General features: G+C 64.9%; 100 protein-coding genes, 1 tRNA gene and 1 riboswitch (1 of these 102 running past the window's edge). Of the genes, 46 read left to right on the top strand and 55 right to left on the bottom strand.

The annotated features are described in order from the left end of the window. A protein-coding gene (locus ATE71_RS08720; protein WP_235587972.1) for a family 20 glycosylhydrolase crosses the window boundary here: on the top strand, positions 1 to 1,397 show its 3' portion. Its footprint begins 1,138 nt before the window's first position; only the last 1,397 of its 2,535 coding nucleotides appear in the window; its start codon lies beyond the left edge, outside the window; its stop codon occupies positions 1,395 to 1,397. A 16-nt stretch (positions 1,398 to 1,413) separates the two neighbouring features. After that, positions 1,414 to 2,424, top strand: a complete 1,011-nt coding sequence (locus ATE71_RS08715; protein WP_235587971.1) for a cupin-like domain-containing protein — start codon at positions 1,414 to 1,416, stop codon at positions 2,422 to 2,424. Here the strand turns inward: ATE71_RS08715 and ATE71_RS08710 are convergent. The 11 genes from ATE71_RS08710 to ATE71_RS08655 form a co-directional block, all read right to left on the bottom strand. Continuing rightward, a complete protein-coding gene (locus tag ATE71_RS08710) occupies positions 2,421 to 3,143 on the bottom strand; it encodes a phytanoyl-CoA dioxygenase family protein (protein ID WP_058803086.1) in 723 nt (240 codons plus the stop codon). The two genes, ATE71_RS08715 and ATE71_RS08710, sit on opposite strands and share 4 nt — an antisense overlap. After that, positions 3,107 to 3,880 carry an ABC transporter ATP-binding protein gene (locus tag ATE71_RS08705; protein ID WP_058803084.1) on the bottom strand — a complete coding sequence of 258 codons (774 nt, stop codon included), beginning with the start codon at positions 3,878 to 3,880 and terminating at the stop codon, positions 3,107 to 3,109. Before ATE71_RS08705 ends, ATE71_RS08710 begins: the two co-directional genes overlap by 37 nt. After that, positions 3,874 to 4,875 carry a FecCD family ABC transporter permease gene (locus tag ATE71_RS08700; protein WP_058803083.1) on the bottom strand — a complete coding sequence of 334 codons (1,002 nt, stop codon included), beginning with the start codon at positions 4,873 to 4,875 and terminating at the stop codon, positions 3,874 to 3,876. The genes ATE71_RS08705 and ATE71_RS08700 overlap by 7 nt, the downstream gene beginning before the upstream one ends. Next, the gene (locus ATE71_RS08695) at positions 4,872 to 5,729 is read right to left on the bottom strand and encodes an ABC transporter substrate-binding protein (protein WP_058803081.1); all 858 of its coding nucleotides are present in this window, start codon (positions 5,727 to 5,729) and stop codon (positions 4,872 to 4,874) included. The genes ATE71_RS08700 and ATE71_RS08695 overlap by 4 nt, the downstream gene beginning before the upstream one ends. Continuing rightward, a complete protein-coding gene (gene cobO / locus ATE71_RS08690; RefSeq protein WP_058803078.1) occupies positions 5,729 to 6,337 on the bottom strand; it encodes a cob(I)yrinic acid a,c-diamide adenosyltransferase in 609 nt (202 codons plus the stop codon). Before cobO ends, ATE71_RS08695 begins: the two co-directional genes overlap by 1 nt. Continuing rightward, entirely contained in the window at positions 6,337 to 8,187 is a 1,851-nt protein-coding gene (locus tag ATE71_RS08685; protein WP_058803076.1) for a TonB-dependent receptor plug domain-containing protein, read from the bottom strand. Before ATE71_RS08685 ends, cobO begins: the two co-directional genes overlap by 1 nt. Before the next feature lie 177 nt (positions 8,188 to 8,364). Further along, positions 8,365 to 8,582: riboswitch (cobalamin riboswitch) on the bottom strand. Positions 8,583 to 8,682: 100 nt separating this feature from the next. Further along, positions 8,683 to 9,846 (bottom strand): acyl-CoA thiolase, encoded by a 1,164-nt coding sequence (locus tag ATE71_RS08675; RefSeq protein ID WP_058803072.1) that lies wholly within the window; start codon positions 9,844 to 9,846, stop codon positions 8,683 to 8,685. Position 9,847: 1 nt separating this feature from the next. Next, complete coding sequence (locus tag ATE71_RS08670) at positions 9,848 to 11,077, bottom strand: acetyl-CoA acetyltransferase (RefSeq protein WP_058803070.1); 1,230 nt, start codon at positions 11,075 to 11,077, stop codon at positions 9,848 to 9,850. Position 11,078: 1 nt separating this feature from the next. Further along, complete coding sequence (locus ATE71_RS08665; RefSeq protein WP_058803069.1) at positions 11,079 to 12,770, bottom strand: class I adenylate-forming enzyme family protein; 1,692 nt, start codon at positions 12,768 to 12,770, stop codon at positions 11,079 to 11,081. Between the two features lies 1 nt (position 12,771). After that, positions 12,772 to 14,268 (bottom strand): carotenoid oxygenase family protein, encoded by a 1,497-nt coding sequence (locus ATE71_RS08660; RefSeq protein ID WP_058803068.1) that lies wholly within the window; start codon positions 14,266 to 14,268, stop codon positions 12,772 to 12,774. Further along, entirely contained in the window at positions 14,265 to 15,239 is a 975-nt protein-coding gene (locus ATE71_RS08655) for an NAD(P)H-dependent flavin oxidoreductase (RefSeq protein WP_058803067.1), read from the bottom strand. Before ATE71_RS08655 ends, ATE71_RS08660 begins: the two co-directional genes overlap by 4 nt. A gap of 108 nt (positions 15,240 to 15,347) precedes the next feature. On the opposite strand from ATE71_RS08655, the gene ATE71_RS08650 reads away from it, so the two are divergent. From ATE71_RS08650 to ATE71_RS08625, 6 genes are all read left to right on the top strand, one after another. Beyond that, positions 15,348 to 17,636, top strand: a complete 2,289-nt coding sequence (locus ATE71_RS08650) for a TonB-dependent receptor (RefSeq protein ID WP_235587970.1) — start codon at positions 15,348 to 15,350, stop codon at positions 17,634 to 17,636. Positions 17,637 to 17,741: 105 nt separating this feature from the next. Next, positions 17,742 to 18,692, top strand: a complete 951-nt coding sequence (locus ATE71_RS08645; protein ID WP_058803065.1) for a winged helix-turn-helix transcriptional regulator — start codon at positions 17,742 to 17,744, stop codon at positions 18,690 to 18,692. 67 nt (positions 18,693 to 18,759) lie between these two features. Next, entirely contained in the window at positions 18,760 to 19,050 is a 291-nt protein-coding gene (locus tag ATE71_RS08640) for a hypothetical protein (RefSeq protein ID WP_152998704.1), read from the top strand. 59 nt (positions 19,051 to 19,109) lie between these two features. Next, complete coding sequence (locus ATE71_RS08635) at positions 19,110 to 20,375, top strand: TolC family protein (protein ID WP_058803063.1); 1,266 nt, start codon at positions 19,110 to 19,112, stop codon at positions 20,373 to 20,375. Continuing rightward, positions 20,372 to 21,502 carry an efflux RND transporter periplasmic adaptor subunit gene (locus ATE71_RS08630; RefSeq protein WP_058803062.1) on the top strand — a complete coding sequence of 377 codons (1,131 nt, stop codon included), beginning with the start codon at positions 20,372 to 20,374 and terminating at the stop codon, positions 21,500 to 21,502. Before ATE71_RS08635 ends, ATE71_RS08630 begins: the two co-directional genes overlap by 4 nt. Position 21,503: 1 nt before the next feature. Beyond that, positions 21,504 to 24,677 (top strand): efflux RND transporter permease subunit, encoded by a 3,174-nt coding sequence (locus tag ATE71_RS08625; RefSeq protein WP_058803061.1) that lies wholly within the window; start codon positions 21,504 to 21,506, stop codon positions 24,675 to 24,677. On the opposite strand, the gene ATE71_RS08620 is transcribed toward ATE71_RS08625, so the two are convergent. The 3 genes from ATE71_RS08620 to bglX are packed head-to-tail and all read right to left on the bottom strand — an operon-like array spanning position 24,674 to position 29,825. Continuing rightward, a complete protein-coding gene (locus ATE71_RS08620; protein WP_058803060.1) occupies positions 24,674 to 25,903 on the bottom strand; it encodes an MFS transporter in 1,230 nt (409 codons plus the stop codon). The two genes, ATE71_RS08625 and ATE71_RS08620, sit on opposite strands and share 4 nt — an antisense overlap. A gap of 41 nt (positions 25,904 to 25,944) precedes the next feature. Beyond that, positions 25,945 to 27,450, bottom strand: a complete 1,506-nt coding sequence (locus tag ATE71_RS08615) for a sulfatase (RefSeq protein WP_235587969.1) — start codon at positions 27,448 to 27,450, stop codon at positions 25,945 to 25,947. A gap of 56 nt (positions 27,451 to 27,506) precedes the next feature. Then, complete coding sequence (bglX, locus tag ATE71_RS08610; protein WP_058803058.1) at positions 27,507 to 29,825, bottom strand: beta-glucosidase BglX; 2,319 nt, start codon at positions 29,823 to 29,825, stop codon at positions 27,507 to 27,509. A gap of 247 nt (positions 29,826 to 30,072) precedes the next feature. On the opposite strand from bglX, the gene ATE71_RS08605 reads away from it, so the two are divergent. Both ATE71_RS08605 and ATE71_RS08600 read left to right on the top strand, forming a co-directional pair. Continuing rightward, positions 30,073 to 33,108: a TonB-dependent receptor domain-containing protein gene (locus ATE71_RS08605; protein WP_058803057.1), complete on the top strand. Its 3,036-nt coding sequence runs from the start codon at positions 30,073 to 30,075 to the stop codon at positions 33,106 to 33,108. 68 nt (positions 33,109 to 33,176) lie between these two features. Further along, positions 33,177 to 34,682: a glucoamylase family protein gene (locus ATE71_RS08600; protein WP_058803056.1), complete on the top strand. Its 1,506-nt coding sequence runs from the start codon at positions 33,177 to 33,179 to the stop codon at positions 34,680 to 34,682. A 3-nt stretch (positions 34,683 to 34,685) separates the two neighbouring features. On the opposite strand, the gene ATE71_RS08595 is transcribed toward ATE71_RS08600, so the two are convergent. The 9 genes from ATE71_RS08595 to ATE71_RS08555 all read right to left on the bottom strand — a co-directional run bounded on the left by ATE71_RS08595 (position 34,686) and on the right by ATE71_RS08555 (position 44,274). Beyond that, positions 34,686 to 35,558, bottom strand: coding sequence for an endonuclease/exonuclease/phosphatase family protein (locus ATE71_RS08595; RefSeq protein WP_058803055.1), 873 nt, complete (start codon positions 35,556 to 35,558; stop codon positions 34,686 to 34,688). Then, positions 35,555 to 36,901, bottom strand: coding sequence for a GH1 family beta-glucosidase (locus ATE71_RS08590; RefSeq protein WP_058803054.1), 1,347 nt, complete (start codon positions 36,899 to 36,901; stop codon positions 35,555 to 35,557). Before ATE71_RS08590 ends, ATE71_RS08595 begins: the two co-directional genes overlap by 4 nt. Next, entirely contained in the window at positions 36,898 to 37,653 is a 756-nt protein-coding gene (locus ATE71_RS08585; protein ID WP_058803053.1) for an alpha/beta hydrolase-fold protein, read from the bottom strand. Before ATE71_RS08585 ends, ATE71_RS08590 begins: the two co-directional genes overlap by 4 nt. 23 nt (positions 37,654 to 37,676) lie before the next feature. Then, complete coding sequence (locus tag ATE71_RS08580) at positions 37,677 to 38,492, bottom strand: carbohydrate ABC transporter permease (protein ID WP_082665149.1); 816 nt, start codon at positions 38,490 to 38,492, stop codon at positions 37,677 to 37,679. Next, entirely contained in the window at positions 38,489 to 39,385 is an 897-nt protein-coding gene (locus ATE71_RS08575) for a carbohydrate ABC transporter permease (protein WP_058803052.1), read from the bottom strand. The genes ATE71_RS08580 and ATE71_RS08575 overlap by 4 nt, the downstream gene beginning before the upstream one ends. Continuing rightward, positions 39,382 to 40,650: an extracellular solute-binding protein gene (locus ATE71_RS08570; protein WP_058803051.1), complete on the bottom strand. Its 1,269-nt coding sequence runs from the start codon at positions 40,648 to 40,650 to the stop codon at positions 39,382 to 39,384. Before ATE71_RS08570 ends, ATE71_RS08575 begins: the two co-directional genes overlap by 4 nt. A gap of 16 nt (positions 40,651 to 40,666) precedes the next feature. Beyond that, positions 40,667 to 41,683 (bottom strand): LacI family DNA-binding transcriptional regulator, encoded by a 1,017-nt coding sequence (locus ATE71_RS08565; RefSeq protein ID WP_058803050.1) that lies wholly within the window; start codon positions 41,681 to 41,683, stop codon positions 40,667 to 40,669. Positions 41,684 to 41,798: 115 nt separating this feature from the next. Beyond that, the gene (locus ATE71_RS08560; protein WP_058803049.1) at positions 41,799 to 42,881 is read right to left on the bottom strand and encodes an ABC transporter ATP-binding protein; all 1,083 of its coding nucleotides are present in this window, start codon (positions 42,879 to 42,881) and stop codon (positions 41,799 to 41,801) included. Positions 42,882 to 42,903: 22 nt separating this feature from the next. Then, positions 42,904 to 44,274: an MFS transporter gene (locus ATE71_RS08555; protein WP_058803048.1), complete on the bottom strand. Its 1,371-nt coding sequence runs from the start codon at positions 44,272 to 44,274 to the stop codon at positions 42,904 to 42,906. A gap of 258 nt (positions 44,275 to 44,532) precedes the next feature. Here ATE71_RS08555 and guaB point away from each other — a divergent pair, with 258 nt between their 5' ends. From guaB to ATE71_RS08540, 3 genes are read left to right on the top strand one after another with little or no spacing between them, the layout of a single operon-like run. Further along, the gene (gene guaB / locus ATE71_RS08550) at positions 44,533 to 45,990 is read left to right on the top strand and encodes an IMP dehydrogenase (RefSeq protein ID WP_058803047.1); all 1,458 of its coding nucleotides are present in this window, start codon (positions 44,533 to 44,535) and stop codon (positions 45,988 to 45,990) included. Positions 45,991 to 45,999: 9 nt separating this feature from the next. Continuing rightward, complete coding sequence (locus tag ATE71_RS08545) at positions 46,000 to 47,190, top strand: RsmB/NOP family class I SAM-dependent RNA methyltransferase (protein WP_058803046.1); 1,191 nt, start codon at positions 46,000 to 46,002, stop codon at positions 47,188 to 47,190. 11 nt (positions 47,191 to 47,201) lie between these two features. Beyond that, positions 47,202 to 47,750 (top strand): tetratricopeptide repeat protein, encoded by a 549-nt coding sequence (locus tag ATE71_RS08540; protein WP_235587968.1) that lies wholly within the window; start codon positions 47,202 to 47,204, stop codon positions 47,748 to 47,750. Positions 47,751 to 47,823: 73 nt separating this feature from the next. On the opposite strand, the gene ATE71_RS08535 is transcribed toward ATE71_RS08540, so the two are convergent. From ATE71_RS08535 to ATE71_RS08515, 5 genes are all read right to left on the bottom strand, one after another. Next, positions 47,824 to 48,660 carry a TraB/GumN family protein gene (locus tag ATE71_RS08535; protein WP_235587967.1) on the bottom strand — a complete coding sequence of 279 codons (837 nt, stop codon included), beginning with the start codon at positions 48,658 to 48,660 and terminating at the stop codon, positions 47,824 to 47,826. A gap of 59 nt (positions 48,661 to 48,719) precedes the next feature. Further along, on the bottom strand, positions 48,720 to 49,667 hold the full coding sequence (locus ATE71_RS08530) for a TraB/GumN family protein (protein WP_058803044.1): 948 nt from the start codon (positions 49,665 to 49,667) through the stop codon (positions 48,720 to 48,722). Positions 49,668 to 49,732: 65 nt separating this feature from the next. Continuing rightward, complete coding sequence (locus ATE71_RS08525) at positions 49,733 to 50,344, bottom strand: hypothetical protein (protein WP_235587966.1); 612 nt, start codon at positions 50,342 to 50,344, stop codon at positions 49,733 to 49,735. Between the two features lie 4 nt (positions 50,345 to 50,348). Further along, complete coding sequence (locus ATE71_RS08520; protein ID WP_058803043.1) at positions 50,349 to 50,549, bottom strand: helix-turn-helix transcriptional regulator; 201 nt, start codon at positions 50,547 to 50,549, stop codon at positions 50,349 to 50,351. A gap of 212 nt (positions 50,550 to 50,761) precedes the next feature. Continuing rightward, entirely contained in the window at positions 50,762 to 51,091 is a 330-nt protein-coding gene (locus tag ATE71_RS08515) for a UrcA family protein (protein WP_058803042.1), read from the bottom strand. Between the two features lie 272 nt (positions 51,092 to 51,363). Between ATE71_RS08515 and ATE71_RS08510 the strand changes: the two genes are divergently transcribed. The 11 genes from ATE71_RS08510 (at position 51,364) to ATE71_RS08465 (ending at position 62,895) form a co-directional block, all read left to right on the top strand. Then, the gene (locus ATE71_RS08510; RefSeq protein ID WP_058803134.1) at positions 51,364 to 52,245 is read left to right on the top strand and encodes a glycine--tRNA ligase subunit alpha; all 882 of its coding nucleotides are present in this window, start codon (positions 51,364 to 51,366) and stop codon (positions 52,243 to 52,245) included. After that, entirely contained in the window at positions 52,242 to 54,419 is a 2,178-nt protein-coding gene (glyS, locus tag ATE71_RS08505) for a glycine--tRNA ligase subunit beta (RefSeq protein ID WP_058803133.1), read from the top strand. Before ATE71_RS08510 ends, glyS begins: the two co-directional genes overlap by 4 nt. A 103-nt stretch (positions 54,420 to 54,522) precedes the next feature. Further along, the gene (gene ppdK / locus ATE71_RS08500; RefSeq protein WP_201022934.1) at positions 54,523 to 57,183 is read left to right on the top strand and encodes a pyruvate, phosphate dikinase; all 2,661 of its coding nucleotides are present in this window, start codon (positions 54,523 to 54,525) and stop codon (positions 57,181 to 57,183) included. Positions 57,184 to 57,193: 10 nt separating this feature from the next. After that, on the top strand, positions 57,194 to 57,769 hold the full coding sequence (locus tag ATE71_RS08495) for a DUF1214 domain-containing protein (protein ID WP_058803040.1): 576 nt from the start codon (positions 57,194 to 57,196) through the stop codon (positions 57,767 to 57,769). Position 57,770: 1 nt separating this feature from the next. Further along, entirely contained in the window at positions 57,771 to 58,298 is a 528-nt protein-coding gene (locus ATE71_RS08490) for a DUF1254 domain-containing protein (protein WP_058803039.1), read from the top strand. A gap of 44 nt (positions 58,299 to 58,342) precedes the next feature. Further along, positions 58,343 to 58,419 (top strand) — tRNA-Arg (locus ATE71_RS08485). Positions 58,420 to 58,461: 42 nt separating this feature from the next. Continuing rightward, positions 58,462 to 58,707 carry a hypothetical protein gene (locus tag ATE71_RS22085; protein ID WP_152998702.1) on the top strand — a complete coding sequence of 82 codons (246 nt, stop codon included), beginning with the start codon at positions 58,462 to 58,464 and terminating at the stop codon, positions 58,705 to 58,707. Beyond that, positions 58,704 to 59,675, top strand: coding sequence for a glucokinase (locus ATE71_RS08480; protein ID WP_058803038.1), 972 nt, complete (start codon positions 58,704 to 58,706; stop codon positions 59,673 to 59,675). The genes ATE71_RS22085 and ATE71_RS08480 overlap by 4 nt, the downstream gene beginning before the upstream one ends. A gap of 42 nt (positions 59,676 to 59,717) precedes the next feature. Next, a complete protein-coding gene (locus ATE71_RS08475; RefSeq protein ID WP_058803037.1) occupies positions 59,718 to 60,458 on the top strand; it encodes a gamma-glutamyl-gamma-aminobutyrate hydrolase family protein in 741 nt (246 codons plus the stop codon). A gap of 105 nt (positions 60,459 to 60,563) precedes the next feature. Beyond that, entirely contained in the window at positions 60,564 to 61,937 is a 1,374-nt protein-coding gene (locus ATE71_RS08470; protein ID WP_058803036.1) for an aspartate aminotransferase family protein, read from the top strand. 19 nt (positions 61,938 to 61,956) lie between these two features. Beyond that, positions 61,957 to 62,895: a DUF808 domain-containing protein gene (locus ATE71_RS08465; protein WP_058803035.1), complete on the top strand. Its 939-nt coding sequence runs from the start codon at positions 61,957 to 61,959 to the stop codon at positions 62,893 to 62,895. 242 nt (positions 62,896 to 63,137) lie between these two features. Here ATE71_RS08465 and ATE71_RS08460 read toward each other — a convergent pair whose 3' ends face one another. The 7 genes from ATE71_RS08460 to ATE71_RS08430 all read right to left on the bottom strand — a co-directional run bounded on the left by ATE71_RS08460 (position 63,138) and on the right by ATE71_RS08430 (position 71,380). Then, positions 63,138 to 64,268, bottom strand: a complete 1,131-nt coding sequence (locus tag ATE71_RS08460; RefSeq protein WP_058803034.1) for an ABC transporter ATP-binding protein — start codon at positions 64,266 to 64,268, stop codon at positions 63,138 to 63,140. Positions 64,269 to 64,270: 2 nt separating this feature from the next. Then, positions 64,271 to 65,113 carry an ABC transporter permease gene (locus ATE71_RS08455; RefSeq protein ID WP_058803033.1) on the bottom strand — a complete coding sequence of 281 codons (843 nt, stop codon included), beginning with the start codon at positions 65,111 to 65,113 and terminating at the stop codon, positions 64,271 to 64,273. After that, complete coding sequence (locus ATE71_RS08450) at positions 65,113 to 66,018, bottom strand: ABC transporter permease (RefSeq protein WP_058803032.1); 906 nt, start codon at positions 66,016 to 66,018, stop codon at positions 65,113 to 65,115. The genes ATE71_RS08455 and ATE71_RS08450 overlap by 1 nt, the downstream gene beginning before the upstream one ends. Before the next feature lie 23 nt (positions 66,019 to 66,041). Further along, positions 66,042 to 67,148, bottom strand: coding sequence for an ABC transporter substrate-binding protein (locus ATE71_RS08445; protein ID WP_058803031.1), 1,107 nt, complete (start codon positions 67,146 to 67,148; stop codon positions 66,042 to 66,044). Positions 67,149 to 67,239: 91 nt separating this feature from the next. After that, entirely contained in the window at positions 67,240 to 68,631 is a 1,392-nt protein-coding gene (locus tag ATE71_RS08440; RefSeq protein WP_058803030.1) for a glutamine synthetase family protein, read from the bottom strand. Between the two features lie 13 nt (positions 68,632 to 68,644). Further along, positions 68,645 to 69,913: an NAD(P)/FAD-dependent oxidoreductase gene (locus ATE71_RS08435; protein WP_058803029.1), complete on the bottom strand. Its 1,269-nt coding sequence runs from the start codon at positions 69,911 to 69,913 to the stop codon at positions 68,645 to 68,647. A gap of 120 nt (positions 69,914 to 70,033) precedes the next feature. Continuing rightward, entirely contained in the window at positions 70,034 to 71,380 is a 1,347-nt protein-coding gene (locus ATE71_RS08430; RefSeq protein ID WP_058803028.1) for a glutamine synthetase family protein, read from the bottom strand. A gap of 268 nt (positions 71,381 to 71,648) precedes the next feature. Here ATE71_RS08430 and ATE71_RS08425 point away from each other — a divergent pair, with 268 nt between their 5' ends. Next, entirely contained in the window at positions 71,649 to 72,965 is a 1,317-nt protein-coding gene (locus ATE71_RS08425; protein ID WP_058803027.1) for an aspartate aminotransferase family protein, read from the top strand. Here the strand turns inward: ATE71_RS08425 and ATE71_RS08420 are convergent. Then, positions 72,962 to 74,209: a sensor histidine kinase gene (locus ATE71_RS08420; protein ID WP_235587965.1), complete on the bottom strand. Its 1,248-nt coding sequence runs from the start codon at positions 74,207 to 74,209 to the stop codon at positions 72,962 to 72,964. The genes ATE71_RS08425 and ATE71_RS08420 overlap by 4 nt on opposite strands. A gap of 131 nt (positions 74,210 to 74,340) precedes the next feature. On the opposite strand from ATE71_RS08420, the gene ATE71_RS08415 reads away from it, so the two are divergent. Together ATE71_RS08415 and ATE71_RS08410 are read left to right on the top strand one after the other, a co-directional pair. Then, on the top strand, positions 74,341 to 74,754 hold the full coding sequence (locus tag ATE71_RS08415; protein ID WP_058803025.1) for a hypothetical protein: 414 nt from the start codon (positions 74,341 to 74,343) through the stop codon (positions 74,752 to 74,754). Positions 74,755 to 74,811: 57 nt separating this feature from the next. Further along, a complete protein-coding gene (locus tag ATE71_RS08410) occupies positions 74,812 to 75,813 on the top strand; it encodes a fumarylacetoacetate hydrolase family protein (RefSeq protein WP_058803024.1) in 1,002 nt (333 codons plus the stop codon). A 65-nt stretch (positions 75,814 to 75,878) separates the two neighbouring features. Here the strand turns inward: ATE71_RS08410 and ATE71_RS08405 are convergent, their stop codons facing one another. The 7 genes from ATE71_RS08405 to ATE71_RS08375 are packed head-to-tail and all read right to left on the bottom strand — an operon-like array spanning position 75,879 to position 83,017. Then, on the bottom strand, positions 75,879 to 76,910 hold the full coding sequence (locus ATE71_RS08405) for a type II secretion system F family protein (protein WP_063132295.1): 1,032 nt from the start codon (positions 76,908 to 76,910) through the stop codon (positions 75,879 to 75,881). 13 nt (positions 76,911 to 76,923) lie between these two features. Next, complete coding sequence (locus ATE71_RS08400; protein ID WP_058803023.1) at positions 76,924 to 77,895, bottom strand: type II secretion system F family protein; 972 nt, start codon at positions 77,893 to 77,895, stop codon at positions 76,924 to 76,926. Positions 77,896 to 77,950: 55 nt separating this feature from the next. Then, positions 77,951 to 79,225 (bottom strand): pilus assembly protein CpaE, encoded by a 1,275-nt coding sequence (locus tag ATE71_RS08395; protein WP_058803022.1) that lies wholly within the window; start codon positions 79,223 to 79,225, stop codon positions 77,951 to 77,953. Beyond that, positions 79,222 to 79,866 (bottom strand): CpaD family pilus assembly protein, encoded by a 645-nt coding sequence (locus tag ATE71_RS08390; protein WP_058803021.1) that lies wholly within the window; start codon positions 79,864 to 79,866, stop codon positions 79,222 to 79,224. Before ATE71_RS08390 ends, ATE71_RS08395 begins: the two co-directional genes overlap by 4 nt. Positions 79,867 to 79,891: 25 nt before the next feature. Then, positions 79,892 to 81,448: a type II and III secretion system protein family protein gene (locus ATE71_RS08385; RefSeq protein WP_058803020.1), complete on the bottom strand. Its 1,557-nt coding sequence runs from the start codon at positions 81,446 to 81,448 to the stop codon at positions 79,892 to 79,894. Position 81,449: 1 nt separating this feature from the next. Beyond that, positions 81,450 to 82,481, bottom strand: a complete 1,032-nt coding sequence (gene cpaB, locus ATE71_RS08380; RefSeq protein WP_058803019.1) for a Flp pilus assembly protein CpaB — start codon at positions 82,479 to 82,481, stop codon at positions 81,450 to 81,452. A 47-nt stretch (positions 82,482 to 82,528) separates the two neighbouring features. Then, positions 82,529 to 83,017, bottom strand: coding sequence for a prepilin peptidase (locus ATE71_RS08375; protein WP_058803018.1), 489 nt, complete (start codon positions 83,015 to 83,017; stop codon positions 82,529 to 82,531). Positions 83,018 to 83,116: 99 nt separating this feature from the next. Between ATE71_RS08375 and ATE71_RS08370 the strand changes: the two genes are divergently transcribed. Both ATE71_RS08370 and ATE71_RS21655 read left to right on the top strand, forming a co-directional pair. Then, on the top strand, positions 83,117 to 84,256 hold the full coding sequence (locus ATE71_RS08370) for an NAD(P)/FAD-dependent oxidoreductase (RefSeq protein ID WP_201022933.1): 1,140 nt from the start codon (positions 83,117 to 83,119) through the stop codon (positions 84,254 to 84,256). An 80-nt stretch (positions 84,257 to 84,336) separates the two neighbouring features. After that, positions 84,337 to 84,513, top strand: a complete 177-nt coding sequence (locus tag ATE71_RS21655) for a YegP family protein (RefSeq protein ID WP_082665147.1) — start codon at positions 84,337 to 84,339, stop codon at positions 84,511 to 84,513. A 17-nt stretch (positions 84,514 to 84,530) separates the two neighbouring features. Here the strand turns inward: ATE71_RS21655 and rnhA are convergent, their stop codons facing one another. From rnhA to ispH, 3 genes are read right to left on the bottom strand one after another with little or no spacing between them, the layout of a single operon-like run. Beyond that, positions 84,531 to 84,989 carry a ribonuclease HI gene (rnhA, locus tag ATE71_RS08365; RefSeq protein ID WP_058803017.1) on the bottom strand — a complete coding sequence of 153 codons (459 nt, stop codon included), beginning with the start codon at positions 84,987 to 84,989 and terminating at the stop codon, positions 84,531 to 84,533. Beyond that, positions 84,986 to 85,948, bottom strand: a complete 963-nt coding sequence (thrB, locus tag ATE71_RS08360; protein WP_058803016.1) for a homoserine kinase — start codon at positions 85,946 to 85,948, stop codon at positions 84,986 to 84,988. The genes rnhA and thrB overlap by 4 nt, the downstream gene beginning before the upstream one ends. After that, positions 85,948 to 86,934 carry a 4-hydroxy-3-methylbut-2-enyl diphosphate reductase gene (gene ispH, locus ATE71_RS08355; protein WP_235587964.1) on the bottom strand — a complete coding sequence of 329 codons (987 nt, stop codon included), beginning with the start codon at positions 86,932 to 86,934 and terminating at the stop codon, positions 85,948 to 85,950. Before ispH ends, thrB begins: the two co-directional genes overlap by 1 nt. 152 nt (positions 86,935 to 87,086) lie before the next feature. On the opposite strand from ispH, the gene ATE71_RS08350 reads away from it, so the two are divergent. The 9 genes from ATE71_RS08350 to tatC all read left to right on the top strand — a co-directional run bounded on the left by ATE71_RS08350 (position 87,087) and on the right by tatC (position 94,391). Continuing rightward, complete coding sequence (locus tag ATE71_RS08350; RefSeq protein WP_058803130.1) at positions 87,087 to 87,761, top strand: hypothetical protein; 675 nt, start codon at positions 87,087 to 87,089, stop codon at positions 87,759 to 87,761. 133 nt (positions 87,762 to 87,894) lie between these two features. Continuing rightward, complete coding sequence (argS, locus tag ATE71_RS08345; RefSeq protein ID WP_058803014.1) at positions 87,895 to 89,622, top strand: arginine--tRNA ligase; 1,728 nt, start codon at positions 87,895 to 87,897, stop codon at positions 89,620 to 89,622. Next, the gene (locus ATE71_RS08340) at positions 89,622 to 90,392 is read left to right on the top strand and encodes an SPOR domain-containing protein (RefSeq protein ID WP_058803013.1); all 771 of its coding nucleotides are present in this window, start codon (positions 89,622 to 89,624) and stop codon (positions 90,390 to 90,392) included. The genes argS and ATE71_RS08340 overlap by 1 nt, the downstream gene beginning before the upstream one ends. Positions 90,393 to 90,500: 108 nt before the next feature. Then, entirely contained in the window at positions 90,501 to 91,511 is a 1,011-nt protein-coding gene (gene nagZ / locus ATE71_RS08335; RefSeq protein WP_058803012.1) for a beta-N-acetylhexosaminidase, read from the top strand. 6 nt (positions 91,512 to 91,517) lie between these two features. Then, complete coding sequence (locus tag ATE71_RS08330) at positions 91,518 to 92,291, top strand: segregation and condensation protein A (protein WP_058803011.1); 774 nt, start codon at positions 91,518 to 91,520, stop codon at positions 92,289 to 92,291. Beyond that, positions 92,288 to 92,881 carry an SMC-Scp complex subunit ScpB gene (gene scpB, locus ATE71_RS08325; protein WP_058803010.1) on the top strand — a complete coding sequence of 198 codons (594 nt, stop codon included), beginning with the start codon at positions 92,288 to 92,290 and terminating at the stop codon, positions 92,879 to 92,881. The genes ATE71_RS08330 and scpB overlap by 4 nt, the downstream gene beginning before the upstream one ends. A gap of 69 nt (positions 92,882 to 92,950) precedes the next feature. Then, complete coding sequence (locus ATE71_RS08320) at positions 92,951 to 93,181, top strand: twin-arginine translocase TatA/TatE family subunit (protein WP_058803009.1); 231 nt, start codon at positions 92,951 to 92,953, stop codon at positions 93,179 to 93,181. Between the two features lie 32 nt (positions 93,182 to 93,213). Beyond that, the gene (gene tatB, locus ATE71_RS08315; RefSeq protein WP_058803008.1) at positions 93,214 to 93,585 is read left to right on the top strand and encodes a Sec-independent protein translocase protein TatB; all 372 of its coding nucleotides are present in this window, start codon (positions 93,214 to 93,216) and stop codon (positions 93,583 to 93,585) included. Beyond that, on the top strand, positions 93,582 to 94,391 hold the full coding sequence (gene tatC / locus ATE71_RS08310) for a twin-arginine translocase subunit TatC (protein WP_058803007.1): 810 nt from the start codon (positions 93,582 to 93,584) through the stop codon (positions 94,389 to 94,391). The genes tatB and tatC overlap by 4 nt, the downstream gene beginning before the upstream one ends. 16 nt (positions 94,392 to 94,407) lie before the next feature. Here tatC and ATE71_RS08305 read toward each other — a convergent pair whose 3' ends face one another. Beyond that, on the bottom strand, positions 94,408 to 94,536 hold the full coding sequence (locus tag ATE71_RS08305) for an entericidin A/B family lipoprotein (protein WP_058803006.1): 129 nt from the start codon (positions 94,534 to 94,536) through the stop codon (positions 94,408 to 94,410). Between the two features lie 221 nt (positions 94,537 to 94,757). After that, complete coding sequence (mgtE, locus tag ATE71_RS08300) at positions 94,758 to 96,203, bottom strand: magnesium transporter (protein WP_152998701.1); 1,446 nt, start codon at positions 96,201 to 96,203, stop codon at positions 94,758 to 94,760. A 155-nt stretch (positions 96,204 to 96,358) separates the two neighbouring features. Between mgtE and ATE71_RS08295 the strand changes: the two genes are divergently transcribed. Further along, on the top strand, positions 96,359 to 96,805 hold the full coding sequence (locus tag ATE71_RS08295) for a peptidylprolyl isomerase (protein ID WP_058803005.1): 447 nt from the start codon (positions 96,359 to 96,361) through the stop codon (positions 96,803 to 96,805). A 36-nt stretch (positions 96,806 to 96,841) separates the two neighbouring features. On the opposite strand, the gene ATE71_RS08290 is transcribed toward ATE71_RS08295, so the two are convergent. Next, positions 96,842 to 97,978 (bottom strand): NAD(P)H-dependent flavin oxidoreductase, encoded by a 1,137-nt coding sequence (locus ATE71_RS08290; RefSeq protein ID WP_058803004.1) that lies wholly within the window; start codon positions 97,976 to 97,978, stop codon positions 96,842 to 96,844. 105 nt (positions 97,979 to 98,083) lie between these two features. On the opposite strand from ATE71_RS08290, the gene nadC reads away from it, so the two are divergent. The 3 genes from nadC (at position 98,084) to ATE71_RS08275 (ending at position 99,962) form a co-directional block, all read left to right on the top strand. Further along, positions 98,084 to 98,932: a carboxylating nicotinate-nucleotide diphosphorylase gene (nadC, locus tag ATE71_RS08285; RefSeq protein WP_058803003.1), complete on the top strand. Its 849-nt coding sequence runs from the start codon at positions 98,084 to 98,086 to the stop codon at positions 98,930 to 98,932. After that, positions 98,919 to 99,641, top strand: coding sequence for a ribonuclease T2 family protein (locus ATE71_RS08280; RefSeq protein WP_058803002.1), 723 nt, complete (start codon positions 98,919 to 98,921; stop codon positions 99,639 to 99,641). Before nadC ends, ATE71_RS08280 begins: the two co-directional genes overlap by 14 nt. Positions 99,642 to 99,737: 96 nt before the next feature. After that, positions 99,738 to 99,962, top strand: a complete 225-nt coding sequence (locus ATE71_RS08275) for a hypothetical protein (RefSeq protein WP_058803001.1) — start codon at positions 99,738 to 99,740, stop codon at positions 99,960 to 99,962. A 217-nt stretch (positions 99,963 to 100,179) separates the two neighbouring features. Here the strand turns inward: ATE71_RS08275 and ATE71_RS08270 are convergent, their stop codons facing one another. The 4 genes from ATE71_RS08270 to gyrA form a co-directional block, all read right to left on the bottom strand. Continuing rightward, a complete protein-coding gene (locus ATE71_RS08270) occupies positions 100,180 to 101,874 on the bottom strand; it encodes a DUF1963 domain-containing protein (RefSeq protein ID WP_082665146.1) in 1,695 nt (564 codons plus the stop codon). Positions 101,875 to 102,059: 185 nt separating this feature from the next. Beyond that, complete coding sequence (locus ATE71_RS08260) at positions 102,060 to 104,129, bottom strand: amidohydrolase family protein (protein WP_058802998.1); 2,070 nt, start codon at positions 104,127 to 104,129, stop codon at positions 102,060 to 102,062. Positions 104,130 to 104,210: 81 nt separating this feature from the next. Continuing rightward, positions 104,211 to 104,540, bottom strand: a complete 330-nt coding sequence (locus ATE71_RS08255) for a DUF952 domain-containing protein (protein WP_058802997.1) — start codon at positions 104,538 to 104,540, stop codon at positions 104,211 to 104,213. Then, entirely contained in the window at positions 104,537 to 107,263 is a 2,727-nt protein-coding gene (gyrA, locus tag ATE71_RS08250) for a DNA gyrase subunit A (protein WP_152998700.1), read from the bottom strand. The genes ATE71_RS08255 and gyrA overlap by 4 nt, the downstream gene beginning before the upstream one ends. A 294-nt stretch (positions 107,264 to 107,557) precedes the next feature. On the opposite strand from gyrA, the gene ATE71_RS08245 reads away from it, so the two are divergent. Genes ATE71_RS08245 through ATE71_RS08235 form a run of 3 tightly spaced genes read left to right on the top strand, consistent with a single transcriptional unit; the run spans position 107,558 to position 111,202 of the window. Continuing rightward, complete coding sequence (locus tag ATE71_RS08245) at positions 107,558 to 108,838, top strand: hypothetical protein (RefSeq protein WP_235587963.1); 1,281 nt, start codon at positions 107,558 to 107,560, stop codon at positions 108,836 to 108,838. A 58-nt stretch (positions 108,839 to 108,896) separates the two neighbouring features. Further along, positions 108,897 to 109,829, top strand: coding sequence for a hypothetical protein (locus tag ATE71_RS08240; RefSeq protein WP_058803128.1), 933 nt, complete (start codon positions 108,897 to 108,899; stop codon positions 109,827 to 109,829). Continuing rightward, on the top strand, positions 109,826 to 111,202 hold the full coding sequence (locus ATE71_RS08235) for a sensor histidine kinase (RefSeq protein ID WP_058802994.1): 1,377 nt from the start codon (positions 109,826 to 109,828) through the stop codon (positions 111,200 to 111,202). Before ATE71_RS08240 ends, ATE71_RS08235 begins: the two co-directional genes overlap by 4 nt. 219 nt (positions 111,203 to 111,421) lie before the next feature. Here the strand turns inward: ATE71_RS08235 and ATE71_RS08230 are convergent, their stop codons facing one another. Both ATE71_RS08230 and gltX read right to left on the bottom strand, forming a co-directional pair. After that, positions 111,422 to 112,705: a citrate synthase gene (locus tag ATE71_RS08230; RefSeq protein ID WP_058802993.1), complete on the bottom strand. Its 1,284-nt coding sequence runs from the start codon at positions 112,703 to 112,705 to the stop codon at positions 111,422 to 111,424. Between the two features lie 39 nt (positions 112,706 to 112,744). After that, on the bottom strand, positions 112,745 to 114,175 hold the full coding sequence (gene gltX, locus ATE71_RS08225; protein ID WP_058802992.1) for a glutamate--tRNA ligase: 1,431 nt from the start codon (positions 114,173 to 114,175) through the stop codon (positions 112,745 to 112,747). Between the two features lie 83 nt (positions 114,176 to 114,258). Between gltX and ATE71_RS08220 the strand changes: the two genes are divergently transcribed. Further along, positions 114,259 to 115,343: ComEC/Rec2 family competence protein (locus ATE71_RS08220; RefSeq protein WP_152998699.1), on the top strand; the 1,085-nt coding region annotated here is incomplete at its 3' end.

Raw genomic sequence — 115,343 nt, 5'->3', positions numbered from 1 at the left:
CGAAGCGCTGTCATGACCCGTCCGAGACGAGGTGCCTGCTCCCTCAACTCGGCGCCGGCCCCGACGGCGCAGGCAGCGTCAACGGCTATCTGACGGCCGCCGATTATGTCGCGATCGTTCGGGCCGCGGCGGCGCGCCAGATCGAGGTGATACCGTCGATCGACATGCCCGGCCACAGCCGGGCGGCGATCAAGGCGATGGAGGTGCGCCACGCGCGCCTTACCGCCGCGGGCAAACAGGAGGAGGCCGACGCTTATCGCCTGATCGATCCCGCCGACACGACCGAATATCGCAGCATCCAGAATTACGACGACAATACGCTCAACGTCTGCATTCCTGCGACCTATCGCTTCGTCGACACCGTCGTCGATGCGCTTGCCGCGATGCACCGCCAAGCGGGCGTGCCGCTCAAGACCTTCCACCTCGGCGCCGACGAGACCGCGGGCGCGTGGGTCAAATCGCCCGCGTGCCAGGCGATGATTGCCGAAAATGGCGGCGATGCGGGCAAGCTGACCCCGCGCTTTATCGAACGCGTGACCGCCAGCCTCGCGGCGAAAGGTCTGCGCACCGGCGGCTGGAGCGACGGCATGGGGCATACCGAAACCGCTGCCATGCCCAAGCAACCGCATCTGGTACAGACCAACATCTGGGGCGTACTCCACAGCGGCGCGATCCGCGAGGCGCACGATCAACTGGGTCGCGGCTGGGACGTCGTGCTGTCGATCCCCGACCTCGGTTATTTCGACATGCCTTATGCGCCGCATCCCGACGAGGGCGGTTACGACTGGGCGTCGCGCGGTGTCGATCCGTATCAGGTCTTCGGCTTCATGCCCGACAATCTGCCCGCCAACGCCGCGACGATCCGCAACATCCATGCCGAAGGCCAGCCGATCGAGGACAAGCCGGTCCTCGAACCCGGCCGCCGCGTCGCGGGATTGCAGGCGCAGCTCTGGAGCGAGACGATCCGCACCGATGGGCAGGTCGACTATATGCTCTTTCCGCGGCTGCTCGCGCTCGCCGAGCGGGCGTGGGCGCCGGCGCCGTGGACGCCCGCCTATCGGGCGGGTGCCAGCTACGAATGGGGCGACCGCCGGGTCGATGCCGCGAAGCTGAAGGCCGGCTGGCAGGATTTCGCCGGACGCGTTGCGGTGCAATGGCCAATGCTGGAGAAGATCGGCGTCGCCTATCGCGTCGCACCACCGGGCGCGCGCATCGCGAACGGAAAGCTCGAGGCGAACAGCATGTTTCCCGGCACGACAATCGAATATCGGGTCGAGGGCGGCGCGTGGACGCGCTATGCCGGACCCGTCGCGGTCGGCGGCGCGGTCGAACTGCGCAGCCGTTCGGCCGACGGCAAGCGCGCCAGCCGGACGGTGCGGGTCGAACCCACCCGTTGAGGGCAGGGGAGACGGAGTGAGAGAAGTGTTGGAAGAGATATCGGGCCGCGACCGCGCCGCGGTCGCGCGCGCGGTCGCGGCGGCCGACCAGCCCGTCATCATCCGCCGCATCGCGAACGACTGGCCCGCGGTCGCCGCGGCGCGCGAGAGCGACGAAGGGATCGCCGCCTATCTCGCCGCGCGCGACAATGGCAAGCCGCTCACTGTGCTCGTGGGACCGCCCGAGACCGGCGGACGCTATTTCTATTCGGACGACATGCGCGGCGTGAATTTCCGCAGCGAAAAAATGCCGATGAAGGCGCTCGTCGAGCAATTGCTGGCGCTGCGCGGTGCGGCCGACGCGCCGACCCTCTACGCCGGATCGACCCCGACCCAAGAAAGCGTCGCGAGCTTCGCCGCCGAAAACCCGCTCCCCGTCGATACCGGCGTCGATCCCCGCATCTGGGTCGGCAACGCTAGCCGCATCGCGCCGCATTACGACATGGCGGCGAATATCGCGGTCGTCGTCGCGGGCCGCAGGCGTTTCACGCTTTTCCCGCCCGATCAGATAACGAACCTCTACGTTGGCCCCGTCGAGCGCACGATCGCGGGCCAGCCGACGAGCATGGTCGACCCCGACCACCCCGACCACGCGCGCTACCCGCTTTATGCCGAGGCCGAGCGCCATAAGCTTGTCGCCGAACTCGCTCCCGGCGACGCGATCTACATGCCGCCGATGTGGTGGCACCACGTCCGCAGCGAGGGCGCGCTCAATGTCCTCGTCAATTACTGGTTCGGCCAGCGGCAGGACCGCTTCCCCTTCGCTGCGCTGATGCTGGCGATGCACTCGATCCGCGAATTGCCAGACGCCGAGCGTGCCGCCTGGAAAAGCTGGTTCGACCATTATGTCTTTGGCGAGGGCGCGACGAACGCCGTCGACCACCTCCCGCCGCACGCGCAGGGTGTGCTCGGCCCGCCGTCGCCGCAGCGCGACCGGATGATCATCGACTATGTCGTCGGCTTCTGCCGTAGCGGCGGGAGCGGTTAGGCCGCCTTCATCCACACGACGAGCGCAAAGCGCGTCGCCTTCGTCGGCAGCGTGCGGTGCGGGGTGAAACGGTCGAGGAGCAAAGCCGTCCCCGCCGGACACGCGGGCTGCACGCGCGGCAGTCCGGCGAGCCGCCATTCGGGAATTTCATAGCCGTCGTCGCCTTCGCTCGCGAGCGGTGCTGGCTGGCGCCCCGCGGCGACCTCGAGCCCGCCACTCTCCGGCCCCGCATCGCTCAGCGGAATCCACGCAGTCACGACGACCTTACCGCATCCGGTCCCATCGTCGCGCGCAACGTCGCTGTGCCAAGCATGGCGATGCTCGGGAAAGCAGGCAATGCTCGCGCGCACCCGCACGATCTTGCCCGTCAGCGCCCGCCCGCTCAATTCTTCGGCAGCCTCGATCAGCCGGGGATCGTTCGCCAGCGCCTGCAATCGTTCGCCGCGGTGCGCATCGGTGCAGACCGCGACGCGCAGCAGGTTCGCGACGCTGCGTTCTTTGACATAGACTTGGTCGATCCTTTCGCCCAGCGGCGCGTCGGGGCAACTCTGCTCGAACGGAAGGTAGAGCGCGCGCGCTACGCGGTCGATATGCTTGGCGATATCGCCCGCCGCCGCGCGGACCAGCGCGGGGTCGAAGATCGGCACCGCTGCATAGCCTTCCTCGGCGAACTGCGCCGCGCTCACCGCGCACGCCGGAAGGTCGTGATCGTCGGCCATTCGCCGCCGGTCTCGACGCGCGCGTCGATGCCATAGACCGCGCGCAGCCGTTCGGCGGTCAGCACCTCGGCGGGCGTGCTGTCGGCGACGATCCGCCCACCGTCGATCAGCAGCAGCCGGTCGCAGTAGCGCGCCGCCATGGTGAGGTCGTGGAGCACCGCGATGACGAGCCCGCCGCTATCCGCTTCGGCGCGCAGCAACTCCATCACGTCGATCTGGTGCCCGGGGTCGAGGCTCGCGAGCGGCTCGTCGGCGATCAGCGCGGGCGCCTCGACCGCCAGCGCGCGCGCGAACAGCACCCGCGCTCGCTCGCCGCCCGACAGCTCGGTTGCGATCCGGTCGCGAAGGTCCAGCACGTCGGCGCGCGCCATCGCGCGCTCGATCGCCGCGGTGTCGGTATCAGATATGCGCGACATGGGGGCGAGGTGCGGCAACCGTCCCAGCCCGACCAGCCGCTCGACCGTCAACGGCCAATGCAAGGTCTGCCCCTGCGGCACATAGGCGATCCGCCGCGCGAGTTCGCCGCGCGGCATCGCCGCCGCTTCGATCCCGTCGATCTCGACCTTTCCGCTCGCCGACACCAGCGCGAGCATCGCGCGCGCCAGCGTCGACTTGCCCGCGCCATTGGGCCCGACGATCCCGGTCAGCGTGCCCGCGCCGAACGCGGCGCCGACATCGTGGACCACCGCACGGCGGCCGAGCGTGACGCCGACATGATCCAGGACCAGACTCACCATAGCCGCCGCTCCCGTATCAGGTGGAGGAGGAAGATCGGTACCCCCAGAAAGGCGGTGACGACGCCCAGCTTCAGCTCGTTCGTCGTCGGAATGATGCGGACGCCAAGATCGGCGAGCGTCAGCAGCGCCGCGCCGCCGATCGCCGAGGGCAGCAGGATTGCTGACGGACTGCGGTCGGTCAGCGGCCGGATCAGGTGGGGGACGATCAGCCCGACGAAACCGATCGAGCCCGATACCGCAACCGCGCCGCCGACCCCGATCGCGGTGCCGAGCAACAGCCTGAGCCTTGTCCGCCGAAGGTCGGTGCCCAATGCCTGCGCCGCATCCTCGCCTAGCGTCAGCGCATCGAGCGCGCGCCCGTTCCACAGCAGCATCATGACCCCGATCGCGACGCACGGCAGCGCGATCCACACATGATCGAACGACCGGTTCTCGAGGCTGCCGAGCAGCCACGTCATAATCTCCATCGCCGCGAACGGATTGCGCGACAGGTTGAGCGCGAGGCTTGTCCCCGCGACTGCGAGCGTGCCCACCGCGATCCCCGCGAGGATCAGCGTCAGCGGGCTTTCGGCGCGGCCCGCGAGGACAAAAAGCAGCGCGAGCGAAACGAGCGCGCCGCCGGTGGCGAGCAGCGGCAGCACGATCGGGTGGACGTCGGCGAGGCCGAAATAGATCGCCGCCACACCACCGAGTGCCGCGGCGTTCGATGTGCCGAGCACCGATGGTTCGGCAAGCGGATTGCGCAGATAGCCTTGCAAAGCCGCTCCCGCGAGCCCGAGCATCGCGCCCACCGCCAGCGCGAGCAGCATCCGCGGCAGACGAAGGTCAAAGAGGATGATCGACGCGACCTTGTCGTTGCTGCCCATCGCAGCATCGACGAGCCGCGCGACCGACAGATCGACTGCGCCGAACAACAGCGAGGCGACCCCAGCCGCCAGCGTCAGCGCCGCCAGCACGGCGATCAACGACCAGCGGGGCAGGGCGACGCGGCTCATGAGCGCTTTCCGTCGAGGCGCAGGATTTGCGCCGCCATGCTGCGCGCCGCCTGCGTGTAGGCGGGACTGCCACACACGGTCCACGCCTGCGGCACGCTGATCCGCGGAATGTCTTTCAGTGCTGGATGGTGCAGCATCTCGCTGCCCTGATCGGTTACCTTGTTGGTCGCGCTTTCAACGATCAGATAATCCGGCTTTGCAGCAACCATCTCCTCGATGCTGAGCTGCGACAGCGGCGGCTTGCCGAGCTTGCCCGCGAGATTGACCAGCCCGACGCGCGTCATCAGTTCGTCGATCAGCGTCCCCGTGCCGGTCATATAGCCGCGCCGCTGATAATAGGCGGCAACGCGGCCCTTGCCCGGCTGGGGAAGCCCAGCCATTTCGCCCTCCATCCGCGCAATCAGCGCGTCGCCGCGCGCCGGATGGCCGACGGCGACCGCAGTCTGGCGGATCGACGTATAGATTTCACCGAGCGTATTCGCCGTATCCAGATCAAGCAGGGGGTAGGTCCGCTCGGGCAGCGCGCGGAGCGCCGCGCTGCGGCTCGCGGGCATGCCGACGATCAAATCGGGCTCGATCGCCAAAATCTGCTCGGCCGAATTGCTGAGCAGCGGGATGCCGCGCGCCTTCGCCGCCTCGCCCGACATTTCGGCGTCGGTGGCGTTCTTCGTCAGCCCGGCGATCTGCTTCCGGTCGGCGAGCGCGAGCACGAGCTGGTCGGCGCACAGGTTGATCGAAACGATGCGCTGCGGCACCGCCGGAGCCTTGGCGCGCGGGGCGGGGGAGGCCGCCCACAGCAACCCCGCGCTACCTGCGAGCAGCGCGGCCGCCGCCAAAAGGCTGCGCCGCCGCATCAGAACTCGATCCCCTTCTGCGCTTTCACATTCTGCTCGCGGAACGGATGCTTCACCTGCGCCATCTCGGTGACGAGGTCGGCGGCGTCGATCAATTCCTGCGGCGCGTTGCGCCCGGTAATGATGACATGCGTCATATGCGGTTTGCCCTCGATGGCTTCGAGAACTTCACCCACCGGCAGATAGTCGTAGCGCAGCACGATGTTGAGCTCGTCGGCGATCACCATCGTATAGGATGGATCGGCGATCATGCGCTTAACCTCCTCCCAAGCCTCGCGCGCCACTGCGATGTCGCGCGTCCGGTCCTGCGTATCCCAGGTAAAGCCTTCGCCCATCGGCTTGAATTCGATGAGGTCAGGGAAGCGGTCGAACACCGCCTTCTCGCCGGTCGCCATGGCGCCCTTTACGAACTGGATCACGCCGACCTTCATCCCGTGGCCGATCGCGCGCACCGCCATGCCGAACGCCGCCGAAGTCTTGCCCTTGCCGGGACCGGTGTGGACGATGACCAGCCCTTTTTCGACTGTCTTCGCTGCGACCCTTTTATTCTGCGCGGCCTGAATCTTCTTCATCTTCGCCGTGTGCTCGGCGTCGCTCCGCGCTTTCATCAGAAGCGCGCCCGCACGCCGCCATAGGCCGCGCGGCCGTATGTGCCGTAATGAAAGGCGGTCGCATAATCGGCGTCGAACAGATTGTCGACGCGGCCGTAAATCTCGAAATGGCCACCCACTGGGAAGGAGGCGCGGATCCCGGCGAGCGCATCGCCGTCGAGCGGCACCGCGTTCGCCGCATCGTCGAAACTGTCGCCGACCATTGTGATCGTCGCGCCGGTCGACAGGCCGAACGACCAGTCATAATCGGCTGACAGGCTGACCGCATGCGCGGCGCGGCGCGGCAGGCGCTTGCCGTCGAACGCGGGGCGTCCCGACCGGTCGCGCGCGTCGATATAGCTGTACGATGCGGTGACGTTCAGCGCATCGACCGGGCGTAGCGCCAGCGTCGCCTCGACCCCCTTGGTGCGCGTGCGGTCGATATTGCCATAGGTGAAGGTCGCATTGTCGTAATTGATCTGGTCGGTCGTGTTGCGCAGGAAGGCGGTCACCGAAACCAATGCGCGGCCGTCGGCCAGGCGCTGGTCGAGCCCGATGTCATAGCTTTTCGACTGCTCGGGACGCAGCGCCGCATTGCCGCTGAAGCTGTCGTAGAGCTGATAAAGCGAAGGCGCCTTGAACCCTTCGCCATAGCTCAGGCGGATATTGGTTTCGCCATCGTTGGGCGAATAATTGGCGTTGGCGCCAAAGGTCGTCGCGCCGCCGAACTGGCTATGATCGTCATGACGAACGCCGCCGGTCAGCGATAGCCCGGCCAGCGGCTGGACGATGCCCAGCGCGTAAACGCTGTCGATATTGGCCTTCTGGCTGTCGGTCGAACCGAAACCGAAGAAGTCGTAATCGGGGCGCTCATGCTCATAACCGAACACCAGTTTTGCGGAGTCGGCAGGCGTGACGACGCCTTGATATTCAAAGCGCAGGTTCGTGCCCTTGTACCCATAATCGGGGTCGGTACCGCGCACGAAGAAATAGTCGCGCTCGTTGCGCATCCACGTCACCGCCGCGCGGCTGTTGAAGCGGCCGTCGAACAGGCCCAGGTTCAGCCCTGCATAGCCCACATATTGGTCGAGCTTCGCGACATCGCCGCTGTCGGCGGGCGCCCCGAAAAAGCTGTCATAATCGAGGTCGGAGGTGATGTAGTAACCACGAAGATCAAGGCTGAGCGCATCGCCCAGCGCGACCTTGATCCTCGCATTACCGGAGAAATTTTCATATCCGTCACGCTCGGTGCCGACCGCGGCAGACGAAATGCCGTCGGTGCGGAAATATGCGGCGCCGATACCGCCCGAAATGGGCCCGGCTGTACCCGACACGTCGGCCTTGGCGGAGAGTGTGTCGCTATAACCATATTCGGCGGAGGCATTGGCGGAGAAACCCTCGGCAGGCGTTGCGGTCATCAGGTTCACGACACCGCCGATCGCCTGGCTACCATGCACGACCGAGTTCGATCCGCGCAGCACTTCGATCCGGCGGATATTGCTAGTCAGCAGGTGACCGAAATCATAACCGTCGCCGATGCCGCTGGGATCGTTGACCTTGACCCCGTCGATCAGCACCAGCGTCTGCGTCGTTTCGGCGCCGCGGATCGACACGCTGGCGACCGAACCGGTGCTGCCGGTGCGGTTGAAGCGGATGCCGGGCGTGGTCGCGAGCAGGTCGACGATATCGACCGTCTGCCGCTTTTCGATCGTGTCGGCGTCGATGATCGTGATTGCCTGACCGACTTGGTCGCGCGGCTGTTCGATGCCCGACGCGGTAACGACGATCTCGTCGCTATCGGCGGTTTCGGCGAACGCTGGCGTCGCCGTAGCCAGTGCCAACAAGGAAATGCTTGCAAACTTCAACATGAGAAGGCCCCCGCACGCCGACAACGAAGGCGGAGCCTGCCGATGCGCGCAAGCGATCGACCAGTGCCGGCGGCGCAAGTGGCGTCATGGCCTGCGACCCCGTCACCGAGGCGGCTCCGGCCGCCTGGTTGTCGCTCGACGGAAACCTCCGTGCCGCGGCCTTTCCCTGGACCTTGGCATTGAGCGACCCACGCCGGCAGGTCTCCTGGCTCGCGGGTCAGGGCTTGATGCACGCCTTCCCAGGTGATCCCAGTGGCTGGTCCGAAAGCCTCGAACCGGTGCATCTCGCTCGCCGCTTACAGTTGCAGGGACAGCCTCGGTTTCGGTGCGCCGTTCGGCGCGCCTACCGCGTTCCCTATTAAGCCCTCTCGGGCACCGGCGCGATCATGTGCAGGGCAAGCCCGCACGCGCCGCCCATAGCGCAATGCGGTGCAGGTGCAATGGAGATTTGCTGTGCGGCAGGTCCTGGCCTTCGCCGGGATGGCGAACCTTGGGTCAGCTTCCTACCCGCTCGACCACCATCGCCGCGCCGACCCCCATCGCGCCGGTCAGCACAACCAGCCCGTAGCGCCCGGTGCACGCATCGAGCGCGTCGAGCAGGGTCGAGGTCAGGATCGCGCCGCTCGCGCCCATCGGGTGGCCCTTGGCGAGATGCCCGCCCGACACATTGGCCCGCGCTGGATCGGCATCGCGGTCGCGCAGGAATTTGGCGATGGTGACGGCAAAGGCTTCCATGAACTCGATCCTGTCGATGTCGACCAGCGTCAGCCCGGCGCGCGTCAGGACCTTGTCCATCGCCGCGAACCCCGCGGTCAGCGAGGCGGCAGGGTCGCCGCCGCTCTCGGCAAAGGCGATCACGCGCGCGCGCGGCGCGATGCCTAACCCTTCGCCGCCGACCAGCGCCAGCCCCGCGCCGTCGCAGATCGGCGGTGCGTGCGCGATGCTGTGAAGGGGCTCGAAGCTCGCGCCCTCGAGCGCGCCCGCATATTGCGCCTGCAATTCGCCGAACGCCGCCGGAGCGGCAGCGAGTGATTCGGCGCTCGTTTGCGGCCGGATACATTCCTCGCCGTTAAGCGATCCGGTCGCGATGCGGGAGGCTTGCAATGCCGCATCCTGCTCCGCCGCTGCGGCCTTTTGCTGCGAGGCGAGCGTAACCGCGTCGAGCTCGGCGCGCGTGATGCCCTCGGCGTGCGCGAGCCGGTCGGCGCCGAGTACCGGCGGCACGAAGCGCGCGCGCGGCGGCAGTTCGTTGTTGGTATAAAAAGTCGCGCGATCGCTCAAAAACTGGGTGGCGCTCATCGATTCGAGGCCGCCCGCCAGAATGTGCGTCATTTCGCCGCTCGCGACCTTCGCGACCGCCTGGCCGATCGCCGACAATCCCGATGCGCAATAATTATTGATGCTGTGCGCGGCGGTCTGGTCGGGCAGCCCGGCGTGTAGCTTAGACACCAGTGCGATATGCCCGCCCTGTGCTCCGGTCTGCGTGACGCAGCCGAGTAGCAGGGCATCGGGCGTCGTCGCGATATCGCCGCACCGCGCCGCTAGCGCCGCCGCCTGCTGACGCACCAGTTCCTGCGGACTCAGCGCCGCCAGTCCGCCGTCGGGCCGCGCCTTGCCGCGCGGGGTGCGGACTGCATCGTACAGATAGACGTCGGTCAAATCAGGTGCCGACGACGAAACTGACCGCGGTGGTCGCGCTGCCGCCGACGTTGAAGGTCGCGAAGTTGCGTGCGCCCTCGACCTGATAGTCTCCCGCATTGCCGGTGACTTGTCGCCAGCTGTCGAGCAGCATACGGACGCCGGTGGCACCGACCGGGTGGCCGAGCCCGATCAGCCCGCCCGACGGATTGACCGGCAGTTTCCCGCCAAGCGCAATCGTGCCATCCTCGACCGCGCGCCAGCTTTCGCCCGGCGGGGTGATACCGAAATGGTCGATCGCCATATATTCGGTGATCGAGAAGCAGTCATGCACCTCGACCCCGTCGCACGCGTAAATGTCGGGCATCTCGGCGCGGCGGAGCGCGTCCATCATCGCCTTGCGCACGCTGGGGAAGACATAGGGCTCGCCGCGGCTGCCAGCGACCTTGGTCGAATAGAGCAGAGGGGCGGTCGAATGACCCCAGCCCTTGATGCGCGGGATGCTGTCGATCGAAATCCCGCGCCGTTTTGCATAAGCCTCGGCGACCTCGCGTGACGCGAGGAAGATCGCGGCGGCACCATCGGTCACTTGTCCGCAATCGGACTTGCGCAAGGACCCCTCGATCAGCGGATTGACCTCGTCATTCTCGCCGAGATGATCGTCGGTGACCGCCCAGCCGCGCGTCTGCGAGTTCGGATTCTTCTTCGCATTGGCAAAATTGTTCGCCGAAATGCCGCGCAGATGCGCGCGGTCGAGCCCGAAGCGTTCCTCATATTCCTCGGCGACGCGTGCGAACATCCAGGGCCACAGGTAACGCGCCCCCTGCGCCTCGCGGCCCGCCCAGGCGGCGGCGCCCAGATATTCGGCCGCGCGCTGGCCGGGGACGTTGCGCATCAGCTCGATCCCGAGCACCAGCGCGAGGCCATAGCGTTCAGCCTCGATTTCGGCGGCGGCGGCGAGGATCGCGATGCTGCCCGAGGCGCAGGCGGCCTCGTGGCGCGACGCGGGGATACCCGCGAGATCGGGGTGGACATGGCCGAAGAAACCGCCGAGCTGGCCTTGTCCTGCGAACAGCTCGCCGACGAAATTGCCGACGTGCGCGGTTTCGACTTCCTTCGGTTCGATGCCCGTCGCGACGAACGCCGCTTCGGCAACCTCGCGGAAAAGCTCGAACAGCCCGCCGCCTTCGCGTTCGAGGTTGCGCGAAAAGTCGGTCTGCGCGCCGCCTAGGATGAAGACATCTTTCGCCATGTCAGGCTTCCTTTTCGAGAGTGGCGAGCGCCCGTTCGCGCACTTCGCTGCGCATCACCTTGTTGGTGACGTTGCGCGGCAAAGCGTCGAATAGGAACAGCCGTTCGGGCAGTTTGAAGACCGCGAGATCCTTTTCGCGCAGATAATCGGTGACATCGGACAGGCTAACATCCTCGCCGCCGCGCGGGACATAGGCGAGCCCGATCCGCTCGCCCATCTTCGCGCACGGTAGCGAGAAGGAGCAGGCTTCGGCGAGCAAAGGATGGCCGCCCAAGAGCTGATCGATTTCCTCGGGCCAGATATTGACGCCGCCGCGGATGATCAGATCCTTGCAGCGCCCGACGAAGCGGTAGAAGTCGCCGCCCTCGGCAATCTCGAACAGGTCGCCGGTGCGGAACCAGCCGTCGTTGGTAAAGGCTTCGGCGGTGCGGTCGGGTGCGTTGTGATAGCCTTCGAACAGCGATGGCCCGCGAATCTGGAGCTCGCCCGCGATGCCATCCTCCTCGATCGGATTGCCGCCGCCCGGCGGCACGAGGCGGCTCTCGATATTGGACGCGCGTCCCTCGCCATAGGGAGGCTGATAGGTGCCGCGTCGGGGAAACAGGCTGGCACGCTTGTCGGGGTCGGGCATGTCGCCTTCGCCGGTGATGAAGCTCATCCCCTCGTTCGACCCAAACACATTGACGATGATGATGCCGAGCTTTTCCTGAAAGCCGCGGACCATTGCTGGCGCGAGCGGCGCCGAGCCCGAGGCGATGACGCGCAGGCTGGAGAGATCGACCGATGCGAGCAGGGCCTCATTCTGGAGCAGCATGTTGAGCACCGCCGGCGGCGCGATCGTCAGGCTCGGCCGCTCGGTCGCGATCTGTTTCAGATACACGCCGGGGTCGAAGGGATGGTGCAGCACCATCGTCCCCGCGCTGGTCAGCCAACACATGGTGATGCCGCCGATGCTCGCCATGTTGATGAGCGGGAAGGGGTTGAGCAGGACGTCTCCCGGCCCGACCTTCATCGCCTCATAACCCGCGGCTGCGACCGCAATCCAGTGGTTGTGGCTGCGCGGCACGCCCTTGGGGACGCCAGTGGTGCCCGAGGTCCAGCAGATGGTGAAGATGTCGTCGGCATCGATCGGGTTCGCCGCGACATGCGCGGCGAGGGCTGCGGCGTCGCCGTCGGCGGTCGAAAGGTCGAGCGCGCCCGTTGGCGGGTTGGGGCCGAAGGTCATAAAACGGATGCCGTCGAGCAGAGGTGCTGCAACGCCAACATGGTCGCAGCCCTTGACCTGCGTGGCGCAGACGAAGGCCTTGGGCGCAACGACCCCCATCATGCCCTTCAGCTCATGGCTGCGATATTGCACCGCCGCCGGACTGACGATCGCGCCGATCTTTGCCGCTGCAAAATAGAGCGCGACGAACTCGCTGATGTTCGGAAGCTGGACGAGCAGCACGTCGTCCTTGCCGATCCCGGCCTTGACGAGCGCGCCCGCGATCCGGTCGATCTCGGCCGCCAGCTCGGCATAGCTCAGCCGCCGCGGCTCACCGAACGCGAAGTCGGCGCGGTTCGGTGCATCGACCAGCGCAAGCCGCTCAGGATGCGCCGCCGCATTGGCGGCGAACAGATCGGCAAAGGTCTGGTCGCCCCACCAGCCGCTTGTCCGATATTGTCGCCGCTTTTCCTCTCCCGCGACGATCATCTCAGGCAGCCAGGACGCTGTTCGGACCCATGCCGATGTCGTCGCCGCTCGCCCAGACGCTGTGGGTTCCCGAACAGATGCGTTCGGGCAGGATGATCCGGCACACCGGTCCCGCCGCGATATTCTTGGCGTCGATCAGGACGCATTCGGACTTGTCGGTTTCAAGGTCGGCGATGAAAGAGACGAGATAGCCGTCGTCCTCGTCCTTCGCGTTGATTCGCGGCGCAAAGGGCGCCTCGCTGCCGAAGCGGCCGGGGCCGAATTCATATTCCTCGCTCGTTCCGGCGTTCAGGTCGTGTTTGACGAGGCCGCGGAACAGGAACCAGCCGGGTTCTGGGATCGCGCTATAGGCGTAGCGGTACGGCTTGCCCGCATAGCGGTGGTTGAACATCCCGAATTCGAGGTCGCGCTCGTCGAGCCGCTCTTCCTTGGTCTCGCCGGTCTTGAGGTTGAAGCGCCAGCGATGGAGCCGCGGCTTGAGCAATCCTTGATCTAGATAGGCCATCATCCGCTCGAGCCCCTCGGGCGCGTTCGGATAGGACTTCGGCATCGGCTCTTCCTGATAATAGCCGTCGAGGATGATTTCGTCGCCTTCCTCCCACGCGTTCAGCCAATGCAGCGTGTAGGTCGGTTCGGCTTCGAACCAGCGAATGTCCTCGGGCTGGCCGTGGCGCGGGATGATCGCAAAGCGCGTCTTCTGGTCGGGGTGGAACTGCACGACGTGCAGGTTCTTTTCGAGCAATTCCTCGTTCCAATAGAGCGGCATGTCGTTGAGGATCGTGTAATTTTCGGTGAACGCCATATCGTGCGGCAAGCGCGGCCCGGCGAGCGGCACCGGGATATAATGCTTGAGCTTGTTGTCGGCGTCGACGACGCCATAATGCATATAAGGTGCGTGTTTGGAGTAATTGAAAAACATCAATTCTCCGGTCGCAAGGTCGACCTTGCAATGCGCCGAAATGCCATCGAGCGGCACCCAGCTTTCGGTGCCATATTGTTCGAGCGTGAACGGATCGAGCCGATAGGCTTCGCCGCACTGGTAGAAGGTCGAGATGATCTTCCCCGCGTGGATCGCGACGTCGGTCGAGGACGAATCCTTGAGCCACTCCTGCGCGCCCCAGCCGTGGCGCGTCGACTTGTGCGGCGGTTCCATCAGCCCCGCCCATAGCGACCGCCCGGCTTCCTTTTCGGCCTGAAAGCCTTTTGTGCGCACGAAGCGGCTGCGATAGCTCGCGCGGCCGTCCTTGAACGAGATTGCATGGATGAAACCGTCGCCGTCGAACGGGTGGTACCGTCCGATCGGCTCGTGGATCTGGTTCTCGCCGGTGCGGACATAGACGCCGTCGATGTCGGTCGGGATATTGCCGATCACCTCGGCATCGCCACTGGCAAAGATCGCATTCCATTCATTATAGGTCGGGCGCCACGCGCCCTTCATATACGGATGGTCGTTCGGCTGGATCGTGGTTTCGATCGTCTCGACGAGCTCGGCGGTCATGCGGGGACTCCTTCAACAGGGGCAAAGCGCGGCCTTGCGGCGGCGGCATCATATTCGGAAACGAGGCGATCGACGATGGCCGCGACGGGTTCGACGCCGCGCACCGCCCCGACGCCTTGCCCGGCGGACCAGACATTCTTCCACGCCTTCGCGTCGTCCTGCGCGTCGGAGAAGTTTGGGCGCTTGTCCTCGGGCATGTTTGCGGGGTCATATCCCGCGGCGATCAGGCTGGGCTTCAGCCAGTTGGCGGTGACGCCGGTGATGCCCTTCGACGGCACAATGTCTTCGGCCCCCGCGGCGACAATCATATCCTTGTATCCGGGCGCCGCCATGCTCTCGGCACAAGCGATCAGCGACGTGCCGAGATAGGCGAGGTCGGCGCCCAAAATCTCTGCTGCGCGCACTGCATGGCCCGTCGAAATCGCGCCGCCAAGCACGAGCGGGCCGTCCCAGAACTGCCGCACCTCCTCGACAAAGGCGAAGCCCGCAGTCGCGCCGGTATGCCCGCCGGCGCCCGCCGCGACGAGCACCAGTCCGTCGACTCCGGCAGCAGCGGCCTTGCGCGCGAAGCCGACCGAATTGACGTCGGCGAACACCAGCCCGCCATAGCTGTGGATTTCCTCGACCACCCGCGCCGGGCTGCCGAGCGCGGTGATGACCAACGGTACCTTGTGGCGCACGACACAGGCGAGGTCTTCGGGCAGGCGGCTGTTCGACGGATGGACGACCAGATTGACCGCCCAAGGCGCGGCGTCGGGATCGTTCGACAACGCCGCGTCGATGCGGCTGACCCAATCCTCAAGATCGGCCGAGGTGCGCGCGTTGGGGGCAGGGAAGCTGCCGATCATGCCCGCGCGCGACGCGGCGATCACCATCTCGGGCCCCGAGACGAGGAACATCGGCGCCGCGATCGCGGGCAGCCGCAAATTGCGCGTCAAGGCGGGTGGAAGGCCGTTTTTCGGCACTGTCATGCTCTCCCAATTATCTTACTTGCATAACGATACTTAAAGACGATAAGACTCGCAAGACCAGAAAAACATCGCGGGGCCAGCTCGACGATGGTGGGAGGGAGAGTGTTCATGAAAACGCATTTGGTCGCGCTGTTTGCCGCATCCGCACTTGTCAGTCCTGTCGCCGCTTTTGCCCAGGAAGCGCCCGCCGCCGACGATCAGGGCGGGCTTGAGGAAATCATCGTCACCGCGCAAAAGCGCGCCGAAGGCCTGTCCGACGTGCCGATCTCGATCTCGGCGGTCAGCGGCAAGCAGGTTGAAAATTACGGACAGACCAACCTCGAACAGATCAGCTCGTCGGTCCCGAACCTGAAAATTACCCAGACCGCGATCGCCAACCGCATCGCGATCCGCGGCATCGCATCGGGCGACAACAAGGGGTTCGAACAGTCGGTCGCGATGTTCGTCGACGGCGTCTATTACGGCCGCGACCAGCTCTCGCGCCTGCCGCTGGTCGACATGGAGCGCGTCGAGGTGCTGCGCGGGCCGCAGCCGACCTTGTTCGGCAAGAATGCGATCGCGGGCGCGGTGAACATCACGACGCGGAGCCCGACCGACGAATTCGAAGGCTCGGTCAGCGGCCTATACGAATTCAACCATAAGGAGGTGCAGCTCACCGGTGTCCTGTCGGGCCCGCTGAGCGACGGGATCGAGGCGCGCGTCGTCGGCTATCACCGCTCGATGGACGGTTATTTCTACAATCAGAAACTCGACCGCGAAGAGCCGAACGTCGATGAATATTATGTGCGTGGCAAGCTTGAGTTCGACAAGGGCGGGCCGTTCGCGGCCGAGCTCAAGCTCGAATATGCCGATTTCGAGATGAAGGGGCAGCCGCGCGACGTTTTCGGCGCGGTGGGCATTTACAACACGGTGTTCCAAGGACCGTTTTTTGTCAGCACCGACCCTGACTATGTCCGCGAGGACAATGGGTATGAGAGCAAGAACAAGGTGTTCGGCGCGACACTTAACGCCGACCTGGAACTTGGCGAGCATACGCTGACGTCGGTTTCGTCGTTGCTCGATTACAAGACGCGCGAGATTGTCGATGTCGATTTTTCGGGCATCAGCTTCCTCGACGGCACCAATTTGCGCGAGGATTACCGCCAGTTCAGCCAGGAACTGCGCCTGACCTCGCCGGGCACGCAGGCATTCAACTATATCGCGGGCGTCTATTACCAGCACGCCAAGCTCGACGTGCAGGATTTCACCCTGTTCAACCCGACCTTCCTCGCGCTCGGCGCGCCGTTCAACGCGCTGGGCGACACCAGCAACGACCGCGATTATACGCAGAAATCGGACCTGATCTCCGCCTTTGCGCAAGGCGAATTGTCGGTCACCGACCAGCTTCGCATCACCGCGGGCGCGCGGTTCAACCATGAAAAGAAGAGCGGCAGCCGCAGCCTCGCCATCGTGCAGGGACCACTCAGCACCGCGCCGGCGCCCGTCGTCGCGGCGGTGTTCCGTGCGCTCAATATCGAAGCGCACAGCGTGTCGGGCAAGCTCAGTGAAGACAGCTTCAACCCCATGGTCAACGTCCAGTATGACGCGACCGATGATCTGATGCTCTACGCGTCCTATGCCAAGGGCACCAAGGCAGGCGGTTTCGATATTCGGTCCAACTCGCTGCCGGGTTCGACCACCGTAGCCAAGCCCGGCGCATTTGAATTCGAGGACGAAAGTGCCGACAATTTCGAGGCGGGCCTGAAGTACAAGGGGCGGAATATCGCCTTCAATCTCTCGGTCTATCGCACCGACTACAAGGATCTTCAGGTAAACATCTTCGACGGCACACTGAACTTCAACGTTCGCAACGCCGCCGAAGCGCGCACGCAGGGCGTCGAGGCCGATTTCCGCGCGGCGGTTGCACCCGGGCTGACGATCAGCGGCGCGGTCGCCTATCTCGATTTCAAATTTTCGAACTTTACCGACGGGCAATGCTATTATCTGCAGACGCCGGACGCGAACGGCTTTTGCGACTATTCGGGCAAGCGCAACGCCTTGAGCCCGAAATGGTCGGGGAATTTGAACCTCGATTACACGACGCCGGTGACGAGCGACATAAAGGTGGCGTTCAACCTCAACGCCGACTTCTCCTCCTCCTATATCGCGGCGGCGAACCTCGACCCGCGCACGCATCAGGACGGCTATGTGAAGCTGGGCGCACGGCTTGCGCTCGCCCAGATCGACGATCGCTGGGAGGTGGCACTGATTGGCCGCAATCTCACCAACCAGCGGATTTTGCAGACCGCAAGCTCGATGCCGCTGGCGACGACGATCACCGGAGGGGCAGGCAACGCGTATAACGGCATCGTCGACCGGCCGCGGACGATCGCGGTGCAACTGACCGGGCGTTTCTGATCCAGCAGGGAGGGCGGTTCGGCGCCGCTCTCCCCTGTCGCAGGTGCCAGCCTTGTCGATCCAACCGTCGTGGTTTAGGGGCGGGAAAGGGTAAGGACGGCTTATTTGAAACACGATCGCACGATCAGGGCCTGTTCGATCTGGCGCGCGCTCGATGTTGTCGGCGACGTCCCCGTCTTGCTGTTGATGGAACAGGCCTTCCTCGGTACCCACAGTTTCGACGAATTTGTCGCGCGCACCGGTCTTGCGCGGTCGGTCGTCAACGGTCGCCTCAAGAAGCTGGTTGAAGAGGATTGCCTCGCCAAAATCCCCAAGAAGGGCGGGCGCGGTTTTCACTATGTTTTGACTCAAAAGGGGCGGGACCAATTCCCCAATGCGTTGATGATGCTGCGCTGGCAGCATCGCTGGGAGGCCGACGGCCGCGATTTTCAGGTTCGCCTGAACCATAAGAGTTGCGGCCATGCGTCCGAGCCGGTTCCGGTGTGCGCGCACTGCCGGGCCGAAATCGACCCGCGTGACGTCGACTGGTGCGAGGGGCCGGGGCTCGCGCAAGTCGTCCCGCATTACGAGCGGCGGCGCTTCAACGGCGAAGTCGGCGCGCGGCGGCCGGGTGGTCGTCCGCTTGTCGACACGATGATCGAATTGTTCGGTGACCGCTGGGCGACGCTCGTCGTCCGCGCGATGTTTACCAGCATAAACCGCTTCGACGATATCCAGCGCGACACGCTGATGGCGACGAACATATTGACCGGCCGGCTCGAACGGCTGGTTCGGCAGGGCATTTTGAAAACCGTGCCCTATTCGAGCCACGCGGACCGCGTCGAATATCGCCTGACCGCCAAGGGGCGCGACCTCTATCCCGTGCTGCTCGCGCTGCTACAGTGGGGCGATCGCTGGTTCGCCGACGAGCGCGGGCCGCCGCTGCTGCTCACGCACCGCACTTGCGGCCATGACCTGCACATGATCGCGGCATGCAGTCATTGCGGCGACGAACTGCAATTGGCGAACAGCCGCTTCACGATCGAAACGGCCGATGATGGCGCGGGCGGCGCGTGACATTAATCGCGTCACCCCCTATAGGCGCGGCATGCGGTCGCTGATGCGCCTCCTGACCGGTTTGCTGATGACCCTGTCCATCGGGTTGGGGAGCATCGCGCATGCCGCCGAGGCGCCGGTGCCGGTCGCTGCGGAGGCTTGCGCCGAAGATGCCGGGCATAGCGATGGTGAACCCGCAAACGATTCCGACAAGATGGGACTGCACGGCCACGGCTGCCATGGGCATCATCAGGTCGGCAGTCCGGCGGACGGTGGTGTCGTCGCGCACCTGCCGCTTCATCGTGTCAATTATGCCGCCGGCCATGATTTCGTGCCGCAACTGATTCCCGGCGCCAACCTGCGGCCCCCGATCGCCTGACCCTGCCCGCGCTGCCGGATATCCGGCGGCTGATTTTGGCTTGTTCAGGATAAATCACGATGAAATCATTATGGGCGGCCATGCTGGCCGCGCCGCTCTGTGCCTGGCCGGCGCAGGCGCAAGTCGCGCCCCCGTCTGCGGGCGGCGACATACTCACCCTTGACGAAGCGCTGGCAGACGCCGGCGTGACGACCCCGCTGACACAGGCGGCCGAAGCGAGCGTCTGGGCCGCGCAGGCCGCGCGTGGCGTCGCGCGGCTCCGTCCCAATCCGTCGGTCAGCGTGGACACCGAAAATGCGCTTGGGACCGGGCCCTACCGCCGGTTCGACGAGTCGGAGACGACCGTGACGTTCGCTATGCCGATCGAGCTCGGCGGGAAACGATCGGCGCGCGTCGCGGTCGCCGACGTGCGGATCCGGCGTGCCTATATCGACCTTGCGGTCGCCGAAGCCGACCGGCGCCTCGCGGTCACCGAGGCTTATATCACCGCAATCGCGTCGGAAAGAAATGCTGCCGTTGCCGAAGCGCAGGTTGCGGTCACGACCGAAAATCTGCGCATCGCCCGCGACCGGGTGATGGTCGGCGCCAATTCGCCGATCGACGAACAGCGCGCCGCGTTGGAGCAGGTGCGCGCGACCGCCCAGGCCGAAACCGCGTTGCGGACCGCCATCGCGGCGCGCGTAACGCTGACGCAATATGTCGGCGACAGCGCTCGCGCGGGGCTCGACCAGCGCTGGTTCGACATGGCGGCGGCGAGTGGACAGGGCCCTGCCGCGCCCGTTGATGTCCGCGGAACGCTAACGCTCGCCGCCGCATCCGCCGATGCCGCCACGGCCGCAGCCGAATTGCGGCTCGCGCGCAGCCAGCGCGCGCCCGACCTGACCTTGATCGCCGGGACGCGTAGGCTGGAGGCGAGCAATGATCAGGCGATGGTGTTCGGCGTATCGGTGCCGCTGCCGCTGTTCAACGGCGGCAGGGCGGTCGTGATACAGGCCGCGCGCGAGCGCGACCGCGCCGACGCGCAAGGCCGGATCGCACTGTTCGAAGCTGAACGTGCGATCACGGCGGCGGAGGCGGAGCGCGATCGTGCGGCCACCGCGGTACGGGCGTCCGAACCGGCGCTGGCCGCCGCGACCGAAGCCGCACGGATCGCGCGACTCGGCTATGCTGAGGGCAAGTTCGACCAACTCATCCTGCTCGACGCCGAACGGACGCTGCTCGACACACGCCGGGCCGGCATCGACGCGCGCGCCGCTTATCATAATGCCGTGGCCCGCCTTGCGCGGCTGACGGCCCGGCTGCCTGCCGAGGGAGACAATCAATGACCATCCTGTTCCGATATCGGGCGGCGCTGCCGCTCGCGCTGACGCTCATTCTGGCCGGTTGCGGCCAGCAGACGGAGGCGCCCGCCGCAAAGACCGAAGCGAAAGAGATCGAAGCCGAAGGCGTCGTCCATCTGACTGCCGAACAGATAAAGGCGGCGGGGATCGTCCTCGTAAGCTCGACTCCCGGCGCTGGGGTGCTCAGCCTGCCCGCGACGATCGAAAGCGACCCGCAGGCGACGCAGGTCGTGTCGGCAGCGATCGGCGGCCGCGTTGTCGCGCTCAATCGCAATCTGGGTGAGGGCGTCGGGCGCGGCGAAGTCGTTGCGGTGATCGAAAGCCGCGACGCCGCTGGATTGCGCGCCGAGGTCGAGGCGGCGCAGGCGCGCGCCAATCTGGCGCGCTCGAACCTCGCGCGCGAGGAAAGGCTGTTCGCGCTCAGGGTCTCGCCCGAACGCGACCTGATCGCGGCGCGCACCGCGATGACCGAGGCGAATATCGCGGCGCGCCTTGCCGGACAGCAGCTTTCGGCGGCGGGTGTCGGGGGCGGGGCGCTCAACCGCATCGGCGTCGTCGCGCCGATCGGCGGGCAGGTGACCGCGCGCAACGTCATACTTGGGCAGACCGTCGCGCCCGATGCCGAATTGTTCCGCGTCGCCAATCTCGACCGCGTCGCGATCAACCTGTCGCTGTCCCCGGCCGACGCCGGACGCGTCCGCGTGGGCACGCCCGTCGAGGTCAGGTCGGGGTCGCGCACGGCCGCTGCGCGCATCCATTTCGTGTCGCCCGTGCTCGACAGTGCAACACGACTTGTCCCCGCAGTCGCGCTGGTTGACAATGCGGACGGCACTTGGCGCCCCGGCGAACCGGTCACCGCAAACTTGCGGATCGTTGCTGCGGGTGACGCCGTGAGCGTGCCCGACAGCGCGATCCAGACCGTCGAGGGCCGCACGAGCGTATTCGTCCGCACGAAGGAGGGATTCCGCGCTGTCCGCGTGACCGTCATCTCGCGCGTCGGCGGCATGGCCACGGTCACCGGCCTGTCGGGCCGCGAGAGCGTCGCGGGCGAGGGCAGTTTTACCCTGAAGGCGGAACTCGCCAAGGGTGAAGCCGAACATGGGGGGCACTGACATGATCGCCTCTATCGTCAATTTCGCTGTCGCGCGCCGCTGGCTCGTCCTGCTCCTCACCGCGATCGCGGCGCTGATCGGCGCCTGGGCCCTTAGCCGCCTGCCGATCGATGCCGTCCCCGACATCACCAACAATCAGGTGCAGGTCAGTGCGCGCGCCCCCGCGCTGTCCCCCGAACAGGTCGAACGGCAGGTCGCCTTTCCGATCGAAACCGCGCTCGCCGGCATCCCGGGGCTCGAAAGCACGCGCTCGCTGAGCCGCAACGGCTTCGCGCAGGTCACCGCGGTGTTCACCGACGCGACCGACATCTATTTCGCGCGCGCGCAGGTCGCCGAGCGGCTGCGCGACGCCGGACGCGCGCTGCCCGACGGTGTCGATCCCGAGATGGGCCCGATCGCGACCGGGCTGGGCGAAGTCTTTATGTGGACGGTCCACATGGCGCATCGCAAGGACGACCGGCACAAGCCCGGCGAACCGGGAATGCAGCCCGACGGCAGCTATATCACGCCCGAGGGCGACCGGCTGGTCGGCGATGCCGAAAAGGCGACCTATCTGCGCACCGCGCAGGACTGGATCGTCACGCCTTTGCTCAAGCCCGTCGCCGGGCTGGCGGGCGTCGATACGATCGGCGGCTATGTGAAGCAATATCAGGTCGTCCCCGATACGCAGCGGCTGGCGGCGCTCGGCCTTAATCTCGGCGATCTCGCGACTGCGCTCGAGGCGAACAACCGCGCGATCGGCGCCGGGGTCGTCGACCGCAACGGCGAGGGGCTCGCGGTGCGTTCCGATGCGCGAATCGGTGGCGCGGCAGAGCTCGCGCAGACGGTGATTTCGTCGCGCGGCGGGGTTCCGATCCGGCTCGATCAGGTCGCGAGCGTGCGCACCGGACAGGCGATCCGTATGGGATCGGCATCCGAAAACGGCCGCGAGGTGGTCGTGGGCACCGCGATCATGCGGATCGGCGAGAACAGCCGTGACGTCGCAAGCCGGGTGGCCGGGCGCCTAGACGAAATCAACGCGTCGCTGCCGACCGATATCGTCATCCAGCCGGTACTCGACCGGACCAGGCTCGTCGAGGCGACGGTCAAGACGGTCGCGAAAAACCTCACCGAGGGTGCGCTGCTCGTCATCGTCATCCTCTTTTTGTTGCTCGGCAATTTCCGCGCAGCACTGATCGCGGCGCTCGTTATTCCGATCACGATGCTGCTGACGAGCTTCGGTATGCTAAAGGGTGGCGTGTCGGCGAACCTGATGAGCCTTGGCGCGCTCGATTTCGGGCTGATCGTCGACGGCGCGGTGATCATCGTCGAAAATGCGCTGCGGCGCATCGGCGAACGGCAACATCGGCTCGGGCGCACGCTCGACCGCGACGAACGTCTCGGCGTCGTCGCTGCGGCGGCGCGCGAGATGATCCGGCCCTCGGTCTATGGGCAGGCGATCATCATCCTCGTCTATGTTCCGCTGCTTACGCTGACGGGCGTCGAAGGAAAGACCTTCACTCCGATGGCGATGACCGTGATCGTCGCGCTCGTCGCGGCATTTGTCCTTTCGCTCACCTTCGTCCCGGCAATGCTCGCCATCTGGCTGTCGAAGCCGGTCGAGGAAAAGGAAGGGCGGATCATGCGCTGGCTCGGCGCGCGCTATGAACCCGGGCTCGACCGGGCGATGGGGCAGCCACGGAAGACGATGCTGGCTGCGGTCGCGGCGCTTGTCGTCGGGGCGGTCGCCTATGCCACGCTGGGGCAGGAATTCCTGCCGCAACTCGACGAGGGCGATCTCACCGCGCAATTGCTGCGTGTTCCCGGGACATCGGTCGATCAGAGTCAGGCGATGCAGCTTCGCGCCGAACGCGCGCTTGCCGCACTTCCAGAGGTGAAGTTCGTCTTTTCGAAGACCGGCACCGCCGAACTTGCGTCGGACCCGATGCCGACGAACATCTCCGATACCTTCATCATCATGAAGAACCGGCAGGACTGGCCCGACCCACGGCTTTCGAGGGCCGATCTGACGGCAAAGGTCGAAAAGACGCTCGCCGGCCTGCCCGGAAACGCATTCGAGATCAGCCAGCCGATCCAGATGCGCTTCAACGAGCTGATCGCCGGGGTTCGCGGCGACGTCGCGGTCAAGGTCTTCGGCGACGATAGCGATGCGATGGCGGCGACCGCGGACCGGATCGCGGGGGTGCTGCGGAAGACCGAGGGGGCGACCGACGTCCGCGTCGAACAGAGCGAAGGGCTGCCGATGCTCGATATCCGGCCGAAGCGCGATGCGATGGCTGGCCTTGGCATCACCGCGGCGGCGCTGCAGGAAACGGTCGCCGCGGCGGTCGGCGGGCGCGATGCCGGGGTGATCTTCGAAGGCGACCGGCGTTTTGCGGTCACCATCCGCTTGTCCGACGCCGCGCGCGCCGACTTCGCGGCGCTCGGGCAGATCCCCGTGCCGACGCCCGGGGGCAGTTTCGTGCCGCTCGAAAGCATCGCCGAGTTGACCGTCGCCGACGGGCCGAACCAGATCAGCCGCGAGAATGGCAAAAGGCGGATGGTCGTTCAGGCGAATGTTCGCGGCCGTGACGTCGCGAGCGTGGTCGAGGATGCACAGGGTGCGATCCGCGAACAGGTGCGCCTGCCCGCGGGGCAATATGTCGAATGGGGCGGGCAGTTCGAAAATCTTGCCTCGGCTCGCGCTCGTCTCGCGCTCGTCATTCCGGCGTGCTTCGCGCTGATCCTGCTGCTCCTTTACGGCGCGCTCGGCAGCGTACGCGACGCGGCGATCGTCTTCACCGGTGTCCCGCTCGCGCTCGTCGGCGGAACGCTGGCGCTGGCGCTCCGCGGCATGCCCTTTTCGATCTCTGCGGCGGTGGGCTTCATCGCGCTGTCGGGGATCGCGGTGCTCAACGGGCTGGTGATGGTGACGTCGATCCAACAATTGATCGCCGAAGGCAGGGCGCGCGCCGAAGCGGCAAGGGCGGGGGCGCTTGCAAGGCTGCGGCCGGTCGTGATGACCGCGCTCGTCGCCTCGCTCGGTTTCGTGCCGATGGCGCTCGCAACGGGCGCGGGGGCGGAGGTGCAGAAGCCGCTCGCGACGGTGGTCATCGGCGGGCTGGTTACGGCGACGCTGCTGACGCTGTTCGTGCTGCCGACGCTTTATGCGCGCCATGGAGGCCGGCGGGCCTAGGGAAGCAGCCTGCCTTCGTCGCGCCGCGGCATCGGCGCGACGAAGCGCAGGACCAGCGCCGAGAGCAGTAGCCAGCCCGCCGAGCCGAGGATTGCGGAGGGAAGCGAGGTGAGGTCGGCGACCAGCCCGAGCGTATAGGCACCGAGCGCCATCGCGCCGAAGGTCACCGCCTGGTAGATCGACAGGCAGCGGCCAAGGATATCCTCGGGCGAGCGCAATTGCATCGCGACGTTGAGCGTCGTCAAGGTCGAGACCCACGCGCCGCCGGCAACGAAGGCCGCAATCATCGTCGGCGGCAGGCTGGCGGTCAGCGCGACGGGGAGCATCGCGGTAGCAAAGACGAGCGATGCGGCGGTCACGACGCGGTCGCTGCCCCAGCGCCGGCGTGCGGCGCCGATCCACAGCGCCGCGAAAATCGATCCAGCTCCGAAGGCGGCAAGGCACAGGCCATAGATGATTTCGGTGCCGTGCAGCCGGTCGCGGACGAGCGACGGGAGAAGCGCCTGAAACCCCGCCGCGCCGAAGCCGAAGGCGAACCCGCGGATCAGGACGCGGCGTACCGGGTCCGACTGCGCACAGAAGCGAAGGCCTACCGCGATGGCGGCCAGCATCGGGATGCGACGCGGCGGAACCGTCTCGGGATGCCAACGCAGCAGCACGACGATCAGCGCGATATAGCTCAGCGCATTGAGCCCGAAGGCGGCGGCGGTGCCGACGATCGAGATCAACAGGCCCCCGAGCGCGGGGCCGACGCTGCGCGCAAGGTTGAATGCGATGGTGTTGAGCGCGATCGCCTGCGGCAGATCCTTCGGCCCGACCTGCAATCGCACTGACGCCTGCCATGCGGGGCCGTTGAGCGCGGTGCCGCATCCGACCGCGAGGGTGAAGAACAGCAAGGTCAGTGGCGTAATCGCGCCCATATAGGTGATCAGCGTCAGCGCGGCCGAAACGATCAGCATCCCCGTCTGCGCCGCAAGCATCACGCGCCGCCGGTCGAAATTGTCGGCGATCGCCCCGGCGAAGATTCCGAGAAGCATGACGGGAATCGTCGTGCTCGCCGCCACCAATGCGATCAGCAGGTGCGAACTGGTCAACTCGGTCATCAGCCACGCCGCTGCGACCGACTGGATCATCGACCCCATGTTCGACGCGAGGTTCGCGATCCAGATCGCACGGAAGGCGGGGTAACGGAAGGGCGCGAACGCGGAGGGAGATTCAGGGCTCACACCATTGCGCCTACCGCTCGCTCGCGGTCATCGCAACCCGTTCAGGAAATGGCGGGGCCGCTGGTATCTTGATATTCGCGGCGCAGTTCGATCAGCCGCCGCTTCATGCGCGCGATCGCGCCCTTCATCGCGGGATCGGCGATCCGGTTGTCCATTTCGTGCGGGTCGGTCCTGAGGTCGTAAAACTCCCACGCGTCGAGGCCTTCGCCATAGAAGCGCACGAGCTTATATCGCTCGCCGCGCACGCCATAATGAGCGCGTACCGCATGAAATCCCGGAAACTCGTAATAATGATAATAGACGTCCTTGCGCCAGTCGCGCGGGGTGCCGCCCGTCAGTAGCGGCATCATCGACCGACCCTGGATCGTCGCCGGACCCTTGACCCCGGCATAGTCGAGGAAAGTCGGCGCATAGTCGATATTCTGGATCGGTGCCGCGATGCGGGTGCCCGGGCGGATATGCCCCGGATACTGGATCAAGAAGGGCGTGCGCATCGATTCTTCATAGATGAAGCGCTTGTCGAACCAGCCATGCTCGCCAAGATAGAAGCCCTGGTCGGAGGTGTAGACGACGATGGTGTTCCGATCGAGGCCGCTTTCACCGAGATAGTCGAGCACCGCACCGACGCCTTCGTCGACCGCCGCGATCGTGCCCAGATATTGCTGCATGTAACGCTGATATTTCCACAGCGCGAGGTCGCGGTTCGACAGCGGCGCGGCGTTGAGCCGGTCGTTGTCGGCCTGCATCGCCGCGTCCCATTCGGCCTGCTGGGCGTGCGTCATCCGGTCGAATGCGCCGGGCCAGCGATTGTAGCGGAGCTGCGCCGATCCCTTTGCGACGGTCATCTTGAGGTCGTGCCCCTCATACATGTCGCGATAGATGTTCATTTCCTGCGTGCCCGCGGCGGTGCGGCCCGCATAATCGTCGAAATAATTGCCGGGCACGGGGAAGGTCACGCCCTGATATTTCTGTACATGGCGCAGGGCTGGCATGAAATTGCGGTGCGGCGCCTTGTGGTGGATAAGGATCGCGAAGGGCTTGGATTTGTCGCGCCCGTTTTTCAGCCAGTCGAGGCTGTATTGCGTGATGAGGTCGGTGGCATAGCCTTCTACGATGCTGCGCCCCTTGGGCGTGATGATGTCGGGATTATAATATTCGCCCTGGTCGTCGAGCACCTTCCAGTCGTCGAAGCCGATGCCGTCGGGTGAGTAGTTGATGTGCCATTTGCCGAACATTGCGGTGGCATAGCCCGCCTGGCTCAGCGCGCGCGGCCACACCCAGACATGGTTGTCGAAGCGCTGGCCGTTCTGCGTGAAACCGTGAGCGTTGCTCTGACGCCCTGTGAGCAGCGTCGCGCGGCTGGGGCCGCAAAGCGAATTGCCGACGAAGCTCTGCGTGAAGATCGCGCCATTCTTGGCAATCCGGTCGATATTGGGCGTCGGCGCCAGCTTCGATAGCGGCGACCCATAGGCCGAAATCGCCTGATAGGCGTGATCATCGGACATAATATAGACGATGTTCGGTCGCCGCTCCGGCTGCGCTCCCACCGCGGAAACGAAAGCGAGCGGGAGGGCGAGGGCAACCGGAAGGCGAAACCGCATCGTCACTCGGTCAGCTCGAAGCCGGCTTCCTGCCCTTCGGCCGAGGAGGGGCCGACCCACAGCTTGAACTGCCCGGGTTCGCTGCCCCAGCTCATATCCTGCCGCGTGAAGGCCAAATCGGCGTCGGTCAGGGTGAAGCGGACCGTTCGTTTCTCGCCCTTCTTCAGCATCAGCTTTTCAAAGCCCTTGAGCTCCTTGACCGGGCGCGTCACCGATCCGACAAGGTCGCGGACGTACAGCTGGACGACTTCCTCGCCGTCGCGCGCGCCGCTATTGGTCACGGTGACGCTGGCGGTCAGCGGCTCGCCTGGGCGAATTTTCGTCTTGTCGAGCGTCACCGGCGAATAGGCGAAGCTGGTGTAGCTGAGGCCGTAGCCGAAGGGATAAAGCGGCGTGTTCGGCGTATCGAGATAGCGCGAGACATATTTCGCGTTGGGTTCCTCTGGCTTGATCGGCCGCCCGGTGTTTTTCATGTCGTAATAGATCGGCACCTGTCCGACGTTGCGGGGGAAGGTGACGGGCAATTTGCCCGACGGATTATAGTCGCCATAAAGGACATCCGCGACGGCATGGCCGCCCATCGTCCCGGGATACCAGGCCTCAAGGATCGCATCGACATTGGCGTCGGCCCATTCGATGCTGTTCGGTCGTCCGCTCATCAGAACGAGGATGATCGGCTTGCCGGTTTTCTTGAGTTCCTCCAGCAAAGCCTGCTGGTTACCCGGCAGGTCGAGCGAGGTGCGGCTCGCTGCTTCGCCGGTCATGTTCCAATGCTCGCCCATCGCGGCGACGATTACATCGGATTTCTGCGCGAGCGCGATCGCTTCGGCGAAGCCGTCGGTCTTACCCGCGTCGGTGAACTGATAGCCCGCACCCTTGGCATAAGCGACCGTCGTTCCCTTGGGTGCGCGCGCCTGCAGGCCTTCGAGCAGGGTGACCGGCCGCGTCTTGCGGTCGCCTGCTGCGGCCCAGCTGCCGATCATATCCTCCTTGCTGTCGCCGAGCGGCCCAATCAGCGCGATCGACTTTGCAGATGCGGCGAGCGGAAGGGCGCCGTCCTTGTTTTTCAGCAGCACAATCGACTTGCGCGCAACGTCGCGCGCCGCTTCGAAGAAATCGGCGCGATAGACGGTCGCCTTTTCGCGCGCCTCGTCCGAATAGCGATAGGGATCCTCGAATAGGCCGAGGCGGTACTTCATCTCGAGGATCGCTTTTACCGCGGCATCGACGCGTTTCACGTCGACCTTGCCCTCGGCAACCGACCGCGCGAGGTGGTCCATGAACACCGCGCCTTGCAGATCCATGTCGACACCGGCGTTGATCGCCTGTTCGCCGGCCTGCTCCAGATCCTTCGAATAGCCGTGCGAGACCATTTCGTTGATCGACGTGTAATCGGTTACGATGAAGCCCTTGAAGCCCCATTTCTTGCGCAGCACGTCGGTCAGCAGATAGTGGCTGCCCGACGCCGGCACGCCGTCATATTCGTTGAACGAGGTCATGAAGGTTGCTGCGCCGGCATCGGCCGCCGCCTTGAACGGCGGCAGATAGACGTCGCGCAGCGTGCGCTCCGAAATATCGACGGTATGGTAATCGCGGCCCGCTTGCGCCGCGCCATAGGCGGCGAAATGCTTGGCGGTCGCGAGCACCGTATCGACGCGTTTCAGGTCGTCGCCCTGGAACCCCCGCACGCGCGCGGCAGCGATCTTGCTGCCAAGGAAGACATCTTCGCCGGCGCCTTCGGACATGCGGCCCCAGCGCGGGTCGCGCGCGACGTCGACCATTGGCGCGAAGGTCCAGTGGATGCCTTCGGCTGCGGCTTCGGTTGCGGAGATTCGCGCTGACTTTTCAATGGCATCCAGGTCCCAGCTCGCCGATTCGCCCAGCGAGATAGGAAAGATGGTGCGGTGGCCATGGACGACGTCATAGCCGAAGAGCAGGGGGATTTTCAGCCGCGTTTCTTCGACCGCGAGCCGCTGCAGGTCGCGCGTATATTTGGCTGTGAAGGCGTTGAAGATCGATCCGATGCGGCCCTTGCGGATATCGTCCTGATAGCCTTGGCGCATCGTGGGGCCGGTCGAATCCCAGTCGCTCGTCAGGAGCGACAATTGCCCGATTTTCTCGTCCAGCGTCATCTTTGCCATCAAGTCGGCGACGAAGCGGTCCATTTTCGGATCGGCGCGCGTCCAGCCCGCCGAATCCACCGGCGCCCTTTCAGTCGCGCTCGACGCTGGCTTCGCGAGCAGCGGGGTTGGGGCGAGCTGTCCTGCCACCATCAAGGTGGCCAGTGTCAGGCATGTGAGATTGCGCTTCATCGGCGGCATGATTCGTCCTTCCCGGTCGGGTTTGCTTATACATTGTCACGCGGATTGGCCGAATTTCGGCGGAAAACCGGCTGGCCCCCGATTGCATCCATCTGCGTCGCTTCTCTCTATACAGTCATCGTGAAACCGGTTACAAATCAAAAAAACACGACGCGGTTTCCCGCGACTCGTCGTTGAGCGGTGGCAAGGCCGATCGGCGAAAGGAGCGAGGGCGGGAGATGTCGGGGCACAAAAAAGGGAGGATGCTGTGAAGTTTTCGCATGATTTTCAAACTGTTTCCGCACGCCGGTCGCGCGCACGTTCGCTCGCGGTGGCGCTCGCGTGGAGCAGCGCGGCAGCTGCGCTGGCCGTCGCGGTTGCGGTCCCCGCGCATGCCCAGGTGTCGAACGCTTCGCTTCGCGGGACGGTGAAGGCCGATGGCGGGGTGTCGCAGGTCACCGCGATCAACGTCGATACGGGCCTGACGCGTAGCGTCACCGTCGGTGAAAATGGCAGCTACAATATCGCGTCGCTTCCCGTCGGCACCTATCGCCTCGAGCTGACCACCCCTGGCGGGGTGCGTCGCACTGACGAATTCACCCTCTCGGTCGGGCAGAGTGCGGTTCTGGACTTCGACTTTTCGCAGCCGGACATTGCTTCGGCCGGCGACGATGCGATCATCGTCACCGGTTCGCGGATACGGTCGATGGAGGGCGGCGAAGTCGGCTCAAACATCACTCAGCGTCAGATCGAGGTGCTGCCGCAGAACAACCGCAACTTCCTGGCCTTCGCCGACCTTGCTCCGGGCGTCCAATTCGTAACCGGCGGCAACGGTCAATCGCGCCTGCAAGGCGGCGCGCAGGACAGCCGCAGCGTCAACATCTTCATCGATGGCGTGGGACAGAAGGATTATGTCCTGAAAAACGGCGTCACCGGTCAGGATTCGACGCAGGGCAATCCGTTCCCGCAGTTGGCGGTCGGCGAATATCGCGTCCTGTCGTCGAACTATAAGGCCGAGTTCGATCAGGTGAGCTCCGTCGCGATCACGGCGGTAACCAAGTCGGGTACCAATGAGTTCCACGGCGAAGCCTTCATCGATTATACCGATCAAGGCCTTCGCGATGCGCGGCCCAACGAACTCAGGACGTCCAAGGTCAAGACCAGGGATTTCCAGTTCGGCGGCGCGCTCGGCGGACCGATCATCAAGGACATGCTGCACTTCTTCGTAACCTACGAAGGCAAGCGGCAAGAAAATCCGGTTGATATCCGCCCGGGGCTCAGCCTGCCCGTTACCTATTTCCCGTCCGAATATCAGGGCGTGTTCGGGCCGACGAACGCGACCTTCAACGAAGATCTCTATTTCGGCAAACTCAGTTTCCAGCCTTCCAACAGCGATCTTATCGAAGTGTCGGGCAAATATCGCAAGGAAAGCGGTGAATTCCTCGGCTCCGGGATCAATGCCCGCAGCACGATCAGTTCGCAGGATGTCGAGGAACTGCGTGTCACCGGGCGCTGGGAGCACACGGCCGACAGTTGGATCAACGATTTCAAGGTGACATACGAGGACGTCAAATGGGCGCCTACACCCGTCGTTTTCGAAGATGCGCGGCTCTTCGCCTATGCCGGACCGTCGCCGACAAATCCGCAACCCGGCGTGGTCGTGCGTGAGGAGATCCTGCGCATTGGCGGCGGCGGCAACTATCAGGAAAAGGGTCAGAAGGGCTGGGGTGTCCAGAATGACTTCACCTGGACCGGGTTCGAAGGCCACACGATCAAGGTCGGCGCGAAGGCGAAATGGGTCGAGTTGAACACGTTGCAACTCGGCAATTTCAACCCGGTCTATACCTATAATCCCGCATTCAATCCGGGTGGCGGCAGCTTCAACGACGATATTCCCTATCGCGTCCAGTTCGGCGCACAGACCGGCAACGGCAGCCCGATCGTCAACTCGAAGAATTTTCAGTTCGGCATCTACGTCCAGGACGATTGGGAGGTCACCGACCGGTTGACGTTGAACCTCGGCGTGCGATGGGATTATGAGCGGACTCCGGCCTATCTTGACTTCGTCCACCCCGCCGACGCAGTGAATGCGGTGTCGCCGGCCAATTATCCGAACCTGGTCAATGCCGACTACGACATTAACGACTTCATATCGACGGGTTCGGAGCGCAAGGCGTTCACTGGGGCGTGGCAACCACGCATTGGCTTCAGCTACGAACTCGACGACGAGGCACGCTATGTGCTGTTCGGCGGTTTCGGCCGATCGTACGACCGCAACCAGTTCGACTTCCTGCAACAGGAAATCAGCGTCGGTTCGTACACGACCCGGACGTTCAACTTCATCACGGGCGATCCGAACAACACATGCGTCGCAGGACCGACCTGCGTTCCATTTGATCCCGTCTATCTGACCGAAGCCGGTCGCGCTCAGTTGCTGACTCAGGCCGGCCCTGGCGGCGGGCGTGAACTGCGCTTTATCGACAATGATCTGAAGGTTCCCTATTCGGACCAGTTCAGCCTTGGTTTCCGCGCCCGCGTGACGCCGCTGTTCGAAGCCGAAGTCGGGTATAGCCATATTGAGAGCAAGGACGGCTTTGCCTATCTGCTCGGCAATCGTCGGCCCGACGGCAGCTTCTTCCCGCCGGCACCGGCAGTACCCGATTCGCCGTTCGGTTTCGCACCTCCGGGCTTCGGTTCGATCATCATCGGGACCAACGGGCTCGAGACGAGTGCCGATTCCGGGTATCTGAAGTTGGTCAAAAATTACTCGGCATCCTCGCCGTGGACCTTTTCGGCGACCTACACCTATACCGAGGCCGAGGAGAACCGGAACTTCGGCGAGGTTTTCAGCTTGGATTTCCCGTCGCTGGAGGATTATCCGATCACGCGGTCGAGCGGGGTGCGCAAGCACCGGCTAGTCGCTACGGGGTCGGTCGATCTTCCGATTGGGGTGACGCTCTCGGGCAAGTTCCAGATCGCATCGCCGCCCTATCTGAAGGCGTTCCGCAGCGTCGGCGGGGCAAATCCGATCCGCGAGGTGATTTCGAACGAAGCCGACGGGAACGGCGATCGCTGGGGTTTTCGCCAGATGGACATCGCCATCACCAAATATGTCCCGTTCCGCTTCATCAGCGAGGAATCGCGCTTGCGGCTGCGCGTCGACATTCTGAACCTGTTCAACGACCGGAACTATGTCGATTACAATAATGACCCGTCGTCCCCCAACTACCTGAATATTTCGGGCAACGGCGTTGGCGGGAATCCGCCCCGCACTGTAAAGCTTTCGGCCGGCTTCTCTTTCTGACCGGCTGACAAGGCGCCCGGCTGCATCCCCCCTCCCGCGGCCGGGCGCCCAAAATTTTGGAGTATCGAATGTCGTTCCGGACCGGGGCTTTGCTGTTGCCCCTCGTGGCGCTCGCCGCCGCTTGCACCGCCGCGCCCGCACCGAGCGCAGCCGTTCCTCCGCCGGCGTCCATTGCGCCGATGACGAAGGCCGCCTTTTCCGAAGAGCTGACCCAGCGCACCTTCCGCTATTTCTGGGACACGACCGATACCGAGCGCTGCCTTGCGCCCGACCGCTGGCCGAGCAATCCCTTTTCCTCGATCGCGTCGACGGGCTTTGCGCTCACTGCCTATGGCATCGGTGCCGAGCGCGGTTATGTGACGCGCGCCGAGGCGGCGGAGCGTACGCGCGATTGCCTGCGCTTCTATTGGACTGCGCCGCAGGGCCCTGCCGCGACCGGCATGGCCGGCCATAAAGGCTTTTTCTATCATTTCCTCAACAATGAAGATGGAACGCGGCGCGGCAAGACCGAGCTTTCGACCGTCGATACGTCGCTGCTGCTCGGCGGCATATTGTTCGCCCAAAGCTATTATGACCGCGACACCCCGGTCGAGGCCGAGATTCGCGACCTTGCAGAGAAGATCTACCGCCGCGTCGACTGGACTTTCGTCCAGCGCGAGAACAGCCGGATTCCGTCGGCCAATGGCGGCGGGCGCAAGGCGATCGCGATGGGCTGGTATCCCGAACGCGGCGATGGCGGCGATTTCGGCACACACGACTGGGTCGGCTATAACGAGGGCATGCTCGTCTATATCCTCGCGATGGGTTCGCCGACGCACCCCGTCGGCAAGGATGCGTGGGCCAAGGGCTGGGCGGCCGATCTCGAAAAGGACTGGGGCAGCTATTACGGTCAGCCGCATCTCCAGTTCGAACCGCTGTTCGGGCATCAGTACAGCCATGTATGGGTCGACTTTCGCGGCATCCAGGACGATTTCATGCGCGGCAAGGGCATCGACTATTTCGAGAACAGCCGCCGCGCGACGCTGGCGCAGCGCGCCTATGGCGCCGATAATCCGAACAAATGGGTGGGCTATGGCGCGGATATCTGGGGATGGACCGCGTCCGACGGGCCCGGCTATTCGCAAGGCCAATATAGCGTCAACGGTACGCAGCGCGATTTCAACGGCTATATGGCGCGCGGGGTCAGCGCGATCCGCGTCGTCGACGACGGAACCATTGTCCCCACGGCGGCGGGCGGCTCGGTCGCCTTCGCGCCCGAGGTGACAATCCCCGCGCTGATGGCGATGCGCCAGAAATATGGCGAACGGCTCTATACGCGCTACGGCTTCAAGGACGCCTTCAACCCCAGCTTCACCTTTACCGACGCGAGCTCGCGCAGCGGCACGGTCGATCCGGTGCATGGCTGGGTCGCGAACGACTATCTCGGCATCGATCAGGGGCCGATCCTCGCGATGATGGAAAATCATCGGAGCGGCCTGGTCTGGAAGGTGATGCGGGGGAACCCGCATATCGTCCGCGGGCTGAAGCGCATCGGCTTTACCGGTGGCTGGCTTGATCAGGCGAAGGCTGAATAGGGCTCAGCAACCCTTGCCGATGCACAGGTCGGCAAGCACCGGGTAATGGTCCGACGGGAGCTTGCCGCCCGTCTGTTGCGTCAGCGTTGCGTGGCGCAGCACCGCGACACCGTCGCTCACGAAAATATGGTCGATCGGGCTCGGCTCGTTCTTTCCGATATCGAAGCCGGTGAAGGTACCGAGAGGCCCGAAATGCGGCTTCCGGCTGATCGTCAGCGTATCGTGCAGCGCGGCCGGTCCAGGCGCGGGGGCGGTGATCACTGCGTGCGCGGGGCTGTCGGCGCGGCTGTTGAAATCGCCCATCAGCACCACTGTCTCGCGCGCCTTTCGCTGCTCGGCGATCCAGCGGCGGATTTGCCGCGCGCTTTCGAGGCGCGCCGCCGTGCCGACATGATCGAAATGGGTGTTCACGACCAGCAACCGGCGCCGCGAGGCCTTGTCCTCCAGTCGCGCCCAACTCGCAATACGCGGGTAAGCGGCATCCCAACCCTTGCCGGGCACGTCGGGGGTCGGCGACAGCCAGAAGGTCCCCGACGCGATCAGCGCGAAGCGGTCGCGGCGGAAACCAAGCGGTGAGAACTCGCCCTTGTCCTTCCCGTCGTCGCGCGCGGCGCCGATAAAGCGATAGGCGGCCAGGTCGGCTTCGACTGCCTGCTTCTGGTGCAGCAGCACCTCCTGCATCCCGACAAGATCGGGGGCATAATAAGCGACGAGGCTGGTCAGCGCGCTCCGCCGGTGGGGCCACGCATTGTCGCCGTCCGACGCGACGTCGAGGCGGATATTATAGGTCATCGCGCTGTAGCGGTCGGCGCGTTCCTTCGCCGTCGCGGGCTGCGCAAGCAGCGCCGCGACAAGGATCAGCAGCCAGCGGGTCATCCGAGATTCCCGCCGTTCGCCGCGATGACATGACTGTAGAAGCGCGCGCTGCGTTTCGGCGTGCGAACCTGCGTCTCATAATCGACATGGACGATTCCGAAGCGCTTCGAGAAACCCAGCGACCATTCGAGATTGTCGAGCAGCGACCACGCCATATAGCCGCGCACGTCGACGCCCTGGCGGATCGCATCGCCGATCGCCGAAATATGGGTGCGGAGGTAATCGCAGCGGAGCGGATCGTCGATCCCGTCGGGCCCGGCCTTCGGCGGGTCGTAGAAGGCGGCGCCATTTTCGGTGATATAGACGGGGATATCGCCATAGGTGTCGCGGAACCAGACGAGCATGTCGGTGAGCGCGGGCGGATAGACTTCCCAGTCGGTCGTCGTATGCGTCGCATTCTGCCGCACCGGCGACGCGCCGACCGGCCACTGGTTCGGGTCGGCCTTTACGACGTTGCGCGTGTAATAATTGATCCCGATGAAATCGAGCGGCTGGCAGATGTCCTTCAGGTCTTCGGCCGGCCACTGCGGCCAGGCTTCGCCGAATATCTCGGCGAGTTCGTCAGGGTAGCTGCCCTTCAGCGCCGGATCGAGATATTGGCGGTTCATATAGGCGTGGGCACGCGCGGTCGCGGCGACATCCTCGGCGCTGTCGCTCGCCGGATATTTGGGCTCGATATTTACGACGAGGCCGATTTCGTGCGCGCCTTCGCTGCGATAGACCTGCACCGCGCGGCCGTGCGCGCGCATCAGATTGTGACTCGCGATCGGGGTTTCGAACAGGTTGCGATGTCCGGGTGCAAGCGCGCCGTGAAGATAGCCGCCATCGGTGATCACCCAGGGTTCGTTGAGCGTCACCCATTTCTTCACGCGGCCGTCGAGCCGGCGGTACATCACCGAGCCATATTCGGCGAACCAGTCTGCACTGTCGCGATTGAGCCAGCCGCCCTTGTCGTCGAGCGCTGCGGGGAGGTCCCAATGATGGAGCGTCAGCAAGGGCTCGATATCATGCTTGAGCAGTTCGTCGACGAGCCGCTCGTAAAAACCGAGGCCGGGTTCGTTGATGCGCCCGATCCCCTCGGGTAAAACGCGACCCCAATTTACGCTGAAGCGATAGGCTTTCAGCCCCAGCTCCTTCATCAGCGCGACGTCGGCGGGCATGCGGTTATAATGATCGCAGGCGATATCGCCGGTGTCGCCCTTCGCCGCCATCAGCCGCGGGTCGTGGCTGAAGCGTTGCCAGATGCTTGCACCCGCACCATCGGCGAGCGGCGATCCCTCGATCTGATAGGCGGCAGTCGCGGCGCCCCACAGGAAATCGTCGGGGAAAATCGTCTGCGTCATTTTTTGTCCTTGTCGCCATCCGTGGGAGAGGGAAGTTTTTGTTCGAGCAGCCATGCGTAGAGCGCCGAATCATCATAGGCGGGGTCCCAGGCATTGTGGCCGAGGTCGGGGTAGATGGTCAGGCGGACCTTGCGCCCGCCGCACGCGCGGATCGCGCGCGCCATGGCGAAGCTGCCTTCGGGGACGACGACATCGTCGCGGTCGCCGTGAAAGGCCCAGACGGGGAGGTCCATCAGGCGGCACGCCTCGCCCGGATTGCCGCGCCCCGCTACCGCTGCGACGGCGGCGAAGCGCTTCGGTTCGGCGATCGCCCAGCGCCAGCTCGCGTGACCGCCGCGGCTGAGCCCGGTGAGATAGATACGCGCGGCGTCGACGCGGTAGGTCTTCGCGATCCGGTCGACCAGCGCGTCGAGCTTGTCGATATCCCAGTCCTGATCGGAGCCGAGCAGGGGCGAGACGGTGAGGAAGGGAAAATCGGGATCGCGATCGGCGATCTTCGGTGGACCGTGCACCTTGACCTTCGTGATATCGTCGCCGCGTTCGCCTGAGCCGTGGAGGAAGATAAGCAGCGGATATTGCTTGGCCGTATCGGTCAGATAGCCTTTGGGGATGAACAGCTGGTAAGGATAATTGCCCGGCGCAACGGGCTGCTGCGGCGTCTGGCCTTCGACCGGCACGGGCGTCGTCGTCCTTGCGGCGGCGGGAGAGGTGGCGAGGGCGAGGCCCAGCAGCGCCGCGGTCCAATATGTCATTCGTTTTTCCTTGGTTGAACACCTCATCCCTTCACGCTCCCGGTGAGGAGCCCGCTCAGATAGTAGCGCTGGAGAGCGAGGAAGAGGATGAGGACGGGCAGGGTGGTGACGACCGCGCCGGCCATCATGATCTCATAATCCTGCACATTCTGGCGACTGTTCGCGGCGAGCGCGACGGGCAGCGTGTAGAGCTGCTGATCAGCCAGGATGATCAGCGGCCACATGAAATCGTTCCAGCTCGACAGGAAGACATAGAGCGCCAGCGTGACGATGATCGGGGTCAGGATCGGCAGCACGATGCGGCGCAATATCTGCGTTTCGGTCGCGCCGTCGATACGCGCCGCCTCGAGCATCTCGTCGGGGATCGACAGGCAATATTGGCGGACGAGGAAGATGCCGAAAATGCCCGCGAGCCAAGGCACTAGCGCGCCGGCGTAGCTGTTGACCAGCCCCATCGCCTTGAGTTCGAGGAACAGCGGCAGCATGCCGATCTGCCCCGGCACGACGAGTGCGGCGATGAGCATACGGAAAATCGCGTCGCGGCCCTTGAAGCGCAGCTTGGCAAAGGCATAGCCTGCGGGGATTGTGAAAAGCAGCGCCAGCGCCGTCGCGAGCGTCGAGACGAGGATGCTGTTGAAGAGGAAGCGCCCGACGCCGAAGTTTCCGAACAGTTCGCGATAATTCTCCAGCGTCGGGCTTGCAGGCCACAGCGGCGGCGGAAATTGCGCCGCCTCCCCGCGCGCCATCAAGCTGACCGAGACCATCCAAAGGAGGGGCGCGATCGTGAGCAGCGCGACAAGCGCGGCGAGCAAGGTGACGGACCAGCGGCGCAGGATCATATCGCGCCGCTCCGCTTCGCGAGCGTCAATTGCACCAGCGTGACGGCGAGAATGCAGAGGAAGAGCAGGAAAGCGACCGCCGCGCCTGACCCGAGGTTCCACCATTTGAACCCCTCCTCATACATGAAATAGAGGATGGTGACGGTCGACTGCGCGGGACCACCCTGCGTCATCACATAGGGTTCGGCGAACAGCTGGAACATGCCCGCGACGGTGAGCACCGACACAAGCAGCAAGGTCGGGGCGATCGCGGGCAGGGTGACGTGACGCAGCCGCGCGAACCAGCCTGCACCGTCGATCCGCGCCGTCTCGTCGAGCTCGCGCGGCACCGTCTGGAGCGCGGCGAGGAAGATGATCATGTTATAGCCGAAGGTCTTCCACCCGACGAAGATCAGGATCGCGGGCAACGATGCGGTCGGGCTCCCCAGCCAGTCGACCGGCGGCACGCCGAAGAAGGAGAGGAGATAGTTGAGCAGCCCGTAGCGCGTGTGGAGCAGGTAGCGCCACACGACCGCGGTTGCGACGAGCGTCGTCACATAGGGGGCGAACAGCGCGACGCGCCATATCGGGCGCCATTTCAGCCAGCGTGAATTGACAAGCATCGCGGCAAACAGCGACATCGCGACGATGAAGGGCGTACCGACCGCGACGAAGATCAATGTGTTCGTCATCGCTTTCCAGAACAGTGGGTTCTGGGTCAGCCTTTCATAATTCTCGAAGCCAACGAAGCGCAGGTTGCCGATGTCGGCGAGCGCATAAATGTCGAAATCGGTGAAGCTCAGGGCCAGCGATGCGAGCGCGGGCAGGACGAAGAAGAGCAGGATCGCCGCGAGCGCGGGCGACGACATCGCCCAGCCCGCGCGCGCTTCGCCCGCCCGGCCAGCGGCGGTCATAGCGCGCGCCCTTTCTCGAGCATCCAGCGCCGCTTTTCGAGCAGCCGGTCGGCGCGCACGTCGATTTCCTTCGCTGCCTCGTCGATACCATATTGGCCGCGCACCATGCGTTCGGCGACGATCTGCATCTCGGTGACGATGCGTTCCCATTCGGGCACCTTGGGCAGTGCGGTCGCATGCTCGAGCTGGGTGCGGAAGGGCGCGACCGCCGGGTCGCTCGCCAGCCCGGCCGCCTCCCACACCGAGCGCCGCGCGGGCAAGTCGCCCGTCGCCTTGTGCAGCGCGAGCTGCGCGCCCGGCGCCATCAGCCGCGCGACCAGATCCCACGCGGCATCGCTATGCGCGCCGTCGGCGAAGACGACGAGGCTCGACCCGCCGGGGGCCGCCGATCCGATGCCGTCGGGACCGGGGTTCGGCGCGGTGCCCCACGCATCCTGCAATTCGGGCGCGAGGCGGCTCTTCATGTCGCCGATCGTCCACGGACCCGACAGGAACAGGCTGAAATAACCGCGGCCGAATTCGGTCCAGACGTTGGATATCTGCGCCATCGATATCCGGGGCGCGAGCCCTTCGTCGAAGAGCGATTTGTAGAAGGCGAGCGCGGCCTTGAACTCGGGTTCCGAAAAGGCGCCGTGTCCGCCGTCATCGCGCAACATCCGCGCGCCTGCCGACAGCGCGAGCGTCGTCAGCTGCTCATATTCGTTGAGCGGATAGAGGAGGGCGAAATTGCCGTCCCCAGCGACCTTTTTCACCTTGTGAAGTGCGACCTTCCATCCCGCCCAGTCGGCCGGCGGCCCGGCATAGCCGGCGCGTTCGAACAGGTCCTTGCGATAAAATTGCAACCGCGTGTCGACATACCAGGGTACGCCCCAGCTCTTGCCTGCGATTCTGTTGGTGTCGATTACTGCCCCGAACTGGTCAGCCAGCAACGCCTTGGCATGCGCCGGCACCGGCGCGATCGCGCCGATCGCGGCAAGCTCGGCGATCCAGCTGTTGCCGACCTGCCCGACGCTCGGTAGCGAGCCGCCGGCAAAGCCCGTGAGCAATTTCTCGTGTGCCGCGGTCCAGGGCAGGGGTTGCACCGAAATCGGCGGTGCGTTTGCGGGCCAGTCGATATTCCGGAGCAGCGCGGGCAGCGCCGCGGCTTCATTGCCCATCGCCCAAACGGTGAGCGTTCCGTCTGCGCGCGCGCCGCACCCCGCGAGGACCGGGAACAGGGGCAGCGCCGAAAGCGCGCCCGTCAACTGGCGCCGCGTCAACCGCATCGGGCGCAAGCGGGCGTCATGCCGGTGTGTGGGCCGACGCCACCCCGCCCGTGGTACCGCGCGCGACCAGCGCCGGGGTCAGGATCGTCGCGCTTGCGGCGCCGAGCGTCTCGCCGCGCAATATGCGCAGCAACAGCATCATCGCGGTCGATCCCAGCCGGTCGATATGCACCTGCATCGTCGACAGCGAGGGGTTGAGGTGCCGCGCGAGCGGAATATCGTCGAAGCCCGCGACCATGATATCGTCGGGAACCGACTTTCCGGCTTCGGCCAAGCCGGCGATCAGCCCGACCGCCATCTGGTCGTTCGCGGCGAACACGGCATCGGCGGGGAGCTGTCCCTCCACGAGCAGTCGCGCGGCCTTCGCGCCGCTTTCTTCCGAGAAATCGCCCGGCAGGATCGCCGGATTGCGGACGCCGCCCACCTTCGCCATGGCGTCGACGAAGCCGCGCTGGCGGTCGCGCGCGTCTCGGTTGTGCTTGGGTCCCGCGATATGGACGACCTGCCGCGCGCCGCTCGCCAGCAACGCCTCGGTCATCGCATAGGCGCCGCGATAATTGTCGACCGCGACGAACGGCAGGTCGAGCGAGCCCGCGTCGTAATTGAGCAGCACCGTTGGCAAGGTTGGATCAAGATAGTCGGACAGCAGTTCGGGCTTGAGATCGGGCGGCATGACGAGCAGCCCGTCGACGCGCCCGCGCATGGCGGCGATCGCCGCCGCGGTTTCGTGCGTGCTGCCGTGCATGTTGCCGAGCAGCAGGTGCATGCCCGATTCATGCGCGACAAGATCGATGCCGCGAATGATTTCGGAGAAGAATTCCCCGAACAGGTCGGGCAGGATGACACCCACGGTGTCGGTCTTCTTGCGCGTCAGGCTGCGCGCGCCGCTGTGGGGCACGAAGTTCAGCTTTTTCACTGCCGCCATCACCGCGGCGCGCGTCGGCGCGGTGACATTGCCGAGCCCGTTGATCGCTCGCGATGCCGTCGCCACCGAAACCCCCGCTTCGCGGGCGACGTCCCTCAATGTAGCCATGCCGCTGGGCCTCTTTCCCTCCTATGGCGCCGGGTCGCTTTCGCGACTCCGTCCCTCCGAATACCGGGCGCGGAAACGTTCACAGCGTAACCGGTTACACAGGCGAAATGCAAGGTCATTCCCCTATCTTTCCCAGTCTTTGGTCGTCGGCGTCGAACAGATGCAAAAGCGCGGGAGGGAAGGTGGCATGGATCCTGTCGCCCTCATCGAAACGCCCGTCGTCGCGCAGTTGGCACGCCAACATCACGTCGCCTTCGCGGCCCCCGAGGTGCACCGTCGCCAGTCCTCCAAGGCGCTCAATAAAGCGAATGGAGAAGGTCAGCGCGTCCGGAGCCTCGCCGATCGCGATATCGTCGGGGCGGATACCGATCGACAGTGGTGTCCCCACGGCAAGCGGCTTCGCGAGCGGAGGCAGCGCGATGCGGAGCCCGTTGGCCAGCGCCGCGCGGCCGTCCTCGGCGGCGGTGGCCGCGACGATGTTCATCCGGGGCGTGCCCAGAAACTGTGCGACAAAGATGTTCGCCGGCCGTTCGTAGAGTTCGCGCGGCGATCCGGTCTGCTCGATCCGCCCGTCGCGCAACAGGACGATCCGGTCGGCGAGCGTCATCGCCTCGACTTGATCGTGCGTGACATAGAGCGTTGTCGTCCCGAGCTTGCGGTGGAGTTCAGCAAACTCGTAGCGCATCCGCACCCGCAGGTCGGCGTCGAGGTTCGACAGCGGCTCGTCGAACAAGAAGATTTGCGGTTGCCGCACGATCGCGCGACCGATGGCGACACGCTGCCGCTGGCCGCCCGACAGCGCCGCAGGTTTGCGCTCCAGCAGCGCTTCGATATTCAATATCGTCGCGGCGCGGCGAACCGCCGTGTCGATCGCGTCCTTGTCGGCCTTTGCGATGCGCAGTCCGAACGCCATATTTTCGTAGACCGACAGATGCGGATAGAGCGCGTAGGACTGGAACACCATTGCGATCCCGCGCTCGGACGGCGCAAGATCGGTCACGTCGCGGTCACCGATGACGATATGGCCGCTCGTCAATTCCTCGAGCCCCGCGACCGAACGGAGCAGCGTCGATTTGCCGCACCCCGACGGGCCGACGATCACCGTGAATTCGCCGTCAGCCACGTCGATCGACACACCTTTCAGGACTTCGGTCGCACCGAAGCTCTTGCGCGCGTCGCGGATCGACAGTCCGGTCATGGTCTCCTCGGCCCCGGTGCCGTCAGTGAACCGTCACGCCTGCGCTCGCCTGCTGCGCCGGCGCGCGTCCGGCGGCGATGGCAAAAACGCAAAGCGCGACATAACAGGCGGTCGGCAGGATCAGCGCTGCGGCATATCCGACCGCGCCTGACAGCAAGCCAATGAAATAGGGGATCACCGCTCCGCCGACGATCGCGGTGCACAGCAGCCCCGATGTCGCCTCGGCGCGCGCGGTCGAACGTTCGAGCGTCAGCGTGAAGATCACCGGGAACATGATCGAATTGAACAGGCCGATCGACAGCGCGACGAAGCCTGCACTCACCCCGCCTACTAAGACGACATAAAGACAGAGCAGCGCGGCGATGGCGGTAAAGATCGCCAGCAGTTTCGACGCCGAAAAGCGGGCGAGCAGGACCGATCCGATCGCGCGGCCGACCATCGCGCCCCCCCAGTAAAAGGCGACCGCCTTACCCGCTTCCTGCAGCGATACACCGGAAACACCGTCGCTGCCCATGAACAAGCCGAGTAGGGGGACGCCGAAGGGTGCGTCGGACTGGCCCCAGATCGCATCGCTGTTGAGGAACAGTGCCATCTGCGTCCCGATCGCGACCTCGGCGCCGACATAGAGGAAGATGGCGAGCCCGCCGAGTAGCGCCCAACGCGAGGAAAAGGCCTCGCGGATCAGCTCGCCCATCCCGGCGCGCGCGCCGATCGGGGCGGGCGGCACCGCCTCGTTGACGATGCGGCGGCTGACCCAGAAGAAGAGCAACAGCGCGACGATCAGGCCGCAGATCCAGAAATAGGCGGCGTCAATACCCGCCAGCGCCTGCGCGCGCACCGCTTCGGTGACCACCGTGCCCTCTTTGACTTCGACGCCTTCGAGGAACAGATGCGCGCCGATAAGCGGGCCGAGGAAGGTGCCGAAGCTGTTGAAAGTCTGGCTGAAGGTCAGCCGGAAATGACTGCGTTTCGGATCGCCCAGCGCCGCCGCGAGCGGGTTCGCTGCGACCTGCAAGATGGTGATACCGCTCGCGAGGATGAACAGGCCCGCCAGCACGAGCGGATAGACCGCGAGGTTGGCTGCGGCGAGCATCACGAGGCAGCCGACGACCATCGTCGACAACGCGGTCAGGATCGACGGTACCGAATGGAAACGCGCGATCAGCGCGGCGGCGGGAAAGGACATCAGGCCATAAGCGATGAAAAAGGCCGAGGCCGATAATTGTGCCTCGGCATCGCTCAGCGTGAAAATCCCTTTCACCGCGGCGACGAGCGGATCGATCAGCGAGGTGATGAAGCCCCAGGCGAAGAAAAGCACGGTTACCGCAGCAAAAGCCGCCATGGCAGTCGACCGGCCGCCACCTTGGGCGGTCGCCTGGCTGGGCTCGTTCATCCGGAATATCCTCTTCGCCGAAACTATGTTATGCCTGCGGTCTAACGGGACGCCGAAGGCAATGCAACCGGTTACAATTGGCGGCTGTGTCCGCCTTTTCCCGTGCCAGCGCAAATGATCGGTGATCGCGCGAAATAATCGTTCGCCACCCACTGGCGCGCGCGGGCCCGACTGGTTACATGGGCCGCCACCAAATGATTCGCGTGTGCCGCCCGGAAAACCGGGACAGGCGCCGCCCGCAGCAGAAAGTGGCACCCCATGGAAATCATCACCGGCCTGACCTTCGACGATGTGCTGCTGGTGCCCGGGGCGTCGGATATCCTGCCGTCGGACGCGAATCTGTCGACCCAGCTCACCAGCGAGATCAACCTCAACATCCCGATCCTGTCGTCGGCGATGGACACGGTCACCGAGGCCGATATGGCGATTTTGATGGCACAGATCGGCGGCATCGGCGTCCTCCACCGCAACCTGACCGTCGAGGAGCAGGCAGCGGCGGTCAGGCAGGTCAAGCGCTTCGAAAGCGGGATGATCGTCAACCCGATCACGATCACACCCGACGCGCCGCTGTCCTATGCCACCGCGTTGATGGCGCAGCACAAGATCTCGGGTATCCCCGTCGTCGAAACCGGCGGCAAGCTCGTCGGTATCCTCACCAACCGCGACGTGCGCTTCGCCGACAATCCAGGTCAGCCGGTGCGCGAGCTGATGACCGCCGAAAATCTTGCGACGGTGCGCCCCGGGGTCGGCCAGGACGAGGCACGTCGGCTGCTGCACCAGCGCCGCATCGAAAAATTGCTCGTCGTCGACGACGACTATCGCTGCATCGGCCTGATCACCGTCAAGGACATGGAAAAAGCCGTCAATTTCCCCGACGCGACGAAGGATGGCAGCGGCCGCCTGCGCGTCGCGGCGGCGACGAACACCGGCGACAGCGGCGTCGAGCGCGCCGAGGCCTTGCTCGAAGCAGAATGCGACCTGATCGTCGTCGATACGGCGCATGGTCACAGCCGGGGCGTCGGGCAGACCGTCGAACGGATCAAGAAGCTGTCGAACCGCGTGCAGGTGCTCGCGGGGAATGTCGCGACCGGCGACGCGACCAAGGCGCTGATCGACGCGGGCGCCGACGGGGTGAAGGTCGGCATCGGCCCCGGCTCGATCTGTACGACGCGCATCGTCGCGGGGGTCGGCGTGCCGCAGCTGACCGCGATCCTCGATAGCGTCGAGGCGGCAGAGAAGCTGGGCGTTCCGGTTATCGCCGACGGCGGCCTGCGAACGTCGGGCGACATTGCCAAAGCACTCGCCGCCGGCGCGTCTAGCGTGATGGTCGGATCGATGCTCGCGGGCACCGCCGAGGCGCCGGGCGAAACCTTTCTCTATCAAGGCCGCACCTATAAGAGCTATCGCGGCATGGGCAGCGTCGGCGCGATGGCGCGCGGCAGCGCCGACCGATATTTCCAGCAGGATATCAAGGACCAGATGAAGCTGGTTCCCGAAGGCATCGAGGGCCAGGTCCCGTTCAAGGGGCCCGCGAAGGACGTCATTCACCAGATGGTCGGAGGCGTGAAGGCGGCGATGGGCTATACCGGCAGCCGCACGCTCAAGGATTTCCGCGAGCGCGCCAAATTCGTGCGTATCACCAACGCGGGCCTGCGCGAAAGCCATGTTCATGACGTCGCGATCACGCGCGAGGCGCCGAACTATCCGGCGGGCTGAGGCCCGCCGATGACGCCTGCAGCGCGCATCCAGGCCGCGATCGAGATCCTCGATGCGATCGCGGCGGCCGCGCGCGAGGGCGGGGCACCCGCCGACGCGATCTTCGCCGAAGCGATGCGCGCGCGTCGCTATGCGGGATCGAAGGACCGGCGCGCGATCCGGGCGCATGTCTATGATGCGATCCGCATCGTGCGCTCGGCGCCCGCGTCGGGGCGTGCCGCGATGCTCGCGCTCGCCGATGCCCAGAGCGAAATTGCGGCGCTGTTCGACGGCTCGCCTTACGGCCCCGCGCCGATTGTCGCCGACGAACCGCGCGCCGAAACCGGGCTCGCCGCAGAGGCGCTGGTCGGTCTCTTCGACCCGCTCGTTGGCGAAGATGAGCATGACGCGATGCTGACGCGCGCGCCGCTCGACCTGCGCGCCAATCGTATCGCGGCGAGCCGCGACGACCTTGCGGCGCTCTATCCGGAAGGGGCGGCGATCTCCGGAGCCCCCGACGGCTGGCGCCTGCCGCCCGAAACGGCGGCAGTCCAGCATCCCGCTTATGGCGAAGGGCGTTTCGAGGTGCAGGACGCCGCGAGCCAATATGCGTCGGCGGCGCTCGATGCCGCGCCGGGGCAGGCGATCGTCGATCTCTGCGCGGGCGGCGGCGGCAAGACGCTCGCGATCGCCTCGCTGACCGGGAACGACGCCGATATCCTAGCTTGCGACACCAATCGTGCACGCCTTCAGCAACTGCCGCCGCGCGCCGAACGCGCCGGCGCCACGGGCATCGAAACGCGGCTTCTCAATCCCGGGCAGGAACCGGCGATGCTGTCGGACTGGCAGGGCAAGGCCGACCGCGTGTTCGTCGACGCCCCTTGCTCGGGCAGCGGCACTTGGCGGCGCAGCCCCGAACTGCGCTGGCGGTTGACTCCCGCGCGGCTCGAACGCCACCTCGCCGATCAGGCAAAGCTGATCGACATCGGCGCCGATCTTGTGGCGCCGGGCGGCAAACTCCTTTATGCTGTTTGCTCGATCATCACGCGCGAGGGGCGGGCACAGGTGGACGAATTTCTGAACCGGCATCCGGGCTGGACGGCTGACGCCGGCTATCTACCGGACGGTATCGGCCGCGCGGCAGGGGCGGGTTATCTGCTGACCCCCGCGCACGACGGATGTGACGGATTTTTTCTCGCACGGCTGACCGCGCCATGTTAGCATCGCCTGCAATGAAGCGATGGGAGAATGCGATGCGCGTCGGCTTTTTGGCTCTAACTGCGGGGGCGATCCTCGCCAGCCTGCCCACCGCGTCCGATGCGCAACGCGCCGACAACGATATTTTTCCCCGCTCGATTGCGCTCCAGCACGAAGGGCAAAAGGCGCAAGAGGCCGGCGAACTCGATTCTGCGATCGGTCTTTACGAATCGGCGCTGGCCGCCGATCCGCGCAACCGCTCGGCGATCATCGCGCTGGCTCAGGTCGCGCGCGCGCAAGGGCTGCCGGGTAAGGCGATCGGCCTGTATCGCGAGGCGCTGGTCCTCGAACCCAATGATATCGTCGCGCTGACCGGACAGGGCGAGGCGCTGGCCGACAAGGGCGCGCTTGAACTTGCGCGCGAAAAGCTCGCCGAAGCACAGCGCGTGTGCAAGGCAAGCTGCCCGCAGGTGGCCAGCCTCGAAAAGACGATCGCCGCCAGCGCCTCGAAACGCGTCGTCGCCGCCGAAGTGCTGGTGCCGAAACCGGTCGTCGCGACCGTCGGCGCAAGCAACCAGAACTGATCGCTGCCCCCGCGAAGAGCGGACCGGTCCGGGATGGCCAATGGCCGGCTCCCGTCCCAACGCCAACATTTGATCACTGCGCTCGTGTCACCGTCATCCCGCCGGCCTCGATCATCGCCGGGACCCCATCGCTTCCTACCAGATGCCCAGCGCCCACCGCTACCAACACGGTCCCGGGCTGTTCCATCCGGCGCCTCACCCATGCACTCCAGCGCCGGTTGCGGTCGGTGATGATCGCCTCGCGCGCGGCGGGCACGCTATCGATATCCTCGTTGATCACCTTTTCGAGCGCATGGATGTCGCCGCGGCCCCATGCTGCAGTCAGGGTGCGCACCTGCTTCACTGCATCGCTTGCTTCCTCGGCCGCGCGTGTGAGCAGGACGCGCTGCGTCTGCGGATCGAGCTTTTCGAACAGCATGAGCTGACCCCGGGCGGTTTCGAAGCCGCCGATCGGCTTGCCCGCGGCTTCGAACTTGGCGGTCAGCCCCGCTTCGACTCCGTCGCTCGGTGACAGGCCGGCGTTCTGCGCGACGCGCTGGCCCATAAGGACCATCACCGCCCAATCGTCCAGTCCGTCCTCGCCAAAGCTGCGGCCGCTCGCTTCGAGCGCGCGAAAGCCGGTAAGGGCTTTGCCGGACAGGCGCGCCTCGATCGCGAGCGGGCCGTTGCGCGGAGCGAGTGTCCGGAACACCTCGCCCGCGCTAGCGAGCTCGGCGGGGGGCAATTCCAGCATCAGTTCGTCGGCGGCGTCGATCGCTTGCGCCACCCGGCCCCCGGCCCAATCGGTACCGCGCGGCAGAGCGTGCATCGTGCCAAGTATATAGATGCTCGTATCGGCATCGGAGACCAGCCACATCGCGGGGCGCGCCTCTTGACGTTCGGGCGCGGCGCCGCATGCGGCGAGCAGCAAAGGCAATAGGGCCGCCGCAAGGCGGCGACCCCAAAGTCGGTGGAAATATGCCGTGCGCCTCAATATTCGACCCGCGTCGCCGTTAGGCCGCGTTCCTTCAGATAGTCTTGCACGCTGTGCGCGCCCGCGAGATGTCCGGCGCCCACCGCGACGAAAACCGTCCCCGGTTGGTCCATTCGGGCCTTGAGCTGGTCCGCCCAGCGCGCATTGCGATCCCACAGCAATGTCTTGGCGAGTTCGGGCGTCGCCGCCAGGCTCTCGTTCATCGCGATAGCGAGGCCGTCGGGGTCGCCCTTGGCCCACAGCGCGACCATCTTGTCGAGCTGCGGTCCGAGCTTGTCGAGGTCGCGGACGACCGCGTTCAGGAAGGCGACCTGCTGCGTTTCGGGCAGCGTATCGAAAAAGCCGAGCTGTTCGGTCAGCGTTTCAAGCCCCCCGATCGGCTTGCCCGCCGTTTTGGCAAATCCGGTGAGCCGCTTTTCTGCGCCCTGCTCGGGGTCGTAACCGAGCTTGGTGAGCGGAAGGACCGACAGGGTGATGCCGGGGAACCAGGGTTCGAACATGTCGAACTGGGCCGGTGCGATGCCGACGCTGGCCAGCGCGGCCTGATAGGCCTTGAGCTGGTCCGGGTCGAGCCGCGACGACAGCGTCTTGCCGCTCTGGTCGATCGCGAGCGGCATCATCGTGCTCATCATTTCGGACGGATCTTCGGGGAGGACGACTTCGAGCATCAACTGGTCGGACTCATCGAAGGCCGTCTTTACGGCTTCGTCGAACCAGCCGAGGCCGGGTTTGAGCACATGCACCGTGCCGAAGAGATAAATGGTCGTATCTTCGTCCTTTACGACCCACAGCGCAGGGTCGGCATCGGTGGTGGCCGGTGCCTCCTGCGTCGCTGCCGGAACGGGCTCGGCGGCCAAGGCAGCATTGCTGTTCGGGAGGAGCGCGCATTGGGCGAAGGGGATGATCGCGCAGGTTGCGGCGAGCGTCTTGAACCAGCTCTTCATGGGAAAACTACCTTTCGATTCGACGGCGCTCTTGGCCGGATGGGAGGAGAAGGGGAAACAGGGGATTACCGAAATTTGAACCAGCAATAGACCAGTGCATTGACGGTAAGCGAGAGCACGAAAAGCGGCATCGCTTCGACCGGTGGCGCAAGACTGGCGCGTGCGAGGACCCACCACATTGGGCACGGGACAACGAAGGCATAGAAGCCCGCGAGGCCGGCGATCTGATAGGCCATACGCTCGTGATCGTCGATCGTGCGGTGGTAGATAATCAAGGCGGAGACCAGGCCGATCAACCACAGCGCAGAGAGCCCGATCGCCAGCGTCGGCGTCATTGCGCTGTCGCTCATCAGATCGGTGTCTCCGTTCGCTTGGAGCATGATCGCCGATACCAGCCCGAGCGTTCCGGCGAGGACGAGGCCAATCCAATAAAGCCGTTTGCGCGGCGACCATTGCCGGAACCAGTCCGCGTGACGGCGCACGTAAAGGGCGAAAGCGGCTGCGCCGAGCCCGATGGCAATCATTGCGCCGGCCCAGGGGGCGAGCGCCGGGTGGCCGAGTTCGGCGCGTGTTTCGCTATACCCGGCAAAGGCGCCGGCAAGCATCGCCGTGCCCACGAAGATGGCTATCGGCCAACCCATCCCGGGAATGCGGCGGCGCTGCGGATCGTTCGTCATTATCTTATCCTTCATGGCCGTCATCGAAAATTTCCTCGATCGGCATTTCGAACAGGCGCGCGAGCTTGAAGGCGAGCGGCAGCGACGGGTCGTATTTCCCCGTCTCGATCGCGTTGACCGCCTGCCGCGATACGTCGAGCCGGTCCGCCAGTTCGGCCTGACTCCAGTTCCGCATCGCGCGCAGCACTTTCAATTTGTTGTTCATTGGCGCCTCGGCAGAATGTCACCCGGATGGTCATCGTCTCCTATAAACATCGAAATGTCTTGGGAGGGGAGCTCTTTATCCGGATGACGAATGAAATAGCCGATCGCCGGGCAAGGACTGGAGCGCCGCTGCCGCGCGCGCTCCAGCCCAGGTCGCCGGCCGTCACCGGGGAGGCCCGGCCGAAACGAAAGCTGGCGCTGGCCACGGGTGGTTCAGCGGCTGGTCTCGACGATCAACAGCGCGAGCTGCGTCCCGTCCTGGGCGCGGGCGATCGCGCGGGCCGCCTTGTGATCGGCATCGGCCAGCGCCGTGGCGACGCAGGCCGCCTCGTCCGCGCGGGCGGCGGCACCGCGATGCGCGCTATTACACGCGCGGCGCACGGCATTCCTGATGCGCAAGTCGAGGCGCTCGCGGCCCGCGGTACGTGTCAGGTTGAGGTCGTCGGTGCGCACGTTGGCGACGACCGTCTCGGTTTCGGCGGCGACGGCGGGCGCGCCCGCAGCAGCGAGCGACAACGTGAGGATGAGCGTACGGGTGATCATATCTGGTCTCCTTGGATTGCGGATCGTCATGTTTGCCTGTCTTGGTGTCATGTATGCATGACTATATGTCGCGATTCGCTGACTATGTCAATAAGACCTGACAAAAAGTTCTGAAGACCTGACTAGGACGCAACTTTTCGCACTGTGGCGAACGGCGCGGAGCCTTGACCATGCGGCGTCGCTGGGCCAATGCGGCGGCGATTTTTGCACCTGCGAAGGATATTGCGGCCGTGGCCGACGGGGCGGACAAGACACCACTCAGCTTTCAGGACATGATCCTGACGCTGCACAATTACTGGAGCGCACGCGGCTGCGCCATTTTGCAGCCCTATGACATGCGCGTGGGGGCGGGGACGTTCCACCCCGCGACGACGCTGCGCAGCCTTGGTCCCGAGCCGTGGAACGTCGCCTATGTCCAGCCGAGCCGCCGGCCCACGGATGGTCGCTATGGCGAGAACCCGAACCGGCTCCAGCATTATTACCAATATCAGGTGATCCTGAAGCCGTCGCCGGCCGACCTGCAGGAGCAGTATCTGGGAAGCCTTGCCGCAATCGGCATCGATCCGTTGCTCCACGACATCCGCTTCGTCGAGGACGACTGGGAATCGCCGACGCTCGGCGCGTGGGGGCTGGGCTGGGAAGTCTGGTGCGACGGGATGGAAGTCACCCAGTTCACCTATTTCCAGCAGATGGGCGGCTTCGACTGCAAGCCCGTCGCAGGCGAGCTGACCTACGGGCTCGAACGCCTCGCGATGTATATCCAGAATGTCGATAATGTGTACGACCTGCGCTTCTCCGACGCGGTCGGGGATGTCGCGGCGGTCAGCTATGGCGACGTGTTTCTGGAGAATGAACGCCAGTTCTCGAAATGGAATTTCGAGGTCGCCGATACCGACACGCTCTTTGCGGGCTTCAAGGCGGCCGCAGATGAGTGCCAGCGTGCGATCGAAGCGGGCGTGCCGCTCGCGGCCTATGACCAGGCGATCGAGGCGAGCCATTTGTTCAACCTGCTCCAGGCGCGCGGCGTGATCAGCGTGCAGGAGCGCGCCAATTATATGGCGCGCGTCCGCGACCTCGCGAAGGGCAGCTGCAAAGCGTGGATCGACAGCCAGTCCGAGCGCTGGACCGAAAAATATCCGGGGTGGACGCTGTGACCGACTTTCTTCTCGAACTGCGCAGCGAGGAAATTCCGGCGCGGATGCAGGCCGCCGCACGCGCCGAACTCGAAAAGCTGTTCCGCGCGCAACTCAGCGCCGCCGGCCTCGAAGCGGGCGACCTCACCATCTGGTCGACCCCGCGCCGCCTTGCGCTGATCGCGAAGGGCCTTCCCGAGGCGACCGCAGCGGTCAGCGAGGAGCTCAAAGGCCCGCGCAGCAACGCGCCGCCGCAGGCACTCGAAGGCTTCCTGCGCAAGACCGGCCTGACGCAGGACCAGCTTGAAGATCGCGACGGCGTGTATTTCGCCGTCATCGACAAACCCGGCCGCGCGACCGCCGAGGTATTGGCCGAAGCGATCCCCGCAATCGTCCGCGCCTTCGCCTGGCCCAAGTCGATGCGCTGGGGCAAGGCGAGCGCGAGCAGCGAAAGCCTGCGCTGGGTGCGTCCGCTCTCGGGGATCGTCGCGATTTTCGGCGAGGAACTGGTGCCGTGCGAGGTCGGTGGCATCGCCAGCGGTTTCGCGACGCGCGGCCATCGCTTCCATTGCCCGGGTGAGATCACTATCGGCTCGGTATCGGACTACGCCGAGAAGCTCCGCGCCTGCCACGTCATCGTCGACCATGAGGAGCGGCAGGCAATCGTCCGCGACGGCGCCGCCAAAGCCGCGGCGGATGCCGGGCTGACGCTGGTCGAGGACGAGGGGCTGGTGATCGAGAATGCCGGGCTGACCGAATGGCCGGTCCCCTTGCTCGGCCGCTTCGACGAAGCGTTCCTCGAAGTGCCGCCCGAGGTGATCCAGCTCACCGCGCGTGTGAACCAGAAATATTTCGTCGTGAACGGCGCCGACGGCAAGCTGGCGAACGGCTTCGTCTGCACCGCGAACATCGACGCGAAGGACGGCGGCGCTGAGATCGTCGCGGGCAACCGCAAGGTGCTGGCGGCGCGCCTGTCCGACGCACGCTTCTTCTGGGAACAGGACCAGAAGAAGACGCTCGCGCAGCACGCCGAAAAGCTCGCGAACATCACCTTCCACGAAAAGCTCGGCACCGTTGCCGACAAGGTCGAGCGCGTCGCGAAGCTCGCCGAATGGCTGGCGAGCGAAGGCATCGTCCCGAACTGCGACCCTGCACTCGCGCGGCAGGCGGCCGAGCTGGCGAAGGCCGATCTCGTTACCGAGATGGTCGGCGAATTCCCTGAATTGCAGGGCCTGATGGGCGGCTATTACGCCCGCGCCGAAGGCCTGCCTGATGCGGTCGCCGACGCAATCCGCGACCATTACAAGCCGGTCGGGCAGGGCGATGATGTGCCAACGGCTCCGGTGACGGTGGCTGTGGCGCTGGCGGATAAGCTGGACACTTTAGGCGCATTCTGGGCCGCGGATGAAAAGCCGACAGGTTCCAAGGATCCGTTTGCCCTCCGTCGTGCAACCATTTCCATCGAAAGCCTCATTATTCAGAATGGATTGAGGTTCGGCCTCTTGCCAATTCTGGATATGGCAACCCAAGCGGGCGGTACTGCCATTACGAATGCTAGCAAGGTTCGGGTGCGACGGGCCATGGATGCTGCCAAAGCAGAGGGGCTCGGTGTTATGGCAGTGACGGGCGGCAATGCTGTCGGGTTGAAGCCATTTGGGCAGTATTCGATGGCTTTCGACACTAGAGCTCATGACCTCCTCGACTTCTTCGCTGACCGCCTCAAAGTCCAGCAGCGCGAAGCCGGTGTCCGTCACGACCTGATTGACGCGGTGTTCGCACTCGGCGGCGAGGACGATCTCGTTCGCTTGCTTGCCCGCGTGAAAGCTCTGCAGGCGTTCATGGCAACCGAGGACGGGACAAATTTGCTCGCGGGGTACAAGCGTGCGGCGAATATCCTGAAGCAGGCCGGCGAGGTGAGCGGCATCGCTGCCACGACGCCGCCGACCGATGCCGACGCGGCGCTGCTCGCCGCGCTCGATGCCGCCGAGCCTGCGGCGTCCGCCGCGGTTGCCGAAGAACGCTTCACCGACTCGATGGCCGCGCTGGCGTCGCTCCGTGCGCCGATCGATGCCTTTTTCGACGGCGTGATGGTCAACGACCCCGACGAAGCGGTTCGCGCCTATCGCCTGGGCTTGCTCGCGCGATTTACCGGCGCGGTGCATGGCGTCGCCGATTTCTCTAAGATCGAGGGCTGACGTTACGGCAGCTTTGCAGCGAACGAAGTAAAACTGAATCGACGATAACAATAGTCCACCCTATCCAGCCGCAACCTCCTCCCCGGGGCAGCAGGAGCATATGATGACGAAGATGGTGCATTTGTTCGGCGGCGCGGCCACCACGGCCGAGCGTTCGAAGGAATTGCTGGGCGGCAAGGGGTCGAACCTCGCCGAAATGGCCTCGATCGGCCTGCCGGTGCCCCCGGGCTTTACGATCACCACCGACGTCTGCACCGCTTATTATGCAAACGGCGAACAATTCCCCGCCGGGCTGGTCGAGGATGTCGCTGCGGGCATCGCGCATATCGAGGGCATCACCGGCAAGACGTTCGGCGATCCCGCCGACCCCTTGCTCGTCTCGGTCCGTTCGGGCGCGCGCGTGTCGATGCCGGGGATGATGGACACCGTCCTCAACCTCGGGCTCAACGACCGCACCGTGGTCGGCCTGTCCGAAGCGTCGGGCGACCCGCGCTTCGCATGGGATAGCTATCGCCGCTTCGTCCAGATGTACGCCGATGTCGTCATGGGCCTCGACCATGCCGAGTTCGAGGAGGCGCTGGAAATCGCCAAGGAAGACAAGGGCTTTTTCCTCGATACCGAGATGTCGGCGGAAGACTGGCAGGCGCTCGTCAAGGAATATCAGGCGATCGTCGAGCGCGAGACCGGCGCGCCTTTCCCGCAGGAACCGAACGACCAGCTGTGGGGCGCGGTCGGCGCGGTGTTCGCAAGCTGGGAAAGCGACCGCGCGAAAGTCTATCGCCGCCTGAACTCGATCCCCGCCGAATGGGGGACCGCGGTCAATGTGCAGGCGATGGTGTTCGGCAATATGGGCGACACCTCGGCCACGGGCGTCGCCTTCACGCGTGACCCCGCGACCGGCGAGCGCGCCTGGTACGGCGAATGGCTGATCAACGCGCAGGGCGAGGACGTCGTCGCGGGCATCCGCACGCCGCAATATCTTACGAAGGTTGCGCGCGAAAAGGCGGGCGCCAAGCCAGCCTCGATGGAAGAAGCGATGCCTGAGACCTTTGGCGAGCTCGGCCGCGTCTTCGACACGCTCGAAACGCATTACCGCGATATGCAGGACATCGAGTTCACCGTCGAGCGCGGGACTTTGTGGATGCTGCAGACGCGCAGCGGCAAGCGCACCGCCAAGGCGGCGCTGAAGATCGCAGTCGATATGGCGGCCGAGGGGCTGATCACCGAAGAAGAAGCGGTTGGCCGCGTCGATCCGGGCGCGCTCGACCAACTCCTCCATCCGACGCTTGACCCCAAGGCGCCGCGCGACGTGCTGACCAAGGGGCTGCCCGCCAGCCCCGGCGCGGCATCGGGCAAGATCATGTTCGACGCCGACAGCGCCGAAAAGGCCGCGGCGATGGGCGAGGCAGTGATCCTCGTCCGCGTCGAGACCTCGCCGGAGGACATTCACGGGATGCACGCGGCCAAGGGCATCCTCACTGCACGCGGCGGGATGACCAGCCATGCGGCTGTGGTCGCGCGCGGCATGGGGCGCCCGTGCGTCTCGGGCGCTGGCGGGCTGTCGATCGACGGTGCGGCGCGGGTGCTGCGCGTCGCCGGACGCGAGCTGCGCGAGGGCGACATATTGACGCTCGACGGATCGACCGGCGAGGTGATGGCGGGCGAGGTGCCGACCCTGCTGCCCGAACTGGTCGGCGATTTCGGCGTGCTGATGGGCTGGGCCGACAAGGTGCGCCGCATGAAGGTGCGTGCCAACGCCGAGACGCCGCAGGATGCGCAGGTCGCGCGCGACTTTGGGGCTGAGGGCATCGGGCTGTGCCGCACCGAGCATATGTTCTTCGACGCGGCGCGGATCACCGCGGTGCGCGAGATGATCCTGGCGGACAGCGAGGACGGCCGCCGCGCCGCGCTGGCCAAGCTGCTGCCGGAGCAGCGCGGCGACTTCGCCGCGATATTCGGGGTGATGGCGGGGCTGCCGGTGACGATCCGCCTGCTCGATCCGCCGCTCCACGAATTCCTGCCGACGCGTGAGGAGGATTTCGCCGACGTTGCCGCCGCCGCGGGGGTAGGCATCGAGGCGCTGAAGGCGCGCGCGAACGAGCTGCACGAGTTCAACCCGATGCTCGGGCATCGCGGCTGCCGTCTTGGCGTCACCTATCCCGAAATCTACGAGATGCAGGCGCGCGCGATCTTCGAGGCGGCGTGCGACGTCGCCGCCGAAACCGGCGCCGCGCCGATCCCCGAGGTGATGATCCCGCTGGTCGCGACGCGGCGCGAGTTCGACCTGATGAAGGCGGTGGTCGACGCGCAGGCCAAGGCGGTGTTTGCCGAAAAGGGCCGTGAGATCGCGTACCTCGTCGGCACGATGATCGAACTGCCGCGCGCCGCGCTGATGGCGGGCGAGATCGCCGAGACCGCCGAATTCTTCAGCTTCGGCACCAACGACCTCACCCAGACGACGATCGGCATCAGCCGCGACGATGCGGGCCGCTTCCTGACGCAATATGTCGACAAGGGTATCTTCCTGACCGACCCGTTCGTCAGCCTGGATGTCGAGGGCGTCGGCCAGCTGATCGAGATCGCCGCCGATCGCGGTCGCAAGACGCGCGCCGACGTCAAACTCGGCATCTGCGGCGAGCATGGCGGCGACGCGCCGAGCATCCATTTCTGCGAAAAAACCGGCCTCGACTATGTCAGCGCCTCGCCCTACCGTGTGCCCATCGCACGGCTGGCGGCAGCACAGGCGGCGCTGAAACGGGGATAGGGGACGCGTCATGAAGGGCTGGCACCGCTATGCGATCGCCGTGGTGGGCGGATTGGCGGTGGGGCTTTGCGGCGCGTGGGCGCTGACCGATGGCGGGCTCGGCGACGGAGCGATCCGTAATGGCCCGTGGACGACTTCGCTAGGCTATGGCACCAAGGCGACCGACCCGCTGACGCGGGCGATGGTTGCCCGGTCGGGGTTGCTCGCGTTGCCCGCGAAGGAAACCGTTTATTGGATGGCGAAAACCGACGCCTCGGGCGCCCGGCTCGATGGCGATTGCCGTTACAGCCTGTCAGGCGCTCCGCTCGACGCGCGCTGGTGGAGCATCACTGTCTATGACGACAGCGGCTATCTCGTCGACAATCCAGCACGCCTATGGTCGGTAAATGGCGCCAATGTCGCGCTCGATACAAAAAACGAATGGCGCGTGACGATTTCGCCGAACAAACCAAAGGGAGCGGCGTGGCTACCCGTGATCAAGGGGCGGGCCTTTCAATTGACGCTGCGCATGTACAACCCCGGCGACGCGTTCCGCGCCGCGCCGGAAAAGGCGACGCTTCCCCGTCTCGTGAAAGAGGCGTGTTGACATGCGCAACTGGTTCGGTCCGGTCCTTCTCGGCCTGATTGTCGCCGCGGCGACGATGTGGGCCGCGATCCTGTACCTCCCTTATGGCCTGATGGACATCGCCATGAATCGACTGGGGCAGGGCGGCATCAATAGTATGTCGCACGGCAATCTCGCCACGCCCGAGCGTCAGCCCGTCGTGCGGCCGAGCCCCGATCTGGCCTATTCCAGCTGCCCCTATGACCTGTCGCAAGGCCCGCTGGCGATCGATGTGGTGCCGGTTCCGGGCCGCTACAGCTCGCTTAGCCTGTTCGACGCCGCAACCGACGTGATTTTCGTGCGCAACGATGTCGAAGCGGCAGGCAAACCCTATCGAATCATTGTCGCGCGCGAGGGGCAGGTGGTGCCTGCGGGCGCCGAAATTGTCCGGACGGATCAAGATCGCGGCATTGCGCTGATCCGGCTTCTGCTCAGGGAGCCCGCCGAAATCGGCGCGCTCGACGCGGCGCGCCGCCAATCGTCGTGCCGGACGGTCATAAATCCGAAATAGGGGGTTGCGCCTCCGCGCGGTGAGTCCTAAAGGCGCCTCTCCACGCACCCGTAGCTCAGCTGGATAGAGCATCAGACTACGAATCTGAGGGTCGGACGTTCGAATCGTTCCGGGTGCGCCATTTCTCTTTCACTGCTGGATTAGCGTCTGTTTATTGCGCGCGATGATCCGTGCGGCACCCTTCATCTGCGCCGGGATTGACTCCGGGGCGCTATGCGAAGGCGGCGCAAACCGCTGCGGCCGCGCGGGCAATCTCGACGAGCTGCGACAGTTGAAAATATTCGCAAATGAGGTTGATGGGGCGCAACGCCCAGTATCGGCGCATAGCTATGCCCTGTTGCATCGCCCGGACCTGTGCGACATTTCCGCAATCGCATCGGCCGCGCGCAACGGTAAGGGAGAGTCATGAGCGAAAAAATCGTCACGGTGGATATCGGCGGCACGCACGCGCGGTTTGCGATCGCGGAGATCGAAGGTGGACGCGTCCTCTCGCTCGGCGAGGCGACGACGCTGCATACAAAGGATCATGCAAGCTTCCAGACCGCGTGGCAGGATTTCGAGCGCCAGCAGGGCGGTGCGCTGCCGCGTGCCGTCGCGATTGCCATCGCCGGGCCGACGCGCGGCGACATCATCCGTTTCACCAACAATCCGTGGATCATCCGTCCGGCGCTGATCGGCGAAAAGCTTGGTGTCGACCATAATGTGCTGGTCAATGATTTCGAGGCTGTCGGGCATGCCGTGGCGCAGGCCGATGAAAGTTATTTCGAGCGGCTTACCGGCCCTGACGAGCCGCTGCCGACCATCGGCACGATCACGGTTATCGGTCCTGGCACCGGACTCGGTGTGGCGCATGTCTGGCGTGATGGCGCCGAGTACCGTGTGCAGGCGACAGAGGGCGGACATATCGATTTCGCGCCGCTCGATAGCATCGAGGATGCGATCCTCGCGCGGCTGCGCAAACGGCACCGGCGCGTGTCGATCGAACGGATCGTGTCCGGGCCGGGCATCGTCGATATCTATGAAACGCTCGCCGCGCTCGAGGGGCGTGCGATCCCACGGCTCGACGACAAGGCGATCTGGACCAGCGCGCTGAGCGGCGGCGACAGCCTTGCCGCGGCGGCGGTCGATCGCTTTTGCCTGTCGCTGGGCAGCGTCGCGGGCGACTTGGCGCTGGCGCAGGGCGCGAGCGGGGTCGTCGTTGCAGGCGGTCTCGGCCTTCGCATCCGTGACAGCCTCGTGCGTTCGGGCTTTCCCGAACGCTTTATCGAAAAGGGACGGTTCGAGGGCTTTATGTCGGCGCTGCCGGTCAAGCTTATCACCCACCCGCAGCCGGGGCTGTTCGGCGCTGCGGCGGCGTTCGCGCGCCGCCATGCCTGAGATTCCGCTGGCGCAAACGCGCTAAAACCGGCAGCAAGAGGCATGTCCTCGCGCCCCGTCCTCGGCATCATCGCTTGCAACCGCATGGTTGGCACCGAGCTCGCGCAGGTGGTGATGAACCGCTATGCGACCGCGGCGATGCGGCATGCCGATTGCGCGGCGCTGATAATTCCTTCCTTGCCCGATTATATGCGCGCCGCCGAAATTGTCGGGAGGCTCGATGGCGTGCTGCTGACCGGGACTCCATCGAATATAGCGCCTGAGCTTTACGGCGATCCGGCCGACGGCGACGGGCCCTTCGATCCCGACCGCGACCGGATGATGGCCGAACTGGTCGAGGCGGTCATTGCGGCGCGGCGGCCGCTGTTCGGCATCTGTCGCGGCTTTCAGGAAATCAACGTCGCGCTGGGCGGGACGCTGCGGCGCGACACGTCGGCGAGCGAGGAACTTCTCCATCACCACGCCCCTGATGGCGTCAGCTTCGAAGGCATGTTCGATCATCATCACAAGGTCGAACTGGTGGGCGGTGGCATGCTCGCCTTGGCCTATAAAAAGCCGTCGCTCGAGGTGAACTCGGTCCATTACCAGGGGGTGGGGACGCTGGCCGAAGGATTGCGGGTCGAAGCGCGCGCGCCCGACGGGCTGGTCGAAGCCTATAGCGCGCGGCCGAACGGCGCCCCTTTGCTCGCGGTGCAGTGGCACCCCGAATGGGCGACCGACGGCAACAACGACAGCCAGACCTATTTTCACCTCCTCGGACGTGCGTTAAGAGGCGAATTATGAACCGCCGCGTCACCCGCTATGACCGCTATCTCGCGCGGATCAGTTTCTCGCCCTGATTTTCGGACCCGGTTTCTTTCGGTTTCCATACAATCAGGAGTAAATTTCATGCCTCGCAATCACGATATCGCCGAACTGCGCCGCCTCGACGTCGCGCATCATCTTCCCGCACAGGCCGACTGGGCCGAAATCGAAAAGCTCGGTGGCAGCCGGATCATCACCCATGCGGAGGGCGTTTACATCACCGACGGTGACGGCCACCGCATCCTCGACGGTATGGCAGGCCTGTGGTGCGTCAACGTCGGTTATGGACGTGAGGAGCTGGCCGAGGCAGCGGCGGCGCAAATGCGCGAGTTGCCTTTTTACAACACCTTCTTCAAGACCGCGACGCCACCGACGGTGACGCTGGCGGCGAAGATTGCCTCGCTTACCGGCAATCGCCTGCCGCATATCTTCTTCAACGCCTCGGGCAGCGAAGCCAATGACACGGTGTTCCGCATGGTGCGCCATTATTGGAAGCTGAAGGGGGAACCCAAGCGTACTGTCTTTATCAGCCGCTGGAACGCCTATCACGGATCGACCGTCGCGGGCGTTTCGCTGGGGGGCATGAAGGCGATGCACGCGCAGGGCGACCTGCCGATACCCGGCGTCGAACATGTCCGCCAGCCCTATTATTTCGGCGAAGGGCAGGGGATGACCGAGGAGGAATTCTGCGACGCCTGTGTGCAGGCGATCGAGGACAAGATCCTTGAGGTCGGCCCCGAAAATTGCGCCGCCTTCATTGGCGAGCCGGTGCAGGGCGCCGGCGGCGTGATCATTCCGCCCAAGGGCTATTGGCCGAAGGTCGAGGCAGTGGTGCGCAAATATGGCCTGCTGCTTGTCGCCGATGAGGTGATCTGCGGTTTCGGGCGCACCGGCAAGATGTGGGGACATGAGACGATGGGTTTCACGCCCGACCTGATGCCGATGGCGAAGGGCCTGTCGTCGGGATATCTGCCGATCTCGGCGACCGCGGTGGCGAGCCATGTCGTCGACGTGCTCAAGACCGGCGGCGATTTCGTGCATGGCTTCACCTATTCGGGGCACCCGGTCGCCGCGGCGGTCGCGCTCAAGAATATCGAGATTATCGAGCGCGAAGGTCTCGTCGAGCGCACGGGCAGCGTCACCGGCCCGCATCTGGCGAAGGCGCTGGCGACGCTGAACGATCACCCGATCGTCGGTGAGACGCGCTCGGTGGGGCTGCTGGGCGCGGTCGAGATCGTTGCCGACAAGGAAACGCGTGCACGCTTTGGCGGCGCCGAGGGGACCGCGGGACCGATGGCGCGCGACGCGTGTATCGCGAACGGGCTGATGGTGCGCGGTATCCGCGACAGCCTGGTCATGTGCCCGCCGCTGATCATCACCACCGAGCAGATCGACGAGATGGTTGCCATCATCCGCAAATCCTTGGATGAGGTGATGCCCAAGCTCCGCGCGCTCTAGGAAGGAAGACCAAGCCCCTATGCCCTCAGGCCTTTTTGCCCTGCTCGACGATATTGCGACTATCGCCAAGGTCGCAGCCGCGAGCATCGACGATATCGGCGCCGCGGCGTCGAAGGCCGGGGTCAAGGCGGCGGGGGTGGTCGTCGACGATACCGCGGTGACGCCGCGCTACGTCACCGGCTTCACTCCCGACCGCGAACTGCCGATCATCTGGCGGATCACCAAGGGGTCGATCTTCAACAAGCTGGTGCTGATCCTGCCCGCTTTGCTGCTGCTGTCGGCGGTCGCGCAATGGGCGATCACGCCGCTGTTGATGATCGGCGGAGCCTATCTCTGTTTCGAGGGGGCAGAGAAGGTGCTGCACTCGCTTCAGAAGGACAAGACGAGCCTTGCCGAAGATGCGGCGATCGTCGCCGACCAGGACCACGAAGAGGCGATGGTGAAGGGCGCGGTGCGGACCGACTTCATCCTTTCGGCCGAGATCATGGTGATCGCGTTGAACGAAGTGCTCGACGAGCATTTCGCGATGCGCGCCGCGACGCTCGCGGTGGTCGCGGTCGCGATCACCATCGCGGTTTACGGCGTCGTCGGCCTGATCGTGAAGATGGACGATATCGGCCTGCACATGGCGAAGGAAGGGAGCAGCGCGCGCCGCGCGATCGGGCGCGGGCTTGTGACCTTCATGCCCAAACTGCTTTCGGCGCTGGCGCTGATCGGCACCGCGGCGATGCTGTGGGTCGGGGGGCAGATTTTCCTGCACGGGCTCGACGAATATCACATCGGCAATATCGGCCACGGGCTGCACGATTTCGCGCACTCGGTCGCGGGCGGGCTGCCCGGTGCGGGCGTGTGGGAATGGCTGATCAACGCGGGCGGTGCGGGCGTGTTCGGGCTGCTGCTCGGCGGCGTGATCGTCGGTGTGCTGCACATGCTGCCGGGGAAGAAGGCGGCGCACTAATCTGGTCATCCCGGACTTGATCCGGGGGCCATGACTTCGCCGCCGCAATGGATCCCGGATCAAGTCCGTGGTGACGAAGAAGGGCCTTAAAGCCACAAAAACCCCGCATGTGCGCGACGAAACTGTGTCCTTTGTGGCTTTAGGCGGACGGGCGATGCGGTTCGAATGGACGAGGAGAAAGAGCCAGGTCGAAGGCTCTCACACCAACATAATGTAGGAAAGCGCTTTTTCCGGCGCGGCGGTCAGCCGAGCAACACCACCGGGCTGTCGGCGCGCCAATGCATGCTGACCTTGTCGTCCCAGGTAAAATCCTCCTGGTCGTGACGCGAGAGGTTCGGGCGCGAGACGCGGATACGCGCGCCGGTTTCGAGCTCGATTTCGAACAGGGTGATGTCGCCGAGATAGGACATGCCCTTGATCTTGCCGCGCGCGAAATTGTGGCCGTCGGGTGCGTCCTGCGCTGCAGCGGTGACCGCCTTGCCCGCGCCGGGGACGTGGAGATAGATTTTCTCGGGCCGTAGCGCGACCCAGACGTCGGCGCCGTGCGGACCGGTGACGCCGTGGTTGAGATAGACCTTGCCGAGACCCGGGCAGTCGACCGCTGCCTTGTCGGGTTCGTCGAGCGTCAGCTTGCCTTCGAAGATGTTCACCGACCCGACGAAATCGGCGACAAAGCGATTGGCGGGATATTCATAGAGGTCCGACGGCGCCGCGAGCTGCGATACATCGCCCTTGTTGATCACCGCGATGCGGCACGCCATCGACAGCGCTTCGTCCTGGTCGTGGGTGACGGTGACGAAGGTGATGCCGACCTTTTCCTGCAATTCCGAAAGCTCGAACTGCATCTGCGCGCGGAGTTTGGCATCGAGCGCCGACAGCGGTTCGTCGAGCAGCAGCACCTTGGGCCGCATGACGAGACTGCGCGCGAGCGCGACGCGCTGGCGCTGCCCGCCCGACATCTGGTCGGGCATGCGGCTCTCGAACCCCCCAAGCTTGACCAGATCGAGCGCTTCGGCGACGCGATCCTTGACTTCGCCGCCTTTGACGCCCGCAATCTTGAGGCCATAGGCGACATTGTCGGCGACGCTCATGTGCGGGAATACGGCGTAGCTCTGGAACACCATGTTCACCGGACGTTTGTTCGGCGGGATGCCCGCCATATCCTGACCGTCGATGAGGATGCGGCCCTCGGTGGGCAGTTCGAACCCGGCGATCATGCGCAGCAGCGTCGTTTTGCCGCAGCCCGACGGGCCGAGGAGGACGAAAAATTCGCCCGCGTTGATGTCGAGGCTGACATTGTCGACCGCGGTCACCTTGCCAAAGCGTTTCGAGACATTCTGGATCTGGATGATCGGTTTGGTGGGATCGGTCATGGTCAGTGGGTTTCCGCAATGGCTTTCACGCCCTGGGCCTTGAGTGCGATGAAGGTCAGGACGACGGTCAGGACGATGAGCAAGGTCGAGGCGGCGTTGACCTCGGGCGTCACCGAGAAGCGGACCATCGAATAGACTTTCACGGGGAAAGTGATCGTGTCGGGGCCGCTGGTGAAATAGGTGATGACGAAATCGTCGAGGCTCAATGTGAAGGACAGCAGCGCGCCCGCGACGAGCGCGGGCTTGATGTGCGGGATCAGCACGTCGCGGAACACCTGCCACTCGCTCGCGCCGAGGTCCTTGGCGGCTTCTTCCTGTTCGCGGTTGAAGGTCGCGAGGCGCGACCGCACGACCATCGTTACGAAGGGGAAGCAGAAAGTGATATGCGCGATGGTGATTGCACCGAGGTTGAACGGCCAAACGAGATCGGTCGGCCAGCCGACCGCGGCAAAGAACATCAGGAAGGCGACGCCCAGGCATATTTCGGGAACGATGATCGGTAGCGAGATGGTACCGTCGACTGCGCCCTTCAGCGGAAAGCGGAAGCGCCATAGCATCACTGCCGCGACGGCGCCGAGCGCGAGGCTGGCGATCGTCGCGAGCGCCGCGATGGTCAGCGAATTGAGCAGCGCCTCGACCAGTTGGTCGTTGCCGAGCGCCTTCTCGTAATATTTGGTGGTGAAGCCGCGCCACACGACGTTGCGCTTGCTGTCGTTGAAGCTGAAGATCACGAGCACGATCAGCGGTGCATAGAGGAACAGCATCACCGCGCCGACCCACAGGCGCATCCATAGCGTGCGGCTATATTCGAGCGGTGCGATCGGCGTGCGGGCGAAGAGCGCCATCAGCTTGCCTCCGGCACTTTCTTGCGCATCGATTGCAGCGCGATCAGGATGAACATCGCGTATATGAGCAGGAAGGAGAGGGCCGCGCCGAAGGGCCAGTCATTCGCTTTCTTGAACTGGCGCTCGATGACGTTGGCGATCATCTGGCTGTCGGTCCCGCCCATCAGGTCGGGGGTGAGATAAGCGCCGAGCGCGGGGATCAGCGTGATCATTACACCCGCGATGATGCCCGGTGCGGCAAGCGGGACGACGATGCGCATGATCGTACGGAAATGACCCGCGCCAAGATCGAGGCTCGCCTCGATCAGGCTGCGGTCGAGCCGGTCGAGCGCAGCGTAGAGCGGCAGCACCATGAAGGGGAGGTGGACGTAGACGAGGCCGAAGACGACCGCGAAATTGTTGAAGAGAAGCTGCACCGGTTCCCACGTCGGCAGCGGTTGCAGCCCGACGAGCGTCTTGAGCCAGCTCGTCCCCTCCCACAGCGCGCCGAGCCCCTTGTTCGCGAACCCCTGCGTTCCGAGAAGCATCATCAGCGCGTAGGTGCGGATGAGCAAATTGGTCCAGAAGGGGAGCATGATGCCGAGCAGCAGCCACGGCCGCCACTTCTCGCTGGCGAAGGTGATCGCCATCGCAACGGGAAAGCCGACGATCAGGCAGATGAGGGTGACGAGCGCCGCGACCGCGAAACTCTTGCCGAAAATGGTAAGATAGAGCCACTCGGTCGCGCGCTTGTAATTTTCGAGCGTGCCCGAAATCTCGATATCGGTGAGGCCCTTGTTCTCGCCGAAACTGTACAGCCAGACGATCGCCATCGGGACGAGGAAGAAGAGCAGGACCCAGAAGAGCGTCGGCAACGATACCGCCGCGAAGACCCCCTTGTTCGTTTTCCAGTCCTGTTCGGCCACCCCCCGATGCCTCCTTCAGACCGTCAGGCCGCCCGGACCCGCGTGAAGGCTTCCTCGTAGAGCGGCTGCAATTCGGCATTGAAGCGCGCATATTCGCATTTCGCCAGCGCTTCGGCGGGCGGGAAGATGACGGGGTTGTTCTTGTAACTGTCGGGCATCAACGCCTTCGCCGCGGCGTTCGGCGTCGGGTAGAGGATCGTCTCGGTGATTTCCTTGTCGACCTGGGCGTCGAGGATATAGTTGATGAAGGCGTGGGCATTTTTCGGGTGCGGCGCGCCTTTCGGAATGCAGAGATTGTCCGAATTGAGCTGGCTCCCCTCCTTGGGGATGACGAAATCGATATCCTTGTCCTCGACCATCGCCTGCGCGATGTCGCCATTATATTCGAGCACGACGTCGCAATCGCCCTTAAGCAGCAAATCCTGCCCGTCGTCCTCGTGGAATTTCTTCACATTGGGTTTTTGCTTGATCATCATCTTTTCGATTGTCGCAATGTCCGCCGGGGTCAGCGCATTGACCGACTTGCCGAGATATTTGCCGTAGAGGCGGAACATGTCGCCCGCTTCCGAAAGCCAGGCGATGCGGCCGGCATATTCGGGGCTGTCGAACAGGACTTTCCAGCTGTCGGGCGGCGACGACACCTTCGACTTGCGATAGCCGATGCCGAGCGCGAGCCAAGTATAGGGCATCGAAAATTTGCGCTGCAGGTCATATTCGACGTTGATATAGGCGGGGTCGATATTCTTCTTGTTCGGGATCTGCGCGTGGTCGAGCGGCATGAGCATGTCCGCCTTCGCCATACGTTCGACAAAATCGTTCGAAGGGACGATCACGTCATAGCCGGGGTTGCCGGCCTTGAACTTGGCGAACAGCACGTCGTTGCTGTCGAACAGGTCCATCGTGACGTCGACGCCGGTCGCTTCCTTGAAATTGTCGAGCGTATTCTCGCCGATATAAGTGTCCCAATTGTAGAAGTTGAGCTTGGCCTCCTCGCCGTTCGCGAGCTTCTTGCCCTCGCCCTTGCTGCACGCGGCGAGCCCGCCGAAGCTGATGCCGATGGCAGCGACTCCCATTGCCTGGAGCAACGAACGGCGTCCCAGGGTTTGCTTGATCAGTTCAATCGGATCCATGTGCAGCCTCCCTGTTTGTGACGTCAAGCTGACTCAATAAAGCCGGCTTGGAAAGTGCTTTTTTGCGCCGCAGCAAGATTCCTTGAAACTTTCATGCGTTGCGCAGATACCAGTCGTAATCAAGCGTCGGAACGACGCTGAAATAATTATCCTGTTCAACCCGCTTCACGATGCTGAACATGTCGACGAAGCGGTCGCCAAGATAGTCGCGCATCAGGCCCGAGGCGTGGAAGCGGTCGACCGCGGCGAACCAGTTGGACGGCGGCTTGTCATCGCCCGAATTGTCCCGGTCATAGCCGTTGCCCACCACCGCGACGCCCGGATCGGCTTTGGTCGTCATGCCGTGATGCATGCCGGCGAGGACGGCGGCGACGGCGAGATAGGGGTTGGCATCGGCGCCGCAGGCGCGGTGCTCGACATGGCGGCTCGGCGGCGGGCCGGCGGGGATGCGGAAGGAGACGGTGCGGTTGTTGACGCCCCACGTCGGCGCGACGGGGGCATAGCTGTTCGCCTTGAAGCGGCGGTAGCTGTTCGCGTGCGGGGCGAAGAGCGCGAAAGCATCGCCGACGCTGCCGATCATCCCGCCGATCGCGTGGCGGAGCGCCGGGGTGCCTTCGGGATCGTCGCTGGCGAAGATATTGGCACCCGCGTCGTCGTCGACCGAGACGTGGATGTGCATGCCGCTGCCCGCTTGATCGGCGAAAGGCTTGGCCATGAAGGTTGCCTCGAGCCCCTGTTGCTGGGCGATCGCTTTGACGAGGCGCTTGTACATGATCGCATCGTCGCAGGCGCGCAGGGCGTCAGGCTTGTGGCGGAGAGTGAGCTCAAACTGGCCGGGCGCGAATTCGCTGATCGCGCTTTCGAGCGGCAGGTCCTGCACGTCGGTCGCGGCGTAGAGCGCGTCGAAAAAAGGGCGGAAATCGTCGAGTTCGCGCAGGCCATAGACTTCGACATTGCGCGGCGTGTCGCGGCTGTAGGCGGGGCGCGCGGGGCGGACCTTGCCGTCGCGCGCGCGGCGCGGATCGACGAGATAAAATTCGAGCTCGACCGCGAGCACGGGGGTGAGGCCGTCGGCGGTGAAGCGGTCGACGACGCGGCCGAGGACGTGGCGCGGGTCGAGGTCGTGCGGGGTGCCGTCGAGTTCGTAGAAATCGACGAGGAACTGAGCGGCATGGTCGCCGCCCCAGGGGGTGCGGACCAGCGTGCCGGGGATGGGCTTCATCGAGCGGTCGGCGTCGCCATCCTCCCACACGAGGCCAGTTTCGACGGTGTCCTGTCCGGTGATATCGACGACGGTGATCGAGCCGGGGAACATGCGCCCGCTTTCGTACACCGCGAGCACCTCATGCTGGCGGAGGCGCTTGCCGCGCGGGACGCCGCCGAAATCGGTGTAGATCATCTCGATCGAATCGACGTCGGGGTTCGCCTTGAAAAAGGCTTCGGCCTCGGACTTTGGGGCGATGACGCCAGACGACTTCGACATTCCGTGTTGCTCCTTACCCCAGTCGGTCGCGCAGCGCATACCAGAGGAGCCCCAGCGTGGCGAGCGGGCGGCGCAGCCATTTGCCGCCCGGAAAAGGCTTCGAGGGCAGGTCCGCCAGAACGTCGAAGCGCTCGGCCGTTGCCGCCATCGCTTCGGCGATCAGCTCGCCCGCGAGCGTCGTGACCAGCGCCCCGTGGCCCGAAAAGCCGTGCGCGAAAAAGACGTTCCCGCGCCGCCCGATGTGCGGCAGGCGGTTCATCGTCACCGCGACGGCGCCACCCCAGCCATAGTCGATCTTTGCGTCAGCGATCTGCGGAAACACCTCTGCCATGAACGGCCGGACGAAGGCGGCGATGTCGCGCGGCGGCGTCTGCGAATAACGCTCGCCGCCGCCAAAGATCAGCCGCTTGTCGGCCGAAAGGCGGAAATAGTTGAGGACAAACCGGCTGTCGGCGACTGCTGCGTCGCCGGGCAGCAGTTCGTCGGCGTTGGGGAGCGGTGCGGTCGCGATATTATAGTTCATGATCGGCACCGTGTAGCGGCCGAGGTCGGGTTCGACGTCGCCGATCCAGCTGTCGGTGGCATCGATGACGAAGCGTGCGTCGATGTCCGCCCAATCGGTCAGTATGCTAAGGCCGTGCGCCGTTTGCCTTATGCCATAGGCGCGCTGACCTTCCCATATATCGGCCCCCGCCGATTCGGCAGCTTCGGCAAGCCCGAGCGCATAGTTCAGCGGATGGAAGTGCCCGCCCTGACGGTCGTAGACGCCGCCGTGATAGAGCGGCGTCGCGATATGGTGCGCCAAATCCGCCTTTTCGACGACATCGCTTTGATAGCCGAAACGCCGCGCGAGATAATCCGCCTCCTGCCGCATGGCGCCGAAATCCGCCGGCGTCCATGCCGCTTCCAGATGCCCTGTTTTCAGGTCGCAATCGATGCCGTGTTTTGCGATCCGCGCCTTGACGCGATTGTCGCGCCAACAAAGGTCGAACAGCGCATCGGCACGTTCGGCTCCAAATTCGGCCTCCAGTTCCGAAGCCGTCCAGCGAAGTCCGGGAATGAGCTGTCCGCCATTGCGCCCCGATGCCCCGAAACCGATATGGTCGGCTTCCACCAAGATGACCGACAAGCCGCGTTCGGCGCAGGCCAAGGCTGCGCTCAGCCCCGTAAACCCGCCGCCTATCACGGCGACGTCGCAGCGCGTATCGCCGCGGATTTCTTTGCGCGACTGCCGCTCGGGCGCGGTTGCGGCATAATAGCTGTGCTTCAGCGGATCGGTCATTCGGTCACCGACTTCCGATCCCGTTCGTATCGAGCAAAGTCGAAACGCCGCTCATGCCTGCACGGCGTCTTGACTTCGCTCGACGCAAACGGAAGAAGAGCGCGGAGGATCATCTGCGGGTCAGACGCGCATCAGCAGATGTTCGCGTTCCCAGCTCGACACCACCGACTGATAGTTGAAGAGCTCATAGTCCTTCACCGCGAAAAAAATTTCGAAGAAATCGTCGCCGAGCAGGTTGCGCACTTTCTTGCACGAGGCGAAGCGGTCGAGCGCGGCCTCCAAGGTGCGCGGCAAGGTGCGTGCGCGATTATAGGCGCTGCCGGTGATCGGCTTGGCCGGCACCATGCGATCGACCATGCCGATATAGCCGCAGACGAGCGAGGCGGCGATCGCGAGATAGGGGTTGCTGTCGGCGCCGGGCAGGCGGTTTTCAACGCGGCGATTGTTCTTGTCCGAAATCGGCACGCGGAACCCGCACGACCGGTTGTCTTCGCCCCACTGGACGTTGATCGGCGCCGCACTGTCGGGACGCATGCGGCGGAAGCTGTTCACATTGGGCGCCCACAAGGGCGAGATTTGCGGCATGTAGCGGACGAGGCCCGCGATATAGCTGCGGAACATCGCGCTATCCCGGCCGTTGGCGGTCGAAAACAGGTTCTTGCCGGTCGCGGCATCGACCACCGACTGGTGGATGTGCATCGCGCTGCCCGGCTGGCCCGCCATCGGGTTCGCCATGAAGGTGGCGTAGACGCTGTGCTGTTTGGCGACATTGCGCACCACGCGCTTGAACAGGAACACCTCGTCGGCGAGGCGCAGCGGATCGCCATGTTCGAAATTCACTTCGAGCTGCGCGGCGCCCATTTCGTGGATCATCGTGTCGATATCGAGGCCCATCAGCTCGCAATCGTCGTAGATATGATCGATGATATCCTCATATTCGTTCATCGCCTCCAGCCCATAGGGCTGGCTCGCGCTTTCGCTGCGCCCCGACTGGCCGATGGGCGGGGTGAGCGGGAAATCGGGGTCGGCGTTCTGCGAGACGAGATAGAATTCGACTTCGGGCGCGATGATCGGTTTCCAGCCCTTTTCGGCGTAGAGGCCGAGCACTTTCTTCAGGATCGTGCGCGGCGCGATGTCGACCTCGCTGCCGTCGCCGTTGAAGGCGTCTGCGATCACAAAGGCGGTCGGCGAGGTGAAACCGGGCGCGACGCAGATCGTGTCGGGATCGGCGATCAGATATTTGTCGGGGTCCTTGTCCCAGATATCGTCAATATCCTCCGGATAATGGCCGTCGATCGTGCAGATGAAGACGCTTCCCGGGATGCGCAGCGACTTGTCCTTCACCGATGACAGGAACTTCTTGGCGGGCAGCACCTTTCCGCGCTGCACCCCGTTGATGTCGGGGACGATACATTCGACTTCGTCGATATTATGGTCGCTGATCCATTGTTCCAGATTGACTGACATGCGCCCCCGATTGGGCCGAGGAGTCGACCCGTTGTGAAGGGGCCAGCGTATCGCAAGCTTTGGCGAAGCGCCAGAGGGGGACGCTATTCAGCCATTTCCGGCATATATTGATGCCCATTTCTTTGCCGGCGCAAAAGCGCGTTGTCTTTGCGGGCGAAGCGAAGCAATCTTGGGCCCGCGGCTATGTCCAAGGCCGGCGAGCGGCGACGGGTTTGTCCCCGGGGCCCGGTGGGGACTTCGCAATGACGATATCGGGAGACACGCTGCAATGAGAGGTGACAACGACCAGCTGGCAAGCTTCTGGATGCCGTTCACGGCGAACCGGTCGTACAAGGAGAACCCGCGCCAGCTCGTCTCGGCTAGCGGTATGTTCTACCGGAGCAGCGACGGGCGTGCGATACTCGACGGCACGTCGGGCCTCTGGTGCAGCAATGCCGGGCATTGCCGGCCCGAAATCACCGAGGCGATCGCGCAGGCCGCGGCGACGCTCGACTTCGCGCCGACCTTCCAGCTCGGGCATCCGTTGCCGTTCGAACTGGCGCGGCGGATCGCGGCACTGATGCCCGAAGGGCTCGACCGGATATTCTTCACGAACAGCGGGTCGGAATCGGTCGATACGGCGCTGAAAATCGCGCTCAATATCCAGCGCGCGAAGGGAGAGGGTACGCGCACCCGCTTGATCGGCCGCGAGCGTGGATATCACGGGACGGGCTTTGGCGGCATCAGCGTTGGCGGGCTCGTCAACAACCGCCGGGCGTTTGGCGGGGGGCTTCCCGGGGTCGACCATCTTCGCCACACGCACGATATCGGGCGCAACGCCTTTACGCGCGGATTTCCGCAGCATGGCGCCGAGCTTGCCGACGACCTCCAGCGCCTCGTCGACCTGCACGGCGCCGAGACGATCGCGGCGGTGATCGTCGAGCCGATGGCGGGATCGACCGGCGTGCTGATCCCGCCGGTCGGCTATCTGCAGCGGCTTCGCGAGATTTGCGACCGGCACGGCATCATCCTGATTTTCGACGAGGTGATTACCGCATTCGGCCGCGTCGGCGCCGCGACGGCGTCCGAGGCATGGGGGGTGACGCCCGACATCATCACCATGGCGAAGGGCTTGACCAACGCCGCGGTGCCGATGGGTGCGGTCGCGGTGAAGCGCGAATTGCATGATGCGGTGTTGGACAGCGTCGTCGGCGGGATCGAGCTGTTTCACGGCTACACCTATTCGGGACACCCGCTCGCCAGCGCGGCCGGGCTCGCGACGCTGGACCTTTATGCCCGCGACGGCCTGTTCGATCGCGCGGGCGAGCTTGCGGCCTATTGGGAGGAGGCCGCGCACGCGCTGAAAGGGCGGCGCCATGTCATCGATATCCGCACCATCGGGCTGGTCGCGGGCATAGAGCTCGAACCGCGACCGGGCGCGCCAACGGCGCGGGCAATGGAATTGTTCCACGCCTGTTTCGACAACGGCCTGCTGGTGCGCGCGACCGGCGACATCATCGCATTGTCGCCTCCGCTGATCGTTGAAAAGCCTCAGATCGACGAAATGTTCGGACGGATGGCCGATTTGCTGGCCGCGATCGACTAGGTAGCGAGCGGGAAGGTCACCGACACGCGCGTGCCCTTGCCAAGTTCGCTCTCGATATCGAGCTGCCCCTGGTGGCGCTCGCTGATGTGCTTGACGATCGCGAGGCCTAGGCCGGTGCCGCCGACCGAGCGGCTGCGCGCCTCGTCGACGCGATAGAAACGTTCGGTGAGGCGCGGCAGGTGGTCGGGGGCGATGCCGTCGCCTTCGTCGCTGACCGCCAGCCGGACCCAGCGCCCCTCGCGCGTCAATTCGACCGTCACCGGTGTGCCCGCATGCCCGTATTTCATCGCGTTCGAGATGATATTGTGCGCAAGCTGTCCCAATTGCGCCCCGTCGCCCAGCATCGGCATCGGCTCCTCGCCCAGCCTGGCGACGATATCTTTCGCGCGCACCTGTTCGCTGTCGCGAAGCTGGGCAATGCTGGTCCCGACGATGGCCGCGAGATCGACCGGGGTGGTGGGGCGGCGAAAGCGGTCGGCTTCGACCCGCGAGATCGAGAGGAGGTCGATCACCAATTGTTGCATCCGTCCCGCCTCGCGGGAAATGATCGAAAGAAACCGGCTGCGCGTCGCCGTATCGGTCTCGCCATTCATGTCCTGCAGCGTTTCGACATAGCCGAGGATCGCGGCGAGCGGCGTGCGCAGTTCGTGGCTGGCGTTGGCAACGAAATCGGATCGCATCCGGTCGGCCGCGTCGATCGCTGAGCGGTCTGACAGGAAGATGATATATTCGCGGCCCGACAGGGCGGCTATCCGCATCGTCCAGCGCGCGCCGGGGCGCGGGAAGTCGATCAGGTTCACCATTTCGAGCGGCGTGCCGTCATCGATGCGCGACAGCCAGTCGGTCGCGGCGGGGTGCCGGATCGCGGTGCGGACGTCGGCACCGACGATGTGCCGGCCGAGCAGCCGGATCGCCGCGTCGTTGGCGATGGTGACGATATTGTCGGCGATGCCGAGCAGCGGCTCCTTTTCCTGATCGACCCAATGCGCGAAATCGGGATGGCGCAGCAGCGAAATCGTGGCTGGAACCGCAGACGGCGCGGCGCTGGTCGGCGGCGCGTCGGGAAGCGCAGCCGGAAGCGCGCTGTAAACGGTCGCGGCGGCGATGAAGCCCGTCAGTGCCATGATCGCGATCGACAGCGGATCGCCGCCCGTCAATGTTGCGAAGATCGCCGCGATGGCGACCAGCGTCAGCGCGATAACGAGGCTGGAAAGGCGGTCGAACATCGCGGGGATGCGTCGCACGAAGCGGACTGGATTCGCAAGGCTGTTTACGGTGATTAACCTCTGGACGGCGAATGTCCCAAAGCGGGAAGCGGCGAAGAGGGATCGGTCTTTTGCTTTTCCTTGGCGGTCCATTGGGTTATGCGCGTCCGATGGAAAAGAGCGAAATTCCCGCCGGTCAGGCGGCGGAAACGGAAGAAGCCATCCCCTCGCGGCGCAAGATGCTCGCGCTCGGCGCGGTCGGCGTGTCGGCGGCGCTGACGATCCGCCCCGCTTTCGCGCAGACGGCGGTATCGGTGATGAATTGCCAGATTCCGGTTCCCGCGCCGACCGCGGCGGGCAAGTTCATCGACCCCCAGGGCAAGCTGGTCCCCGCCGGCACGAAGGGCGCTTTTCCGGGGGCACCGCGCCCCTTTACCGGCGAAGAAGTGAAGCGGGCGTTTCGCGGCCAGACGCTGCCCGGCGCAACGTACAACCAGTCGCAGGCCTATCTTCAATATATCCGGCGCTTGCAGGCAGGCCAGAGCGGCTTTACCTGTTTCGCATCGATCACGACGTCGCGCTGAACTTCGCTCCTTTGATGCGATGGCGGTTCGGCCGCGTCGGCATGCAAAGGAAAATTCGTGAAACTAGCTTCGCTCAAAAAGGGTCGCGACGGCCGTCTCGTCGTCGTTTCGGACGACCTTGCCTGGTACGCCGATGCAGGCCAGATCGTGCCGACACTGCAGGCCGCGCTCGACAATTGGGCCTATGCCGCGCCGCGCCTTGCGGCGCTGGCCGAAGACCTCAACCATGATGCGATCCCGAAAGAGCGTTTTCACGAACGCGACGCGGCATCGCCATTGCCGCGCGCCTATCAATGGGCCGACGGCAGCGCCTATGTGAACCATGTCGCGCTGGTGCGGCAGGCGCGCGGGGCCGAGATGCCCGAAAGTTTCTGGCACGACCCGCTGATGTATCAGGGCGGCAGCGACCAGTTTCTGAGCCCACGCGATCCGATTCCGCTCGGCGACCCCGCGTGGGGCTGCGACATGGAGGCGGAGGTGGTCGTTGTGACGGGCGACGTGCCGGCGGGGATCGATCCCGTCGCGGCGCGGGAGAAAATCCTCCTTGTCGGCCTCACCAACGACGTATCGCTGCGCGGGCTGATCCCCGCCGAACTCGCCAAGGGGTTTGGCTTTTTCCAGTCGAAGCCGTCGAGTGCGATGTCGCCGGTATTCGTGACGCCCGAGGCGCTCGGCGAGCGCTGGAAGGACGGCAAGCTCCATGGCATCCTGTCGGTCGACCTGAATGGCGAGCCGCTCGGTCGCGCCGATGCGGGCGTCGACATGACGTTCGATTTCGGCGCGTTGATCGCCCATGCTGCGAAAACGCGCGACTTGGGCGCGGGGACGATCATTGGGTCAGGGACGGTTTCCAACCGCGGCCCCGACGGCGGCCCGGGCAAGCCCGTTGCCGCGGGCGGGGTCGGCTATTCCTGCTTGGCCGAAGTGCGGACGATAGAGACGATCGAGCACGGCGAGGCGAAAACGCCCTTCATGAAAAAGGGCGACACCGTCCGGATCTGGATGGATGACGACCGGCACCACAGCATCTTCGGGGCGATCGAACAGACGGTCGGCTGATTTCCCGCCGACGTCGGAAGCGGCACCGGCGCGAACCGGTGCCGCTCTGACTTTGCGAAAGCGGATTACATCGTATCGACGAGCGCGTCCTTGAGCGAGCAGGCCGCGGGCCCGAGGATCACGATGAACAGCACCGGCAGGATGAACAGGATCAGCGGCACCGTCATGATTGCCGGCAGGCGCGCGGCCTTTTCCTCGGCGCGCATCATGCGTTCGTTACGGAATTCGGCTGACAGCACGCGCAGCGCCGAGGCGAGCGGCGTCCCGTATTTTTCGGTCTGGATCATCGTCGTGACGACGCCCTTCACCGATTCCAGGTTCACGCGATAGGCCAGATTTTCGAACGCCTGGCGGCGTTCGGTCAGGAAGCCCAGTTCGATCGACGTCAGCGCGAATTCCTCGCCCAGTTCGGGATAGGCGCGGCCGAGTTCCTTCGATACGCGGGCGAAGGCGGAGTCGACCGTCAGGCCGGCCTCGGCGCAGATCACGAGCAGGTCGAGCGCATCGGGAAGGCCCTTGCGGATCGCGTCGGTCCGCTTGGACCGCTTGTTCTCGACGAACAGGTCGGGCGCCTTGTAGCCGAGGACGAGCATCGCCATCGTGAAGCCCGAGCGCTTCATCGGAGTCAGCGTCGGCCACATGTCGACCCAATAGATGAGGAAGGCCGCGACGCCGCCAAAAACGACGGGCAGGACCATGCGACCAAAGATAACCGCGACGGCCAGGTCTTTCGATCGGATACCCGCCTGCGCCAGCTTTTGCTGCACATCCTTGATCTGTTCTTCCTGCAGCACCTGGAGCTTGCCGAGGACGCTGCGCATCTTGTCCGCATGCTGGTTCTTGCGGACCAGCTTGGCGCGGCGCTTGGCGGTCGAGGCGGTGATGCCGGCCTTGAGCTGTTCGCGGCGGTCGTTGAGCGCCTTGACGCGTTTGGTCATCGGGTTGCGGACGGTCAGCGCGTTGTAGATGGCAAACAGCACCGCGAAGACGCCGACTGCGGCGAGCGCGGTCCCGGCCCATACGACGTCGATGCCGAGCAGCGTGGGGCCGCTCTGGGCTCCCGTAAAGGCCGAGGAAAGAAGGAGGCTGCTGTTCACGGATTTTGCCCCTTCAGATTTCGAAGCTGATCATCTTGGCCATGATCCCGGCGCCGATGCTCATCCAGATCAGGCCGCCGACACCGGCGATGATGAGACGTTGTTCATGGAAAAAGCCCGAGAGATATTCGGGGTTCATCGACCAGACGACGCCGAAAACGAAAAAGGGCAGCGCGCCGACGATATAGGCCGAAGCCTTCGCTTCCGACGACATGGCGCGGATCTTCAGCTTCATTTGCGCGCGCTTGCGGAGCACGTCGGACAGGTTCGCCAAGGTTTCGGCAAGATTGCCGCCGGTTTCACGCTGGATCGCGATCGTGATGCAGAAGAACTGGAATTCGGGAGTGCCCAGCATATCTGCCGATTCCTGAAGCGCGGCTTCCATCGTGTTGCCGATACGGATGCGTTCGACGACGCCCTTGAATTCTTCGCCCACGGGCCCCGGCAGTTCCTGGCTCACGACCTGGAAGGTCTCGGTAACCGGCAGGCCGGATTTGAGGCCGCGGACGAGCAGGTCGATCGCGTCGGGAAAGCGGGTATTGAATTGGGCAACCCGTTTCTTGATCGCGCGACCGACGATCAAATAAGGCAGGCCGAGGCTGAGCATCAACCCGACGAGACCCGCCATGAGCATCGGCGCGCGGACCGCCAGCATGCCGCCGGTGACGACCACGAAAAGCGCCATCGATGCGAACATATATTGGGTCAGCGTCCAGCCCTTGCCGGTGCGACGTATCCGCTTTTCCAGCTCCTCGCGGCGCGGCAGCAGGCTGGTCAGCGCGATTTCGCCCTTGCCGCCGGCCGACTGGATCGTCTTGCGCATCTGCGCCGCGACGACCGCTTCGGTCGATGCCGCGTGGCGATCGCGGACCATCGCCAGCCGCCGTGTCTTTGCCTTGCCGGCCGAAGGGCCGCCAAGCAGGACGACGAGGAGGGCAAAGGCCAGGAAGGCCGCCGCGATGATAAGGATGACTGGCAGATTCATGATCGGCTGATGTCCGCTTCTATCGCTGGAGGAGGTTACGACCCGTCAGGGGTCGTCACGCCGCCTGTTTCGCGCCCTTCTTTGTCATCAGGCCGAGCTTGCCGAGCAGCGACCCGCCCGACTTGCCCTTTGCCGTCGCTGCCTGGGCCTCTTCGGCTTCGATGTCGGCGCCGTCGAGGATCAGCCGCGTCAGATTGTTCCACACCTGCGCCGATTTCGTGCCCTTGCAGATTTCGGCATAGGATTTGCCGAGCTTGGCCGACTGGCTCACCAGTTTCGGATCGAACGGAACGACGATGTCGATCTGGCGTTCGATCGAGGATTCGAATTCCTTGCGCGACAATTCGCCGACCGCATTCTGGAACTTGTTTGCCACCAGCACCACGCGGGCGCCCGGGACATTCTGTTTGAACCATGACAGCAAGCGGATGGTGTCGCGGGCCGCAGCGAGCGTCACATCGCTGACGAGCAGGATCGTTCCGACTTCCGACACGAGGTGCGGGAAGGGGATCAGCACCTGGCGGGGAAGGTCGACGATCGTCATTTCGAACGCGCCCCGCAGTTCTTCTTCCAACTGGAAAAAGGCCGAACCGTCGGTCATCACCGGCTGGTGGATCGGAGCTTCGGCCGACAGCAGGCTGAGCTTGTCCGACGCGCGCACCATCGCGCGCTCGATGAACAGGCCATCGATGCGACTGGGATTGTCGATCGCGTCGATCAGGCCGCGTCCGGGTTCGAGGTCGAGCGTCAACGCGCCCGTGCCGAAGTGGACGTCGAGGTCGAGCAGCGCAGTCTGGCGCCCGGCCTGTTCGCTGATCGCCCAGGCAAGCGAGGTCGACACGAGCGATGCGCCGACGCCGCCGCGCACGCCGACGACCGCCATCATATGGTGCGGTTTGTCGTCATGCATGTCGGCGTGCTTCGGCGCCGACAGCATGGCCTGCGCCATGGTCAGCGATTCGCGCACCTGTTCGAGCGACAACGGCTTGAGCAGATAGTCCTGGATTCCGCTCGACAGAAGATCGCGATACAGGCGAACGTCGTTCACCTGGCCCGCGGCAATCACGACCGTGCCGGGTTCGCAGACTTCGGCAAGCGCGTTGATGTCGTTGATCGGGTCACCCGATTCCGACATGTCGACGAAAAGGATGTTGGGGCTGGCCGACACCGAGAGCGACTGCACCGCGTTGCGCAGGCCGCCCTTGTTGCACTTTTCGACGGGCCAACCCATCTCGTTCGCTGCTGCCCGGATCAGCTCCAGCGTATCGTCGTCGCAGACGAAGGCGTTGAAGGGGTCACGCAGTCCGGCCATTTTGAAAGGGGCGTTCACTGGCTGTCCTCCTTGCTGGTCGCCGACGATTTCAGATCGCCGGCACCGGTCTGCGGCTTTTCGCGATAGGTCTTGATCGCGCGCGTCGCTGCGGACGGGTCGGTCCGGTTGCTGCTGGCGCCCTTGATCAGATCGTTCGGGTCGGCAACCATGGCGGCGAGGTTGCTGTTCGTCGCGCAGCCATAGTTGGACGAAGTCGAGTTGGTGATGTTGATCGCCGATTTGCTGTCCCAATTGGGGCAGCCGGGAACCGAGGCCGTGGCGCGCGTGACGACCACGCGCATATAGCCTTGCGGCACGGCGCCGGTGGTGACCGGGACGTCGTCGCTCAGCAGCAGCCCGCGGCGTCCGACCATGGAACGGACCGTGGCCTGCGCCGAACCGGAGCCATAGACCGACGGATCCTCGATCGCGATGCGGTCGCCGTAGCGAACGCCCATGGCGTCGAGCCAGCCCTGCAGGCGGCCCTGTTCGCTGGGGGCGAGTTCGCCGTTCGAGAGCGCGACATCGAACTGATAGATGTTGTTGCGCACGACCGGCTGGTGCACCGATTCGAGGCTGGTGTTGCTATAGGCGGCGCCCGTGCATCCAGCGAGCGACGTGGCCAGAGCCAGGATCGTCCAAGTTGCGATTTTCTTCATCACTTTGCTCCTGAAATCCAGCGCGTCACTTGATGCTGAAGCCGGGCGATGCGTCGCCGGTGCCCCGCGGGCGGTCGGCATCGCCGACGTCGGTGTCGAGACGCGGCTTCGGCCGGTCGCCGCCCGTCACGCCGTTGCTTTCCTGGTTGAGCAGGAGGCGCGCGATATCGTTCGAATTCTGATAGGCGTCGGTCGGCAGCTTGATGTCGTTCGCCGAGACCGGGTTGACGAGATAGGGCGTCACCACGATCACCAACTCGGTCTCGCCGCGGCGGAAATTGTCCGATTTGAACAGGGTGCCGAGCAGCGGAACGTCGCCGAGGCCGGGCATCTTGTCGATCGCGCCGATCGAGCGATTGTTCATCAGGCCGGCGATCATGAAGCTTTCGCCCGAACCGAGTTCGACCGTCGTTTCGGCACGGCGGATCGTCAGCGCGGGGATTTGGAAGCCTTCCATCTCGATCGCGCCTTCGGTCGACAGCTCCGAAACTTCGGGACGAACGCGCAGGCTGATGCGGCCGTTCGACAAGACCGTCGGCGTATAGGCGAGGCTGACGCCATATTTGCGATATTCGATCGTCGTGCCGGCAAGATTGCCGGGGATGGGGATCGGGAATTCGCCGCCCGCGAGGAAGTCGGCCGTCTCGCCCGAAATCGCGGTCAGGTTCGGCTGCGCGAGCGTCACGACCATGCCCGAGCGTTCGCCCATGTCGAGCGAGGCGATCAGGTCGAGCCCGAAGAGGCGCCCGGCGCCCGCGATGCTGCGGATGCCGGCGGGCGTGGATATCCCGTAATTCGTGCCGAAGGTGGTGCTGTTGATCGGCTGCCCGGTAATCGGATTATAGGGCGTCGGCACCGTGTTCGGCGGGAAAATGGCGGTCGGCGCGTTGGGATAGGTTATTTCGCCGGCCGAGCGGCCGCCGAAAACCCCGCCCAGGAAGCCGTTGCCGAGCGGACCGTCGCGGTCGCGCGTCAGCAGGTTGCCGCTGATTTCCTTGACGAGCGTGCGGTTCACTTCGGCGATGCGGACCTGCAGATTGACTTGCAGGGGCGTCGCGGTGCGAAGGCGCGAAAGGACTTTCGTCCCTTCGCCGACAAAGGCCTGGACCAGCAGTTCGGCTTCGGCGACGTCGTCGGGCGACTGGACCGTGCCGGTGAGCAGCACAAAGCCGTTCATCGTGTTGGCCGAGATGCTCGCCTCGGGCATCGCCAGCGAGAGCATCTGGTCGATCGTTTCGATATTGTTGCCGACGCGAGCGACGGTCGAATAGACGACCCGGCCGCTGGCGTCGGTGGCATAGATGCTGGTTTCGCCCGGCGCCTTGCCGAAGATATAGAGCTGGCGACCCGAACGGACCTGCACATCGGCCACTTTGTCGTCGGCGACGAACACGTCCGACATCGACGCCGGAAGGCTGATGAGGCGTCCGCGACCGACCGACAGGTCGATGCTGCTGCTGGCGTTCTGTGAGGCCTGCGCCGCAGCCTGCTGCGACGGTGCCGACACGAGCGCGGCTGCAACGAGGCCGATGGCCAGGGTGCGCGCCAGGGCGGCCGCCTTGAAATTGGCTTTGCTGTTCATCTTACTTACCCCCAACCGGGACTTCGGTAACCTTGTCGCCGCGGGTCACGCGAACGACTGGCCCGCTACCGAGTGCCGACCCATTGCCCGACGCCGAAATCGGCGCACTGCTTACCAGCGGCTGCTGCCGCCCACCGCCGCCGACGCGACCGCCAACCGGAACCCAGAAGCGCGAGACGTCGCCGCCGGTGGTCGCCGATTTGGCGGTCGTCGGACGAGCTTGGGCCTGCGCCAGCATTCGGCGTTCGGCCGCTGCACCGCCCTTTTCGGGAACATTGACGTCGCCCGATGCGATGGCGGCTTCGAGCTCGCCGGTGCTTTCCGCGAGCGGACGGAGCGCGAGCGACAATTTGCCCATGCTCTGCGCAACCGCGATGCGTTCGGCGAGTTCGGGCGTTGCCTCGAGCGTCACCGAGCCGAAGGTGCGAACCGGGGTCTTGCCCGTTTCGTCCTCGGCATCGTAGCGCTGGTCGGTGGCAAGCACGCGAACGTTGCGAACGATGGTTTCGGCGGTGAAAAGCTGTTCGTCCGGATAGGAGCTGCCTTCCTTGACCTCGATGGTCTGGGCAAGCAGCACGTCGACGCGGTCGCCGGGGAAGACGAAGCCCGCGACGCCCTGTTCCTGGCTGACCTTGACCGTCACGGCACGCATGCCCGGGCCAAGCGCCGCCGCGAGGAAGCCGCGATCGTCGGGATGGACGAGTGCGCCCTGCGTAAGCGGCTGGCCGGCGGTGATCGGATAGCGGACGACGGTGCCGACCAACGTGTTCACGTCGGTCTTGTCCTTCATGAAGTAGGCCTTTTCGACCAATTCCTTCGGCCAGGGCTGAAACCGGAAGCTGTCGGGGCCGATGATCGTGCCCACCGGCAGCTGCCGCGTTGCAACGAGGATCATCGGGCCGGTGATTTCCGGTGCCGCGGCTGCACGAGCCGGCGGAGCCGATGCTCCGCGCATCATCTGGTTGACTCCGAACGCCGCACCGATCGCAATGACCAGCGCGCCGACGATCAGCATAATCTTTCGCGTATCCATGACGATTTTTCGCCTCCTACACCAACCGGAAACGGCGGTGCTTGCCCTCAGGCCGAACCGATAGCCTGAAACTGGTTAAGATATTGTTGGTGAAGCGCCCACAGGCCCGCAGCAGCGATCGCGACCCCATAGGGGACCTCGACCGGTTTGTCCGAAGGGCGCAATTTCATGTGGATAAGCATCACCGCCGACAGGATGCCGCCGCCGATGGCCATCACCATCAGCGTCGGCAGGAACAGGGAAAGCGGGATCCAGAGCATTACCGCGCCGATCATTTTCACGTCGCCGCCGCCCATCGCACCGACCGCGAACAATCCGGCGAAGACCAGAAAGACCGCAAAGGCGGCGCCGAACTGGAGCGCCATCCCGGGCCACGGGGCGAGGCCGCTGGCGATCCAGAACGGAATGGCGAGCAATGCGATGGCCGCGTTGAGTTCGTTCGATATGGATCGCGACCGGAGATCGCTGATCGCCGCGGCGATCATCATCAGTCCGAGTATGGCCATCAGGCCAAGCGAGATCGTGCCGCTATCCATCGGCCCGCTTCTACGGATTATGGCTTACCAAAGAGTAACCATGTCCGCGGCGCGGCCGGCATGGCTTGCATTCGCCGGGACAGCCGATATGCGGCGGGCATGATCGACAAGCTGCCCTCTGCCACCGACGTGCTGATTGTCGGCGCGGGCATCGCGGGCGCGAGCCTGGCGGCGGCGATTGCGCCCTGGCGCCGGGTGTTGCTGGTCGAGGCGGAGGAGGCGCCGGGCTATCATGCGACCGGACGCTCCGCCGCTTTCTGGCACGAAAGCTATGGCGGCGCCGGGGTGCAGCCGCTGTCGGCCGCTTCTTTCGACGCGTTGGACAATCCCGACGGCGATTTTTCCGATCGCGGCTTCCTGTCGCCGCGCACCGCCCTGACGCTGGGGCAGCGATCCGACGCCGCCGCGGTCGATGCCTTCACGGCCGAGTTCCTCGCCAAGGGGGTGGCCGTATCGCGCGTGGGCCGCGCCGAAATCGCCGCGAAAATTCCCGATGTGCGGTCCGAATGGACCGAAGCCGCTTTCGAAGCGGCGTGTAGCGACATTGACGTCGGCCGGCTTCATGCGGCCTATCTGCGCGCCGCGCGGCAGGGAGGGGCGCTGCTGGCGAAGCGCGCTCCGCTCCGTTCCGCACGGCGGATGGGTGACGGCTGGGATGCGACGGTCGGCGAAGATCATGTCCGGGCGTCGCTGATCGTCAACGCCGCAGGAGCGTGGGCCGACGATGTCGCCGTCGCTTGCGGCGTCGCGCCGCTGGGCATCCAGCCCTATCGCCGCACCGTGGTCCAGCTGCGGCTCGGCGTGCCGGTTCCCGCCGACCTGCCGCTGGTCGTGCATGTCGGTGGCGAATTCTATTTCAAGGGCGAGAGCGAAGGGCGCATCTGGCTCAGCCCGCACGACGAGACGCCGACGGGCCCGCACGATGCCGCGCCCGAGGAATATGATGTGGCGGTTGCGATCGACCGGCTACAGTCGGTCGTCGATTGGCCGGTCGCCGCCGTGGAGCGCAAATGGGCGGGGCTGCGCAGCTTCGCCCCCGATCGCAACCCCGTTTTCGGCGCCGACGCGGCCGAGCCCGCCTTTATCTGGTGCGCGGGGCAGGGCGGCTTTGGCATCCAGACTTCGCCGGCGATCGCGGCGCTGCTTGCGGCGCAGATTGGTGGCGCTCAACCGGAGGGCGCGATCGGCAAGGTCGATCCGCAGCCTTATAGCCCTGCGCGTTTTGCCAAAGGCGTCTAGCGGGTTGCACCCGCAGTCCGACGGCTTAACATGGTGGCGTCGCGTCACCCCCGGCGCGGGCATGACGAGTGGAGGATTTCATGGCCCATTATTTCGAGATCAAGAAGAACAAGGCCGGCGAGTTCGTCGCCTATTTCAAATATAACAGCGAAGCTATCTTCTGGACCGAAGGCTATTCGAGCAAGGCGTCGGCCAAAAATGCCATTGAATCGATCCTGAAAAACGGCCCGGGCGCCGAAGTCCGCGACGAAGCCTGACAAGAGCGCGCGGGCGTTCAGCGCGCCCGCGCGACTTTCAATGCTGCATCGCTGGCGAGTTGGTCCGCGATTTCATTGTCGCCGTGCCCCGCATGGCCCTTGACCCATATCCATTCGATCTTGTGACGGGCGCTTTCCTTGACCAGCCGCTGCCACAGGTCGGCGTTGGCGACCGGTTTTTTCGCGGCGGTCTTCCACCCGTTCTTTTGCCAGCCGAAAACCCATTTGGTGATGCCGTCGCGGACATAGACGCTGTCGGTCGACAGTTCGACGTTGCAGCTGCGTTTGAGCGCGGCAAGCGCCTCGATCGCAGCCATCAATTCCATGCGGTTGTTCGTTGTGTCTGCTTCGCCCCCCGACAGGGTCTTGACCACGTCGCCCCACCGCAGCACCGCGCCCCACCCGCCGGGACCGGGATTGCCCTTGCACGCGCCATCGGTCGCAACGATCACCGTCCTGCCGGTATTTTCGGTCATGCGAAGGCGAACAGGCCGGCGGCGTCAGCAGCGCTGTAGCGTTGCAGGCGGGCTAGGAAGGGCGAGGGGTCTTTGCGCGTAACGAGCGCATCGGCGGGCGTGTGGACCCAGTCGTGGGCCCGTGTCAGCAGGAAACGGAGCGAGGCGCCGCGCGCGAGGAGCGGCAGAGCGGCAGCTTCGGCCGCCGTCAGCGTGATCTCGCTGGCGTATCCGCGCATCAACGCCTGCGCGCGCGCCGGGTCGCAATGCCGGCCGTCGACCGAAAAAGCCCAGGATGCGTGGGTGATGACAAGATCATAGGCGCGAAAGTCGCTTGCTGCGAAATAGAAGTCGATCAGCCCGGTCACCCGGTCGCCGAGCATCAGCACATTGTCGGGAAACAGGTCGGCGTGAATGACATGCGCGGGCAGGCCGGAGGGCCAATGCGCATCGAGATGAGCCAGTTCGGCATCGACGATCGCCTGGAGGTCTGGAAGCACCTGATCGAGATCGCCGGTCGCCTGCGCAACGCTGCGCCAGTGGCGATGGCCCATGCTGTTTTCACGAGTGCCGCCATATCCTTCGAGCGCGCGGTGCATGGCGCCGAGCGCGGCGCCGGCCGCTTCGCATTGCGCGGGGGTCGGGTGCGTCAGCGAAATGCCGGGCAGGAACTGGATGACGCAGGCGGCGCGGCCGGAAATCCGCTGGATTGCGGCGCCCTCCCGGTCGCGCAGCATCGCCGGGACGGGACAACCGCTGTCCGCAAGATGCGTGAGCAGGTCGACGAAGAACGGCAGATCCTTTTCGCTCACGCGTTTTTCGTAAAGCGTGAGGATGAAGCGTCCGCCGGTCGTTTCGAGCAGGAAGTTGCTATTCTCGACCCCTTCGGCGATGCCCTTGCACGACAGGACGGTACCGATGTCGTAGCGCGAGACGAGCGCGGCAAGATCGTCGGGTTCGACGTGCGTATAGACCGCCATCAGGCCGCCGCCGGTTCGAGCCCGCGCGGCAATTTGAAGATCATATTTTCCTCGGCGGTCACGATGACCTGTTCGACCAGGAGCCGGTGCTGTGCGACCGCATCGATGACCTCGCGGACCAGCGTTTCGGGCGCGCTGGCCCCGGCGGTGATACCCAGCGTCCCGATGCCCGCGAGCCAAGCAGGATCGATTTCGACGCCGCGCTGGACGAGATGGGCCGGCGTTCCCATTCGTTCGGCGACTTCGACGAGGCGCAGGCTGTTCGAGCTGTTGGGCGCGCCAATCACGATCAGGCGATCGCATTCGCCCGCGATCGCCTTGACCGCTTCCTGTCGGTTCGAGGTTGCGTAGCAGATATCCTCGCCGCGCGGTCCGCTGATCTTCGGGAAACGATGCTGAAGCGCGGCGACGATGTCGCGCGTGTCATCCACCGACAGCGTCGTCTGGGTCAGGAAGGAAAGCATGTCCGGATCGGGCGGCGACAGCGCCGCGACATCGTCGACCGATTCGACGAGCGTCATCGCGCCGTCGGGCAACTGGCCGAGCGTGCCGATGACTTCGGGATGGCCGGCATGGCCGACGAAGACGATATGGCGCCCCGTCTCGTGCGCGCGCTCGGCCTGGCGATGGACTTTCGACACGAGCGGGCAGGTCGCGTCGATATAGTCGAGCCCGCGCATCTCCGCCTTGGCCGGCACGGCCTTGGGAACGCCGTGAGCGCTGAACACGACGGGCACGCCGTCGGGAACCTGATCGAGCGATTCGACGAAAATCGCGCCCTTTGCCTTCAGCGCATCCACGACATAACGGTTGTGGACGATTTCGTGACGCACATAGACCGGCGCGCCATATTTCTGCAGCGCCAGTTCGACGATGCGGATCGCGCGGTCGACGCCGGCGCAAAAACCGCGCGGCGCCGCGATCAAAACCCTGAGTTCTGCCGCTTCGCCGTCTTGCCGGTGCGCCATTGGATCGGGAAGGTTCATAATGCGGGCGCTCTAGCGCAGCACGGCCATTGGGGTAAAGCGACTTCGTCTGTGTTGCGCCTTGTTCATCGCACCGATAAGAAGCGGCGCGCATGAAGCGGGATCATTGTCCCGACGCCTGTCGATGCGCCTGTTTGGAAAGCCCGATTATCATGATGCCCATTTCGCTTCCGTCCCGTAAATTCCTGACCGTGCTGTGCGGCACGGCGGCCGTGGCGACGGTGGCGGGCTGCGCAAAGGACAATGAAATCGACGTCAACGGCGGGGTCGGCATTACCGCCACGCGTAGCGCCTGCCCGGCCGTAGCGGTGCCGCTCCATACCGGCGACATCACCTTGTTCGACCCGGCGACCAGCCGCGACGCGCATGCGATCGATGTTGTGGCCGCGATGACCAATGTGGTGCCCCAGTGCAACGACAGCGGCGGAGAGAAGGTGTACCAGCTCGTCGATTTCGACGTCGTCGCGACGCGCCGCGATGCCGGTCCGGCGCGCACGATCACGCTTCCCTATTATGCGACCGTCCTGCAGGGCGGCACTGCGGTCGTCGCCAAGCGGCTCGGCAATGTGACGGTGACTTTCCCCGAGGGGCAGGTGCGCGGCACCGGCCGCGCGCAGGCATCGGCCTATGTCGACCGTGCCGCGGCGACGCTGCCCGCCGACATTCGTGAACGGATCACCCGCCGGCGCAAGGCGGGCGACCAGGACGCGGCGGTTGACCCGCTGAGCCTTCCCGAAGTCCGCGCGGCGGTGCAGCGCGCCAGTTTCGAGCTGCTTGTCGGCTTCCAGCTGACGCAGGAGCAGCTCGAATATAACGTCCGACGATAGGATGTGCGGCGGCGCTGCGGCGCCGTTCGCTTGGCTATGCCCTGCGCGCCGCCCGGTGACGCAGGGCTTTTCGCGTGCGCCAAGCTGTTATAGGGCGCGCAAGACTTTCTCTGATCGATGATAGGCCCGTCCCGTGACCCTGTTCAGCCGCTTTTCCGACTATATCGGCGCCGCGCTCGATGCGCTCGCCGCGCGCGACGCCCTGCCTGACGGTCTCGACCGTTCGGCGATCAGCGTCGAGCCGCCGCGCGATCCCGCGCATGGCGACGTCGCGACCAATGCCGCGATGGTGCTCGCAAAGCCCGCGGGAATGAACCCGCGCGCGCTCGCCGAGCTGCTTGTCGCCGAACTGGGGGCGCTCGACGAGGTGACCGAGGCCAGCGTCGCTGGTCCCGGCTTCATCAACCTGCGCCTTGCCGATGACAGCTGGCGCGACGAACTGGCGCTGATCTTCAGCGAAGGCGCCGATTATGGCCGCTCGGCGATGGGGCAGGGGCGGCGCGTCAACGTCGAATATGTCTCGGCGAACCCGACGGGGCCGATGCACGTCGGCCATTGCCGCGGCGCCGTGGTCGGCGATGCGCTGGCCGCGCTGCTCGAATATGCGGGGCACGAGGTGATCCGCGAATATTATGTCAACGACGCCGGGGCGCAGGTCGATGTGCTCGCCCGCTCGGTTCACATGCGGTACCGCGAGGCGCTTGGCGAAGACATTGGCGCGATCCCCGAAGGCCTCTACCCCGGCGACTATCTGATCCCGGTCGCGGCCAGGCTGGCAACCGAATATGGCGACCGTTTCGTCGGCGCGCCCGAAAGCGCGTGGCTGGGCCTGTTTCGCGCCGAAGCCGTCAGCGCGATGATGGACATGATCCGCGCCGACCTTGCCAAGCTCGGCATCCATCACGACCTCTTCTCGTCGGAAGCCGAATTGCAGGCGGAGGGTAAACCCGCCGCCGCCGAAAAATGGCTGCGCGAGCATGATCTGGTCTATGACGGCCAGCTGGAAGCGCCGAAGGGCGAGACGCCCGAGGATTGGGAGCCCGTCGAGCTGCCGCTGTTCCGCTCGACAAAATTCGGCGACGATCAGGACCGCCCGATCAAGAAATCGGACGGCAGCTGGACCTATTTCGGCGCCGACCTCGCCTATCATTTCCAGAAGAGCCAGAATGCCGACGAGCTGATCGACATCTGGGGCGCCGACCATGCGGGCACGGTCAAGCGGATCAAGGCCGCGGTGGCGGCGCTGACCGGGGGCAAGACGCGTTTCGACGTCAAACTGGTGCAAATGGTCCGGTTGCTCAAAAATGGCGAGCCTTTCAAGATGTCGAAGCGCGCGGGCAATTTCGTCACCCTCGCCGATGTGGTCGACGAAGTCGGCAAGGATGCGGTGCGCTTCACCATGCTGACGCGCAAGGCCGACGCGCAGATGGATTTCGATTTCGCGAAGGTGGTCGAGGCATCGCGCGACAACCCCGTCTGGTATCTGCAATATGCCAACGCCCGTATTTCGCGACTGCGTAAGAAGGCCGCCGATGCGGGGATCGCATTGCCGGCACCTGCGCCCGCACGGCTGAACGCCCATGAGCTGGGACTGGTGAAATTGCTCGCGCAATTCCCGCGGATCGTCGAGGCGGCGGCATCGGCGCGTGAACCGCACCGCATTGCATTCTACCTTGCGGACGTCGCGGCGGCGTTCCACGCCTGGTACAATCTGGGTAACGATGACCCGGGCCTTCGGATCGTGCTCGACAATGATCCCGAATTGACCGCGACGCGCCTTTATTTGGCTGACGGAATCGGGCAGGTTATCCGCAACGGGCTGTCCCTGATGGGGGTTGAGGCGATCGAGGAGATGAATTGATGGCCGAGGGGAAGGACGCGGGGCAGGGCGAAGCAGGGCTGGGGCTCGATGAGGAAGACCGCCTGCCTTGGCTCGAAGCCGCCGATGGTTATGAGGATGATGGCGAGGTGTCGCCCGCGCGACTGCTGATCATGGTACTCGGCGGATTGCTGCTGATCGGCGCGGTGCTCGGCGGGCTGTGGTGGATCCAGAATGGCGGCGCGCGGGGCAAGGGCGAACTGATCGCCGCCCAGCAAGGCGATTATAAGGTGGCGCCGAAGACCGACGGTGCAAAAACCTTCGAGGGGGAGGGCGATGCCAGCTTCTCGGCCAGCGAAGGCGCCGAACCCGCGGGCAAGGTCGATCCGACGCGCATGCCCGAAGAGCCCGCGGTGACCCCGCAGGAGCGCGAAGCGGCGGCGAAGAAAGCCGCCGCCGACAAGGCTGCGGCCGCGAAGGCGGCAAAATCTGCGCCCGCCGACAAGGGCAAGGGCGCGCCGGCGGCGACCTCGGTCAAGACGCCCGGCACGGCGGAAAAGGCCGAACCCGCATCGGGCGGCGCGATGATCCAGCTCGGCGCCTTCAGCAGCGATGCGGCGGCGGCCAAGGCATGGACCAATTTGTCGAAGCGTTTCGCCTATCTGGCGGAGCTCAACAAGTCGGTGTCGCCCGCCAAGGTCGGCAACGCGACCGTTTATCGTTTGCGCGTATCGGCAGGAACGGCCGCCAACGCATCGAATTTGTGCGGAAAATTGCGCGTCGCCGGTGAAAATTGCGTCGTCGTCCGCTGATTCGGCCCGCTTGGCCGCAGACTCCGTTGGTACAACGCCACCGTTATGGCATGTTGCCGATCCTGATTGCCGTGTGAGGGGGCGGCGATCGATGGAGATTGACGCACGATGATACCGGCTATTTTCGGCCTGTCGGGCCTGACCCTCACCGACGACGAGCGCGCTTTCTTTCGCGACAGCGACCCTGCGGGCTATATCCTGTTCGGGCGCAATATCGAAAATCGCGAACAGCTGCGTCGCTTGACCGACGAACTCCGCAGCCTTGACGGGCGCGCGAACCTGCCGATCCTGATCGACCAGGAGGGCGGGCGTGTGGCGCGCATGAAATCGCCCGAATGGCCCGCTTTCCCGAGCGGCGCGGCGTTCGACGCGCTGTACGAGCGTGCGCCGGCGAGTGCGATCGAGGCGGCGCGGCTCAATGCCATGGCGCTCGCGGCGATGCTGTCCGAGGTCGGAATTACGGTCGATTGCCTGCCGCTGCTCGACGTCCGCCAGCCGGGTTCGAGCGACGTCATCGGCGATCGCGCTCTCGGCAGCGAACCGATGCGCGTTGCGGCGCTCGGCCGCGCGATCCTAGGCGGGCTGCAGGATGGCGGCGTCGTCGGTATCGTCAAGCATATCCCCGGACACGGGCGGGCCTTGCTCGATTCGCACAAAGAACTGCCGGTCGTCACGGCGCTCGACCGCGATCTCCAGACCGATCTGGCGCCCTTCGCGGCGCTGCGCGACGCGGCGATGGCAATGACCTGTCACGTTGTCTTTACTGCCTGGGATGCCGACCGGCCGGCGACGCTGTCGCCGATTATCATCGACAGCGTGATCCGCCAGCGCATCGGTTTTCACGGCCTGCTGCTGAGCGACGACCTCGATATGGAGGCGCTTTCGGGAGACGTGCCCTCGCGCGCCGCCGATGCGGTCGCCGCCGGATGCGACATCGCGCTCAATTGTTGGGGCAAGATGGACGATATGGTGGGTATCGCCAATGCGCTCGACCCGATCAGCACCGTGTCGTTGGCGCGGCTGGAAGGCGCGATGGACCGGATCGCCGGGGCGGGCGATCACCACCGGGCCTTTGCTTCGCTGGTCGATCAGCGCGACGCGTTGCTCGCGACTGCCTGACGCGCGATGGACGAACTGCCGCTCGCCTTTGAAACGACGGTGGCGGTCCCCGAACGCGATGATGCCCTGCAGCTGTCGCTCGAAAGCTGGGAAGGCCCGCTCGACCTGCTGCTCGCGCTGGCGCGAAGCCAAAAGGTCGACCTCAAGCAGATATCGATCCTTGCCCTCGTCGAGCAATATCTGACCTTCATCGCCGAAGCGCGCGAACTGAAGCTGGAGGTGGCGGCCGATTATCTGGTGATGGCGGCGTGGCTCGCCTACCTCAAATCGGCGCTCCTGCTTCCGAAGGACCCGCTCGAGGACCCATCCCCCGACGAGTTGGCGCTGCGCCTGCAACTGCGCTTGCAGCGGCTGGCGGCGATGCGCGAGGCAGCGGCACGCCTGCTGGCGCGCGATCGTATCGGCCGCGACGTGTTCCTGCGCGCAAAGCCAGAGGGTCTGCGCGACGTTCGGGTGCGGCGGTGGGATGCCAGCCTGTACGATCTCCTGTCGGCCTATGGGCAGGTCAAGCTGCGCAACGAACCGGTCGTCCATATGGTCTCGCGGCGTCCGGTCGTCACGCTCGACGCGGCGCTTCATCACCTCCAGCGAATGCTGGGGGTAAAGCTCGACTGGGCCGAACTGTCCGATTTCCTACCGGCCGATTATGACGGCCCGCTGCGCCGTTCGGCAATTGCGTCGAGTTTTGTCGCCGCGCTCGAGCTGGCGCGGCAGGGCCGCGTCGACTTGAGGCAGGACGGCGCGTTCGAACCCCTTTACCTGAAAGCCGCACAAGCATGATCGACGACCTGGAACGCGCAATAGAGGCGATGCTGTTCGCGAGCGACGAACCGCTCGACGCGCGCCAAGTGGCGAACCGCCTCGGTGACGAAATGACGCCGGGAGAGGTGCGGACGATCATCCAGACTATTGCGGCGCGGCACGCGGGGAGCGGGATCGAATTGGTCGAGCGCGGCGGTCACTGGCATTTCCAGACGCCCGCCGACCTGGCGCATCTGCTGCGCCGCGAACGCGATGATCCGCGCAAATTGTCGCGTGCGGCTGCAGAGGTATTAGCTATCGTCGCCTATCATGAACCGGTGAGCCGCGCGGAGATCGAAGCAATCCGCGGGGTGCAGACTTCGAAAGGCACGCTCGACGTGCTGATGGAAGCCGAATGGATTGCCCCCGCGGGGCGGCGCGAGGTGCCCGGACGTCCACTGATCTATAAGACCACCGACGCATTTTTGCAGCATTTCGGGCTTAGCAGCCGCAAGGATTTGCCGGGTATCGAAGATCTGCGCGCCGCAGGCCTGCTCGATCCGGTCGATCTGGCTTTCGAAGAGGCGATGGGCGAACTGGACCTGGTCAAAGACGGCGAAGAAGCCTGACGTTTTTTTCAATCGTATCGTGCATTCGGCGGGGCTTCCCCCTATATGGGCGGCTCAAGGAGATTTGAGATGGGTGGTTTGAGCATCTGGCACTGGCTGATCGTCGGGATTCTGGTCCTGCTGCTGTTCGGCAAGGGTCGCTTTTCGGACATGATGGGCGACGTCGCCAAAGGCATCAAAAGCTTCAAGAAGGGCATGGCCGACGATGATGCGCCGACCCCGGCGCCCAAGCAGATCGAAGGCCAGCGCGTACCCGACGCACCGGCGCCGACCCCGACCGCGGAAACCGAGAACCGCTGATTTCCGGCCGCCTGCGGGGATTGAGCTTTTAAATGTTTGATGTCGCGCCCACCGAGTTGTTGCTCGTCGTGGTGGTGGCCTTGGTCGTCATCGGCCCCAAGGACCTGCCCAAGGCGATGCGTTTCGTCGGCAAATGGATGGGCAAGGCGCGCGGCATGGCGCGACACTTTCGTGCCGGACTCGACACCATGATGCGCGAAGCCGAGCTGGAAGAGCTCGAGAAGCAGTGGCGCGAGCAAAACGAAGCGATCATGCGCGAATTTCCTCGCATCGACGGGACCGACGCCGTCGCGGCCTCGACACCCGTGAAAGCCGAAAAGGCCGACGAGGCGCCGGAGCCGCAAGCGGCGGCGGAAAAGCCCGAGACGCATGAGATCCCGCCGCGCGACGGACCGTTGCCATGAGCGAAGACGTGCCCGCGAAACCGGCCGACGAGGATGGCGGGGGCGGCAAGATGCCGCTTCTCGATCATCTGATCGAACTGCGGTCGCGCCTGCTCAAGTCGCTGCTAGCGGTCGCGCTGGCATTCGGTGTCTGCTTTTATTTCGCGCGCCCGATCTTTGCGATCCTCGTTCAGCCGCTGATCGCGGCGGGGCAGGGCAAGCTGATTTATACGCAGCTGTTCGAGGCGTTTTTCGTCGAGGTGAAGGTAGCCTTCTTTGCGTCGATGATGATCGCTTTTCCGGTGATTGCGAACCAGCTCTGGAAATTCGTCGCGCCCGGCCTCTATCGTCAGGAAAAGCGGGCGTTGCTGCCTTTTCTGTTCGCGACTCCGCTCTTGTTCGCGATCGGCGCCAGCTTTGCCTATTTCATCACGATCCCGCTGGCGCTGCGCTTCCTGCTCGGTTTTCAGGGCAATGTCGGCGGAGTGACGCAAGAAGCGCTGCCATCGGTCGGCAATTACCTCGATTTCACCATGCAGTTCATCATGGCGTTCGGGATTGCGTTCCTGTTGCCGATCCTTCTGATGCTTATCGAGCGTGCGGGCCTCGTCAGCCGCGACCAGTTGATTTCGGCGCGCCGCTATATGATCGTTGCGGCCTTTGCGATCGCGGCGGTTGCTACGCCGCCCGATATCCTGAGCCAGTTCCTGCTCGCGGTGCCGTTGATCCTGCTCTACGAGATTTCGATCTTTGCGATCTGGTTTACCCAGCGCCGACGCAAAACAGGCGCCGAAGAGGCGCCTGTCGAGCCTCTCGAAGAGGCTTAGGGTAAGTTACACAAGATCAGTTGATGGCGTCGCTGCCTGCCTGGCCGACGGATTCGATATCGCGGCCAGCACCCTTCACCGTGTTGCAACCAGTGACCAGAACGCTTGCCAGCAGGGCGAGGAAAATTGCACGGAAGCTCGTCATATTACCAACCTCTCAGGATAAGTTGCAAAATGGCCCGGCGCGCTTCGAGGGGGGGGAGGGAATGCGGGCCGGGCCAATGTTGCTGAGCAGCGCTGCGGGGGGGCGATGACCGCTGCTCGAATGGGAAACGACCAAGCGGCGAGATAAGTTCCCGAGAAAAATCGCAGCGATGAAATTTTTTTCAGATATTTTTGAATCGTTTGGATTCCAGCGGCTTGGCCTTAGAGGGAGGTCAGCCCGCTGAGCACCGCCAGCCCCAGGAAGGCGAGAAAACCCATGGAATCGGTGGTCATCGTGACGAAAATCGAACTCGCCACCGCGGGATCCTGATCGAGCCGGTCGAGCAGGAGCGGGATCGCGACCCCGGCAACGCCCGCGACGAAGATGTTCACGATCATCGCTGCGGCGATCACCACGCCGAGCTGCGGATTGCCGAACCATAGCGCCGTCGCCGTGCCCGCGATGAGGGCAATCGTGCCACCATTCAGCAGCGCGATCTTCATTTCGCGCCAGATCGCGCGCCAGCTGTTCGAATCAGTCAGCTGGTTCATCGCCAGCGCGCGGACGGTCACCGCGAGCGTCTGTGTGCCGGCGTTTCCGCCGACCCCGGCGACGATGGGCATCAATGCCGCGAGCGCGACCATATGTTCGATCGCGCCGCCGAAGAAACCGACGATCGACGACGCCACCAGCGCGGTACCCAGATTGGCGACCAGCCAGCGGACGCGCGCGCTGTAAGTTTCGCGGATCGGTTCGTTGATGTCGCCGTCGCCGGCGCCCGACAGGCGCAATATATCCTCGCCCGCCTCTTCCTGGATGATGTGGACGATGTCGTCGACCGTGATCATTCCGACCAGTCGGCCGTCCTTATCGACGACCGCGGCCGAAATCAGCGCATATTTCTGGAAGCGCAGCGCGACCTCTTCCTGATCCATGTCGATGGGGATCAGCGTCTGTTCGCGCTTCATCACGTCGCTGATCGCGATATCGCGCGGCGTCCGCAGGATCCAGCTTAGCTGACAGGTGCCGACCGGCTTGTGCATCGGATCGACGACGAAGATTTCCCAGAAATCACTGGCGAGATCGGTGTCTTCGCGGAGGCGATCGATGACGTCGCCGACCGTCACATGCTCGGGCACCGCAACGAGGTCGCGCTGCATCAGGCGTCCGGCCGATTCCTCCGGGAAGGAAAGGGCGTCCTCGATCGCGGCGCGATCTTCGGGCTCCATCGCCTGGAGGACAGCTTGCCGCTCGTCCGCCTCCATATCCTCGATAATCGCAACCGCGTCGTCGGTATCGAGTTCGGAGGCGAGCTCGGCGACCTGTTCGGGCGCCAGAAGATCGATTAATTCCTCGCGAACATAATCGTTCATTTCAGCGAGCACGTCGGCGGACAACATGTCGCCGAGGACGGCCGCGAGCATCGGGCGTTCGTCGGTGCGCGCCAGTTCGAACAGGTCGGCGATGTCGGCGGGATGGAGGCGTCCGACGCGTTCGCGCGCGGCTTCGCCTTCGCCCGCCTCGGCGAGGTCGATCACGTCGCGGACGAATTCGGGCTTCAGCCGGTCATCCTCGTCGAGTTCGGTCTCGGTTTCGCGCGGCAGCAGCTCGCGATCTTCGATGACCCCCGCGTTTTCGGGCGGCAGGGATTCTTCGCGTTTGTCCATCGCGCGGTCCTCCCTGGCTTTTGCGGCGTCCGAGCTTTCCCCTAGTGCTGCGGCCCGCCGAAGGCAACGCCGCGAACGGCGTTTTGCGATTTAATGCGTGGCATTGGCGGCGACCCCCGCTATGGGACCGCCAACACAGACCACAGGAGTTCATCATGTCCGAAACCCTTACGCTTTCGCTGTCGACCGGCGATGTCGTCATCCGCCTTCGTCCCGACCTTGCGCCGCAGCATGTCGAGCGCATCACGTCGCTGGCGAAAGAAGGTTTCTACGACGGCGTCGTTTTCCACCGCGTGATTCCCGGCTTCATGGCGCAGGGCGGCGATCCGACGGGCACCGGCATGGGCGGTAGCCAGCTTCCCGACCTGCCGCAGGAATTCAGCAGCGAGCCGCATGTCCGTGGCGTTTGTTCGATGGCGCGGGCGCAGAATCCGAACAGCGCGAACAGCCAGTTCTTCATCTGCTTCGAAGACGCACGTTTCCTCGACAACCAGTATACGGTTTGGGGCGAAGTGACCGAAGGCATGGAAAATGTCGACGCGCTGCCCAAGGGCGAGCCCCCCCGCGAACCCGGCAAGATCGTCAAGGCGACCGTCAGCTGATTTTATGAAAATCCCCGCTTCGGCGGGGATTTTTTTCTAGTCGCCGATGAAGCCATTGAGTCGCTCGCAAGCGGCGACCCAGTCCTCCTTGAACGCTTGCACGACCTGACCGGCCCCCATCGTCTCGTTCATCAGGCCGACGCCCTGGCCGACCCAATAGGTTGCGAGCGCCTTGGCGCCTTCGTGGCCGCCTTCGGACAGTTTATCGACCTTGCGCAGCGCGGGTTCGCTGACCAGCGATTGGAGCGGCATCGGTAACGGTTTGGGCGCGCCTTCGGCCTCCCACGCATCGGTCCAGGGCGAACGGAGCTGGCGCGACGGTTTGCCGGTGCGGCTTTTCGATCGTACCGTGTCGCGCGCCGATGCGGCGAGCATCTTTTCCTTCACGACCGGGTTGGTCTCGGCCTCGGCAGTGGTGAGCCACACCGATCCGCACCAGGCGCCATGTGCGCCCATCGCCATCGCCGCCGCCATCTGGCGCCCGGTGACGATCCCCCCCGCGGCGAGGATCGGGGTGTTCGCGCCGACGGCTTCGACCGCCGCGGCGACTTCGGGAACGAGCACCATTGTCGCGACTTCGCCGCAGTGGCCGCCCGCTTCGCCGCCCGCGACGACGAGGATGTCGACGCCCGCGCGAACCTGCGCCAGCGCATGGTCGCGCGTGCCGACGAGCGCCGCCACGGGGACATTGTGGCGCTTGCCGAGTTCGAGCATCAGCGGCGGCGGGACGCCGAGTGCGTTGGCGATCAGCTTGATCGGATGGCGGAAGGCGACTTCGAGCAGCCTTGCCGCGCCATCCGCGTGCATATTATCGCCAAAGCTCTGGCGTGTCTCCATCGCGGCTTCGAGCCCGGCGGCATCGACGTCGAATTTCCCGAGCAGGTCCGCGGCGAATTGCAGGTGGGTGTCCGGCACTTTCGCCGCGCCGGGCGAGGGCGCGTCGCCCTTGCCGGCGAAACTGTTGGGGACGATCAGGTCGACGCCATAGGGGCGACCGCCGATATGTTCGTCGATCCACGCCAGTTCCTCTTCGAGCCGTTCGGGCGGCAGCGCGGCGGCGCCGAAGACGCCCATGCCGCCCGCCTTCGACACGGCGACGACGACGTCGCGGCAGTGCGAGAAGGCGAGAAGGGGGAATTCGATGCCGAGCATCGCGCAGATAGGGGATTGCATAGGGCCTCTCCGATGTTGGCTAAGTTGCCGTGTGGCGTGCATGTCAGCGCTAGTTTACGTAAACGTCAAGTTGATTTGCCGGGCCAGCCGATTATCGCAGGGTGCATGACCCAGTTTTCCCTGCCCGATTTCGATCTCGATGCCTTTGTCCGCGCCACTTTGGCGGAGGATCTGGGAGCGGGGGGCGACATCACGTCGATGGCGACTATCCCCGCCGATGCGCGCTTTGGCGGGGTGATGGACAGCCGCGATGCGATCATCGTTGCCGGTCTGCCGATCGCGGAACGTTTCTTTCGCGCGCTCGATCCTGCCATGGCGATCGAGATATTGGTCGAGGAAGGCGCCGAAGTTGCCGCGGGCAGCGACCTGATGCGCCTGTCGGGCAACGCGCGCGCGATGCTGACCGCCGAGCGGTCGGCGCTCAACACGGTGCAGCATTTGTCGGGCATCGCGACGATGACGCGCCAATATGTCGATGCGCTCGCGGGAACCGGCGCGACGCTGCTCGACACGCGCAAGACGATCCCGGGCCTGCGCGTGTTGGAAAAATATGCGACGCGCATGGGCGGCGCGAAGAATCACCGCATGGGCCTGTGGGACGCGGCGATGATTAAGGACAATCATGCCGCGGTCGCCGGATCGGTCGAGGAAGCGGTGCGGCGGGCGGTTGCGGCGGGAATCGCCGACATCATCGTCGAAGTCGACAGCGTGGCGCAGGTCGAACCCGCACTCGCCGCGGGCGCGACGCACCTGCTGCTCGACAATATGGACCTGGGCGAGCTGCGCCAGTGCGTCGCGCTGGTGGACGGCAAGGTGCCGACCGAGGCGTCGGGCGGGGTCCGGCTCGACACGATCCGCGAGATCGGCGCGACCGGCGTCACCTATGTGTCGGTCGGGCGGCTGACCCAGTCGGCGCCGGCGGCGGACATCGGGCTCGACTTTGCGCTGGCTTAGCGTAGCGGCGCTGCCGCTGGCGCTGATGCCGGTCGCGGCCGGGGCGCAGGCGCTGGCCTGTTCGGTCCCTGACCGCATATCGGTGCCGCGGATCGAACAGCCGAAGCGCGGCGAACCGGTGCGCAATCCGAAGACGACGGGCTATCTGCTGGCGATGAGCTGGTCGCCGCAGCATTGCGCCGGGGTGCGCGATCCGAAGGGCGCGCGCGACCGCTTCCAATGTTCGGGCGAGAGCGGACGGTTCGGCTGGGTGTTGCACGGGCTGTGGCCCGAAACCGACAATCCCGGCTATCCGCAATGGTGCCGTCCGGCCAGGATCGTCCCGCAGCCGGTGCTGCGCAAACATATGTGCATGACCCCCTCGGCGCAGCTGTTGCAGCATGAATGGGCGAAACATGGGACGTGCATGAGCCCGAACCCGGCCGCCTATTTCCGTTCGGCGGCGATATTGTTCGGCGCGGTGCGCTTTCCCGATATGAAGGCGCTGGCGGCGAGGCCGCAGACCGCAGGTGGCATCCGCCGTGCCTTCGCCGCCGCCAATCGCGGAATTTCGGAACCGATGATCGCGGTGTCGACCGACCGGCAGGGGTGGCTGAAGGAAGTGCGGCTGTGCCTTGGTCCCCGGATGCGGCCGCAGCGGTGCAAGCCGTTCCAAGCGGGGGCGGCCGACCGAATGGCGGTGCGCGTGCGACCGATGGCGGGCGGCTGACATTGGGGGCCCGCCAACGTCCCGCTTTGGCACGGGACAAATGTTAACGATCTTTTAACCTTACCGCGCCGTTAAGAAGTTCCTAGCTTGCCGGGCATGGACTCGGACGATCATATCGATATTCGCCGTCTTATCCGTGAGCATGGCGCCCGGCAGTTGACGATCGCGCGGCTGAACGCGCCCGAAAATTGGCAGGGCGAGTTGCGCACGGCGCTGGCGGCGCACCGCGAACCGGCGACCATTTTTTCGAACAATGATTTCCGGCTGTTCCTCCAGAGTTTCGCGATCTTCTTTACCGCGACGATGATGTTCTTGATCTGAAGCGGCAAGTTTCGACCGAAGGCGGCCGCTCAGGATGAACTTCGGCCGAAGCCGAGATGCCTCTCGGGCTAGGCTTGACGTCGATGGGTGTCGCGGCTTCGCTCGACACGAACGCGACAAGAGGTTCGTCGGCTAGCGACCGGCGGCGCCTGTTCCTAAGGCCTGTTCGGGGAATATGTCGAAGAAACCAGCGTTTCGCACACGCTCCTCATGCGGCCTAGTGACATTCGAGGTGAAACTCTGCGCGGTCCCAGGCACGCGCTTCCAGATCGCCGGGGCGAATGAAGCAATAGACTGCCCCGCAATCGCCCCACAGCCAGTGCATAGGATAGTCGGTGGCGAACTGCATCAGCAACAATTTGTCTGCCGGGCCGGGTTGGGCATCGGATTGCAGGCCATCGTGATAACCGCCCATCCGATGCGGACGATTTTCGGATAGTTGTCGCCAGCCAGCCTCGAGCGCCGCGACCACTGGGGCAGGAATCAGATTGCGTTTGATTGGGTCAAAATAATAGCGGGTGGCGACGGCTATAGAGGCAGTCGGAATATTACGATTCAGCTGCTCTACAACGGACAGCTTACGCCGCTCTACCGTCACCGGAAGTCCTTTACCTTCGGTGTACCCCCAGCCAAGCGCCCAGATTTCCCGATCGGGATCGCCCAGCACCTGCTTGGTCTTTTCCATGTCATCGGTCGTTATCGGATCGTCGAGAGCGTCGTGCGCGATAGTGGAGCGATAGCTTTCGAGGTGGTCAGCGGCCTGCGCGCGCCAGCCCTCACTTTGCTCGTGTTCAAGTCGTTCTATCAGGGCAGCGGGCGTCGGGTTGGCGGCTAGGAGAGCTTCGACCTCTCGGATTCTGGCGGCTCGTCTGTCGGCATTTGCACGCATGTTGGCTCGCCGTTCCCGTTCCTTGGGATCGAGATCGAACGGCTCAGGTTCGTTGAGCATCGCTCCATATTTTTCCCAGAATTCTGCTTCGTGCCGTTCGAGTGCTGGAACAATGTCCTCGAACGCGCCCGGTTCGTTAAGCTTCTGGCGCATTTGCTGCCCGTAGCGTTCGGACTGTGGTGGCAGCGGTTTCCGGAGGTCAGCGAGCGTTTTGTCGAGAGCCTCGACCAAGCATCGCCATGTGAAAGGTTCGACCTTCAGGTGGGTGCGACTTTCCGACGCAACGGGCTGCCCCTCGTAGAGGATCGATGCGAAATCCTTAGGCGCGGCAAGCGACCGCCCTTCCTCGATCCTCAGTTCGTTCGGCACGCACACCACATCGACCGGCCAGCGTGGATAAACCGATTCACGTAGCGTCCATTCCGTGCTGCCGGTGTAGGTTCCATCGTGGATGGGACCAATTCCCACTGGCGGCTGACGTTCCTCGCCCAGCTCGGGAACGTGTAAAACTCGCCACGCGCCCATGTCGTCATGGTCGCTGGAGTTTCCGTTGACGAAAAGAAGCAACCAACCTTCACGTGGCCCCAAACCTCCCCACAGCTCCGCGGGAAGATCAGCGCAACAGACTTGAGCGATGAAGTGCAGCGGCACTTCGCCGGCGCCGCGATTTTCCGGATTCACGCCAAGGGGCCATTCCACCCCTTCCGGAAGCATTGGTAGGCCGCCCAACCACGAACGTGGCCGTTCGTCGCGCGGCGGCACCTGTCGGCGTAATACCGCAGAAACGCTCTCTGATATGCCGCTCGGCCGCGACGTGCGCGCCTTCGCCACACTGGCCGATTCGGGTTGCGGCGAGGTCGATTTTACCTCTTCGGCGCGCGCCAGTTCACGAAAATCGCGTTTGCGAACGGGGGATGGAGAAGCAGCGTCCGTGTCGATCGACATCGTGCCTTTCGAACGGCGCTGGTGATAGCGCATCAACAAAAAGGCCACTGATGCAAACAACAGGCCATACCAGATCACAGCATTCTCTCCATCAGAAGAAGAATTGCCTTACCATCAACGAATTAATGAACTCTGCTTCGAACAAAAAATGCTGCGCGCAAACGGAAATTGTCGGGAAACGGCCTTTTGCTAAACATCCCTCCCGATAGCCTCCGGACAGCTTCCCACCCCTAGCGGTAATCGCGCGGCAGGCGCGGTGCGCTTTACTTCGGCCGGCCGCCATATCCCGCCGCCTTGCGCAACTCGTCGGCGTCCATGACATAGCCGTCGCTGACCACGATCACGACGCGGCGGAGCGCGCCAAGGTCGGTTGCGGGGTCGCCGTCGACGAGGACCATGTCGGCTTCCTTGCCGACCACGATCGAGCCGGTGCGCTTGTCGGCGCCGACGATGCGCGCGGGAAGGATGGTCGCGCTCTGGATCGCCTCGGCGGGTGTGAAGCCGGCCTGGCGGTAGATTTCGAGCTCGCGGACCAGTTCGATCCCCCAACCGTCGGTGCCCGCGACGATCGGCACGCCCGCCTTGTGCAGCCGGCCGACCAGTTCGACCATCTTTGCATAGCTTTTGCGGTAATCGTCGCGCGTATAACCCTCGACGAGCGGATAGCCGCCCGCGGTGAAGGCCGAGCGTTCGATGACCGGGGAAATGATGCCCATATAGGGGGCATAGGCGGGATGCGGCTTGCCCCCGTCCTGCGTCAGCATACCCTCGAAGATGACGATGGTCGGGTCGACGATGGTCTGTTTCTGCGCGAGGTCGGCAACGAAGCCCTTCATGAGCGGCGCGTCGAGATCGACGTCCTTGAAGAAGCGCGCCGGACCTTCCATCCGCTGGCGCGTGTTCGCCTTGTCGATCACCTCGCGCGGCATCGATTCCATGACGACGAAATTGAGGTGGGTGAGTTCGTCATAACCCGCCGCGACCGCTTCGCTCGGCTTCATGCCCGCAGGGACATGGCCGTGGACGTGGAGGCCAAGCTTATGCGCCTCGGCCGCGGCGGGGGCGATCCATGCCGGATTCATCGAGGTATAGAATTTGACGCCCCACAGGCCCGCATCCTTGACGCGGCGCACCGCTGCGATGGCTTCGTCGGCGCTGCTGACGACTTCGGCGCCCTGCGCCGCGAGCGGATCCTTCTTGTCGATGATCACCGAAATAAAGGGTTCGCCCATCAGCAAACTGCCGTCGGCGCGGCGCTTCGTCGCGTCGACCGCACGGTCGAAGGTGGTGCCGGGGCTGCGGAAGCTGGTGATCCCGTTCGCCATGTTGGAGAGCACGTCCCAATCGTCGCCGATGTGGAGGTGGCTGTCCCAGATGCCGGGAACCAGCGTCTTGCCGCTGCCGTCGATCCGCCGCGCGCCTGCGGGCGCTTTGAGCGAGCCAGCGGCGCCGATGGCGGCGATCTTGCCATCCTGTGCGAGCACGGCGCGCGCGGGCAGGAATTCGCCCTTGTCGGCGTCGAACAGCCGGACATTGTCGAACAGCACGGGCGCCTTTGCCGCTGGAGTCAGGAAGCGTTTGGCGACGTTCGCAACGGCATCGGCCGTTGCCTTTTCCTGCGCGTCGCGCAGCTGTTTGAGCGCGCCTTCATAACCCGCGGGGATCACCGAGATATAGCTGATATCGGCAAAATGGCGCTTGTTCTCGTCGAGCCAGACCGGGAGCGGCGAGGGCAGGATTCCGCTGATAAAGGCGAGCTGGACCGTCTTGGGGCCGCCGGGGCCCTGGATCACCTGCGTCGGGCCGAAGGTCATGCGGCCCCTGCCGCTGGGCAGGAAATCGAGCCCGGCTTCGCCGGCAGCGGCGAGCGCGTCGATCAGCGGGGCGTTCGCGATGCTCACCCCGCCCGCCGGGATATACCAGCCGCCCCGGGGCGCTTCGCCCGCATCGGTTGCCGTTTTCCATGTCGCGCGGCCGTTCGCGACGCGATAATCCTCGGCGGCGTCGCCCGACATGGTGACGCCGCGGACGGTCAGCGCCGCGATCGTGCCGTCGGGGGCAAAGGTCGTCACCTGATCCATTTCGGTGATCCAGCCGCGCAATTCCTGCGACCAGCGATAGGCGGTGCGGCCGTCGGGAAGCCGCCAGCGCCACTGGTCGCCATGTTTGCCGGCTTCGGACACGACGACATAATGCGCCGCGTCGGCGGGCGGCTTCAACAGCTCCTCCTTGGCAACGGGCTTCGATTCCGTGGAGGGAGCGGGTGCTTCGTGCGCCTCGACGGCGACGGGTGCGGCGGACGCCAGCAGGGCGACGATCAACAGGAGGCGCATCTTCTCTCTTCCCCAAAGAACGGACAGCGGTAAGGCCCGGCGATGGTGGGGAATTTCAGCGTACGAAGCAAGATGCGACGGTCAGCAGTCGCGCCTTTGCAAGCTGACGACCGCATGGATCGGCAGCTCGGCGTAGATATGCGGGAAAAGGTCGCCGCCGCGCGCTGCCTCCCAGCGGACCGCGTCGCCGAGCTGGACAAGGTCCACCTCGGCGATCATCAGGTCGGTCTGGCCGGCGAAATATTTGGCGATCGTCGCCTCCAGCTGCCCGGCGGTCGACAGGTGGATATAGCCGTCGGCGATATCCACCGGGGCGCCGCGGAACACGCGTTCGCGCTCGAAATCGGCCCATTGCTGGGCGGTCAGCACCTTGAAGGCCGTGGCTGGCAAGGCCGACGCGGGCGTCGTCATTCGGACGGAGCCTCGGTCGCGGGGGTTTCGGCCGCGGCTTCGGCTTCGGCTTCCACGCCTTCAACCTCTTCCTCTTCGCCTTCCTCGATCAACGCCGCCGAGACGACATGTTCGTCCTTCGCGACGTCGAACAGGCGGACGCCCGCCGATCCGCGCCCGATGACGCGCATCGTATCGAGCCCCATGCGGATCAGCTTTGCCTGGTCGGTGACGAGCATCAGCTGGTGCGCCTTGGTCGCGGGGAAGCTGGCGACGACGGGGCCGTTGCGGCCGATATTGTCGATGTTGGTGATCCCCTGGCCGCCGCGGCCGGTGCGACGATACTCATAGGCCGACGACAGTTTGCCATAGCCGTTCGCGCAGACGGTGAGGATGAATTGCTCGCTTGCCGCGAGTTCGGCCATGCGTTCGCCCGGCAGCGTCGGTTCGTTCTCATTGTCCTTCCACGGCGCGGCGCGCAGATAGGCTTCGCGTTCGTCCATCGTCGTGCCGACGCGGTGGAGGATCGAGAGCGAAATCACCTCGTCGCCGTCGGCGAGGCGCATGCCGCGCACGCCGGTCGAGTTGCGGCTCTGGAATTCGCGCACGTCGTCGCCGGCGAAGCGGATCGCCTTGCCCTGACGCGTCGCGAGCAGCACATCGTCGCTCTCGTCGAGCAGCGCGACGCCGATCAACCGGTCGTCCTCGTCCTCGCCCTCGAACTTCATCGCGATCTTGCCGTTCGAGGGGACGTTGGTGAAGGCGTCCATGCTGTTGCGGCGCACGCTGCCCTTCGCGGTGGCGAACATGACGTGCAGCTTGCCCCATTCGCCCTCGTCCTCGGGCAGCGGCAGCACGGTCGAGATCGTCTCGCCCTGCGCGAGCGGGAGGAGGTTGATCATCGGCCGCCCGCGCGTCGCGGGTCCGCCCTCGGGCAGGCGCCATACCTTCATCCGGTAGACCTTGCCCGCAGTGGAGAAGAAGAGCACGGGCGTGTGCGTCGAGGTGACGAAGAGTTCGGTGACGACATCCTCGTCCTTCGTCGCCATGCCGGCGCGGCCCTTGCCGCCGCGGCGCTGGGCGCGGAAGGTGTCGAGCGGGGTGCGTTTGATATAGCCGTCGAGGGTGACGGTGACGACCATCTCCTCGCGCTCGATCAGGTCCTCGTCGTCGATGCCGTCGGCGGCGGGGGCGACGAGCGTCTTGCGCGGCGTGGCGAATTCGTCGCGCACCGCGACCAGCTCTTCGCGCATCACGCCATAGAGTTTGACACGGTCGGCGAGGATCGAAAGCAGTTCCTCAATCTCGGTCGACAACTGACCGAGTTCCTTGCCGATTTCGTCGCGGCCAAGCGCGGTCAGGCGGTGCAGGCGGAGGTCGAGGATCGCCTTCACCTGGATTTCGGAGAGGCGATAGGTCGCGCTCTCCTCCATCTCGCCCTCGATCGCTTCCACGAGGCGGATGTAGGGCGCGATTTCGCCGATCGGCCATTCGCGCGCGAGCAGCGCCTCGCGCGCGGCGGCGGGCGAGGGCGATCCGCGGATGATGCGGACGACTTCGTCGAGGTTCGACACCGCGACGACGAGGCCGAGCAAGATGTGCGCGCGGTCGCGCGCCTTGGCGAGCTCGAACTTGCAGCGGCGGGTGATGACCTCCTCGCGGAAGGTGATGAAGGCCGTGAGGATGTCCTGAAGCCCGAGCATTTCGGGGCGGCCGCCGCGGATCGCGAGCATGTTCGCGGGGAAGCTCGACTGCGCCGGGGTGTGGCGCCACAGCTGGTTCAGGACGACCTCGGCGGTCGCGTCGCGCTTCAGCTCGATGACGACGCGCACACCTTCGCGGTTCGATTCGTCGCGGATGTCGGCGACACCCTCGATGCGCTTGTCGCGCGCCGCCTCGGCGATCTTCTCAACCAGGCCCGACTTGCCGACCTGGAAAGGAATCGACGTCAATACAATCGATTGGCGGTCGTTCCTGCCTTCCTCGATGATGTGCGTCGAGCGCATCATGATCGAGCCGCGGCCGGTGGCGTATGCGTTGCGCGCGCCACCCTGGCCGAGCATCATCGCGCCGGTGGGGAAATCGGGACCGGGGACGATTGCCATCAGCTCTTCGAGCGTGACCGGCGGACCGCCCTCGAGCTGGCGGTCGATCATCGCGAGCGTCGCATCGATGACTTCGCCGAGGTTGTGCGGCGGGATGTTGGTCGCCATGCCGACCGCGATGCCGCCCGCGCCGTTGACGAGCAGATTGGGAAAGCGCGCCGGGAGCACAGTGGGCTCGTCGCGGCTTGCGTCATAATTGGGCTGAAAGTCGACCGTGTCCTTGTCGAGATCGCCCAGCAGCACCATCGCGGTCTTGGCAAGCCGCGCTTCGGTGTAGCGCATCGACGCCGGCGGATCGGGGTCCATCGAGCCGAAATTGCCCTGGCCGTCGATCAAGGGCACGCGGAGCGACCAGTCCTGCGTCATGCGCGCGAGCGCGTCGTAGATCGCGCTGTCGCCGTGCGGGTGGTAGTTACCCATGACGTCGCCGACGATCTTCGCCGATTTCTTGTACGGGCGGCCGGGGACGAAGCCGCCTTCCTGCGCCGCATAGAGGATACGGCGATGCACGGGTTTCAGACCGTCGCGCACGTCGGGGAGCGCGCGGCTGACGATCACGCTCATCGCATAATCGAGGTAGCTGGTCTTCATCTCATCGACGATGTTGATCGGCGAAACGCCGTCCTCGGACGGCTGCATAGGCGTATTTTCTTCGGTCAAAACCCGGCCTTTTTTCTGCTTATCGGGAGCAGCCTCGGACCTAGCCGATGGGGGCAGGAAAGACCAGCGATTCGGTCGCTTTCGGGCAGATTTTTTGTTCGGTGGGGCAGGGCGAGGGGCGAGGGAAAAAGGGCTTTTTTACAGCCGGTTGCCATGACGCCATGGCGGCAAATCGGCCGCACGCGCGCGCATGGTTCGGGATATGTCCCTCGACGGGCTGTTGGCGTCCGGGTTTTTGCCCGGCAGCGAAGGGCGAAGGCGCATGGAAGCGGCTTGCCAATCGCGGCTCTGCCCCTAAAGCTGCGCGGCGATGACCAACAGCCTGCCTGGGGGGCGCCGGTGGCGCTGATTGCGCTGGTCGGTGCCAGCGAAGTCCTGCCCGACGGCGGGCTGCGCGCGCTGGTGACCGTCGCGGGCGAGACGCTGATCGAGCGCCAGGCGGCGCGGCTTGCCGATGTGGGTGTGACGCACATCGCCGTCGCCGTCGGCGCGGTTCCCGCCGATCTGCTCGCGACCTGCGACCGCATCCGCCGCCGCGGGATCAAGGTGACGCCGGTGCGCTCCGCCGCCGACCTGATGGGGCTGGTCGAGGGCGACGACCGGATCATCCTTGTCGCCGACGGGATGCGCGCGGGCGGAACGCATTATGCGGCGATCGCCAAGCCTGGATCGCCCGCGATCCTTGTCACCGGCGACACGATGCTGACGCAGGGGTTCGAGCGGATCGACGCGACGCGCCGCTGGGGCGGGTTGGCCTGTATTTCCGATGCGATGGCCGCCGAACTCGCCGCAATGCCGGGCGAGTGGGACATGATGCTGACCCTGTTGCGGATCGCGGTCCAGTCGGGCGCCCGCCGGCTGTATTGCGAGCCGGCGCTGTTCGAACAGGGCGAGATCGCGATCGTCGCCGATCGCCCGACCGCGGCGCTGATCGAGCAATCGAGCCTGCAACAGGTCGAATATGGCGGCATGGGGCTCGGCCGTTCGGCGATCATGATGCCGTTGATCCGGCTGGCCGGGCCGCTGCTCGTCAAATCGCCGACGACCGCCCGCTACTTGCCCTATATCGCCGCGCTGTTGTGGGTCATCGTCGCGCTGCTGGCGGCGAGCGGGCTGGCGGCAACGGGCGCGCTTGTCGCAGTCTTCGGCGGCTTCGCATTGGCCGCGATGCGTTTCCTGTCGGCCTTTCGCGCCGAAAGCGCCGCGCAGGACCGGACGCGCGACGTCATCCGCACCTTCGCCTGGGTGCTGCTGGCGATCTTTCCCTGGCTTTTGTCGCTGGCGGGGCCGGACCATCGGATGCCGCCCTTTTCCGAAGCCGCGCTGGCACCGTGCCTTGCGGCCGCCATTCTGCTGGCGCGGTGGCTGTACGAGGACTCGAGCGACCGGCGGCGTTTCCACTGGTTGCTTCCCGACGCCGATCAGGCGTGGATCATGCTCGCACCCGCACTGCTTTTCGGCTTTGCGCCATTGATGTTCGCGATCCTGCCGCTGCTCGCCATGCTGCAGATTCTGCTCTGGCTGCGGCTCGCGACACGCCCCGAAGCGCGGTAAAACAAAGCCCTCGAAGGTTTAACGCCTATTAACGCTATGCTGTTATTGGCCGATGCGCATGAGTGAATCCTTCTCCTCGCCCGGCATCGATCCGCCGTCGCCGACGCTGTCGGCGCGCCTGCGCGAGTTGGCGGAATATCTCGCCGCGCCCGCCGCAGGCAGGCTGACCGAGGAGCAGCGCGCCCTGTCGCTGGGTATCGCCCGGCGGCTGGTCACCGCCGTCGCGGCGCGGCTCGACCCCGCGATCGATGCCAATGCGCTGTGGGCCGATTGGCTGCATGGCGGCGTGCCGGGGGCCGAGCGGCTGGTCGGTCATTGTTTCGCACGCGCGGAGGAGCATCGCTGGCGCGAGCAATCGGCGCATCGGAACGCATCGCCGGCGCCGGTCCATCCGGGCGATGCGACGGCCGATGCGCCAGCGGTCGACACGGCGCTGTCCGATGTCGACCGCGCCTATCTGGCGCTCCAGATCGCCGATCGGCGCCGGTTCGACGCGCTGGGCAACCCCGCGCTCGCTGTGGGCGACCTCGACGCCGAGCTGTTTCGTGCGCTGTTGCTCGACATCGCGGCGTGGCGGCTGGCCGAGGTCAGCCGGGACACGGACCGCGCCGCGCAGCTTGGCGATGCAGTGCGGGCGGTGGTTTCCCGGCAGGCCGAAGAGCCGGGCATCGCCGACGCGGCGAACGCCTATCACGCGATATTGGGCGACAGGGTGCCGCAGGTGGCGGCGGACGCGATCGCGCGGCACAATTGGCCGGTGCTGATCGCGCTCGCGGCGGCGGCGCACCGCCGCAGCTATGGCGACATGGCGCTGTCGCTGCTGACGGCGCAAGCCGCAGCGCTGCCGTCGCTTCTGGCGCCGTTGCAGCTCGACCGCACCGCGCTCGCGCCGCTCGAAGCTTCGCTGGCGATGTTGCCCTCGCGTGCCGTGGCCGACGGCGGCGGCGGCGATCAGGTCGATCCTAAACCATCCGGGCGGGACGGGCGATGAGCGAACGTATCATCCGGGGGCGGATCGACCGGTCGGGCCTGCTGGTCAGCGCCGATACGCCCTTGCTCCGCCTGCAGCAGCGGGCGGGTTCGGGGCTCGGCAAGCCGCTGGCGCTGCCGCATCTGGCCCGGCTCGTCGCGCTGGCGCAGCGGCTGCACCGCGACATAAGCCGGCCCATGTACACGGCCGACGATCATAGCGACATCCATGCGCTCGTCCGCATCGTCCCCGATGCCGACGGGGCCAACCTCGAGATCAGCGACTGGCGGACCGGCCCGACGATCCACCCGCAGATACCCGTCATCGCCGACAGCGCGCTGACCCCGCAGGGCTGGACGTGGGAATGCGACCAGCAATTGCGCGTCGTGGCGTTGCGCGCGGCGTCCGATGCGCCGGCCGTCCCGGCCGGCTGGGAGGGGCGGTCGCTGTCCGAACTGTTCGAATTGCAACCCGACGAGGACGGGCGTTTCCCGGTTCTGCGCGCGCTGGGCCGCCAATCGCGCTTCGACGGTCAGCGCGTACAGGCCGACGGCCCGACGGGGCGTGTCGCCATGACGCTGACGGGTGAACCGCAGTTCGACGCGGCGGGCGTGTTTACCGGTTTTCGCGGGTCTGCGGGGCTCGCCGAGCCGCAGGCGCAGGCGGCACCGCTTCCGGGCGCGGTGCTGACCGATCCGGCGTTCGGATCGTTGCCGCTTTCGGATCCGCAGTTCGGCCGGCGTATCGACGGTGCGCTGCGTGGGCCGCTGAGCCGCATCATCGCGACGGCCGAGACGATTTCGGGGCAGTTCGACGGGCCGATCCGCGCCGATTACGCCCGCTATGCCGGCGATATCGCGCATGCCGGACGGCATCTTTTGGGGCTGGTCGACGATCTGGCCGACCTCCAGAATATCGAGCGGCCGGGGTTCAAGGCGGCGGCCGACGAAATCGACCTGGGCGACCTGGCGCGGCGCGCGGTCGGCCTGCTCGGCATGAAGGCCGAGGAAAAGGGGATCCGGATCGACGCGCCGCGGGTCGACGATAAGATGCCCGCGACGGGCGAGTTTCGCCGCGTGTTGCAGGTGCTGCTCAACCTGCTCGGCAATGCAATCCGCTATTCGCCTGAAAATTCGCAGATATGGATCCGCGTCGATCGCGCCGACGACCGCGCGATGATTACCGTCGCCGACCAGGGGCAGGGGATCGACGCCGACCAGCAGGCGGTCGTGTTCGAGAAATTCGAGCGGCTCGGCCGCACCGACAGCGGCGGTTCGGGGCTTGGCCTCTATATCGCGCGGCGACTGGCGCGCGCGATGGAGGGCGACCTGACCGTCGAGAGCGCGCCGGGGCAGGGTGCAAGGTTCACGCTGAGCCTGCCGGCACGGGACTGAGCGCGGCCGGAGAAGTCTGCTTTGGGGTGGTGAGCCGACGTTCCTCCCCACCCTCGTCACCCCGGACTTGATCCGGGGTCCATGACCTCGACGCCGCGATGGATCCCGGATCAAGTCCGGGATGACGAAGAAACAATGTCCACTTCCGGTCGAAACCGGCCTTTCGCGCAAAGAAAAGGGGCCGTCGAACGGCCCCTTTCCTGTTTTCGGGAAAAGCGCTTAGCGCTTGTCGACGGGAACGAACGGGCGGTGCGTCGGGCCGGTGTAGAGCTGGCGCGGGCGGCCGATTTTCTGCGCGGGGTCGGAGATCATTTCGTTCCACTGCGCGACCCAGCCGACGGTGCGTGCGAGCGCGAAGAGCGCGGTGAACATCGTCGTCGGGAAACCGATCGCCGACAGGATCACGCCCGAATAGAAGTCGACGTTGGGGAACAGCTTCTTTTCGATGAAATAGGGATCGTTGAGCGCCATTTCCTCGAGCTGTAGCGCAACCTCGAACACCGGGTCGTTGACCTTCAGCGCGTCGAACACTTCGCGCACCGTCTTCTGCATCACGGTCGCGCGCGGGTCGTAATTCTTGTACACGCGGTGGCCGAAGCCCATCAGGCGGAACGGATCGTCCTTGTCCTTTGCGCGCGCGATATATTCGGGGATGCGTTCGGGACGGCCGATTTCGCGCAGCATGTTGAGTGCAGCCTCGTTCGCGCCGCCGTGCGCCGGGCCCCACAGGCAGGCGATGCCCGCGGCGATGCACGCAAAGGGATTCGCGCCCGACGAACCCGCGAGGCGGACGGTCGAGGTCGACGCATTCTGTTCGTGATCGGCGTGGAGGATGAAAATGCGGTCGAGCGCGCGTTCGACGGCGGGGACGACCTCATATTCCTCGGCCGGAACGCCGAAGGTCATGCGCAGGAAATTGCCGGTGTAGCTCAGCTTGTTGTCGGGATAGACGAACGGCTGGCCGACCGAATATTTATACGCCATCGCCGCGATCGTCGGCATTTTCGCGATCAGCCGGTGGCTGGCGATCATGCGCTGGTGCGGATCGTGGATCTCGGTCGAATCGTGATAGAAGGCGCTCAAGGCGCCGACGACGCCGCACATCACCGCCATCGGGTGCGCGTCGCGGCGGAAACCGCGGTAGAAGGTCGCGAGTTGTTCATGCAGCATCGTATGGCGCGTGATGGTGTTGTCGAATTTCGCGAGTTCATCGGCGTTGGGCAGTTCGCCGTTGAGGAGGAGGTAGCAGACCTCCATGAAGCTCGAATTTTCGGCGAGGTCGCCGATCGCATAGCCGCGGTGGAGCAGCACGCCTTCGTCGCCGTCGATGTAGGTGATCTGCGATTCGCAGCTCGCGGTCGAGGTGAAGCCGGGGTCGTAGGTGAAGGCGCCCGTCTGGGCGTAGAATTTGCGGATATCGACCACATCGGGGCCGACGGTGCCCGACAGGACAGGGCTGTCGACGGTCTGGTCGCCCAGCGTGATTTTCGCGGTGTCGGTCATATATTTTTTCCCTGTTCTGACGGCGGGGAGAGTGAGTGGCTACGCCCCTGCCGGATAATGTTGCGCTGCGTCAAGTCGCGCCAGACTCACATCGCGTCCGAGCAACAGCAGCACGTCGAAAATTCCCGGGGAAACGGTTCGGCCGGTTAGCGCCGCACGCAAAGGTTGCGCGAGTTTGCCGAGCCCCAATTCGGCGGCTTCGGCTTCGGCGCGCACGGCGGCATCCAGCTCTTCTGTCGTCCAATCGTCCAGTCCCCGCAGCCGCGCTGTCACCGCGGCGAGCAGGCCTTCGGGCGAGGCCTTTAGCACTTCGGCCGCCTTTTCGTCCATCGGCAACGGGTCGCCCTGGAACAGGAAAATCGCGCCGTCGGCAATCTCGTCCAACGTCTTGGCACGCGGTTTCAGCGACTCCATCGAGCGCGTCAGCAAATCGCGGTCGGCGTCGCCCAGCGCGCGGCCGACGCGATTTTCGACGCGCGGGGCGACAAGGGCGGCGAGGCGCGCGTCATCGGCTTCGCGCAGATAATGGCCGTTGAGATTTTCGAGCTTCTTGAAGTCGAAGCGCGAGGGTGAGCGGCCGACATGGTCGAGATCGAACCACTCGGTCGCCTGCTCGCGGCTGATAATCTCGTCGTCGCCGTGCCCCCAGCCGAGGCGGAGGAGGTAATTGTTCACCGCTTCGGGGAGATAGCCCATTTCGTCGCGATAGGCGTCGACGCCGAGCGCGCCGTGGCGTTTCGACAGCTTCGCGCCGTCGGCGCCGTGGATCAGCGGCACATGCGCGTAGACGGGCTCGCGCCAGTCCATCGCGCGAATGAGCGCCAATTGGCGGAAGGCGTTGTTGAGATGGTCGTCGCCGCGGATGACGTGGGTCACGCCCATATCATTATCGTCAACGACGACGCTGAGCATATAGGTGGGCGTTCCGTCGCTCCTGAGCAGCACGAAGTCGTCGAGCTCGCCATTCTGCACGGTGACGTCGCCCTGCACCTTGTCGGCTATGGTGACTTCGCCTTCTTGCGGGGCACGCAGGCGCAGCACATGCGGCAACGACGGATCGCCGTCGTCGCGGTCGCGCCACGGACTGCGCACGCGGAAGGGCTGGCGCTTTTCCTGCGCTTCGGCGCGCATCGCGGCGAGTTCGTCCTGCGTGAGGTAACAGCGATAGGCGTCGCCCTTTGCGAGCAGTTCGTGCGCAACCTCGGCATGGCGCGGCGCGCGCGCGAACTGATAGACGGTCTCGCCATCCCAATCGAGGTCGAGCCATTGCATCCCGTCGAGAATCGCGTCGATCGCGGCGTCAGTCGAGCGCGCGCGGTCGGTGTCCTCGATCCGAAGCAGGAATTTGCCGCCGTGATGGCGCGCGAACAGCCAGTTGAACAGCGCGGTGCGTGCGCCACCGATGTGCAAATAGCCGGTCGGCGAAGGGGCAAAGCGGGTGACGACGGCGGCGCCGGTCGCTTCGGTCATTCTGGTTTGGTTTTCGGTTGCCACCATGGCCTCTTTCACTCACTTTGCCGCCCTGTTGGACGGGGATCGGGGGTGCCCCTAGCATGGCGACAAGTCCGCTTCAAACGCCCATTTCCGCGCGCCGCGCAATGATGTGGCGCGGGCTGTCGCGCGGCATCGAAGCGCGGTTGGAGGCCGAGCGCGAGCGGATCGGGCTGTGGCTGCCCGTCGCCTTCGGGGCGGGTATCGCGATCTGGTTCGCGCTGCCCGCCGAGATGCACTGGATCGGCGCGCTGTTGCTGATGGCGGCCGGCCTGTTCGCGGGGCTGTTGATCGGCTGGCAAAGCCGGTTTGGGCGGGTGGTTATGGTCGGATGCGGCGTAATGGCGGCGGGGTTACTGCTCATCTGGGCGCGCGCGCTGTGGGTTGCGGCGCCCGTCCTCGCGGCACCCGTTACGACTCAGTTTTCCGCGCTGGTCGAACGCGTCGAGCCGCTCCCCGCGCGGGACCAGGTGCGGATTTTGGCGCAGCCGCTGCGCCGTGCCGACCTGCCGCGGCGGATCCGGCTGACCTTGCGCGGCCAGCAGGCAGCGGACCTTGGCGAGGGCGAAACGGTCGGGGTGCGGGCGCGGCTGATGCCGCCGCCGACCGCGAGCCTGCCCGGCGGCTATGATTTCGCCCAGCGCGCCTGGTTCGATCGCATCGGTGCGGTCGGGACGGTGGTGGGCGAGGTTTCGCGCACGCCGGGCCGCGCCAGCGCGCCGCCGCCACTGCGTGCGCGGCTGAGCGCGCATATTCATGAGCGGGTCGACGGATCGGCGGGGGGCATCGCGGCGGCGCTGGTCACAGGCGACCGCGGCGCGATTAGCGACGCCGACGCGGAGGCGATGCGCCGGAGCGGGCTGGCGCACCTTCTGTCGATCAGCGGGCTGCACGTCACCGCGGTGGTCGGTTTTGCGATGCTGCTGACGCTGAGGCTGCTGGCGCTGAGCCGGCGGCTGGCGCTTGCGGGCTATGTGCTGCCGCTCGCGGCGGCGGCGGGCGCGCTTGCCGGCGGCGGTTACACATTGCTTGCGGGGGCCGAGGTGCCGACGCTGCGCTCGTTCATCGCGGCGCTGCTGGTGCTCGTCGCGTTCCTGATGGGGCGCGAGGCACTGACGCTGCGGCTCGTCGCGGCGGGGGCGCTGAT

The sequence above is a fragment of the Sphingopyxis sp. H115 genome, assembly GCF_001468465.1.
Lineage (GTDB): Bacteria > Pseudomonadota > Alphaproteobacteria > Sphingomonadales > Sphingomonadaceae > Sphingopyxis.
Note: the sequence above shows the minus strand (reverse complement) of the source record. Positions and strands in the feature narration are given on the sequence as shown.

Coding starts and splice junctions, on each gene's coding strand:
- ATE71_RS08710 (WP_058803086.1), bottom strand. CDS start 3,143: ATGGCCGACGATCACGACCTTCCGGCGTGCGCGGTGAGCGCGGCGCAG.
- ATE71_RS08705 (WP_058803084.1), bottom strand. CDS start 3,880: ATGGTGAGTCTGGTCCTGGATCATGTCGGCGTCACGCTCGGCCGCCGT.
- ATE71_RS08700 (WP_058803083.1), bottom strand. CDS start 4,875: ATGAGCCGCGTCGCCCTGCCCCGCTGGTCGTTGATCGCCGTGCTGGCG.
- ATE71_RS08695 (WP_058803081.1), bottom strand. CDS start 5,729: ATGCGGCGGCGCAGCCTTTTGGCGGCGGCCGCGCTGCTCGCAGGTAGC.
- cobO (WP_058803078.1), bottom strand. CDS start 6,337: ATGAAAGCGCGGAGCGACGCCGAGCACACGGCGAAGATGAAGAAGATT.
- ATE71_RS08685 (WP_058803076.1), bottom strand. CDS start 8,187: ATGTTGAAGTTTGCAAGCATTTCCTTGTTGGCACTGGCTACGGCGACG.
- ATE71_RS08670 (WP_058803070.1), bottom strand. CDS start 11,077: ATGGCGAAAGATGTCTTCATCCTAGGCGGCGCGCAGACCGACTTTTCG.
- ATE71_RS08665 (WP_058803069.1), bottom strand. CDS start 12,770: ATGATCGTCGCGGGAGAGGAAAAGCGGCGACAATATCGGACAAGCGGC.
- ATE71_RS08660 (WP_058803068.1), bottom strand. CDS start 14,268: ATGACCGCCGAGCTCGTCGAGACGATCGAAACCACGATCCAGCCGAAC.
- ATE71_RS08655 (WP_058803067.1), bottom strand. CDS start 15,239: ATGACAGTGCCGAAAAACGGCCTTCCACCCGCCTTGACGCGCAATTTG.
- ATE71_RS08650 (WP_235587970.1), top strand. CDS start 15,348: ATGAAAACGCATTTGGTCGCGCTGTTTGCCGCATCCGCACTTGTCAGT.
- ATE71_RS08640 (WP_152998704.1), top strand. CDS start 18,760: ATGACCCTGTCCATCGGGTTGGGGAGCATCGCGCATGCCGCCGAGGCG.
- ATE71_RS08635 (WP_058803063.1), top strand. CDS start 19,110: ATGAAATCATTATGGGCGGCCATGCTGGCCGCGCCGCTCTGTGCCTGG.
- ATE71_RS08630 (WP_058803062.1), top strand. CDS start 20,372: ATGACCATCCTGTTCCGATATCGGGCGGCGCTGCCGCTCGCGCTGACG.
- ATE71_RS08625 (WP_058803061.1), top strand. CDS start 21,504: ATGATCGCCTCTATCGTCAATTTCGCTGTCGCGCGCCGCTGGCTCGTC.
- bglX (WP_058803058.1), bottom strand. CDS start 29,825: ATGCCGCCGATGAAGCGCAATCTCACATGCCTGACACTGGCCACCTTG.
- ATE71_RS08600 (WP_058803056.1), top strand. CDS start 33,177: ATGTCGTTCCGGACCGGGGCTTTGCTGTTGCCCCTCGTGGCGCTCGCC.
- ATE71_RS08595 (WP_058803055.1), bottom strand. CDS start 35,558: ATGACCCGCTGGCTGCTGATCCTTGTCGCGGCGCTGCTTGCGCAGCCC.
- ATE71_RS08590 (WP_058803054.1), bottom strand. CDS start 36,901: ATGACGCAGACGATTTTCCCCGACGATTTCCTGTGGGGCGCCGCGACT.
- ATE71_RS08585 (WP_058803053.1), bottom strand. CDS start 37,653: ATGACATATTGGACCGCGGCGCTGCTGGGCCTCGCCCTCGCCACCTCT.
- ATE71_RS08580 (WP_082665149.1), bottom strand. CDS start 38,492: ATGATCCTGCGCCGCTGGTCCGTCACCTTGCTCGCCGCGCTTGTCGCG.
- ATE71_RS08575 (WP_058803052.1), bottom strand. CDS start 39,385: ATGACCGCCGCTGGCCGGGCGGGCGAAGCGCGCGCGGGCTGGGCGATG.
- ATE71_RS08570 (WP_058803051.1), bottom strand. CDS start 40,650: ATGCGGTTGACGCGGCGCCAGTTGACGGGCGCGCTTTCGGCGCTGCCC.
- ATE71_RS08565 (WP_058803050.1), bottom strand. CDS start 41,683: ATGGCTACATTGAGGGACGTCGCCCGCGAAGCGGGGGTTTCGGTGGCG.
- ATE71_RS08560 (WP_058803049.1), bottom strand. CDS start 42,881: ATGACCGGACTGTCGATCCGCGACGCGCGCAAGAGCTTCGGTGCGACC.
- ATE71_RS08555 (WP_058803048.1), bottom strand. CDS start 44,274: ATGAACGAGCCCAGCCAGGCGACCGCCCAAGGTGGCGGCCGGTCGACT.
- guaB (WP_058803047.1), top strand. CDS start 44,533: ATGGAAATCATCACCGGCCTGACCTTCGACGATGTGCTGCTGGTGCCC.
- ATE71_RS08545 (WP_058803046.1), top strand. CDS start 46,000: ATGACGCCTGCAGCGCGCATCCAGGCCGCGATCGAGATCCTCGATGCG.
- ATE71_RS08540 (WP_235587968.1), top strand. CDS start 47,202: ATGAAGCGATGGGAGAATGCGATGCGCGTCGGCTTTTTGGCTCTAACT.
- ATE71_RS08530 (WP_058803044.1), bottom strand. CDS start 49,667: ATGAAGAGCTGGTTCAAGACGCTCGCCGCAACCTGCGCGATCATCCCC.
- ATE71_RS08525 (WP_235587966.1), bottom strand. CDS start 50,344: ATGACGAACGATCCGCAGCGCCGCCGCATTCCCGGGATGGGTTGGCCG.
- ATE71_RS08520 (WP_058803043.1), bottom strand. CDS start 50,549: ATGAACAACAAATTGAAAGTGCTGCGCGCGATGCGGAACTGGAGTCAG.
- ATE71_RS08515 (WP_058803042.1), bottom strand. CDS start 51,091: ATGATCACCCGTACGCTCATCCTCACGTTGTCGCTCGCTGCTGCGGGC.
- ATE71_RS08510 (WP_058803134.1), top strand. CDS start 51,364: ATGATCCTGACGCTGCACAATTACTGGAGCGCACGCGGCTGCGCCATT.
- ppdK (WP_201022934.1), top strand. CDS start 54,523: ATGACGAAGATGGTGCATTTGTTCGGCGGCGCGGCCACCACGGCCGAG.
- ATE71_RS08495 (WP_058803040.1), top strand. CDS start 57,194: ATGAAGGGCTGGCACCGCTATGCGATCGCCGTGGTGGGCGGATTGGCG.
- ATE71_RS08490 (WP_058803039.1), top strand. CDS start 57,771: ATGCGCAACTGGTTCGGTCCGGTCCTTCTCGGCCTGATTGTCGCCGCG.
- ATE71_RS22085 (WP_152998702.1), top strand. CDS start 58,462: ATGATCCGTGCGGCACCCTTCATCTGCGCCGGGATTGACTCCGGGGCG.
- ATE71_RS08480 (WP_058803038.1), top strand. CDS start 58,704: ATGAGCGAAAAAATCGTCACGGTGGATATCGGCGGCACGCACGCGCGG.
- ATE71_RS08475 (WP_058803037.1), top strand. CDS start 59,718: ATGTCCTCGCGCCCCGTCCTCGGCATCATCGCTTGCAACCGCATGGTT.
- ATE71_RS08470 (WP_058803036.1), top strand. CDS start 60,564: ATGCCTCGCAATCACGATATCGCCGAACTGCGCCGCCTCGACGTCGCG.
- ATE71_RS08465 (WP_058803035.1), top strand. CDS start 61,957: ATGCCCTCAGGCCTTTTTGCCCTGCTCGACGATATTGCGACTATCGCC.
- ATE71_RS08460 (WP_058803034.1), bottom strand. CDS start 64,268: ATGACCGATCCCACCAAACCGATCATCCAGATCCAGAATGTCTCGAAA.
- ATE71_RS08455 (WP_058803033.1), bottom strand. CDS start 65,113: ATGGCGCTCTTCGCCCGCACGCCGATCGCACCGCTCGAATATAGCCGC.
- ATE71_RS08445 (WP_058803031.1), bottom strand. CDS start 67,148: ATGGATCCGATTGAACTGATCAAGCAAACCCTGGGACGCCGTTCGTTG.
- ATE71_RS08440 (WP_058803030.1), bottom strand. CDS start 68,631: ATGTCGAAGTCGTCTGGCGTCATCGCCCCAAAGTCCGAGGCCGAAGCC.
- ATE71_RS08435 (WP_058803029.1), bottom strand. CDS start 69,913: ATGACCGATCCGCTGAAGCACAGCTATTATGCCGCAACCGCGCCCGAG.
- ATE71_RS08430 (WP_058803028.1), bottom strand. CDS start 71,380: ATGTCAGTCAATCTGGAACAATGGATCAGCGACCATAATATCGACGAA.
- ATE71_RS08425 (WP_058803027.1), top strand. CDS start 71,649: ATGAGAGGTGACAACGACCAGCTGGCAAGCTTCTGGATGCCGTTCACG.
- ATE71_RS08415 (WP_058803025.1), top strand. CDS start 74,341: ATGGAAAAGAGCGAAATTCCCGCCGGTCAGGCGGCGGAAACGGAAGAA.
- ATE71_RS08400 (WP_058803023.1), bottom strand. CDS start 77,895: ATGAATCTGCCAGTCATCCTTATCATCGCGGCGGCCTTCCTGGCCTTT.
- ATE71_RS08390 (WP_058803021.1), bottom strand. CDS start 79,866: ATGAAGAAAATCGCAACTTGGACGATCCTGGCTCTGGCCACGTCGCTC.
- ATE71_RS08385 (WP_058803020.1), bottom strand. CDS start 81,448: ATGAACAGCAAAGCCAATTTCAAGGCGGCCGCCCTGGCGCGCACCCTG.
- cpaB (WP_058803019.1), bottom strand. CDS start 82,481: ATGGATACGCGAAAGATTATGCTGATCGTCGGCGCGCTGGTCATTGCG.
- ATE71_RS08375 (WP_058803018.1), bottom strand. CDS start 83,017: ATGGATAGCGGCACGATCTCGCTTGGCCTGATGGCCATACTCGGACTG.
- ATE71_RS08370 (WP_201022933.1), top strand. CDS start 83,117: ATGATCGACAAGCTGCCCTCTGCCACCGACGTGCTGATTGTCGGCGCG.
- ATE71_RS21655 (WP_082665147.1), top strand. CDS start 84,337: ATGGCCCATTATTTCGAGATCAAGAAGAACAAGGCCGGCGAGTTCGTC.
- rnhA (WP_058803017.1), bottom strand. CDS start 84,989: ATGACCGAAAATACCGGCAGGACGGTGATCGTTGCGACCGATGGCGCG.
- thrB (WP_058803016.1), bottom strand. CDS start 85,948: ATGGCGGTCTATACGCACGTCGAACCCGACGATCTTGCCGCGCTCGTC.
- ispH (WP_235587964.1), bottom strand. CDS start 86,934: ATGAACCTTCCCGATCCAATGGCGCACCGGCAAGACGGCGAAGCGGCA.
- ATE71_RS08350 (WP_058803130.1), top strand. CDS start 87,087: ATGATGCCCATTTCGCTTCCGTCCCGTAAATTCCTGACCGTGCTGTGC.
- ATE71_RS08340 (WP_058803013.1), top strand. CDS start 89,622: ATGGCCGAGGGGAAGGACGCGGGGCAGGGCGAAGCAGGGCTGGGGCTC.
- nagZ (WP_058803012.1), top strand. CDS start 90,501: ATGATACCGGCTATTTTCGGCCTGTCGGGCCTGACCCTCACCGACGAC.
- ATE71_RS08330 (WP_058803011.1), top strand. CDS start 91,518: ATGGACGAACTGCCGCTCGCCTTTGAAACGACGGTGGCGGTCCCCGAA.
- scpB (WP_058803010.1), top strand. CDS start 92,288: ATGATCGACGACCTGGAACGCGCAATAGAGGCGATGCTGTTCGCGAGC.
- ATE71_RS08320 (WP_058803009.1), top strand. CDS start 92,951: ATGGGTGGTTTGAGCATCTGGCACTGGCTGATCGTCGGGATTCTGGTC.
- tatB (WP_058803008.1), top strand. CDS start 93,214: ATGTTTGATGTCGCGCCCACCGAGTTGTTGCTCGTCGTGGTGGTGGCC.
- tatC (WP_058803007.1), top strand. CDS start 93,582: ATGAGCGAAGACGTGCCCGCGAAACCGGCCGACGAGGATGGCGGGGGC.
- ATE71_RS08305 (WP_058803006.1), bottom strand. CDS start 94,536: ATGACGAGCTTCCGTGCAATTTTCCTCGCCCTGCTGGCAAGCGTTCTG.
- mgtE (WP_152998701.1), bottom strand. CDS start 96,203: ATGGACAAACGCGAAGAATCCCTGCCGCCCGAAAACGCGGGGGTCATC.
- ATE71_RS08295 (WP_058803005.1), top strand. CDS start 96,359: ATGTCCGAAACCCTTACGCTTTCGCTGTCGACCGGCGATGTCGTCATC.
- ATE71_RS08290 (WP_058803004.1), bottom strand. CDS start 97,978: ATGCAATCCCCTATCTGCGCGATGCTCGGCATCGAATTCCCCCTTCTC.
- nadC (WP_058803003.1), top strand. CDS start 98,084: ATGACCCAGTTTTCCCTGCCCGATTTCGATCTCGATGCCTTTGTCCGC.
- ATE71_RS08275 (WP_058803001.1), top strand. CDS start 99,738: ATGGACTCGGACGATCATATCGATATTCGCCGTCTTATCCGTGAGCAT.
- ATE71_RS08260 (WP_058802998.1), bottom strand. CDS start 104,129: ATGCGCCTCCTGTTGATCGTCGCCCTGCTGGCGTCCGCCGCACCCGTC.
- ATE71_RS08255 (WP_058802997.1), bottom strand. CDS start 104,540: ATGACGACGCCCGCGTCGGCCTTGCCAGCCACGGCCTTCAAGGTGCTG.
- gyrA (WP_152998700.1), bottom strand. CDS start 107,263: ATGCAGCCGTCCGAGGACGGCGTTTCGCCGATCAACATCGTCGATGAG.
- ATE71_RS08240 (WP_058803128.1), top strand. CDS start 108,897: ATGAGTGAATCCTTCTCCTCGCCCGGCATCGATCCGCCGTCGCCGACG.
- ATE71_RS08235 (WP_058802994.1), top strand. CDS start 109,826: ATGAGCGAACGTATCATCCGGGGGCGGATCGACCGGTCGGGCCTGCTG.
- ATE71_RS08230 (WP_058802993.1), bottom strand. CDS start 112,705: ATGACCGACACCGCGAAAATCACGCTGGGCGACCAGACCGTCGACAGC.
- gltX (WP_058802992.1), bottom strand. CDS start 114,175: ATGACCGAAGCGACCGGCGCCGCCGTCGTCACCCGCTTTGCCCCTTCG.